Source organism: Gordonia sp. SID5947, assembly GCF_009862785.1.
In the GTDB taxonomy this organism is placed as follows: domain Bacteria; phylum Actinomycetota; class Actinomycetes; order Mycobacteriales; family Mycobacteriaceae; genus Gordonia.
In genome coordinates this window covers 1-115,343 of sequence record NZ_WWHU01000001.1, presented here as the reverse complement: position 1 = coordinate 115,343, position 115,343 = coordinate 1, and the positions used below count along the sequence as shown (strand labels likewise).

The window sequence follows — 115,343 nt, the reverse complement described above, 5'->3', positions numbered from 1 at the left end:
GACAGTGGTCGATGCCCGAATGTCACGGCTCGACGCGCCGACCTCCACGCGGTAGACACCTCCCTCCACCACCCAATCGTCGACCACACGATCCCAATATGCGAGTTCGGATCTGGGGATCGAGAGCTCGAGACGTCGCGTTGTACCCGGCTCGAGATCGGCGATCCCGATGGCCTTCAACTCTCGGGGTGGACGGGCGACCACCGAGTCGTCGATACCGAGGTACACCTGGGCGACGGCACGCCCCGCACGCAGGCCCGTGTTGGTCACCGTCACACCGAGCTCGAGTCCCGGTTCTGCCGAGGACACCTCGAGTTCTTCGAATTCCATTGTGGTGTAGGATAACCCGTGCCCAAACGGGTATCGAACCGGGAGTTCACGAGCGTCATACCACCGGTACCCGACAAAGATCCCTTCGCCGTAGCGCACATGCAGTTGCTCGCCGGGGAAGTCCAGAAATGACGGACTGTCGGAGAGGCGGAGTGGGATCGTCTCCGCCAGCCGCCCGGACGGATCCGCATCGCCGTAGAGGATGTCGGCGATCGCCCCGCCGCCGGCCTGCCCGAGCAGCCAGCCCTCGAGCACCGCGGGTGCCGCATCGACCTCGGCCAGGTCCACCACACTCCCGTTGGACAGCACCACCACGGTCCGGGGATGCACCGCGACTATCTGTCGGAGCAACTCGAGCTGCGGATCGGGCAGTCGCCAGTCCGCACGGTCGAAGCCTTCGGACTCGTCGTCGTCTCCCAGCCCCAGGAACAGCACGGCGACGTCGGCCCGCCGCGCGGTCTCGACCGCCTCGTCGACCATCTGATCATCGGAATCTCTTGCGCCGATCACGAATCCGGGTGCGAAAGCGATACGGTCCGGGTCGGCCGTCGCCCGCATCTCGTCGAGTGCCGCGTCGAGGCGGAAAGGATTGATCTTCGAGCTCCCGCCGCCCTGGTACCGCGGCGTCCGCGCGAACTCCCCGATCACCGCAACGGAGGCCGATCGCGCGAGAGGCAACACCGGACCGGTCCCGTCGACGTCGTCGTTCTTCAGCAGCACCGGGCAGCGTCGGGCCACCTCTCGTGCCAGGCGGTGATGTGCCTCGCGGTCGTATACCGCACCCTTCCCCACGTTCTGCGCTGCCGCCAAGGCCAGCTCGACCACCCGGCATGCGGCGTCGTCCAATGTCTTGTCGGCCACGTCGCCGCGGGAGACCGCGGCCCGGACCGCGCTCGGCCCGACCTCTCCACTCGACGGCATCTCGAGGTCGAGCCCGGCACTCAGCGCCGCCACCCGGTCGTCGACCGCCATCCAGTCCGAGATCACCAGGCCCTCGAAACCCCATCGCCCACGCAGGGTCTCGGTGAGCAGCCAGGAGTTCTCGGTCGCATAGACACCGTTGATCCTGTTGTACGACGCCATGATCGTCCACGGCCGTTCGGTCCGCACGATGTGTTCGAATGCACGGAGGTAGATCTCGTGTAGCGGCCGCTCGTCGACGTCGGCGCTCACCCGCAGCCGCTCGTGTTCCTGGTTGTTGACTGCGAAATGCTTGACCGAGGTCCCGATCCCGTGCCGCTGTACGCCGCGCACCAGTGCGGCACCGATACGGCCCGTCAGATGTGGGTCCTCGGAAAGGTATTCGAAATTCCGCCCACCCAGCAGGGACCGCTTGATGTTGACGCCGGGACCGAGGATCACCCCGACCTGCTCGGTGAGACACTCCGCGCCGAGTGCGTCGCCGACGTGCTCGATCACCGCCGCGTCGAACGACGACGCCATCGCCACCGCCGGCGGAAAGCACACCGCCGGTACCGAGTCGTTGAGCCCGAGGGCGTCGGCACCCCCGGCCTGCTTGCGTATCCCGTGCGGACCGTCGGTCAGCATCAGCGGCGCGACGCCGAGTTCAGCGAAACCGACGGTGTGCCAAAACGACGCTCCGGACGTCAGGGCCGCTTTTTGTGCAGGCGACAGTGCGGCGACGATCTCGACGGCGCGGGCGGAATGGTCTCCGGGCCGCGACGGGACGGGCGTTTGAGTCGACATGACGTCAGCCTGCCCGAGGTGATATCTCGATTCAATGTCCCCGCCGAATGCATCCGGCCGCGGGCTGTATAGTGACCCGGGCCACACTGGTGACGAGGAAGGTAGCGCCGATGACGGTCACCGATGAACGCGCCGACGACCCGAACTTCGAGTACGTCAGAACCGATCCCGAGCGGCCGCCGGTGGCGATCGTTGACCGCTCCCCCATGACCACGGGCAAGAAGATCCTGTTCGCCATCATCGGACTGATCGGTGCGGTCTCCTGGGCGATCGTCGCCTTCGTCCGGGGCGAGACCGTGAACGCAGTGTGGTTCGTCCTGGCGGCCGTCTGCACCTACGTCATCGCGTACCGGTTCTACGCGCGGATGATCGAGATGAAGGTCGTCAGACCCCGGGACGACCATGCGACCCCCGCCGAGGTTCTCGACAACGCTCGCGACTACATGCCGACCGACCGCAGGGTCCTGTTCGGGCATCATTTCGCGGCGATCGCCGGCGCGGGCCCCCTCGTCGGCCCGGTGCTGGCCGCCCAGATGGGCTACCTGCCGGGCACGATCTGGATCATCATCGGCGCCGTGTTCGCCGGATGTGTTCAGGACTATCTGGTCCTGTCCATCTCGACCCGCCGTCGCGGGCGAAGCCTGGGGCAGATGGCCCGCGACGAACTCGGGGCGTTCGGCGGCACAGCGGCCATCATCGCCGTCTTCGTCATCATGATCATCCTGATCGCCGTCCTCGCTCTGGTGGTCGTCAACGCACTGGCCGAGAGCCCGTGGGGCGTGTTCTCGATCGCGATGACCATCCCGATCGCCTTGTTCATGGGCGTCTATCTGCGCTTCCTCCGGCCCGGGCGGGTCAGCGAGGTCTCCGCCATCGGCGTGGTGCTGTTGCTCGCCGCCATCGTCGCCGGTCGCTACGTGGGCGAATCCTCGTGGGGCAACGACTGGTTCAGCCTCTCGCCGGTCGTCCTGAGCTGGGCCATCATCATCTACGGCGTGGCCGCCGCGGTGCTCCCGGTGTGGTTGCTGCTGGCGCCACGTGACTATCTCTCGACGTTCATGAAGGTCGGCACCATCGTGCTGCTCGCCCTGGGCATCCTGCTGGTCCGCCCGGTGATGGAAGCGCCCGCGGTCAGTGACTTCGCCTGGAACGGCAAGGGTCCGGCCTTCGCGGGAGCACTGTTCCCGTTCCTGTTCATCACGATCGCCTGCGGTGCATTGTCCGGATTCCATGCTCTGATCGCCTCGGGCACGACGCCCAAGTTGCTGGCGAAGGAGGGCCAGGCCAGGATCATCGGCTACGGCGGGATGCTGACCGAATCCTTCGTCGCGATCATGGCACTGATCACCGCATGCATCCTGGACCAGCACCTCTACTTCGCGATGAACGCGCCCAAGTCGGTCACCGGCGGCACCGCCGAAGGGGCCGCCGACTACGTCAACGGCCTCGGTCTCGGTGGCACCCCAGCGACCGCCGAGCATTTCCAGCAGGCCGCCGATGGCGTGGGTGAGGCGTCGATCGTGTCAAAGACCGGCGGCGCCCCGACGTTGGCGATGGGAATGGCCGACACCCTGCAGGAGGCGATCGGCGGCGAGTCGCTCCGGTCGTTCTGGTATCACTTCGCGATCATGTTCGAGGCGCTCTTCATCCTCACCACCGTCGACGCCGGCACCCGAGTCGCCCGTTTCATGCTCTCCGATGGCATCGGGAACCTGCCCGGCGCACGGCGTTTCAAGGATCCGTCCTGGCGGCCCGGTGCGTGGTTGTGCACCGTGATCGTGTGCGCGGCCTGGGGATCGATCTTGTTGATGGGGGTCACCGACCCGCTGGGCGGGATCAACACATTGTTCCCGCTGTTCGGCATCGCCAACCAGTTGCTGGCAGCCGTCGCACTCACGGTGGTGACCGTGGTTCTCGTCAAACGCGGGCAGACCAAATGGGCGTGGATCCCCGGCGTACCCCTGATCTGGGATCTCGTGGTCACCATGTCCGCATCGTGGCAGAAGATCTTCTCCGACAACCCCTCCATCGGGTACTGGTCGCAACACAGCGCGTTCGTCGATGCCAAGGATCAGGGTCTGACGACGTTCAAGACGGCAAAGTCCGCGGACGAGATCGACGCGGTCATCCGCAACACGTTCATCCAGGGCACCTTGTCGATCGTCTTCGCCGTGCTGGTGTTGATCGTCGCCCTCGTCGGTGCCTACATCTGTGTGCGCGCGCTGCGGCAAGGCGGCATGCCGACGACCGAGGAGGACCCGGTGCCGTCGAAGATCTTCGGGCCACGGGGGCTGATCGCGACACCCGCCGAGAAATCGGTGCAGCGGGAATGGGACGAGTACCTCGCGGCCCACCCGGTGACCGAGTCATCGACCGAGACGAGATCGCCGTGATCGCCACCGTCCGGCGCGGCTGGGCCGCCGTGAGTTGGTATGTCGGCAGTGTGATGGGCGACCGCGACTACATGCGCTATCTCGAGCACACCGCACGCACCCACCCGGATCAGCCGCCGCTCTCGGAGCGGGAGTACTGGCGGCGTCGCTACTCAGACCAGGACCGGAATCCAGGGGCTCGGTGCTGCTGACCGCTCGACCAGGGTGACGTCGACGGTCGGGATTGAACGGTTCACGCGGTGGGTAGTTATGGACTCATGACGGATCATCGCGCACGCCTCGACGACACCGGACGTCGTGGTGCGGCCGGAAACACCGACCCAGACCACTCCTCCAGCGTTCGTATCGTCGCCGATCCCGGTCCGCCGACAACCGCGGTCCAGAGAGTGCACGACCGCCTGGACGAACGCCTCCGCTCTGAGGCGGGCATCGACTCGCTGTCGGTGGCCACCGAAACCCTCAGCCTCGATCCGGAGGGCGGACTCCTCGTCCTCGACGCGGTGCGACATTCCGAAACCGGTTCGTCTGTACTCGCCGTCATCACCGAGTTTCCCCGAATGGATCACCGACGCGGGCTGATCGCCGAGGTCGACCACGGACGATCCACGATCATCGTGTCCCTACCGGCGCTCGGACTGGTCACCCATCGCTTGATACCGGCCTTGGTCGCGGCGGTCACCCGACTGGGCAACCCGGACGCGCCGAGCATGGTTCGCGGTACCAGCTGGTATCCCGGCCCCCAGTCGGATGTCGAGTACCTGGCATCCGGAAAGTTGCTGAGCCGCACCAGAATGGTGGCCGGCATGGTTCGCGGCAATCGCCCGTGGCGCCTCATCCCGACACTGACCGGCCTGATGGCGGCGGCGGCCGCCACTGCCAGTTTCGGCGTCTTCTACTCCTCGATCTGGGCCATGGCCAACGCCCTCAGCCCGTGGCGGCTGGCCGGACTGTCGGTGCTCTCCATGGTGGTGATGACGGTCTGGCTGATCACGAACAACAGGTTGTGGGAACGTCGCGGCGCACTGCCACAGGCACGCGCCCGCCTCTACAACGCAGCAACCGCGACGACAGTGCTGCTCAACGCCGCCGTCCTGTATGCCGGACTCTTCGCTGCCACCCTCTGCACATCACTCGCTGTGATCGAGTCCGGTTTTCTGGCACAGCAGCTGGGCGTCTCCAGCGCCTCGTTCCTCAACTATGTGTATCTGGCCTGGCTCGCCACGTCGATGGGAACGGTTGCCGGCGCCGTCGGGTCCAGCGCCGACAGCTACGAGGACATCCTCACCGCGACCTTCGGATATCGAGAGCGCACCCGGCGACGCGCTGAAGACGACACCGACCAGCGTGTGGACGCTTCGCGCGGGGCGACCACGACCGAGGAGGAATCATGACCACCAAAAAGCAGCAGAGGATCGCCACGATGCTCGTCGAGCGTGCCGGTCGTACCTACGCCGATGAGGCAGGCATCCCCCTCAAGGACACCCCGGCACCGCTGTTCCAACTCCTCGTCCTGTCACTTCTGCTGAGCGCCCGCATCTCGGCCGACATCGCGGTCGCGGCCGCGCGCGAGTTGTACTCCGCCGGCTACCGCACACCCGAGAAGATGGCTGACGCCCAGTGGCAGGCCCTGGTGGACGCCCTCGGGCGCGGCCACTATGTGCGCTACGACGAGAGCACCGCCACCCGCCTCGGCGAGGCGGGCCAGAAGGTCCTCGACGAGCACCACGGGGACCTACGCACGCTGGCGGCCAAGGCCGACGGTGATGTGGAGCGCGCCGCCGCGTTGCTGCAGGAGTTCACCGGTATCGGCCCGGTCGGTGCAGACGTCTTCCTGCGCGAGGTGCAAGCGGTGTGGGAGTGGGTCGCTCCCTACTTCGACAAGCGGGCGCTCTCGAGCGCCACGGAGGTCGGTCTGCCCGACGATCCCACCGAACTGGGCGAACTCGCCGACGGCCGGCCGGCCGTGCTCGCGGCCGCCTTGGTCCGCGCGTCCCTCGACAAGGATGTCCGCGCCGATCTGGGCTGAGTCGCTGCCTCTTTCTCGGCGAAATGCTGTGATCCACCACACATTTCGGCTGTGTTCTTCGTCACTTTGGATTTGATTGCAGAAAGTGATTTGTCGTGCCAAATCACCGCTATGCGCAGGCGTTTCGCCCGAATCCCCGGCGTGTTATCTCAGCGTTACCCCAATGCCCCAGGTCACCGTGTTGACGTGACCTATCCGTTATCAGTCTTGTACGGTCGCCACCGGTCCGAAGATCAGCTGCCCAGCCCGCTACGGGGCGGCGATAGGAGGAACGATGACCATGAGCATGAAGAAGCTCGCAGTGCGCGCCGGTGTCGTCGGTGCGCTGTCCCTGGCCCCGCTCGCCGCGTTCGCCGGTACCGCCTCGGCGGCCGGAAACTGGGACGCTGTCGCCCAGTGCGAGAGCGGCGGCAACTGGTCCACCAACACCGGCAACGGTTACTACGGCGGTCTGCAGTTCTCGCAGAGCACGTGGGAGGCCAACGGCGGGTCCGGTAACCCGGCCAACGCCTCGAAGGCCGAGCAGATCCGGGTGGCCGAGAATGTTCTCGCCTCCCAGGGTCCGGGCGCCTGGCCGGTGTGCGGCGCCAACCTCTGATCATCAGAGCGGAGCTCAACGTCTGACCCGTGAGCCGGGTCGAGCGGTGTCGACCTCGACACTGTCTCGGCCCGGCTCACGTCGTCATGTCACTCCGATGGCGCGCGCCGATGATCCGCGCCACCATCGGGAAGAGCAGTACCGTGGTCGCCCCGGCCGCAACCAGTGTGGACGCGACCTCGATCGACATCAGGTCCGACGCTGTCGCAACCTGGGTCACCGCGACGATGATCGGTAGACCGGTCGCGGCGTAGAGCGCCAACTGTGCTCGCTCGTGGCGGGTTTCGAGATTCGCCCCGTGCTCGATGAATCGCTCGCTGAGCCACACCGGCAGTCCGCGGGCGACCGCGATCGCAGCCACGAGGATCGCCCACACGCCCGGGTGCCCGAGGACGGCGGTCACGTCGATGACCATCCCCGACGTGACGAAGAAGACCGGGATGAACACGCCGAACCCGATCACCTCGAGCGACTTGCCCACTTCCTTCTGTTCCGGTCCGATCAGGCGACGGAGGATGAGGCCCGCCGCGAATGCCCCGAGTACCACGTCGAGGTCGAACACGGCAGCAACGGTCATCAGAGAGACGAGCAGCAGGAAGACGATCCGCACCGGCAGCTGAACGGTGCCCCCGCGCATCACGGTCACCGCCCGCCGGACTCCGGGCACCTGGGCGATGAGGCGTTGCGGGACCGCGCCGATGATCACGGCCGCCAAGCCGAAGAGCACCAGCACCACCAACGCCCCGATCAGGTCCCGACTGGTCAGCAGCAGCGACATCGCCAGGATCGGTCCCAACTCCCCCACCGCACCGTGTGCCATGACCGACCGCCCGAGTGGTGTGTCGAGAACACCGGCCTCCCGGATGATCGGCAGCAGGGTGCCGAGCGCGGTCGAGGTCAAGGCGATCGCCAGGGCAATATGCGTCGAGAAGCTGTCGGCGGGGACGGTCAGAGCGACGACGACCAAGGCCGACACAAGGCCGATGAGCCAGGTGTAGCGGGCAACCCGACCCGACCTGCCGCTGAGCAATTGAGGATCGAGTTCGTAGCCGGCCAACAGGAAAAGCAGGCCGAGACCCAACTGGCTGAGTACCGCTACGCTGTCGTTGTCGGCCCAGTCCAGCATGTTCGGCCCGACGACCATGCCGGCGACGAGCAGCACCACTGCATCGGGCACATATCCCCGCGTGGCCCGGGAGATCAGTGGCGAGGCCACCGCTGCCACTGCGATCCAGAACAGCGAGACGATCGCCGACGTGTCCATCTCGGACGACGCCTCGGCCAGCAGCATCATGGTAAACATCCTGGCACAGCGTGATTCGGGGCCGGCGCCGTCGTGCCGCGGCGGTTCGAAAGACGACCAATCCGCGGACCATCACCGTGCGAATGCCGGACAGAAGGATCCAGTGAACGACGACAAGCCGGAGGTAAGAACGCATGAGCAATCGCACACGAGGCCGTCACCGCGCACCGAACCAGCATCGCCGTATGGCCACGTTTGTCGCCGCGGGGTCGGCACCGGTGGTCTTCGCGTTCGCCGCTGCCGGGGCCGCGTCGGCAGCACCGGCGTCGCCTGATCGTGCGCCCGCGCCATCGCTACCTGCATTGCCCGCGCTTTCGGTACCGTCGCCGGCGGCGGTCGCTCCGCATCTCACACCGCCGGCGGTGCCGGCTGTAGCCGCACCCCGGCCCGCTGCCGACCCTCAGCGGGCCGAAGCAGGCGACGGTGCTCGGCGCACCGGACCCGGAACGCGCGCGCAGCGGATGCAACCACTGGGCCCCCTCGACCTGAGTTCTCTGCACGCTCCGATGCCGGTGGCACCGGTGAAGCCGATCGCACCGGCCCCGGGCACCGTCCGCGCGGGCGACCTCCAGGCGCAGGCCCCCGACTGGCTGTCGCCGCAGCAGACGCGGCAGATCAACGACGCAGCTGCCGGGGCGGAGGCGCAGGTCGCTGCCGCGGGTGACTCGATGGGGCTGGACCCCGCACGCTCGGACCGGGTCGCGGCCGCGACCATCGGCGATGCGACCGCGGGTGCGGCAATCGCCACGGTGACCGTCGGCGCCCCCCTCGCTGCCGCAGGCGGACTGGTCGGCGGCGTCGCCGGACTCGTCGTCGGCGTGCCATTCCTCCCCGCCGGCCTGGTGGTCGGCCCGATCGCGGGCGCCGCCATCGGTGCTGCGGCCACCGCCGCGCCGTTCACCGCCATGGGCGCGGGAATCGGCGCGGGCGTCGGCTTGGCGCGGGGGCTGGCCGAACCTGCGCATCGGTGAAGGTTCGTCAGCCGGCCGACTTCAGTCCGATGACCCCACCGACGACAGCGACGATGCACAGCACCTTGACCAGACTGGCCGACTCCTCGCCGGTCAGCATGGCGTAGACCACCGTCAGCGTTGCACCGATGCCGACCCAGACGGCGTACGCCGTCCCGGTCGGCAGGTCGCGCATCGCGTAGGCCAGGCCGGCCATGCTGGCGATGAGTGCGACGGCAAAGACCGCGCTCGGCCCCAGTCGGCTGAAACCCTCGGATTTGCCCATCGCAGTCGCCCAGACGGCCTCCAGGACCCCGGAGATGACGAGAACGAGCCATGACATGGCGGTGACCTCCACAGCCACCGTCTTGTCGTCGGCCGGGTACGGCGGGCTCGTCCGGGTGTCGCCATCGACCGATTCAGGCTAGCAAACCGGCGATCAGGCGTCGGTGACGTCATCCTCGTCGAGCGCGCTCACCGCGATGCCGTACGGCAGGAACCGGACCTTCCGCTTCGCGTCCGTGTTGTGCTTGTTGGCACGAAGAGCTTCGAGTTCGGTGGCGTAGACCTGCTCGACGCGAGCACCCCCGGCGTCGTCGACGACGAAGATCGCCCACACACCCGTGCCGGTGTCACCTGTCGTCTCGGGTTCACGTTGCGCGCGGCGCCGGGTGTCCTCGAACATCGACGACCATGCACCGCCCTGGCCTCCGGGGCTCGCCAGGAACCTCCCGACCATGTCGCGGACACCATCGGTGGCCTCGCGTGCGAACCGGTCGAAATCCTCCGGGCTCATCCCGAATGGTCCGTTGTTGTCCGCCATGTGAGCCTCCTGATGCAGCGGGCCGCGGCAGATGTGCCGTGTGCCTCCAGTCTCCACAGGTTCGACCGTCTCCGCCACCGTCGCGCGCGGTGAAACCGGGGACCGGTCGCACCGCGCGCGTCGGTGTTCACTCAGCCGATGAGCCACGCATTCGGTCCGCACACCACCGGTACCGGAACCGCCGGCCCGCCAGGCGTCGTCGCGATCTTCGCCCCGAACGTGTTGAGCACGATCGACACGGCCCGCTTCGAGTAGCTCATCGCCAGATGATCGGACGTATCTATCCCGCACCCGTCCTGCAGCGTGATGTTGCGAACGTCCGGGCCCTGCAAGAAGGTCGACTGGTACGGCGTGGTGACCTCGTCATACCGCGACGCGATGATCGTGTATTTCACCCCGGGCACCGTGTCGCCGCCGGCATTGAGCTTCTTGAGGAACTGCGAGTCGTAGACCTGCTGGATGCCCGAGACGCCGACACCCAGCGCGACCGGGCCGAGGACGTCGATCCCGGCATTGTTGATGGTGCGTCCGAGTGCGCCGATGCCCAGCAGGGTGGTTCCGTGATTGGTCGCCCCGAGCGTCACGAGCTGATCCACCTTGTCGGCGCCGCCGTCGAACTTGAGGTATTGGCGCGCCATCAAGCCGCCCTGCGAGTGACCCACGATGTTCACCTTCGATGCGCCCGTCGATGATCGGACCCGATCGACGAAGGCGGCCAGCTGTGTGGCCGACTGCGCGATGTCGCCGGTGCCGTAGGCACCCGGGAGCACGCTCCCCAGACCGCCGCCCTGTGCCAGGCCCAGGATTCCGTAGTTCAGCGCATAGACACACATCCCGGCGCGTTTGAGATTCGGTGCCAGATACGCCCAGTTGTCGTACGCGTTCTCCCATGTTCCGTGGACGAGAACAACGGGCTCCTGGCCATCGGAAGGTGTGCAGTTCCAGTCGTTGGCGCCCGGTGGTGCGACATCGGGTGCCCGCAGACCGTTGCCGAACGCCTTCCAGAAGTCGTCTTCGGGCCGACCGCTGCCGGTCGGTGTCTTCCATGTGCTCGAACCGCCGAGGATGACGTCGTCGGCAACCGGCTTCTCGAGACCCGCCTTGATCGTGGCGTTGAGATCCTGCTGGGTGGCGGCCGATGCCGGCACCGCTGTTCCCAACCCGAACGACAACGCCGCAGCGACGGCGATCGAGCCCCCAGGAGCCGTCGGCGCAACGCTCCGCCCCGCTCAGTCGTTTGACCCATCTGAACTTTCCTTTCCCGTGACGTGCGTGCCACAGACCACCAGGCCCCCGGTCCGAATGCGTGTCCGCGAGCACAGATTGCAGTGCAACGGTAGGCACGAACCAGCAGGGAAACAGCCGAATCGCCGGTTTTGACATCGCTAACCCCGAACAACATCCAGGTAGTCCACGACCGAGCGATCGCTCACCGATCGAAAATCGCAATACATTGCCGGACAGAGGAATTCGATGCCGAGGATGCTGTACGGCAGACTCGGTCAATCGTCCGACTCGGACCCTTCTCGACACATGTGTGTCACCTGCGGCGGGGCCTGGCATTCTGACGAACGAGGCCCTAGCATCTGTCCCACGCGTTGTCCGGGGGGACCGCACGGTCGGCCGCAAGGAAGGCCACGCAACGCACTCAAACGGGGAGGACAACGATCAATGCCATTTCGGCACACTATTTTTCGCTACATGACCATCGTGATCGCCACGGGAATGCTGGTCGGCGGGTTGCTGCACACCACATCTGCCACCGCGGCACCGGGCTCGGCCGCCGTCGGCGAGGCCACTCGACAGGTGTCCGGACCCGGCATACCACTTCTGCTGCGTATCAACCCGTTCGGTACACGCATCGTCGTCCTCGGGGCTGCACTCAACCATGACGGTTCAATGAAACCGGTTCTCATCCAACGTCTTCGAGCGGCTTTGCCGCTGACCCGCGAGTTCCCGCAAGCTCAGGTGATCACCACGGGAGGACTCCCGCGAGGAGGACGGACCGAGGCCCAGGCGATGAAGGGATGGCTGGTCGCCCGTGACGTAGCCCCGACCAGGATCACTGCCGAGAACCACTCACGGAGCACGGTGGAGAATGCCCGGAATTGCGCCCGAATCCTGTTCGCCGGCCGCTCCACCGGAGCGGTACTCGTGACCAGCCCCGACCACCTCACACGGGCGATGAAGGACTTTCGTCAGGCGATCCGCGGCGCCATGCCGATCACGGGAGTCACCTCCCGGTGACCGTCAGGGCTACGGCCGGGTGCCGCCGGCCGTCCAGCCGAGCAGCCTGTCGACGGCCCAGGTGGTCACGATCCGATCTGGATCGATGCCGAGACGCTCCGCGCGTTCGGCACCGAGCGCGGTGAACTCCAACTGTCCCGGCGCGTGCGCGTCCGAATCGATGGCGAACAGACAGCCGAGGTCACGCGCCAACTCGATGAGGTCGTCCGGCGGATCCACGCGTTCGGGCCGGGAGTTGATCTCCACGGCTGTGCCGTGCTCGGCGCACGCGGCGAACACTTCTCGGGCATCGAAGGCCGACGGCGGACGCGCACCTCGACCGCCGGTCACACGACGGCCCGTGCAGTGTCCGAGCACGTTCACCCGCGGATCGGACACCGCCGCCACCAACCGTCTCGTCATCGGCGCCGCATCCATCCTGAGTTTCGAATGCACCGACGCGGTGACCACGTCGAGACGCTCGAGCAGTTCGTCGGTCTGGTCGAGCGAACCGTCGTCGAGGATGTCGACCTCGATACCGGTCAGGACGCGGACCATGCCGTCCGAAACCCGGTTCAGCGCTTCGATGTCGTCGATCTGACGTCGGAGTCGCTGCGGGCTCAGCCCGTTCGCCACCGTCAGACGCGGCGAATGGTCGGTGATGGTGAGCCATTCCTGTCCCAGCGCGGTCGCCGCGGCGGCCATCTCGTCGAGGGGGGCGCCGCCGTCGCTCCAGTCGGTGTGGGCGTGCAGGTCGCCGCGGGCGGCCCGATAGAGGTCGCCGCCGCCGACGGCGAGAGGTTCCACGGCGCCCTGCTGCACGTCCGCCAGGTAACCAGGCATCTCACCGGCAACCGCTGCCGAGATGACCGACGCCGTGGCCTTGCCGATCCCGGCGATCTCGGTGAGCGTCCCCGCAGTGGTGCGTGCGGTCAGCTCGTCAACACCGGCGCGTTCCGCAGCGCGGGCCGCCTTGCGGAAGGCCTCCACGCGGTAAGTGCTCTCCCGCTTCCTCTCCAGCAACCACGCGATCCGTGTCAGCGCCTCCACCGGGCCCACCGGGGCGTCGAGCGGGACAAAGGCCCTCATGATGATTCGCCGGGCCGGCCGGCGGTCCGGCCCTGCGCCGCCGCGTGTGGCCGATGTAGCTGCATGTGCTCGAGGATAGTGTCTGATCTCCGCTGCACCCGTGCGCTACGGAGATGAGAACGGCGCGCCGGGCGGTCATCGGCATCAGCGCCCTCGAGGCAACGAAGGGCGCCAACTGATTCGATCCGGGACGGTTCTGGAGCGGCGGTGCGTCACCACTTGCCGATTACTATCGACTCGGCGACGAGATCGCCGCACGCCGCTGATCGCACACCCGCGTGTGGCCACCTCTGTCCAGCATGTCCGTCAGAGTGCCGCCTCCACCTCGGACCGGTCGAGCGCAGGGTCCGACCACACGTCACGTGGTGGTTCGGTATGCGGCACGGTCGTGCCGTCCGCGACCCTGGCCCTGGCGGCGGCGAACTCGGGTGCCTCGCCCATGGTGGCGTGGAGACCGTTCAGCGCCGCCCAGACCGCGCTGCGGCGTGCCCGGCGTTCGATCGGGTTGGGTGCGCGATGCATCACCAGTTGCGCCGCCCAGTCCGGCATCGTGTCCCGGATCGCCCAGTCGACCGCAGCTTGGGCCGGATTCGTGAGATTCGGCCCGGTCGCGACCGCATTGCCATGTGTCACAGCCAGTCTCGGCAGATACTCGGCAAGGCACGCCAGTGTGTCGGCCTTGGTGGCGGGCAGATCGGTACCGCCGAGTGCATGCCCGACGCGGACGAATTCCGAGTAGTACCGATCCAGTTCCGCGCCCCGCAACGGCTTCGGATGATAGATCTCATGCGCCGTGGCGATCCCCAGACCACCGTGGCGTAGTTCCACCGCAACCATTCCGGATCGTCCGCGTCGTAGGCGAGCCCGTCGGGCCGGGTGCCCTTGATGGTGTGATGCATGGCCCGCACCGTCTTCGCGAGCCGTTGCGCGGTCTCGGTGGATCCATATGCGGTGCCGATGAAGAAGGCCACCGAATGCCCCAGGCGCACCGCCGCACCGGCGGGGTCGATACGTCCGGTGGGCTCACCGTCGTCGTCCTTCTGGACGAGACGCGAATGGTGCACGCCCATCCAGAAGATGCTCGGGTCCAGCCGCTCCAGATACGACGCACATTGCAGGCCGAAGATGAGCGCGGGCGTATGGGAATGGACATACCAGGTCGCACTCTCCGGCCCGAACCATCCCGGGTCCCCGACCGGCTCCGAGAACTCCATCCCACGGAAGTACTTGGACCTGATGTTCTCGTCGAAACGATCGTTGAGCCACATGCCAGCCAGTTGATGCGGCAAGGGAAAGGGGAACGGAAGCGAACCCAGGGAAATCGACATCGAATCTCGTCCTCGCAGTCGGTTGTGGCTACATGCGTGACCAGAATATCGTCTGGATACGCATGTGACCAGAACTTGATCGGATCTCGTCGACACACGTACGCTGAATCGATGTCCAGCCCCACCAGATGGGCCGGCGTCCCGCTGACCGACCGACGCGCGGAACGACGCGCACTGATCGTCGACGCCGCGTTCACCGTGTTCGGCAGGTCAGGTGCGCCCGGACTGTCGGTGCGATCGGTCTGCCGCGAGTGCGAGCTCAACACCCGCTACTTCTACGAGAGCTTCGCCGACACCGACGAGTTGCTCGGCGCGCTCTACGACGTGGTTGCCCAGGAGCTCGCCACCGTCGTGGAGAAGGCCATGGCATCGGCCGGGCCATCCATCCGGGCCAGGACCACCGCCGGCATCCGCGCCGTTCTCGGCTTCGGTTCGGGCGATCCGAGACGGGGACGCATCCTGTTCACCGAGGGCCGGTCGAATCCGGTGCTCGTCTCCCGGCGAGTGGCGACCCAGGATCTGCTCATGGAGTTGGTTCTCACCGAAACTGTTGCAGCTCAGCGTCTTCCCGACGGAGTTGCCGGCCGGGTCGGCGCCATCATGTTCACCGGAGCGATGGCCGAGCTCGCCCAACAGTGGCTCGCCGGCCACCTCGGCGACGATCTGGACGCCGTCGTCGAGCAGGCGGCATCGCTGGTGCTGCGCTGACGCCGGCCCCGGCCCGCGTCCAGCAGCGGTGGACGCCACCGTTTCTCGGAATCACCTGAGACGCCACAGTGTGAACTGACAGGAAACCAGTGGTCCGTTTCTTCACCTTCTCTCATACGGCGACGGCATCGTGGTGTCGTGAACCAATCCCAGCCGACCGAGGGCGACAACAGCCCGGTCACCGAACCTTTCACCCAGCAGAGTGCGTACCATCCGCCGACCACACACTGGGATCCCCAGGCGACGAGCGCCTATCCGTCACCGCCTCCGGCTCGACCGCGCAGTCTGACGAAGCCGATCGTCGCGACCGCGCTGCTCGCCGGCCTCGTCGGCGGTGCGGTCGGCGTGGGCGGTAGTGCGCTACTGGATCGTTCCGATGCGAGCCCGTCGGTACCCTCACTCACCTCGCAGCCCGCCGCCGCGGCCAACGCTGCGGACGTCAAGCCGGGCTCGGTGACCTATGCCGCGCAGGTGGCATCGAAATCCGCCGCCGACATCAAGGTGAGCACCGGACAGGGCACCGCGGTCGGCAGCGGCATCGTGCTCTCCCCCGACGGCTACGTGCTGACCAACAACCATGTGGTCTCGGCTGCCGGCAACGGCAGCACCATCCAGGTCACGACCAGTGACGACAAGACCCACACCGCCAAGGTCACCGGCACCTCCCCGTCGTACGATCTGGCGGTCATCAAGCTCGACAACGCCTCGGGACTCACCCCGGCCACGCTCGGTGATTCGAGCGGTCTGCAGGTCGGTGAACAGGTTGTCGCGGTGGGCAGCCCCGAGAACCTGTCGAACACGGTCACCTCCGGTATCGTCAGCGCACTGTCACGCACGGTCACGGCCGGCGACGAGAGCGGTTCGGGCCTCACCGTGTACAACGGTCTGCAGACCGACACACCGATCAATCCGGGCAACTCCGGTGGCCCGCTGGTGAATCTGCAAGGTCAGGTCGTCGGGGTCAATTCCGCAGTGGACACCGGTCAGGGCGCCGGCGGCGGTGTGCAGGCCTACGGACTCGGCTTCGCCATCCCGATCAACGCTGCCAAGCGCATCGCCGACGAACTGCTGCAGGACGGTCACGCGACCAAACCCGTTCTGGGAGTGTCGGGTTCGCTGAGCCCAGGCAACGGAAACCAGACCGTGGAAGGTGCGCAGGTCTCGGCCGTGCAATCGGGCGGCGCCGCGGCGGACGCGGGCGTCAAGGCAGGTGACGTCATCACCAAGATCGGCGATACCCCGATCAGCGACTACGCCGACCTGATGGCCCAGGTCCTGACCCACGCTCCTGGTGAGACCGTCCCGGTCACCGTGGGGTCGGGGAACCACGCGCGGACCGTGCAGGTGAAGCTCGGCAGCACTGTCGACAAGGAGCAGACGACCATTCCGGAATCCGGCAGCCAGGGCGGCGAGTCCGGCGGCCAGGGCGGCGAGTCCGGCGGTTCGCGACTGCCCTTCGGCGGCAGCCCCTTCGGACTGGTGCCGTAGAGAACCCCGGGGAGCGGGGCGGCTCCGTCGATCACCCGATCGACGGAGCCGTTGGCATGTCCGGAAGCCACGCGAGACCCCGGTAGGAGGGTTCAGCCCACCGTGATGGCGTCGAGCCTCTCCTTGATGAAATCCCCGGAGACCACCGGTCCCAGCCCGGCCCGCCGTCCGATCGGCGGTTCGAGGGGTGACACGATCGCGTCATGATCGAGTTCGTAGAAGAAGATCAACGACACCAGGTCTTCTTCCGGAGCATCGGGTTGCGGCGGCAGGACACGATGCCGCCCGGCCGGCCACCGGCCGCCTGACCAGTACTCGAGCAGATCACCGATGTTGATGGTCAGCGCGTCCGGATCGAATGGTGCATCGGCCCAGCCACTCTCGTCGCTGTACACCTGGAGCCCACCCGCGCCGGGCTCCCGATCGAGCACCGTGACCGTGCCGAAGTCGGTGTGCGGACCGATCCGGAACTGACCGGGCTGCGGATCTCCCACCACTGCCATCGGCGGATAGTGGTTGATGTTCGACGTCCAGGTGGAGTTGCCCGCCAATCCCTGGAACGGATTGGCGTCGCCGACGAGCCCCAACGACGCCGACATGAGCGCGAGCAGATCGTCGGAGAGCGCCTTCACCTGAGAAGTCCACGCGGTGAACAACTCTCGCAGGAGCGGTACCTCCGTCGGCCAGACGTCCGGTGCGAACCAGTAATCGTCGACCGCCGGCACGCCCACCCGGGTCTGCGCGCCCGAGTTGTATGTCTCCTTCAGATCCGGCGGCGTCTCGGTCCCCTCGGCGTAACCGTTGGCCTCCATTCCCGGCCCGATCCAACCGCGGCCGCCCACTGCCACCGAGTACTGCTCCTTGATCTGCGTGGGCAGCGCGAAGAACCGGCGGGCAGCGGCCCGCAACGCTGCAGGCAGATCGGGATCGATGCCGTGTCCGGTCACGAGGAGGAAACCCGCCTTCTGCAGTGACTCGTCGACGGCCGCGCACACCTGATCGGCCGCCGCTCCCCCGGCCCGCCACTGCGCGATGTCGACGGTGAGGATCGGGCTCGTGCTCATCGGTTGTCTCCTGACGGTCCGGGTGTCGTCGCGTCGGCGACACCGATGTCCTCGTTCCACAGGGTCGGCCGCGTCGCGATGAAGTCGGCCATCAACGCGGCGCAGCGGCCGTCGTCGACGACCGTCACATGGACCCCGTTCTCCCGCAGCCAGTCCTCGCCGCCGGTGAAGGTGCGGTTCTCCCCCACCACCACGGCACCGATGCCGAACTGACGGATCAGTCCGCTGCAATACCAGCAGGGCGCCAATGTGGTGACCATGATCGTGGACGAATAGTCCCGCTGACGGCCTGCCGCGCGAAATGCATCCGTCTCGCCGTGCACCGAGGGGTCGTCGTGCTGGACCCGACGGTTGCGCCCCTGACCGAGGAGGGTGCCATCCGCGGCGAAGAGAGCCGCTCCGATCGGGATGCCGCCCTCCTCCGAACCCAGCAGCGCCTGCCGGTAGGCGACGTCGAGAAGGACGGCCGGGTCGAGCTCGGGCACTACGTCACTGCGGCGTGTCATGCAGACGAGCCTGCCCCGGTGCGCTCGACGGGACAACTGACAGTCCGTCGCATCACATCCGAGCCCGAACGTGCATATTGTCGGACCATGCCTTCTGCGCCCGCCGCTCTCCCAACCCTCCGCGAGATCATCGATCGCCACCTCAACCGGGCGGACCCGCGTGTGCTGACCGCTCACGACCACCTCGACGTCCCGGTCGGTTGGGTGCACTCCAGCGAGATCTTCGAGATCGGGCCGTTGCTGTCCGGCGGCGAACTCCTCCTCACCACGGGACTCGGGCTCGGCGGTCTGGACGCCGGCACGCGCCGGCACTACATCCGCGACCTGGCCGAGCGTGGTGTCGCCGGATTGGCGTTCGAGACCGGCCGGACCTTCAACGCGGTTCCGGAGGAGATGGTGCGGGAGGCATCGGCCCGGCGGTTACCGATCGTCGAGCTGCGCCGGGTTCTGCCGTTCATCGAGGTCTGCCGCGAGGCGAACACGTCCATCGTGACGGGTGAACTCGCCGGCCTGAGATCGCGCGCTCTGCTCGACGACGCCTTGCACGACGACCTGCTCGCACCGGGCGCAGTGGCACGGATGCTCGCCCATGTTTCGGAGTCGACCGGACGTCCGATCGCGTTGATCGGTTCCGGTGGAGCACTTCTCGCCGCACACGGGGTGGACGATGACCGATCCGCATGGCGGCTGGTCGATGCCGCCGTGGCCTCTGCGCCGGTCATCGCACGCGACCGCGAGATCGCCCGACTGGTCGCCGGCCGGGGATCGAACGGGCATCCACCGCCGGTCGTGACCATGATGCTGGCGGCCGCGTCGGGACCGGTCGCAGCAGCATTGACCCGTTCCGGCACAAGGGGTTCGGCAGTGGGCACGCAGCTGGTAGAGGAAATCGTCGCCGGACGGCATGTGCGCCGTGCGGATCTCGTCGCACGACTCGCGAGTTCCGGCTTCCCCATCGCTGACACGACGCGGCTCGTCACGGTGGCAGCCGAGGCGCCCGACCCGAGGATGGCGGAGGCCGCGCTCGCGCGGAGCGCATCGGCGTTGCCGGGCCTGGTGCAGGCGACGATCGACGCCACCGTGTACGCGGTGGTCGCCGTGACCGCGGCCGGCCACGGTGACGACCCGGTCGAACTCGTTGCCGGCGCACTCGCCGGACTCGGCGCCCAAGCCGGCCGCGTCACCGCCGTGGTCGGCGACGCCTACCGCCTCAGCTCGGCGAACGCGGACGTCGACCTCTCCGCGACACTCGCCACATCCCTGCACCGATCCGCCGAAAGGCTCTCCATCGCAGTCGAATCGATGCGTGTCGGCGTCACCGACAGGCGGATCGTCACCGGCCGTGAACTCATCGCCGACAGCGCTGTCCGGGGCGCCGACCCACAGGTCCGGAACGAATTGCGACAACTCATCGCACCCCTGATCGCCCACGACCAGAACCAGTCCACCCAGCTCGTCGCGACCCTCGACGTCCACCTCCGCCACGGATGCAGCGCGACCCGGTCGGCGGAGGTTCTCCACCTGGGTAGGCAGAGTCTCTACCAACGACTCGACCGTATACGCGGGCTCCTCGGCTTCGACCCGACCTCACCCGCGATCTACCCGTCGATGTTGCTGGCGGTCAGCGCGTTCCGGTCGCGGTCCACTGTTGCCTCGGTGCCGCGATGACAGCGGATCAGGCGTATTCGCGCTGCGAACGTTCCACACGCTTGCGGGCGAGGATCAGATACCCGACGAAGGCGATCACGAAGCCGACGAACGCGCCGATGTCACCGAGCTCCGGCACCGCACGGACCACGTAGCCGACGAACCGCTCCTGGTTGCAGAACAAGAGCAGCGAGGTCACCAGGCCGATTGCGAACGCGGCGACGCCTCCCCAGTTGGTGTAGCGGGTGTCGTACAGCAGGGCGAGCGAAGGCGGTTCCCGGCGGAGGAGCCGGTCGGCGAAGACCACCCCGAGCCACGGACCGATCCAGTAAGCGACCAGCAACAGGAAGGCTTCATATGAGGCGGCGGCGTCCGCCAATGCCCACCACGCGACCAGGAACCCGACGATCCCGAAGAACACCGTCACCATCGCGCGCTGGATCCCGACGGGTAACCGGAAGCCCATCGTGACGAAAGCCATTGCGCCCGAATAGACATTGATGGCGTTGGCGGCAACGGCGCCGATCGCGATCGCCAGCAGCGTCAGGTCAGCCACGACGGACGGGAGGTTCGCGGTGAACGCCTCCGTCGGGTTGTCGGAGGCAGGCGCACCGATGGTCACCGACGCTGCGCCGACGACCATGAGGAATGTGCAGGAGACGAACAGGCCTGTGGACGCGAAGAGGCCGGTCTGCAGCTTCGACACCGTGGGCGGCAGGTACCGCGTGTAGTCGGCGGCGTAGGGCGTCCACCCCGCCGTGTAGCCGAAGGCCGCCCCCACGGTCAGCAGGAATCCGCCGAGCGAGAATCCGCCGTCCGCGGACGCCGTCGACACGTCTGCCTTGCTGAAGATGATGACCGCGCCGATCAGGAAGACGACGGCAAGCACCGGTGCGGCCAGACGCTCGAATCGCTGCACGAGGTTGTGGCCGAAGAAGGCGAACGCGGTTTGCGCGATGACGATCACCACCAGCCCCGCCAGCGGACTGAAGCCGAAGAGCGTCGACAGGGCGAAGGCGCCACTCACGCTGTTGGTGGCGAACCAGCCGACACCGCACATGACCGCCATGAAGGCCGCGGGCAACACATTGCCGCGGTGCCCGAAGGCGAGGCGTCCCAGCACCATCTGGGGGACCCCGTGCAACGGTCCTTCCGCCGACAACAGGAAATGGGCGATCGCGCCGAGCAGGTTTCCGATCGCCATCGCGGCGACGGCCTGCCAGAAGGACAGACCGAAATACAGCACCGAGATGACGCCGACGAAGATCGTCGCGAACTCGAGGTTCGGCGCCGTCCAGGTCCAGAACAGCCCGCGTGGCGAACCATGTCGCGCGCCGAGCAAGATCGGTTCGTTGCCGCCCGGTTCGACAGCGAGGACCTTCTTGCCATAGCCGGCCTGCGGAGCGACGGCAGCCGCGTCGGGATGTTCAGGGGGTGCGCCGAGGGTCATGGCGCAACTCTGCTGCCCCGGCGCGGCATCGGCAACTGACGGATTGTCCGCAGCGGGCCCCGCGCCACGACACAGAACGACGCCCGGCCGACCGATGGCTCGTCGTCGGCCATCGCCCGCCGCACCCGATCACGTGATGGCGATCGTCCCGTCGAAGACGAAGGGGGTCATCTCGGGCCGGCAACCGTTGAACGACGACGTCGGCATCGGACCCATGATGCCGACATGGTTCGGCGCGCCCATCGATCCCTTGCGCACGGTGATCTGCACCGCGGCCGCGCCGCGCAGCGCGGCCGGGATGATGTCGGGGTTCGACCCGGTGATCGGATAGATCAGGGAGGCCGTGTCACCGGCGGTATAGAGACAGGTGATGGGACCGCGGACCTGTATCGGGGTGGGATTCATGCCATCCAGAACGGTTGCCAGATAGCTTCCCGTCGTCTGTCCGTTCGCGGTCCGCGCACCGTGCGCCTCGATCTTCAGCACATGGATGCCCGGGGCGATCGCCATGTCGCCCGCGACATCCAACCCAGCGGATTCGTCGGCCGCCGACACCGCAGGTGCGGTCACCAAAGCGGTCGCCCCGAGGATCGCAGCCGCAGTGGCGACCAGGCCTCGGCGCAGTGTCGGATGACTCATCGTTCCTCCTCGTGGAGTTGAGACCCGACCTGAGATCGAGGCTAATCCGCGGATCGTGACTGCGCGACACCCGTCTCTCAGCGCAGTTTCAGCTTGCCCCCGATGTCGCCCGCCGACGTTCGAGATGCGCTCGCTCCGCGGGATCGACGGTGAGGGCGAGGGCTCGGTCGAGCGCGGCGACGGAGTCCTCTGTGCGGCCGAGGCGTTCCAGCAGGAATGCCCGTGTCGCCCACGCGGGCTGGAACCGGTCGGCGCCGGCCAGCTCGTCGAGCTTTCGGAGACCCTCTGGGATGCCGTCGGTCTCGGCCAGCACCGCCGCAAGGGCAACCGCACCGGCGAGCGTCGGTGACACCTTTTGCAGGGCCTCATGCAGGGGAAGCAACATCGCCCAATCCGGAGCGGCGCCGACGCCACGGGCACAGTGAACGGCGCTGATCGCCGCCTCCAGCTGAAACCGACCCACCTCTCCGAGACCGTGCGCGATACGCAGGTGCGAATGCGCCCGGGCGATGAGGTCCGCGTCCCAACGACGCGGGTCCTGTTCGGGTAGCGGCACGAAGCGGCCGTCGGCATCCGTTCGGGCGGGAAGCCGGGCACTCGACAGTTCCATCACCGCGACGAGACCGTGCGCCTCGGCACTACCGGACGCGACCTCGGCCACCACGTCACCGAGCCCGAGTAGCAGGGCCTGACGTTCGTGCGCCATCGTCGGCCATTCGATGGTGTAGGCGGCATAGATCGCCTCGAGGACCGGTGCGAGCCGGTCGGTCAGCTGATCTACCGCGGGGACCTCGAACGGCAAACCGAGATCGGCGATGCGGCGTTTCGCGCGCACCAGTCGGGCTGCCATCGTCGTCGCGGGGATCGCGAATGCATGGCCGATCTGCGCGGCCGTGTACCCGAGCACTGCGTTGAGCATCAACGGCGCGTGAACCGCGGCATTGATCTCGGGGTGCGTACAGACCAGGAGCAACTCGAGGCGGCGGTCCCGGAAGGCCGACACCTCACCATCCGGCACGCCGGCGCCTCGCCGTGAGGCCGGGCGCACAGTCTCGAGCGAGACCGTGTTCCTGACCGCCGCCGAGCGCCAGCGGTCACGCTGCCGGTTGCGGGCCACCGTCATCAACCAACCGTCCGGATCGCGCGGCACGCCGTCGCTCGGCCACCGGGCCAGCGCACGCTCGAATGCGTCCGCGAGCGCATCTTCGGCATCGGCCACGTCGCGCGTGGCCGCGGCGAGCACCGCGAGCAGGCGGCCGTAGGACTCCCGGGCCGCCCGCTCGGCGTGCGCTCGCGCCGCGGAGATCAACTCTGCCGGCACGGGACCGCCGTCAGTCCGACCAGACACCGTCGATGCAGGACAGCACGGATTGTCTGACCTCGACGACCGCGTACTGGGTGGCGGGCAACTTCTCAGCCCACGCCAGTGCGGCGTCGCGATCGGGGACCTCGATGACGAACACGCCGGCGAGGGATTCTCTGGTCTCGGCGAACGGGCCCTGCTGGACGCGAAGGTCGCCGTCGCGCCGTGTCACCGTCTGGGTGGCCGCGGGCGAAGCGAGGATCTCGGCCGCCACCAGCACTCCGGCGGCGTGCAGCGCATCGGTATACGCGCGTATGAGCGATTTCATCTCGTCGACGGCCTCGGTCGTGATCTCGCCCGGAGCGGGCTCGGCGTTGTTGATGAGCAGTGCGTAGCGCATGGTGTCCTCCTCGCCTCAGTGTGGCCCGTCGTCGGTGCCACATCAGGAGGACGAACGAGATGCGCCGAAATCGACACCGGCTACCAGCGATAGTCCAGGAATTTGCCGTCGAAAGTGATCACCACCCGGTCGCCGTCCGGATCGGCACGCCGTGCGAAGTCGACCTTGAAGTTGATCGCGCTCATGATCCCGTCGCCGAACTCCTCGTGGATCAGCTCCTTGAGGGCCGGTCCGTAGACGGCGAGCGCCTCGTGGAAGCGATAGATGGTCGGGTCGGTCGCGACCGCATCGTCGGCGATCCGGGTCGGCTGACGCACCAGACTCTCGATCACCCCCTCACCGAGACCGAGGAGTTCGCAGACGATGGTCGCCTTCTCCAGCGGCACCGGATGGCTGCCGAGGAGGGCCGACACCGTCCAGACGAGCGGCGCGTCGATCCGTTCGGCGATGTCGGCCCAGGACAGACCTTGGCGAATCCGGGCGGCGACGATCAGCTCGGCAGCATCGGACTTCGGCATGATCGGAGTGGTCATCGGAACTCCTCGACGATTCGGATGGACCGCCCCAGCTTGACCGCATCGGATGCGGGGTGTCCACCGCAACGACACCGACGGGGCCGCGAGATCGTCACCGGATCAGTGCGACAGCACTGCCTTCAAGAAGGTCTTCGTGCGGTCTTCGCGCGGACTGGTGAAGATGGCCTCGGGTGTCCCCTCCTCCACGATCTTGCCTGCGTCGAACACCAGGACCCGATCGGCCACGTCACGGGCGAACCCCATCTCGTGAGTGACGATGAGCATTGTGATGTCGGTCGACTCGGCGATCGTGCGGAGCACCCCGAGCACGTCGGCGACGAGTTCCGGATCGAGGGCCGAGGTGACCTCGTCGAGGAGCAAGATGTCGGGATCCATCGCGAGTGCACGGGCGATGGCGACGCGCTGCTGCTGCCCACCGGAGAGCGTCGTGGGGTGGGCGTCCTCCTTGTCCTGCAGGCCGACCGTGGCCAGCAGGTCTCGCGCCCGCACGACTGCCTCCTCTTTGCTCTTGCCGAGTACATGGATCGGCGCCTCGGTGATGTTCTGCAGCACTGTCATGTTCGGGAACAGGTTGAACTGCTGGAAGACCATGCCGATCTTCGACCGAGCGGCGCGCTGATGCTTGGGTGTCGCCGCGACGAGCTTGTCACCCTTGTACTGATGTGTCAGGGGTTCGCCCTCGACCCAGATCACACCGTCGTCGCACGACTCCAAGGTCATCAGCAGGCGGAGGATGGTGGTCTTGCCCGACCCGCTCGGGCCGATGAGCGCGACCCGTTCTCCGCGCCGCACCGTGAAGTCGAGATGATCGAGGACGACGTGGTCGCCGAACTTCTTGACCACCTTGTCGAAGACCACCATCAACCCGTCGTCGGTGGGGCGCGCCGGCGTGGTGGCCGGCGAGGGGTGCTCGTCAGTAGGCAAGGGACTTCTCCACTTTTCGGATGAGGATCGATGTCGGGTAGCTCGCGACGAGGAAGATCACGCCGGCAATCGTGATGGGCTCGAGGTACTGGAACGTCCGTGCGCCGTACTGCTGCGCAGCGGTGACCATCTCGACCACCGTGATCGCGAACAGGAACGGCGTGTCCTTGAACATGGAGATCGCGTAGTTGCCGAGGGCCGGCGTGGTGGCCCGGATGGCCTGCGGCAGTATCACTGCGCGCCAAGTTCTCTGACTGGGCAGCGACAGTGCATGGGCGGCTTCCCACTGGCCGCGGGCACCCCCTCGATGCCCGCGCGATAGACCTCGGCCATATACGTCGAGTAGTGGATCCCCAAGACGGTGATACCGATCTGCAGTGCCGAGAACTGAGGCAGGAGATAGTAGGCGAAGAGCAGTTGCACAACGAGCGGTGTCAGGCGGATGAACTCGCTGATCATCCGCAGCGGGATCGTGACAACCCGAGGGCCGACGCGTCGAACGATGGCGATCACCAGACCGAGGGCCGCCGCGATCACGAAACCCAGGACCGTTGCCAGCAACGTGATCTTGAATCCCTCGAGCAGCACCGGCAGACAATCCGCGGCACGCTGCCAACTCCACTCCACGCTCACCGGCCGACTCCCACGGTCTCGTCGATTCGTTCAGGCCGCAGACTGAGTACCTCACGCAACGACGGGCCGACCCCGAGACGGGACTTGGCCCGCACCTCCAGCAGATTCATGACAAGGGTCAGCACGTACGCGATGAGGAAGTAGAGCACCAACCCGATCCCGAAGGAAAAGATCGTGTCGCCGGTCCCCCGACGCAGTTGTTCGATCTGATACGTCAGGTCCTGCAGAAGGATGAAACTGGCGAGCGCACTGCCCTTCAGCAACTGGATCAGCAGATTGGTCATCGGCGGGATCATCTGCGCCCACGCCTGGGGGAAGATGATCCGGTGCAGGCGTTGCCACGACGAGAAGTTCAGCGCCACGGCGGCTTCCCATTGCGGAGCGGGGACCGCCCCCAACGAACCGCGGACCACCTCTGCACCGTAGGCGCCGTAGTTGAGTGCCAACGCCAGTATCCCGCAGAACATCGACTCGAGTTGGAATCCGAACAGCGGCAGTACGTAGAACAACCAGAACAGCTGCACCAGAAGTGATGTACCCCTGAAGAACTCGACGATCACCCGGGCGGTGCCCCGGATCGCGAGGTGACGAGAGCCCGACGACACACCCAGCACCAGGGCAAGGACAAACGCCAGGGCCGCGCCACCGAGGGTCAGATAGAGGGTGGTGAGAATACCTTCCTGGATGCGCGGCCAAGCGTCCAGGAAGGCGTCGAAGTTGTCTCCCACAGTCGGTTACTCGACCATCCTCAGATGTTTCCCGCGCACAGGTCGGCGGTGGTCAGCTGCGGATCGGGCAGTTCCTTCTCGGTGAATCCGAACTTCCCGACGATCGAGAGATACTTCTGCGGGTCGGACGTTATCTTCTTGAGCTCGGCGTTGTAGGCATCGAGCAGTTCCTTGTCGTCGGTGCGGAAGACGGTTCCACCCGCACCCACCTGGGGCTTCCCGTCGATGACGGCGACGAACGACGGGGTGACGTCGACCGGTGCACCCGGATTGTTCTTCTTCATCCAGTTGAGCGAGATCCCGGTCAGCGCGAACACGTCCGCACGCCCGGAGGTGACGGCATCCATGCCGTCCTGGGGAGTGGCGACCTGCATGCTCGAGATGCCCAGGCTCTTCGCGTAATCGGACTCGATCGCACCGGTCATCGTGGCGAGCCGCGCCCCACTACCGGCCACGGACTGCATGTCCGTCAGTCCCTTGGGATTGCCTTTGCCCACCATCAGGGCCGTCGTGTAGTTGAACTCGGGATCGCTGAAGGCCGCCTGCTTGCAGCGCTCGGGAAGAATCGACATACCCGCGCTCACCACGTCGAAGCGGTTGGCCTGCAAGCCCGGGATCAACGCGCCGAAGTCCGCGTTGACGCCCTCGACCTGATCGATTCCCAGGTTGCGGAAGATCTCCCGGTGCAGCGCCACGGTCGCGCCGGTCAGCTCGCCGTTCTCCTCAAACGAATACGGTGCCTCGCCGGCGAAACCCACAGTCACCGCACCTTTTTCGCGTAGCGATTCCAACAGGTTGCCGTCACCACCCGAATCGGTGGACGAACACGCCGCGAGGCTCCCCGCCACCAGGGCGGCAACCGCGAATATGCTTGCCGCTCTTGTACTCACAGACCTCTTCAACACCGAGAGTGTCATCGACTCAGCCTTCCGATCGCGACCGGAAAGGCTCTGCCCGCGTTCTCTGTGACGTCCGATTTCACGGGTATACGCACTTCCGACCGACTCATCCACCTTGTTCGCTTCGTACGCTTGTGAAACTAACACGGCAACGGCATCGCTTCCGTCCCAAACCTCAGGACAAGCTGACGAAGGCCGTGTTCAGGATGCGAAATCAGCTCCGGGACAGCGCCGCTTACCGGGTGTAACCTGGGTCAGGTGACGGGACCCACATCCCAACGGCCGCAGACGATGAAGATGCAAGGCGTGGCCAATCGCGTCGTCCGTGGCCTGCTGGCCACACCACTGATCAGCCGCGGCATCGGCCGCCGGTTGATCACCATCTACGTCGTCGGGCGAAAGTCCGGCAAGCACTATTCCATCCCGGTCGCCTACACACCCCACGGCGAGAAGTTGTTGATCGGCACACCGTTCGGGTGGGGCAAGAACCTGAGGACCGGCGAATCGGTGGGCATACGTCTCATGGGGCGACGGCGGAGCGCGGATGTGGAGGCATTCACCGACGAACCGAGCGTCGTCGAGCACTACGCCATCATCTGCCGCGACAATCATCAGTTCGCGTCGTTCAACAAGATCGGACTCGACGCGGACGGCACTCCGGATCCCGACGATCTGCACAACGCCTTCACCGCGGGCGCGCGCACCTTCCTGCTGACCCCGCACTGATCGAGGCGGGACACCGACGCGTGGAATCCGCCGCCGGCCCGACACCGGGTCTCGACCGCCGTGTCAGCGCCACCATTGCTCTCGTCGGCGTTGCCGTGCTCGCCGTGGTGGTCGTCATGTTCCTGCTCACCCGGGGACTCGACCTCGTGATCGGCCTCCTCGGTTTCGGTGTCGCCGTCGCCGGCGCGTGGTGGGTCGTCACCGAGCGCGCCCTACGTCGCACCGGCGGCGCGGTCGCGGTCGCGCTGGGCTTGGTCGTCATTGCCACCGCCTTGACACAGGTGTTCACCGACGCCGCCACCGCGGTGGCGCGACTCCTCGCGACCGTTGCCGTGCTGACCGTCGCGACGGCATGCGCCCGGCACGCGCTGGTGCCGGATCTGCACGCCCTCGATAGGAGCAGGGAAATCCGCCGCCCGGGTCATCCGGTGCTGATCTGCAACCCCAGGTCCGGCGGCGGGAAGGTCGATCGGTTCGGCATCGTCGCCGCTGCGAGAGACCTGGGCGTCAAGACGGTCGTCCTCGGCCCCGACGATGATCTCGACCAGCTGGCACGAGAGGCCGTGGCACGGGGCGCCGACTGCCTCGGCATGGCGGGTGGCGACGGATCACAGGCTCGCGTCGCATCGGTGGCCGTCGAGAACGACCTCCCCTTCGTGTGTGTCAGCGCCGGCACACGCAATCACTTCGCGCTCGACCTCGGACTCGACCGTGCCGATCCGACGGCGAGTCTGCTCGCTTTTCGGGATGCCGTCGAGCGGCGGGTGGACTACGCCACGGTCAACGACCGGCTGTTCGTCAACAACGTCTCGCTGGGCATCTACGCGTCGATCGTGCGCGAGGGTTCCTATCGAGCCGACAAAGCCCAGACGGTCGCCACGATGCTGCCCGACCTGCTGGGACGCACCGCCGAGCCGTTCGATCTCCAGTTCACCTCTCCCGACGGCGACGAGATCGACGGGTCGTTCGTCATCCTGGTGTCGAACAATCCCTACACCGCATCAGCTTCGTTGGACGCCGCCGGGCGGCGGGCGTTGGACACCGGCCGGCTCGGGGTCATCGCGATCTCGACCTCGACGGGATCCGAGGCCGCACGGCTGATGACCCGATCCGCACTCGGACTGCGCAAGACCAGTCCCTTCTGGCATGAGTTCACCACCGAGACGTTCGAGATCCGGTCGCACGGCAAGCAGACGTCCGTGGGCATCGACGGCGAGCCGCTGGATCTGGCAGCACCGCTACGGTTCCGCAGTCACCCGAAGGGACTGCGTCTGCTGGTCCCGGCCGGCAATCGGGCGGCCGCAGCGCGCCGCCGGGCGCGGGCCGTGGACATCAGATCTCTCGTCGATCTCGCGAGAGGACGCGCCCCGCGGATGTGAGTCGTTGATACGAATGCGGTGTCAGGGGGGGTGTCACGTCAATAGTTGACGCGGCGAGCCGCTCACGCCGCATTCATATGCACGTGCCGACGATCACGGCCTTCCACCCAAAAAGGACGAATCCGACACGGGCGCCTGCTGATTCGGAACAATCGGACAGTCGACGGGGTATCGCCCGAAATGGCGATGCCTGCGTGATCGGGTGCACATCTGGGCGTCTAGATTGGGCCGCTGACGGCACACAATTCTGAGGGAGTCGATGTGGTGGCGAACGAAGACCTCGATGTCCGGGTATCCACGGCGGGCGACGAGGGCTATCAGCGGGGTCTGACCACCCGGACGGTTCAGATGATCGCGATCGGCGGCGCGATCGGCACCGGACTGTTCTACGGTTCCGGCGGCGCGATCGAGAAAGCCGGCCCCGCCCTCATCCTCGCTTACGCACTCGCGGGCCTGGCGATCTTCATCGTGATGCGTGCCCTCGGAGAGTTGCTGATCTACCGACCCATCTCGGGCGGCATCAGCGAGTATGCCGACGAATTCCTCGGGCGGTTCGCGGGCTTCAGCCAGGGCTGGACCTATTGGGCGGTGTGGACCACGACCTGCATGGCCGAGATCACCGTGGCAGGTAAATATGTCAACTACTGGTGGCCGGCGATCCCGGTGTGGGTGACAGCCCTGGTCGCCCTTATCGTCCTGTTCGGGGCGAACCTCATCTCCGTGGGATTGTTCGGTCGGGCGGAGTTCTGGTTCTCGGCCATCAAGGTGACCGCGATCCTCGGCATGATCATCGTCGGTATCGGTGTGCTGCTGCCGATCTCGGGGCTCGGACCCGACACCGGGCCCTCGGTGACGAATCTGTGGAGCGACGGCGGCTTCTTCGCGACCGGATCCACCAATGCCTTGTTGAGCCTGCAGATCGTGATGTTCGCCTACGTGGGTGTGGAACTCGTCGGCGTGACCGCCGGCGAGGCACAGAACCCCCGTGTGACCTTGCGCAAGGCCATCAATTCCGTGCCGTTCCGCATCGGTGTCTTCTACGTCGGCTCGCTGGTGGTGATCCTGTCGGTGCGGAGCTGGCGCGACTTCCACGCGGGGCAGAGCCCGTTCGTGTCGGTCTTCGAGTACATCGGGATCCCCGGCGCGGCCGGGATCGTCAACTTCGTCCTGCTGACCGCTGCGCTGTCGTCGTGCAACTCCGGCATCTATTCCACCGGGCGCATGGTCCGCTCGCTCGCGCAGCGCGGTGATGCGCCACCGCAACTCGCGCGGCTGTCCGAGCGTCGGGTCCCGCTCGCGGGGATCGTCCTCAGCGCCGCGGTGATGGTGGCCGGGGTGGTCGTCAACGTGATCGACCCCGATCACGCATTCTCCTACATCACCTCGGTGTCGACGGTCGGCATCATCGTGGTGTGGGGAACGATCCTGGTGTGTCACATGGCTTACCGGAAGAAGGTGGCGCGTGGAGAGCTGCCCGCGTCGGACTACCGGGTGCCCGGTGCCCCGGTCACCACCTGGGCCGCGCTCGCGTTTCTCGCGCTGGTGTTCGTCTTGCTGTTCTTCGATGCGGACGGACGGATCGCACTGGTCGTCGGCGCGGTCTGGTTCGCTTGCGTCGGTCTCGGATATCTGGCGTGGACGCGGGCGGCGGCCCGGACCGGACGCTGACGTCCGCTCAGCGGTCGACGACGAGGTCGCGGACCGCGGTGAGATCGGCGACGAAGGCGTCGAACGCCTCCTCGCGACGATCTCGGGGCCCGCGCAGGATGGACGAGGGATGTACCGTTGCCAGCACATCCTCGTCATGACCTGATCCGACATCGCCATCCGAGGCGAGATTGAACCGTTCGCCACGATGCTGAGTGACCCGGAAGTCCGGCCCCAGCAGGGCCTGCGCCGCTGTCGCGCCGAGACAGACGACGATTCGCGGGCTGACCGCATCGAGTTCGGCCAGCAGCCACGGCCGACATGCGACGACCTCGGTGTGCTTGGGTTTGTCATGGATACGGCGTTTGCGGCCCGCGGCCCTGGTGAACTTGAAGTGCTTCACCGCGTTGGTGACATAGGTCAGTTCGCGGTCGATCCCGGCAGCATCGAGCGCACGATCGAACAGCTTGCCCGCCGGCCCGACAAAGGGCTCACCCGCGCGATCCTCCTGGTCACCGGGCTGCTCACCGACGAACATGATGGTCGACCCGACGGAGCCAGCACCGAACACCGTCTGGTCGGCATCTCGGTAGAGGTCGCAGCCTCGACAAGACCGTGCGGCCGACGCCAGCGACGCGAGGTCATGCGACTCCGGGACGAACTCCCCTGCTCCGACATAACCCATCCAGGGCCTCCCTTCACGACCGCAACCGGTCGCTCCCGAGATACCCGCAGAGGACCGGGACGACACATCGATGCCGGCCATCGCGCGGCAGCCGTCACGCTCCTTCCGGATTGCCGGCAGATACCGCCGCCTGCGCGCCCATCCGATCAGCACCCCAACTGCGTTCGATGTAACCGACCACCCGTGCGACATCGTCGGCAGGGACGTCATCGATCGCACCGTCCTCGAGTGGATCGGCATGGAAGATGTAGAGCCGGGACGCGAACTGCTCGAATGGCAGCGATCCCTCGCCGGGCCGCTCGCCGTTGCCCGCGGTGCCGACCACCACGGTGTCACCCCAGTCCTGCCCACTGTCGTTGTTGGGGTTGAAGAAGTAGACCCGGATATCGCCGTTCGGGTCCGTCGCGACCCGCAGGATCGTGATCGCATGCCAGCCGACGTAGCGCGCCGCGCTGTCGGTGAACGCGATCCCCGCGGGCTGTGGGTGGATGAGCGGCTGATTGCCGTTGTAGCCGGGGTGATAGGCCGCATAGAACTGCCGGATGAAGTCCTCGAGGGCGATGAGGTCGCCGGTCGCGACGTCGACGTTGATCCGGAAGCCGCGCGCCGACCACCACCCGTGGAACTCCGGATTCACCCACCGGTGTGGGTCGCCGGGACGGTCGGCACACCGCCGGACCATCTCCGCGTAGATGCGGTCGAGATGCGGAACCACCAGGAGAGAAACGGGATCCAGATCGATCGGATCGGCGGTCGCGACACCCCCGACGCTCTCGACCGAGGAGATTCGCTGACCTTCGAAATGCGCGACCACCTCGTCGTCGCGGGCCGCCCACGCCACCACCTGCAACAGATAGTCGGGATCGTTGTAGGCCCACATCGAGAGTGCGCGGGCCGATTGACACGTCGGATTGTCTCCCTGCCCGACCCCCAAAGGCTGCCCGAGCATCGACAGCAGGCCACCGAGGAGCAACGATTCGGGGGCCACCGCCGGACCGAATGCCGAATGCAGACGCTCTCGTACCGAGGGAGCGAGCTTCAGCGCCAGTTGCCGCCACAGGGACGGCACCACCGGCGGCTGGTGCAGGATGCCCCGGTCCAACAACAAGGCGAGGCCGTAGAGACATTGCGCGTTCTGTGGTTCGACGGTCCGGGTGATCAGCTCGAGTACCAGATCCGTGTAACGGAGTAGGCAATTGCGACCGACCTCCGACAGACCGAGCGCCTCGGGGAGGAGAAAAACGTTGTCGTCCACCAGGTATCGGGCCAGCGCCGCGTGATACGGGGAGACGAGGCCGGTGTCGTGCATCGCTCGCGCGAATCCACGGGCCTCGAACTCGAGTCCTTCGGCGTCCATCGCCGCCACCCGCGACAGATAGACCTCGATGCCCGGGTCCTCCCGGCAGGCTTCTGTCGGTCCGAAAAGAGCGGTGGTCAGGCGGTCGAGGCCCTGGGCAGCCGTGCCGAGGTCGACGTCGGGATCGTTGCGATGGATCGCGATCCGCGTGACCATCGCCTTCACATGGTCGACCTGGATGGGTCGCTGACGGAGGATTCGCCAGATCTCCTCGACCAGTTCGTCGAGGACGCTGTCGTATCCCACCTGATCGACGACGTAGGCGAACACCGCACGGGTCACCTTCGCGGCGCTCCCCTGCCGTACCCGGTCGGCCTCCGACGGTGGCGCGAGCAGCAGATCGAGATTCATCGCCAAGATCTGCGACAGGAATCGCCTCGCGTCATCGGCCGTCATGGCCGGGTGCTCGTAGTCCCCCATGGCAATCGCGACCAACCGCAACTCGCTGGTCGACTCCAGGATCACCGTGTCGGTGTGACCGCTGCGCAGGCTGGTCCCGGCGAGTGCCGGGACCAGGATGTCGGGCTGATCCCAGTCGGACCCGGCAAAGACACCCGCGCTCTCCAACGCCCCGGCGCGCTCACGCACCGCGGCACATCCGCCGTCCTGGGTGAGCACCCGCCGCAGGGCGTCGAGAACCCGGCGCACCTTGCCGACCTTGGCGAAGTCCGGCGCCTCGAGCATCGCCGCGGTGGCGTGATCGAGCTGCTCGACCCGCGTTGCCAGAGCCCGGCCCGAGTCCGTGTCGTCCAAAGAAGGCACTAGCACCCTTTGCTGTCCTCAGGGTCCGCAGCGGGCACGCGATCGCGACCCCGCGCAGATCTCATACGTAGAAATCGAGTTCTTCTTGTCGCTTGAGTAGATCCCGCATCCGGTACGGATCCTCACCGAAGAAGTACAGCAGACCCCAGTGGGTGCCGAATGCCGTGCGCTTGGTGACGGTCTCCTCGAGCGGCTCTGCGAGATCGTTGGTCTCGTAGTAGTCGTCGTCGGCCGTCTCGTCCGGTATTTCCAGGTTGGACACCACGCGGCGGCGCGGATAGACCCCGAAACATCCCGCGACGCCGCTCGCATCCACCACTTCCCGAGGGAAGAACGCGTCGATCTCCTCCTCGGTGGTCTTGGGATCGAACGAGAGCACCAGCGCCTGGTAGGCGTTGAAGCCGTAGGCGCGTTCCAGCAGCTCGAACACCTTGAAGCCCGGCGGGCGATAGGCCACCTCGCCGAAGTACATCTCGCCGTCGTTGGTGACGAAGTACTCCGGATGCACGAAGCCGAAGTCGATCTCGAAAGTCTTGATCAGCTTCTCGATCTGAGCCGTGATCGCGGGTCGGTATTTCTCGAGCTCCGGGGTGGCGGGGACGAACACCGAGTACCCGAGGGTCACGTACTCGGAGATGTTGAGGAACTTGATCTTCCCGTTGTGGATCCACGCCTCCACCGCGAACTCCCAGCCGTCGAGGTGGGACTCCATCAGCACCGGGAATTCTTCTTCGGGAATCGTGTCGACCTCGTCGGGTGTCCGGATCACGCGATGACCGAGGCAGCCGGCCTTGTCGAAGGCCTTCAGGTGGATCGGGTCGTTGGGGTCACCGTCGAGCTTGAGCAGCGTCTGGTTGACCCGTCGGAGGAACCGGACCACGTCGTCACGGTCGTGCGCCTCCTCGAAGATGCCGACACGAATACCGCCGAGTTGAGCGCGGCGTTTCATCAGCGCCTTGTCGCGCAACAGCATCGCCTGGCCGAACAGGCGCGGCTTGTTCATCAGTACCGAGTTGATGGCCCCCGCCCACTCGACGGTCTCCTCGAAAAGTGGGATCGCGACGTCGACACCCATGTCCTGCAAGGTCTCGGCGATCTCGAGAGACCGATCGTTCAGGCGTTCGAAATTCCACGGCACGTACGGAATGTCGTGTTCAGCGCAATATTCGTGCGCCCAATCGGGCGCCACCACCACATATCTACGGTCGAATCGGTCGAGGGCCTCGATGGCCCCGAGACTCCAACCGAGCAGCGCGACGTAACCCTTGTCGGGGTTCTTGGCCGTCTTCGCAGGCGTTGTCATGCATGTCCTCTCGCTCAGATCGTGCGCGGTTCATGCTCTCTGGTCCTGTGGCCACCGTACAGAGGCGTCCGACGACCGGCACGCAGTGCCGTCGTCTACGGGATGTCGCGCAGCAACCCCTCGCGGTGACCCGGGATTTCCGGTCGCACAGGTTGGCGGCGGCTAACCTGGGAGCACTCGTCGTCTGTCGACCTGGAGGTGGAACAGCAATGGGGCGTGGTGATGTCCGGGTCCGAGCCCTCGATGACGTCTGGGGAGGACCTCGATGAGTCTGGTCGCGGGACGCGGGCCGTTGAGCGGGAATCCGGCCGGATGGTTCTCCGGGGCGCTCCCACCCGATCTGGTGTTCGTCGAGCCGCATCCGCGCCGCATCCAGGCGGTTCGCGACGGCGCGACCGTACTCGACACCGAACGGGCGGTGATGGTGCACCGGCCCGGCCAGTTCCTCAGCTATGCCTTTCCGGCCGATGAGGTCGGCGAGCTGCCCGGCGAACCCGAGCCCGAGGCACCGGGATTTGTCCACGTTCCGTGGGATGCCGTCGACGCCTGGTACGAGGAAGGCCGCAAGCTGGTCTGGTATCCGCCGAATCCCTATCATCGCGTCGACTGCCGTCCGACCACTCGGGGCCTGCGGGTCGACGTCGCCGGCGTGACGCTGGTCGACACCACCGACACCGTGATCGTCTTCGAGACCGCACTGGAGCCCGTACTGTACGTCGCTCCCGAGCATGTGCGGACCGATCTGCTGCGCCGCGGTGACCTCAGTACCTACTGCAACTACAAGGGCACCGCCACGTACTGGTCGGTGGTCTTCGGCGACACCGTCGTCGAGAACGTCGCGTGGAGCTACGAGGACGTGCTGCCGGAAAGCACCGTCATCCGAGGGCTTCTCAGCTTCGACCCGGCCAAGGCCGACGTGCTCGCCGAGCTTCCGGCCGGTGCGACCCGTGTCGCGGATTGCGGCTGCGAGAGCTAGGGCGCGGTTACAGCCTGGCCCGCGACGCCACTGCGGCGTCCGATGTACGCAACGGGCGGATGAGTCCGTCCTGGACGAACGAGGCGAGGAGGGCGCCCGCCTCGGTGTGCACCGTGCCGCGCACATAAGACATGCCGGCACCCACCTGGGTGCTCTCATGCGAGTAGAGAATCCACCCGTCCCATCGGACCGGCTCGTGAAAGCTGATCGCGATCGTCATCGGTGCGGTCGACACCGTGAGATGCGCTTGGCTGGTACCGATCCCGGCGTGGGCCCGCATGGTGGTGGAGATGCCGAGGTGGCCGGTGAAGTGAGCCAGCAGCGCCTTGGCCAGGTCATCACGCTGTGGCACCGGATCATATCTGAGCCAGGCGTACAGCTCGGGCGGTCCCACCTCGTCGGGGCTGTTCACCTCCTCCACGTCGACGAGACGAACCTCGCGGCCGGGCAACGGCATTCGTGCCGCAAAAGCATCGTCGGGCTTGGCGACCGCGGGACGTGGGAGGTGGTGAGCGATCAGGTCTCCGGTCGGGACGTCGGCGAGGACGGTCACCGTGGCACACCGCTTACCGTTCTGCGCGGCCGTGACGACAGCGGTCGCGACCGAACGTCCTTCATGCACGACGTCGACGTCGAACTCGACGGGCGGGCCCACCGTCACCGCCCGCGCGAACACCGCCTGAGCCGATCGGACCGATTTGTCACCGAACCGCTTGGCGACGGCCACGATTGCCTGCGCGAGCACCTGGGTGCCCTCCACCACCACGCGACCTTCCTCCCCCTCGATCCCGGTCGCCCCGGTGAACCGATCACGCTCACCGGGCTCGACGTCGAACAGGCCGAGCAGCACCTCGAGCGACCACGCGGTCTGATGGTCTGTCGCGGTCACGCCGCCTCGCGCATCACGCCGACATGCCGCACCATGCCGGAGATCCCGGGCAGCTCTCTGACCGGCGACCAGGTGCGCAACCCGTCCCTGCTGTCGGAGTACAGCTGCTTCCCCCGGGTGTAGGCATCGAGGTACATCCGCCAGGCGCCGTTCGGTAGCTGGACCACCGCCGGGCCCTCGACGAACGTGCCCCAATTCCCTGGTGCGACGAATCGATAGGGCCCGACCAGCGACGACGCGACCGCGTGCTGGATGACCTTCTTCGTCTCGTTCTTGGTGAACGCGTGGTAGGTCGCGCCGACCTTCACCACCGTGGTGTCGATGTGGTCTGCCCCGATCCCGGCGATCGGCACAGGCGGGCTCCACAACCGCAGTGACGGCTCGAGTGCGGTCATCAGGTACGGCACAAAGCCGCCCCCGGTCGACATCGACAGGATGACGTTGACCCGGCCACCTTCGACAAACCACTCGGGTGCCCACGCTTTGGTGGTGAAAGGCGACAGCGACGGACCGTCGCTGGACCCGGCCGACCCCGAGGAGCCCGGCCCGCTCGACGAACCCAGACCCTTACCGTCGCCCGTGCCGGGCAGGAACGCGCAGCACAGCGGGACCGGATAGTTCTGCAGGAAAGTCCAGTTCAGGCGGTCCCTGCTGCGTGCGAACCCGATGTTGGCGCCATCTGCCGTGGTGTAGGTGATGTAGTACCACCCGTCGGCGTTCCGGAAGATGCTCGCGTCGCGCACCCGCCCCGCCGGCGGCCGATATGCCGATTTCCGGGCGAGCTGGAAGCGCGTGCCATCGGGCGACTCGTAGACATCCATGTCACGGTCGGCGGCGCTGCTGAACGCCACCATCGTGTATCGCCAACCCGACGGCGCGGCGTCACCGGACCCCGGAGTTGCGACCAGCAATCCCACGGTGGCGAGCACGACCGAGACGACAGCGAAGTATGCACGCTTGGTTCGCATCACGGGCGCAGTATGAACGACGAACGCCGCGTCGTGCGCAGGTTTGGTGAAAAGGCTCGCGCACGATCAGCGTCGACCGATGGAGTCGTTACACGTTGAAGCGGAACTCCACCACGTCACCGTCGGCCATGATGTAGTCCTTGCCCTCCATGCGCACCTTGCCCGCAGCCTTTGCCGCGGCCATCGTGCCCGCGGCATCGAGGTCGTCGAAGGACACGATCTCGGCCTTGATGAAGCCCTTCTCGAAGTCGGTGTGGATCACGCCTGCCGCCTTGGGGGCGGTGTCGCCGCGATGAATCGTCCAGGCCCGCGATTCCTTCGGTCCCGCTGTCAGATAGGTCTGGAGGCCGAGCGTGTGGAAGCCGGCGCGGGCGAGCGACCGCAGTCCGGGCTCGGTCTGACCGATCGAATCGAGGAGTTCCTGCGCATCCTCGTCGTCGAGCTCGAGGAGTTCGCTCTCCACCTTCGCATCGAGGAAAACGGCGTCGGCAGGCGCGATGCTGTCGCGCAGTTCCTGTTTGCGGGCGTCGTCGGTGAGCACCGACTCGTCGGCGTTGAAGACGTAGAGGAACGGCTTCGCAGTCATCAGGTGGAGTTCGCGGACCGCCGACAGGTCGAACGAGTCCTTCTGGGAGAACAGGGTCTTGCCCTCGTTCAGGATCTCCTGTGCCTTCTGGGTGGCCGCGACGGTCTCGGCGAGGTCCTTGTTCTTGCGCGCGTCCTTCTCCAGGCGCGGCAGGGCCTTCTCGATGGTCTGGAGGTCGGCCAGGATCAGCTCGGTTTCGATCACCCCGATGTCGGAGAGCGGGTCGACCCGGCCGTCGACGTGCACCACGTCGTCGTCGGCGAAAACCCGGACGACCTGGCAGATGGCGTCGGCCTCACGGATGTTCGCGAGGAACTGGTTGCCCATCCCCTCGCCCTCGGACGCACCTTTGACGATGCCGGCGATGTCGACGAAGGAGACCGTCGCGGGCAGGATGCGTTCGCTGCTGAAGATCTCCGCGAGGCGGTCGAGACGCTTGTCGGGCAGCTCGACGACACCGATGTTCGGCTCGATGGTCGCGAACGGATAGTTCGCGGCCAGCACGTCGTTGCGGGTCAACGCGTTGAACAGGGTCGACTTGCCGACGTTGGGAAGGCCGACGATTCCGAGGGTGAGACTCACGGGCGACCAGTCTATCCGCCGCGGGTCGTCGATCGGCGGGCGACGTCGGTGCTGTCGGCGAAAATACGGTTGCCGTCGGCGGAAAAGGGGTTGCTGTCGGCGGAAAAGGGGTTGCTGTCGGCGGGGTCGGGGGCAGGGTCAGGTGCTCGTGGCGGTGCCGGGATCGTCGGCCGGGGCGTCGGGCGGCGGCTCGTCGTCGGGGACACCCCGGTGTGAGGTCACCGGAGTGCCCTCGGGCGGCAGCGTCTCCCCGGCGCGCAGTGCGATCTGCTCGTTCAGGTAGCGCAGGACCACCGAGATGGCCGCGGCGGCGGGCACCGCGAGGAACGCGCCGGTGATGCCGAAGAGGGTGCCGCCCAGGGTCACCGCGAGCAGCACGATCACCGCGTGCAGGTCCATCGACTTCGATTGCAGCCACGGCTGCAACACATTCCCCTCGAGCTGCTGGACGGCGAGGATGATCCCGAGCACGATCAGCGCGGTGGTCAGGCCGTTCGACACCAGGGCGATCAGGACCGCGAGAGCGCCCGCGACGAACGCACCGACGATCGGGATGAACCCGCCGAGGAAGGTGATCACCACCAGTACGCCCGCCAACGGCACCTGGAGGATGAACAGGCCGGCACCGATCAGCGTCGCGTCGACGAAGCTCACGATCGCCTGGGTCCGGATGAAGCCGCCAAGGCTGTTCCACATGCGGGTGAGCACTTCGCCGATGTGGGCCCCCGACGGCTGACCGACCGTACGGTCGAGCCACGGGACGAACTTCGGTCCGTCCTTGAGGAAGAAGAAGACCAGGATGAGGGCGGTGAACAGCGTGACGAGTATCGACGTAGCGGTACCGACACCGCTGAACACACCGGCCGCGATACTCGAGGCGCTCGACTGCAGCTTGTCGGTGACCGTGTTGACGATGTTGTCGAGCTGCTCGTCCTTGACGTTCAGCGGCGGGCCCTGAATCCAGTCCTGGAGTTTGTGCACGCCGTCGGTCGCCCGCGATGCGAGCTCGGGGGCCTGCCGCACGATGGACGGCACGATCAGACTGATCACCCCGGCCAGCACCCCGACGCCGAGCAGCATCATCACCAACGACGCCGCCGCGGGCGGAACGCCACGCTTGCGCATCCAGCGAACCGGAGGCCACAACACCGTGCAGACGATGATGGCGAACAGGATCGGCAGGAGGACGACCCAGAACTTGCCGAGCAGCCAGAACACGATCCACAGCGCCGCGACCACCAGGACGAGTTGCAGAGCGACGATCGAACTGGCTCTCAGCCCCGCGAGAACGACCCCCGCCCGGGTCGGATACCGACGCCCGGCGGCGGCGGTGGGACTGGCCGAGCTGTCGGGCACGCCCGATTTCTCTGTCACGCAGAGATCGTCACACAAAGGGCGCGAGTCCGCGTCGATCCGCGGGTGTGTCGGCCGATACGCGCGTCACACCCGGCAGGTCAGCTCGGGTGGTGGCGCTTGATGCGGCGTTCGACGTAGCGAACGAGTTCGTTGACCGCCTCGAGCTGCAGGACGAGCGGCGACAGCGGCTGCTGCACACAGGGCGATGTCGGCGCGGTCTCTTCCGGCGCTAACTCGGCGAGGTCGTCGGCCGGCCGCGGTGAGACGCCCGGGCTCGGCGGGTCCTGCTGCGCTGCGTGCTGCACGGTCTCGGGTCCGTACAGGCCCATCATGATCTCGAGTCCCCATGCCGGGAATTCCGACAACGGGAGTTCGTGCCGACCTCGGTGTCGGGCACCCGTGAACGGTGTGTTCATGGGCTCATCGTGCCAGGAATTGTTATCTACGTCACCAATTCCCTCAATTCGATATGGGCCGGACGGCCATGTCCGATTCCCGCCAGATTCGGTCGGAGAACGGTGTCAGAGTGGTGTGGTGACCACGACGATCCACCTCCCCCGGCCTCTCGACTTCGATCGGTGCTACCGCGCGGTCTCGTCGCGGGATGCCCGGTTCGACGGCCAGTTCTTCGTCGCCGTCCACACCACCGGGATCTATTGCCGGCCGTCGTGTCCCGCGCTGACACCCCGCGCGGAGAACGTGCATTTCGTGCTGACCGCGGCCGCCGCCCAGCACGAGGGGTTCCGGGCGTGCCGTCGTTGTGCTCCCGACGCGGTGCCCGGTTCGCCGCGCTGGAACGCGGGAGCGGACCTGTCGTCACGCGCCATGCGACTGATCGCCGACGGCGTGGTGGAACGGGAGGGTGTCGATGGACTGGCCACCCGGCTCGGCTACACGCCACGCCATGTGAACCGGGTGTTGACCACCGAACTCGGGGCCGGACCGCTCGCGTTGGCGCGCGCCCACCGCGCCGCGACGGCGCGTGTGCTGATCCAGTGCACGCCGATGCCGATGGCCGACATCGCGTTCGCTGCCGGTTTCACCAGCATCCGCCAGTTCAACGACACCATTCGCGAGGTCTTCGGCCTGACCCCCACGCGGCTGCGGAAGTTGCCGTCGCCGGCGGGTGTGGCCGGGCAGGGTGCCGTCGGGGAGGTGACGCTGCGCCTCGCGCACCGGATGCCCCTGGACACCCGCTGGCTGCACTGGTTCCTGCTGGCACACGCAGTCCCGGGCGGCGAACTGGTGGACGACACCGACAGCGACTCCTGGCGCTATCGACGCACGATGAGACTCCCGCACGGTCCCGCCCTGGCCGCCGTCGAACCGGCGGCCACGCACATGACCGCGACCATCACCCACCTCGACATGCGCGACCTCGGTGTGGCGGTCAACCGACTCCGACGACTGCTCGATCTCGACGCCGACCCGGTCAGCATCGACATCGCTCTGCGCGACGACCCGTCGTTGGCCCCACTCGTCGACGCCGCGCCCGGTCTGCGTGTCCCGGGATCAGTGGACTCGACCGAGACCCTGATCCGGACCATGATCGGGCAGCAGATCAGCGTGAAGGCGGCCCGCCATCACACTGCGCGCCTGGTGGAGACTCTCGGAGAGCCGGTGCCGTGGCACCTGAATGCGGAGACAGAAGGCGCTCCGGCGCCGGCCTGGACCCTCTTTCCCGACGCGGCCACCATCGCCGAACACGGACACCGGGTGTTGACCGGACCGAGGCGTCGGATCGACGCCGTTCTCGCCGTCGCCGAGGCCCTGGCCGGGGGCCATCTGGAGCTGCACCCCGGCCGCACGGCCGCCGACCTGAGGTCCGCGTTGCTCGAGTTCCCGGGAATCGGGGCCTGGACCGCCGACTATGTGGCGATGCGGGTCACCGGTGAGCCCGACATCCTGCTCGACCGCGACCTCGTGGTCGCGCGGGCCGCCACCGAGGTGGGCATCGATCTCGCCGACGGCGCTCCCGCGTGGGCTCCGTGGCGCTCGTATGCCTCGATGCATCTCTGGCGCCACCGACTGTCGGTGACCGAGCCGATACTGACCCGAACGATCACGAGCGAGCAGACGTCGACGCACCATTCCACGCGGGCCCCGACCTCGCGATCGCGAACTGCCCGAGCGGCGCAGACGCGATCGACCCAATCGACTCGTCGGCAGCGACTCGACGAGCCTGCAGAAGGAGCACGATGACATCCACGATCTCGACCCCCGCGACGACCACCAGCGTCGCCCGCTGGACGTCGATCCCCACGCCCGACGGCGCGTTCACCGTCGTCGCCGATGACGCCGACCGGGTCCTTGCCTCGGGTTGGACCGACGATCCGGACTACCTGACCGCGCTCGTACACCGGTCCATCCGGCCCGAGCAGTTGCGGCGCGACGGACTCGACGGACTCCGTGAGCGCGTCGACTCCTACTACTCGGGGGCGTTCGATGCCCTCGACAACGTCGAGGTCGTCCAGCATTCGGGCCCGTTCCTCGAACACGCGTGGTCGGTGCTGCGGACCGTGGCGCCCGGCGCCCCGGTGACCTACTCCGAGTTCGCCGGGCTCTCCGGCAAGCCCACGGCGATCCGCGGAGCCGCGGCGGCGTGCTCACGCAACGCCGCTGCGCTGTTCGTCCCTGCCACCGGGTGTTGCGCACCGATGGCTCACTCGGCGGATTCCGCTACGGACTCGACGTGAAGCGTTCGTTGCTCGATCGTGAGGTGCTCGCGGACGAGTGACCGCGCGGCCAGACCGGAGATCGAGGTCCCGTCCCACTGTCGGACCCGTCGAGCACCATGACGGTCATGAATGCCTCAGTGATCGTCGCCTTGATCGCCGGCCTGGCCCTCGGCGGACTGCTCGGGTGGCTCGCGCACGCGTCCCGCTCGGCCGCTGCCCTCGCCGCGACCCGTGCCGAGCTCCAGTCCGTCCGCTCCGCACACGATCTCGCGGCCCGTTCGCTCTCGTCCGCGAGTGAGGATGCGGCGCGGCGCCAATCCTCGGCCATCGGGTCGCAGGTCTCACACATCGTCGACCCGCTCCGGGCTGTGCTCGGCCAGCTCTCCGAGGAGTTGCGCCGAACCGAACACCACCGCATCAGTGCGTACTCGGGGCTCACCGAACAGGTGCGCGGCATGCACGCCGTCTCGGCACAACTGACCGACCAGACCCGACAACTCGCGAACGCACTCCACACGCCGCAGGTCCGCGGCCGCTGGGGCGAGCTACAGCTCGAACGTGTCGTCGAGCTGGCCGGCATGGCCCGACATTGCGACTTCTCGACCCAGGTGTCCGCGGAGGGATCATCGGGAGCGGTCCGGCCCGACATGGTCGTCCATCTCGCGGGTGAGCGGAACATCGTGGTGGACGCCAAGGTGCCACTGCAGTCGTATCTGGCCGCCGTCGAGGAACCCGATCCGGCCGTCGCCGACCGGCTTCTCGGCGATCATGCGCGCGCCGTCCGCGCCCACATCACACAGCTGTCGTCGAAGGCGTACTGGTCGGCCTTCGACAACACGCCGGAGATGGTGGTGCTGTTCGTACCGAGCGATCCGGTCCTCGAGGCCGCGGTGCGGGCCGACGGTGATCTGATCGAATTCGGGTTCAGCAAGAACGTGGTACTGACAACGCCGGCGACGCTCGTCGCGCTGCTGCGCACGGTCGCGCTCGGCTGGCGGCACGACGCGATGGCGCGCGATGCCGCCGTCATCCACCAACTCGGGACAGAACTCCACCACCGCCTCGGCGGCGTGCTCGGTCACCTCGACAAGCTCGGCGGGTCGCTGCGCCGAGCCGTCGATTCCTTCAACTCGACGGTCGGTGCCGTCGATGCTCGCGTAGGCGTCACAGCTCGCAAACTGGCCGAATTGGACGCCCTCCAGGGTGAGGCGCAGCACACTGCGGCCTCCCCGATCGACATCACCGTCCGCACCGCCGGAGGCATCCGGACCAGCGACGACACCGCCGAAACAGGGCGATGGGCAACATCACCCGGCGGTTAACAGTTTTCGGGGGGTTAACCGGTACCGTCTAGATGTGTCTTCTGCCCCGCAACAGCGATCAGCAGTACCGCTGGATCAGCAATCCGTGCTGCCGACGGTACGCGGCCTCCCGTGGTGGGGCGGTGTGCTCGTGGCCACAGTCATCACGAGCATCGGTGCGGCGATCGATGCGAGCAACACCGACGCCCTCGGCGGAATCTTCAAGTTCTGCTACTTGGTCGGCTGCGTGACCGCAGCGCTCGCCGTGCGGCGCCGTGCTCTGTTCACCGCCGCGGCGCAGCCGCCCCTCATCGCATTCCTCGTCGGAGTCATCACGCTCTATGGCCTCAACGCCGACCAGGCCTCATCCGGTCTGAAGAGCCTCGTCTTCAAGGTCCTGCTCCCCATCGCCGACGCATTTCCCTGGATGCTGCTGACGTTCCTGGTGACGCTCGGGCTGGTGGCCGCGCGGTGGTACCTCACCCGGGATCGTTCGACCGGCGTCGGCCGGCGGCGGGCGGCGAAACCCAAGCCCACTCCCGCCAAGTCCGCCGGCTCCCGTACCGCCACGAAGCGCGCTTCTCGTCCAGTCGCCTCCAAGGCGCGCTCGGCCGAATCCGGCGAGCCGAGAAAGCCTTCCTCCGCGGCGCAGAAAACGCGGCGCCCACGGCCGGCCGCGGGCGGCTCGGCCGATGGTGTCGCGAAGAGCCAAAAGGCCGCCGACGGTCCGTCGGCCCGCGCCGCCGCGGCCACCAAACAGAGCAAGCGCCCCGAGAGCACCAAACGCGCCACCCCCGACCCAGCGCAGGCGACCAAACGCCGCTCGACTGCCGGGGCGGTCCAACGTGCAGAGGCCGGCGAGCTCCTCGGGTCCGGTGAGGAATCGATCGGCGAGACCATCGCGCCGCCGGCCACCGAAGCCCGCCCGACGGCCGGTGCGGCGGCCCGCCGACGGACGCCGTCGGCAGCAGCCGATCATCCGCGCTACGAGTCGGCGACGCCGCAGGCGTCCGCATCGCGGTATCCGTCCACCCGCGCACGCTATCGCGGCTGACTGACGCTCACACCCGTGTGACGCTGTCGAACCACCGTCCGAGCCGCCTTGCCGCGTCGTCGACCAGTGACGGCCAGTCCATCGCCGCTTCGTCGGCGCCGTCGCTGACCACCTTCACCACTCGACAGGGCACGCCGAACTCCGCGCTCACATGTGCGATCGCGCAGGCCTCCATGTCCACCAGATCGGCTCTAGCGGCGAGCGTCGCGCGCCGGGCCAGGTCAGCGACAAAGGTGTCGCCGGACGCCAGCACGCTGCCGTCGCCGCCGGGCATCTCCCAGGCGTCGACGATCGGATAACCCATCGCCCTCAATTCGGTGCTGCTGATGTCGTGCTCGATGACGGTCGAGGGCACGAAGAGCCCCGAATGGTGATCGTGGAGTGCGCCCGCGGTGCCCACGTTGACGACCTGCTGGACCGGGGGTTCGTCGCCGGCGCCTGCGAGCACTCTGGTCAGGGCCGTCGCGGCACGGACCTTGCCGATACCGGTGATGAGGACGCGCGTCCCGGTCGGGACGTAGCGCGCCTCGGCGTGCGTGGCTGCGACGATGAGCGTGCCGCGGTCGAGTGTCACGAAGTGAAACTATCGTCCACGCTCGGCCAGCGCGACGCAGGCCCGTGCCGCCCGTCCCAGCGCCGTCCCATACGACGGACCGTGGCCCGCGGCGTGCACCGCGAGCGGATGCAGTTGGTGGAGCGCGATGCGGTCCTCCCAGCCGGCACGCAGGGCGTGCTCACGCTGGTAGCCCGCCAGGATCTCGGTGAGCTGCGGGCAACCGAACAGCGCCAGCATCGCCAGGTCGGTTTCGCGGTGCCCGCCGTGCGCGGCCGGGTCGATGAGCACGGCTCCCTGCGCGGTCCACACCACATTGCCGGTCCACAGGTCACCGTGGAGTCGCGCGGGCGGATCGTCGTCATCGAAGGCACCGCCCGCGAGCAGCGCGCACGCCTCGTGGGTCGCAGCCGCGTCCTCGGGGCCGAGATTCCCGGCCTCGATCGCAGGCGGGAGATATGGCAGCACCCGCTCCTCGGCGTAGAACACACCCCAACGGTCGTGCACACGCGTACTCAGTGGACGCTCACCGATGAACTGTCTGCCGTCGTAACCGTCTGGGGGACCACCGAATCCGGACGCGCCCGCGTCATGCATCCGTGCCAGCGCCGACCCGAGATCTCGTGCCGGTGTCTCCGCCGGGCGTGTCGACGTCAGATGTTCCAGCTCGATGAAATCCTCACCCACGGCGAGCACCTCGACCACCGGTCCCCCGCCGTCACCCAACCATCGGAGACCAGCAGCCTCGGCGCGAAAGAAGTCCGGATCGACGTCGCGGCGGTCCTTGCGGAACACGCGGCTCATGTGGAAGAGATGTCGGTGCCGTTCTGCGCGGCGGCCTTGCGTTCGAGCGACCGCGCGCTGACCCGGGCCAGATGATCGAACCGATCGTTGGCCACGCGCATCAGGATCTCGTAAGGCAGGGCGAACTTTCGCGCCCACCAGTACCCGAAGCGGATGTCGAACGAGGTGTAGACGAGGAAACGATTCTTCCGAATGCCTTTGAGGATTGCCGCGGCAGCCTTTTCGGGCGTGACCGCGACCTTGTGGAACTGGGCGATCTGCGCCTTGATCCGCGGATCGTCACGGTTGATGCCGGCGATCTCCACCGTGTCGACCAAGGGCGTGTCGACCCCGCCCGGGCACACCAACGACACTCCGATGCGGTGTCGACGCAGGTCGAAGCGAAGGACCTCTGACACCCCTCGCAGACCGAACTTGCTCGCGCTGTAGGCCGCGTGCCACGGCAGCGCCAGCAACCCCGCCGCCGATGACACGTTCACCAGATGCCCACCGTGCCCGCGCCGGATCATCTGCGGGACAAAACATTCGATCACATGGATGGGACCCATCAGATTGACATCCACCATGGTGCGCCAATGCCGGTGCTCGAGATTCTCCACGGTCCCCCACGCCGACACGCCGGCGATGTTCATGACGACGTCGGCCACCCCGACCTCGGCGTCCACCTGATTGGCGAACGAGCGGACCCAGTCGTAATCCGAGATGTCGCCCGCCTGGTGGTAGAGCACCGCCCCACCTTTGCCGGTGATCTCTCGCACGACGTCGTCGAGCGGGTCCGCATGGAGATCCGTCAGAATCAGTTGGGCACCGTCGTCGGCCGCGGCGATCGCGGTCGCCCGGCCGATCCCGGAGGCGGCGCCGGTGATGAGCACGATGCGCTCCCGCAACGTGGGCACGGGTGTCGGCATGACGATCAGATCCTTGAGCCCCATCACCACAGCCTAGGCCCTCAGCCGATCGGCAGCTTGCCGCCGAACAACCCGTAGACCACCGTCAGCATCGCCTTGAGCACCTGGGCGGAGACGTCCTGCCCCTGGCCGAGCAGCAACTGCGTGATCGCCTTCGGGTCGTCGGTGCCCAGCAACTGCTGGATGAACGGGATGACCGTCGCCAGACCGTCGGCATCGCTGTCGGGAGTCGATGGCGTCGTCGAGTTGGGTGCCGCGTTCGGTGCCGCCGAGCTCGGCGGTGCCGTGTCGGGAGCTGCCGAATTCGGTGCCGCCGATTTGGGGGCGGCCGGCGCCGGAGCAGGGGCGGCCGCCGGACCGCGCACGTAGTCGAGGATGCCGTCGGTGACCGCCATCGCATACTTGAGCTGGCCATCCTTGGCCGAAAGTGCCGCAGCCTCAGCCGGATTCGACAGATTGCCCATCTCGATGAACACCGCGGGAACCTTCGTCAGGTTCACCGCCGCGATGTCCGAACGGGTTTGCAGACCGTTGGTGACGCCGGCGTAATTGGCGGCCGGGAACCCCGCCTTGACGAACGCGTCCCGCATCGCCGAGGAGGCCTTGCGACCTTCTCCACCCTGGACGCGGCTGACCGTGCCGTCCGGCACCGGTAGCTGCGGCACGATCATGTGGAAGCCCTTCTTGGAGGCGTCCGCCCCGGCGGACGTCGAATCCGCGTGCAGGCTCACCGCGACTGCGGCACCGGACCGGCCGGCGGCGGCAGCGCGTTGGTCGACGCAGCCGCCCCACCCGGTGTCATCGGGACGGCTGAGCACCACCCGTGCCCCCTGACTCTCCAGGCCGGCCTTCACCAGCTGGGTGATCTGCCAGTTCACGGTGTGCTCTTTGGCGCCGTTCACGCCGGTCGCACCCGAGGTCTGGCAGTCCTTCTTGCCGCCTCGCCCGTCGGGTACCTGCGCATTGAGGTTGTGCCCGGCAGCACCTCCCTGGTGCCCGGGGTCGAGGAAGATCGTCTTGCCCGCCAGAACGGTGCCGGTCGGCTGCGGCGCCGCGACGGCGTCGGGGGCCGCGATGGTCGTCATCGTGCCGGCCGTGAGGGCGAGGGCGGATATCGCCGCGACGACGCCCCGCCGCCGTCGGTCGATCTTCCATCCCCCGGAACGCCGGGTCATCACAGTCTGGGTCATCACACACCGGGCGCCCGCCGACCTCGGATCGGTTCGGCGCCACACTCCCTTCCAAGATGCAACACTGGCCACTTTAGTCACATTGGTAACAGTGAAACAGGCTGCCCGCAGAAACGAAAATTCACGACCTGCGGTGATACAAACCGTTAGGGAGCTGTGACATCCCGGCACCGACAGTCACACGGATGACAAATACCGCGTGATGCTGAGAATTCCGTGTTCGTCCGGCGTCCCGTCGTCGACGGTGGCCCGTAGTCGCGCCTTCACCTCGGATTCGTCGAGACCTGCGCCGATGACCACCATGTTCGAGATCCTCGGCTCACCCGACCACGGCTGTCGCTGGGCCCGGACGAACCCTCCGACGGCGTGCACGACGTACTTCTGACGATGTCCCGGCACATCGAAGGCCACGACACCTTTGATCCGATAGCAGCCGGCAGGTGGGCGTTCGAGAAATGCGGAGAGGCGTCTCGGGTCGAGCGGGGCCTCACTCATGAATTCGACCGACTGATACGAGCCGTGGAGATGCGCGTGGTCGGAGTGGTCGTCGGTCTGTGCCAGGAGCGCGTCGAGGGTCAGTTGGCCGTCCGAGGTCACCGGCGCCCTCTGGCGGTCGGCCGCATCGAACAGCAGGCCGGGATCGATCACGGCATCGCGTGTCACCACCGTGGGAGCCGTGTCGTTCACCGCCCCGACGATCTCACCGACCACGGCCAGTTCGGCGTCGTCGACGAGGTCGGCCTTGTTGATCACCACCAGATCGGCGATCTCGATGTGGCGATCCACCTCGGGGTGGCGCCGACGCAGTCCGGTGAGTGCCGCGGCGTCGACCACATAGGCAAGTCCGCCGTACCGCAGCCGCGGGTCGGCGAGGCCGGTGATCATCCGGATCAGTGCCCGGGGCTCGGCGATCCCGCTCGCCTCGATGACGATCACGTCGATCCCCGCCGAGGGCCGCAACAGACCGGTCAGCGCGCTTTCGACCCCCTCGGCGTCAACGCTGCAGCAGACGCACCCGTTCGACAGGCTGACGGTGCCGTCCGCTTGACCGGCGATCAGCATGGCGTCGATGTTGATCGACCCGAAGTCGTTGACCAGCACGCCGATTCGTGTCCCCGACGCGCGCCGGAGCAGGTGATTCAACAAGGTCGTCTTGCCGGACCCGAGGAATCCCGCGATGAGGACGACCGGCACCGACTCGCGGCTCACCGCGACGCCGCCTCCAACGCCTCGTCGCCTGCACCGGCCTGGCAGTCAGGACAGATCACCGCGAGCTCACGACCGAGGGCATCGGGGAAATTCGCCACTCCGCTCGTCTGGGCCCCGCAGCGCGCGCACGTTCCGATCACTGCCGCGTGATCGGAGAACTCCACGGTCATGCGATTGTCGAAAACATAGAGGGAGCCCTCCCACAGGCCGTCGTCGCCGAACTCTTCGCCGTAGCGCACGATCCCACCGTCGAGTTGGTAGACCTCCTCGAATCCGCGCGCACGCATCAGACTGCTGAGGACCTCACACCGCACCCCGCCCGTGCAATAGGTGACGACCGGCCGGCCCTTGAGGTGGTCGTAGGTGCCGCTGTCGAGAAGCGGGACGAAGTCACGTGTCGACTCCACATCGGCCACCACCGCCCCCGAGAAATGGCCGACCTCGGCCTCGATCCGGTTGCGGCCGTCGAAGAACACCACGTCCTCACCGCGGGCGGCCACCAGGTCGTTGAGCGCACGGGGGCTGAGCCGGGTACCGCCACCGATGACGCCGTTCTCGTCGACGTGGACCTCGTCGGGTACGCCGAAAGTGACGATTTCCGGGCGTACCCGAACACTCAGTCGCGGAAAGTCGTCTCCCGTCCCGTCGGACCATTTGATGTCGGCCTGCTTGAACGCCGGATATGAGCGTATGGCCTTGACGTACCTTTTCACCTGGACGATGTCTCCGCCGACGGTGCTGTTGATGCCGTGGGATGACACGATGATCCTGCCGCGCAGGCCGTGCTGTTCACAGAGGGCCTGCTGCCACAACCGGATGGCGTCGGGATCGGCGAGCGGCGTGAACACGTAGAACAACACGATCTTGGGAGTCGACACAGTGCAAGGGTACGGACGGCTGCGGCGTCGCTCGGTACACGTCTGCCTCATCGCGGCCATGGCTGCGCTCGTCAGCGCGGGCTGCTCGCTCTCCTCGGGAACCGATCCGTCCCGCATCGTGCTGCCGCCCACCGACGTACTCTCCACCCAGTCCGAGGCCGAGACGACAACGACCGCCGCGGCGCCGTCCACCCCCGACACCGCCGTCGCCCTGCCGGACTGGACGATCGGCCGGGTGGTCGCGCTGGCACCGCGTGTCGACAATTCCGACTATCACCAGGGCTCGGTGCGACCCAATTCCCCGATCGAGGACACATCGGGTTTCCACTTCACCACTCCCGACCGTCGGGTGAACTGTTCCACCGGAACCAATGGCAGTGCCACGCTGGCATGCCGGCAGAACACGGAAACACGGGGCAATCCACCACCCGACACACCGAGCAGTTGTCGGTGGGCGCGCAATCTTGTGACGCTGAGCACCGATGGGGCACAACACGGCGCGTGCGCCAATCGATATCCCGTCCTCTACCGGAGCACAATCGTGGACTACGGCCACACCATTTCGATCTCGCGGTTTTCCTGTCTGGTCGAGACCGCCGGCATGTTCTGTCTCGAATCTCGTTCGAAATCCGGATTCGCAATCACACCAACGGGTTACCAACCGATTGCGGCCGCCGATCGTGCGCCGTCGGCGCTGACCGGCATTCCGGAGTCGGCTTCCCCCTCCGCGGCTACGACCGCGCGCGAAGGAAATCAGGAAACATCCGTACCCAGTCCGCCGACGTCATGATCGGCGTCCGGTAATCACCCGGACGTTTCTTTGCGTACTCGGGGGAATAGTGGGGTTCTCAGGAACTTATTATTTCCCGACGTCTACCATGTATCCGACCAACAAAGAAACAATCGTTGCTGCTTCCAGCCAGCGCACGACGAATCGATGGTCGAGACAATTCAGGTGAGAACAGATTCTCACCACGAGGACAGGGAGTTCACCATGGCGAAGAAGGAAATCGTCCAAGTCATCGATGACATCGACGGCAAGGTCCTCGACGAATACGAGACCGTTCGCTGGTCATTGGACGGGAAAAGCTACGAATTCGACACGTCGGCGAAGCACGCAGCGCAGTTCCGCGATTCGCTGGAGAAGTACGTTTCGGTCTCACGCGTGACGTCGTCGCGTGGTGTCAAGCGGGCCGCTCCGGTCTCGGCCGCCCGCAGCAAGGAACAGACCAAGGCCATTCGCGAATGGGCCAACAAGAACGGGTACGAGGTCAGCGATCGGGGCCGCATCCCGTTGAGCGTCATCGAGGCCTTCGAAGCCGCGCACTGACCAATCGAACACGCTTCGCCATCGCGAGCGCCTGCCGGAAGGCCCGGACCCCGAGGGGTTCGGGCCTTCCGGCATTCCGCCGTTCACGCCGCCGCTACGCCCCTACGATGGGCGGATGGCGACCTTCGCACTCGTTCCCGGTGCCGGTGGCAGTGGTTGGTATTGGCACCGAGTGGTCCCGGAACTCGTACGGCGCGGACATCGGGCGGTGGCGATCGACCTGCCGTCCGGCGATCCGGCCGCGGACTTCCCGGCGTACGCCGACGCGTGTGTGCAGCAACTCCGCAATGCGGGGGCCGACAACGCCGCGGGTGATGCCGACATCGTGGTGGTGGCCCAGTCGTTGGGCGGATTCACCGCACCCGTGTTCGCCGAGGGGGTCGCCGCCGAACGCATCGTGCTGGTGAATGCAATGATCCCGCTCCCCCACGAGACACCGGCCCACTGGTTCGGCACCAGCGGTGCTGGGGAGGCGCGGAAGGCATTCGCCGCCGACGAGGGCCGCGAACTCGGCGACGACATCGACGAGATGCAAGAGTTCTTTCACGACGTGCCCGACGATGTCGTCCAGGAGGCGGTGAGGCAGGGTGGGCCCGATCAGTCCGACGCGATCATGGACTGTGCGACCCCGTTCGACACCTGGCCGACACCGGTCACGGTCGTCACCGGTCGCGACGACCGCATGTTCCCGAGAGATTTCCAGGTGCGGTTCGCCAGGGAACGCCTGGGCGTCGACGCCGTGGTGGTCCCCGGCGGCCATCTGGCGGCGTTGAGTCAGCCCGCCGCGCTCGCAGATGCACTCCTCTGATCTGGGCACCGCATCCTGTGACACGCCATCCCGACTCGGGTAGTGCACTACTCTCGCGCGCAGATCGGTAGGCGCGCACAATCATCGGGAGTGTCCGATTCTCCACATCGTCCGCCCGGACCATGTGCCGCTCAGCGCGTAAAGGCCGAGATCATGGAGCGATACCCGATCATCTACATCCGTGGCTATGCCGGCGGGACGGCAGGCATCGACAGTCAGGTCGATGATCCGTTCTACGGATTCAACGAAGGTGCCACCCACATCAGGGTCGACGGCAACGGGGACCCTCGGTTCTATCAATTCGAAGGGCCGATGCTCCGACTGATGATCGACCACGATTACGAGCTGCTCGTACGCGGGGATCAGGAGGCGTATCTGCGTAATGCCGACGACGGCGCCATCGCGAGCGACTCGATATGGGTGTACCGGTTCTACGACCAAGCCGCGACGACGTTTGCTGCCCCGCCGCACCGGAACGTTGCGCAGAGGGTCTTCTCCACGATCCATCAACGCGTCACCGCCAACGGATTCGACATCGAAGAGGCGGCACTCGGCCTTTATGACCTGATCTCCCTGGTCCGCCGAAAGACGGGTGCGGACAAGGTGATCGTGGTGGCGCATTCGATGGGCGGGCTCGTCGCCCGCTGCATGATGCAGAAGATCTGTCAGGAACAGAAACGTAGCCCGGCACGAGATCTCGTCGCCAAATTCTTCACCTACGGCACTCCGCACGGCGGCATCGTGTTCAGCAGCGGGCTCCTGAACTGGATCGAAGAGACCGTCGGTCCGGCCGGTGCGGACATCTTCGCCCCGAGAAGATGTATGGATATCTGACGAAGGACAAGAAGTTCGGTGACGAACCAGAAGAGGGAGCCGAGTTCGACCCTCAGGATCTCGCGGGCGCACTCGACGCCGACGACGTGTTCTGCCTGATCGGCACCAACCCCAAGGATTATGGCCCCGCCAAGACGGTGGTCGGGCCCAAGAGTGACGGCCTCGTCCGCATCGAGAACGCCTACGTCCGAAAGGCGCACCGCGCCTTTGTTTATCGATCCCACTCCGGTCGCTATGGCGAGGTGAACTCGGAAGAGGGCTACCAGAACCTCCGTCGCTTTCTGTTCGGACGCTGGACCGTGAAGGTCGGCCTCGAGGGACTCACATCGCCTCAGGACGTGCCCGGCGACGATCAGGTCACATGGCAGGCGGATCTACGGCTGGCCATCCGTGGACTTCCCATTGTGCTGAGCGAACAGCGGGCCGATCAGTACTGCCCCATCCAGCTCGACGATGAGCTCCGGCGCCTCGGCGACAGCCCCGATCATCCCGTCCCGCTTCTGAGTACGTTCCTGATGGATCCGGCGGAGCTGTCCGATACCGGTGAGGTCCCGCACGAAGGGCGCGCTCGGTACAGCCTCGTCCTGCGGGTGAGCAAACTCGCCCAGCGAAACAGCATCTTCGACTTCTCCGACCATCTCGAGCAGGTGTTCGACTGGGCCGACTCGCTGATCGTCGACGTCGGACCGAATGCCGACAGGACGGGGATCGAGGCGTACCCGGCATGGAACTCATCGATCGGCGGCCCGATCGACGGTTTCGATCCGATCACGCAAGGCCTGCCGGATGCTGGCGAACACAACACCCCGGTCAAGGCCGGCCGGAGCGACGAGACGTGGCGATTCTCCGTCCCACTACCCGACGTGGCCCGGAAGCTGGAAATCTTCGGGGACAACGCACGCTTGACGTTCCAGATCGAGGACCGCGACGCCTGACACGAAGAAGGTGACTGGCCGGCTACGACATCTCTTCGTGCAATGACCAGGGCGGTCCGCCAACCGCGGTGAGAGCGACACCACCGACGAACTCGACCGTCCGTTGAAGATGTGGCGACAGTCGCGGACGTCCGACTACGACCCGGACTGACGTCGGCGGAACCAGACGCGCTGGCAGTTGCCGGTCACCCACGGTCGGGCACGGCCACTCGGAGCGGATGACGACCGCGGTGAATGTACGCGCCGCCGACGACCGATTGAGAGCTGCCGCCCAGGTGTTCGGCAAAAGCGGCTGGTGATCAGCAATTTGACGCGGAAAGGACGCCGAATGGCCATTCGGGTCTTGCCGCCGGTACCCCGAAGACGACGAAACCCCCTCCGTACCACTTCGGAGGGGGTTTCGTTTGTGGAGCTAAGGGGACTCGAACCCCTGACCCCCACACTGCCAGTGTGGTGCGCTACCAGCTGCGCCATAGCCCCGTGTGTAGTTGTTTCCGCCCTTTGGAGTGCTCACCGCGGTGGTCACAACGTTTCAAGGGCAAAGGCGAAACTACACCATCGCCGGGATTCCGGCCAAATCCGTGCGCTCCGATCAACCCTTCTCGGCCAGCAGGTCGTCGAGCCAGCCGGTGCCGTTCATGATGCCGTCTACCGGCGCCCCACCCGACAGTACGGTCGGGGTCGCCACCTGGCCGTCGGTGGCCTTCGAGAGCTGGGTCGTCGACTGATCGGCGGCGTCCTTGGCCTCAGCGACCTTGGCACCGTCGGCGACGCATTTCTGGGTCGCTGGGGACGCACCCTGCTCGCCGGCGATGCGGGCGAGATCGGCATTGCTCAGGTCTGTGCTGCCACCTTCCTTGGGTTGGTCGGCGAACAGTGCAGAGTGGAACTTGAGGAAGACCTCTTTGTCCTCACCGGCACCCACACACTGTGCGGCGCCGGCGGCGCGTGAGGAGTAGTCTCCCGACGACGACTGGTCGTCGAGGAACGTCAGCATGTGATAGCGGACGCGCAATGTGCCCTCGTCGATCGCTTTCGTGATCGAGCCACCGGATTGCTGCTCGAACTCCTGGCAGACCGGGCACATGAAGTCCTCGAACACGTCGATCGTCTGTGGGGCAGACGGTGCACCGATGATCAGCGCGGCGTTCTCGCTCAGCACGGCCTCGTCGACGCCGCCGGTGTCGCGCTGGCTGTTCCACACGATGCCACCGATCACCAGTGCGACGATCACCGCGACGGCGGCTCCGGCCAGGATGTAGGTGGTCCGGCTCGAGGTGGCCCTCGGCTGGTACTTCGACGTCGACTGCTCGGGTTTGCGCTTGTCGCTCACACCTGGACTCTATCCGGGGCCCGATGAGAACAGACTGAGATGCCACGCAGGTCAGGCCAGAACGGAGTCGACCAGCTCCTGAGCCTGCGCCTGCACCGTCGCGAGGTGGTCGGCTCCCCGGAACGATTCGGCGTAGATCTTGTAGACGTCCTCGGTCCCGGAGGGCCGCGCCGCGAACCATGCGTTCTCTGTCGTCACCTTCAGACCGCCGATCGGCGCACCGTTGCCCGGCGCCTCGGTCAGGATCGCGGTGATCGCCTCCCCGGCGAGTTCGGTGGCGCTGACCTGATCGGCGGACAGCTTCGCCAGTTCGGCTTTCTGATCTCGTGACGCCGGGGCGTCGATGCGCGCGTACGCGCTCTCCCCGTAGCGATCCGCGAGCTCGCGATAGCGCTGAGACGGGGTCTTACCGGTTTTCGCGAGCATCTCCGCGGCCAGCAGCGCCATGATGATGCCGTCTTTGTCGGTCGACCATGGCTCGCCGTCGAAGGTGAGGAACGATGCCCCGGCGCTTTCCTCACCGCCGAAGGCGATGCTGCCGTCCAGCAATCCGTCGACGAACCATTTGAACCCGACCGGCACCTCCACGAGCCGACGGCCGAGCCCGCCCACCACGCGATCGATCAACGACGAACTCACCAATGTCTTGCCGACCGCCGCGTCGGCGCCCCAGCCGTCGCGGTGGGTGAAGAGATAGTCGATGGCCACCGCCAGATAGTGGTTCGGGTTCATCAGGCCCCCGTCGGGGGTCACGATGCCGTGCCGGTCGGAGTCCGCATCGTTGCCGGTCGCGACATCGTAGGTGTCACGGGAGGCGATCAGCGATGCCATCGCGTTCGGCGACGAACAGTCCATCCGGATCTTGCCGTCGGTGTCGAGCGTCATGAACCGGAACGTCGGGTCGACCGTCGGGTTGACGACGGTCAAGTTCTGGAGGTTGTAGCGGAATCCGATCTCGGCCCAGTACCCCACCGACGCCCCGCCGAGCGGATCAGCGCCGATGTGGATCCCGGCATCCCGGATCGCCGCCATGTCGACGACCTCGTGCAGATGGTCCACATAGTTGAACGTGAAGGGGTACTCGCGGATGAACTCGCTTCTGCGCGCTCTCTCGAACGGAACGCGCTTCACCCCGACCAGATTGTCGACGAGCAGTTCGTTTGCCCGACGCGCCACCGTCGAGGTGATGCTGGTGTCGGCCGGTCCACCGTTGGGCGGGTTGTACTTGAAGCCGCCGTCGCGCGGCGGATTGTGCGATGGGGTGACCACGATGCCGTCGGCGAGAACGCCTGGATTGGCCTGATTGAACCGCAGGATCGCGAAACTAATCGCCGGGGTCGGCGTGAACTTCTCGTTCTCCGCGATGTAAACGGTGACCTCGTTGGCGACCAGCACCTCGAGCGCACTGCGCCACGCGGGAATCGACAACGCATGGGTGTCGAACCCGATGAACAGCGGCCCGGTGATCCCCGCCGATGTGCGGTACTCGACGATCGCCTGCGTGGTGGCGAGAATATGCGCCTCGTTGAACGCCGTGTCCAGGCTCGATCCGCGGTGCCCCGAGGTACCGAACAACACCTGTTGCATCGGATCTGCCGGGTCCGGGACGCGGTCATAATAGGCACGTTCGACAGCGGTCACATCGATCAGATCTTCGGGGAGTGCCGGGGTGCCTGCGCGCGGGTGTGCCATGGCGGCAATTCTGCCATCGTGGCACCGATCCGGTCGGTGACTGGCGACGAACCGTTAGCGTGAACGCTGACCGAGAAGACCGACGGAGGCCCGCGTGAGATTCGTACGACTGCCGGCCCCTGCCGCGACCGATCTCGCCTCGCCCGAGCTGCTCGTCCTGGTGTTGCCGGGCGGCACGGATTCCAGCTACCGGCCGTTCAGCGCCCGGCAGGCGTCGGCGCTGCGGATGTATCCGTTCACCTGGTCGATCCGCGCACGCTTCGGCAGATCGGTGACCGTGCGGCAGGTGCGCTACCGCGTGTACGGCTGGAACGGCGCGCAAGCCAGTCCGATGCCTTACGCCCGTGCAGCACTCGACGACCTCGAGAGAACCCACCCGGGTGTGCCGGTCGTGCTGATCGGTCACTCCATGGGCGGCCGGGTGGGTGCCCAGCTCGCGGCCGACCCCCGGGTCGTCGGACTTCTCGCCCTCGCACCGTGGTGGCAGTACGCGGACTGGCGCGTCATCCATGCCGGGGTGCGGGTGGTGGCGATCCACGGGACCGCCGACGAGCGCACATTCCCGCGCCGCACCGAGAAGGGGGTACGCGAACTGGTCGCCCGCGGTGTGGACGCCTCCTACGTCCCGGTGCCCGGCGGCGATCACGCCATGCTCGATCACATCCGGTTGTGGCAGCGTGCCGCGCTCGATTTCGTCGGCGCGGCCCTCGCCCGGGCCCGGGAGCAGGCCCCGGCCTCAGGTCACGACGAGACCTTGGCCCCCGCCGAGGCGATCACGTCGTCGAGGTACTCACGCCGGTAGGGCTCATAGGTGGCGGGGTTACCGCGCAGGACGAACACCGGATCGTCCCCCGTGTCGGTGTAGCCCTCGTTGCGCAGACCGGTCCGGACGTTCTTGAACGTCGAGGTGTGTTCGAGGTGATCGACGATCCGGATGAACAGCGGGATCGCGTAGCGCGGCAACGTCTCCCGCACATGTTCGGCGAGCGCATCCGGATCGAATCGGGCGCCGTCGGCGAGGAGAACCGCGGCCATGCCCGCCTTACCGTCCGCGCCCGGCACGCCGACGCCGAACACCACAGACTGATCGACGAGGTCACAGGAGTCGAGCGCCGCCTCGACTTCCGTCGTCGCCACGTTCTCACCCTTCCACCGGAAGGTGTCTCCGATCCGATCGACAAAGGCGATATGGCCGAATCCCTGGTCGTGCACCACGTCCCCGGTGTTGAACCAGCGGTCGCCTGGCTTCACCGCGTCGCCGACGACCTTCTTCTCGGATGCCTTCGGATCGGTGTATCCGTCGAAATGGGCCCGCTCGTTGATCTCCCCGAGCAGGAGGCCGGTACCGTGCTTGCCCACCGGGATCACCCGGCCATCGCCGTCGCGACGCGGCTCCCCGCTCTCCTCGTCGAACTCGACGATCGCGTATGTGAGCGGACTGAAACCGGCCGACTTCGGAATCCCCAGCAGGTTGACGAAGCCGATGTTTCCTTCACTGGCCGCGTAGAGCTCGGCGACCCGGTCGATACCGAATCGCTCGGTGAACTCGTCCCAGATCTCTGGCCGCAGACCGTTTCCGACCATGACGCGGACGGAGTGCGTTCGGTCGGTGGGCTTTTCCGGCTGAGCGAGCAGATAACGGCACAATTCGCCGATGTAGCAGAACGCTGTTGCCTTGTTCAGGATGATGTCGTCCCAGAATCCGGATGCGGAGAACTGCTCTCCCACCGCGACGCAGGCGCCCGCACGAATTGCGGCCGAGACGGAGATCGTCAGTGCGTTGTTGTGATAGAACGGCAGCGCCGCGTACATGGTGTCCTCCGGACGCAGGCGCACGCCCATGCCCCCGATACCGTGCATCGCGACATGCCAACGATGATGACTCATCTTGCTGGCCTTGGGATATCCCGTCGTGCCGGACGTGAAGATGTAGTACGCCGTCTCCCCGGCCTGGACCGTGTCGGTCACTGCCGGGTCGGTCGGACCGAAGAGTGCGCTCTGCTTCTTCAGATCATCGAAGTCAACGATCGCGGACGGGAGCGCAGTGGCCGGCACCGATTCGACAGCTTCTTCGAGTCCCGGTTGCACCAGGAGGATCTTCGCATCGATGAGGCCGAGGCTGTGCTGGAGCACATTGCCGCGCTGGTGGTAGTTGATCATGCCGGCGATCGCACCGAGCTTGACGGTCGCCAACATGCACAGCACCACGTCGGGATGGTTCTTCGCCAGGATCGCGACCACGTCACCGCGGCCGATGCCACGGTCGGCGAGAAATGCCGCGAACCGGTTGACCTGGGCATTGCACTCGCGATAGGTCATCGATTCGCCATGGAACCGCAGGAAGGGACGGTCGGAGTACTTCGCCGCCGCCTCCTGGAACGTCTTACCGACCGATTCGGTGCGGGTGAGCGGGCGCGGGATCATGTTCGGGACGACGCCCGCGAGAATGCGCCAGTCTTTGCCGATCCCGCGCAGGCCGCGGAGGATGTCTCCCCCGGTCACCTCGATGTGGTCTCGGTTCTCCGTTGCTGCCGCCATCTGCGTTCCTCCCCTGACTCGCTTCTCGCCGGTCACACGTCCGCCCCCGCGTACGCCTCGACCGACCCGATCGTGACCGCCAGGCTATCCGAAGACGCCTGTGGTCAGAAAGGGCTCGCCGATTCGTCCGGATCGCCTGACCCGGAATGACAGCGGCCCCTGACCCGGTGATCCGGGTCAGGGGCCGCTGTCGATGTGGAGCTGCCGGGAATTGAACCCGGGTCCTCCGTCGCTTCAGTAGGGCTTCTCCGTGTGCAGTCCGCTATGCCTCTACTCGGATCTCCTGGTCACGCGAACAAGCCAGGATGACGATCCCAGTCGCTGTTTGTTGTCCCGCTGCCGTCCGCGACCGACGACAACGGTGAGCTCCCTGAGATGATGCCGGGACCCGGGCTGGGAGCAGACCCGGGCCGACAGACTAGCCGTCGCTGTCAGGCAGCGAGGGCGTAGTCGCGCTGATTCTTATCGGCGCTTAATTGGTTGCTACGACGCTTACGGTGGTCTCTAGCCTGCACCGACACGCTTCCCCTACCTCGACGCACGCAGTCGAAACCGATCAGCCCCGAGACAGGAACCCACCGATTTCTCGGTGAGCACTTCAGTCTAACAACGCCCGGCGACGAAATCATCCGGGTATGCGCGGTGGCCCGTCGACAGGGTCAACTGATCTGGAGCACGACCGTGTCGTGGACCCCGACGTCGGCGCTGAGGCGGCCGCCCGACGCCCGGTATCGCTTTCCGGTCCACGCGTCGACCGCACTCACGGTCTTGTCGCCCACCAACCCCAGGCTCGTCAGCGGCACCGACATCCGGCGGGGATGGCCCTGCCGATTGGTCAACGACACGACGATGCCCTTCTCCCCGATCGCCCGGGCCCAGATCTCCGGATCGTTGTCGACCGGGGCGCCGGCACTGACGCGCTGGTCCTGATCGATTGCGAGTATCGATCGGTTCCGCAGGATGTCGACCGTTGCCGGGTCATCCGCGTGAGATCGTTACCCGCCATGAGGGGCGCGGCCATCATGGCCCACATGGACATCTGGGTCCGCTGCTCGGCGACTGTCAGACCCGGCTTGCCGTCGAGACCCACGACCAGCATGTCCGGATCGTTGTACGACGACGGTCGCACCCTGGCCGCCAAGGGTGCCACCGCATCGACGATGTCGGTGACGCCTTGAGATCCCGATGACCCGGTGTCCGTGGACCATTGTGGCGTGATGTCGTTGGTGACGCGCGTCATCGTCGCCACCCCGCCCCAGTCGTAGCGAGCGCCCGGTACCGATCCGCTCACACCGCTGTTGGGATTGATGCTGTACAGGATGGGCCGGCCCGTGTCGCGAATGCCGTCCCGCATCGCGGTGAACGCCTCGACCTGGTGATCGTGATCGGAATCGCTTGAGCACCAGTCGTATTTCAGATAATCGACCTGCCAGTCGGCGAAGCTCCGCGCATCCTGCGCTTCGTGCCCGCGACTCCCGGTCGACCCCGGGTACGCACCTTGGAACTGAGTGCAGGTCTGTTCGCTTGCACCCGAGTAGATTCCGAACTTCAGTCCGCGCTGGTGCAGATAGGCGCCCAGTGCCGCCATCCCGGACGGAAATCGGACCGGGTCGGCCTGCAGCGAGCCGTCGGCGGCGCGTCGATCGGCCGCCCAGCAATCGTCCACCACCACATATCGATAACCGGCGTCGCGCAGTCCCGACGACACGAGGGCGTCGGCCTGCGCCCGCACGATCTGCTCGGTGATCTTGCAGCCGAAGGTGTTCCAACTGTTCCACCCCATCGGCGGAGTTGCGGGGAGATCGGCGACGGCGACGCCGTCACCGCCGATCCGGCCCGGCGGATCCGGGGTACAGGCCGAGACCAGCACCACCAAACCGACGGCCACGACGCCGAGAAGCCGGTAACGGTTCGACCGCGCACGAGGTGTCGGCACCCGATCACATCCCCTTGACGCGACGACCAATCTCGCGGGCCACCTCACGCTGCGCGGTCCGCTTCGCGATGTCCTGCCGCTTGTCGTGCGCCTGCTTACCCCGTGCGAGCGCGAGTTCCACCTTGACCTTGCCGTCGCTGAAATACATCGACAACGGGACCAAGGTGAGGTTTCCGTCTCGGATCTTGCCGATCAGGTTGTCGATCTCCCGCCTGTGCAACAAGAGTTTCCGGTTGCGACGCGGCGCATGGTTGGTCCACGACCCGCTGCCGTATTCGGGGATGTGCAGAGCGCGCAACCAGATCTCGCCGTCATCGACGGTCGCGAAGGCGTCGACCAGAGATGCCTTGCCGTCCCGCAGGCTCTTGACCTCGGTACCCAGCAGTGCGATACCGGCCTCGTAGGTGTCGAGGATGGCGTAGTTGTAGCGCGCCTTACGGTTCGTCGCGATGACCGTACGGCCCTTCTCCTTCACCACGTCACTCCTCTTTTCCGCCTTGCGGCCATCGACCGACGCTACTCGCGGACGTACACACGGAGCGTGACATACGCGGTGACACCTGCCAACAGAATTCCCCCAGGATCAACCACGGGGACACGAACAGCACGTCAGAGACCCCGATGCGCGCCAGGATGTTGACACCGTACAGATCGGCCAACGCCTTGTCGAAGAAGAGGACCTTCGCCGTGAACAGTCCACCGATGGCGAGGAACGCGCCGACAAGGGCCGCGACCACCGCCTCGAGCAGGAACGGCAACTGCGTGTACCACCGGGTGGCGCCCACCAACCGCATGATCGACACCTCCGTCCGACGGGTGAACGCCGCCACCTGCACCGTGTTCACGATCAGCAGGATCGCCGCGAGTGCAAGCACGAGCGCAACGGCGAACGCCGCGTTGCGGGTGCCGTCGAGCACGCTGAATATTCGCTTCACCAACTCACGTTGGTCGAGGGCACCGTCAACGCCGAGATCCTTGCGGTCCTTGAACTCGTCGAGCACCGGTCCGAACTGCTCGGGGTCGGACATCCGGACCTTCAGCGATGCCGGGATGGTGCCTTCGCGGATGTTGTCGGCGATGTCCGGGTTGTCCTTGAACGTCTGCTTGGCCGCCTCGAACGCCTCCTTGCGATCGATGAACGTCACCGAGCCGACCCCGGGTTGGTTCTGGATCTCGGTGCGCAGGACCGAACACGGCGCCTTCTGACAGTTCGGATCCGCTTCGGAGACCGCGTCGTTGATGAAGAACTGCATCTCCACCCGGTCGAGGAAGATCTTCTGACTCTTGTCGGCCATCTGGATCACCAACAGTCCGCCACCGAACATGCCGAGGGTGATCGCCGTGGTCAGGATCATCGCGATCGTCATGGTCACATTGCGGCGGAGACCGTTGAGGACCTCACTGATGATGAAGTTCGCTCGCATGGGAGTGCGCAGTCCTTACGGGGATCGAGGGCGGAAGGGGTTCTGGTCCCTCCGGCGGTCGTGTCACGGGCGGGTTGCGGGCGGATCGGCTCAACCGATGCCGTACACCCCTTGCGGGTCATTGCGGACCAGGCGGCCGTTGTCGAACTCGAGCACGCGCCGGCGCATTGCGTCGACGATGTGGCGGTCGTGGGTTGCCATCACCACCGTCGTGCCGCGCCTGTTCACCCGGTCGAGCACGTCGACGATCTCCTCGCTCGTCTCCGGGTCCAGGTTTCCGGTCGGCTCATCGGCGAGCAGGACCAGCGGTCGATTGACGATCGCCCGGGCAATCGCGACGCGCTGCATCTCGCCACCGGAGAGTTCGTTGGGCATGCGGTCGGCCTTCCCGCTCAAGCCCACGTAGTCGAGGACCTCCGGCACCACCCGGCGGATCGTCGACGGTGGCTTGCCGATGACCTCGAGCGCAAAGGCGACGTTGTCCGCGACCGACTTCTGCTGCAGCAGACGGAAGTCCTGGAACACGCAGCCGATCGACTGGCGCAGCTTCGGGACCGCACGCGCCTTGAGTGTGTTGACGTGGAAGTCGCCCACATAAACCTGGCCCGACGTCGGCTTGTCCTCTTTGAGCAGCAGACGGAAAAACGTGGACTTGCCCGAGCCCGACGGACCGATCAGGAACGCGAACTCACCCTTGTCGACCTCGAGACTGAGATCGGACAGGGCGGGTCGGCTGGAAGCCTTGTACTTCATCGTGACGTTCTCCAGCGTGATCACGAGAAGCCAGTGTAACGGCGTGCCCTGAGAGGCTCGCTCAGGTCCGTGTCGCCGACGACTCGGCCGCACCGATCACCGTTGCGGCACCGAGCTCTGCTCGCCCGGCTGAGGTGCGTTGCCGAAATTCGGCAGTCTCACGCCGGGCAGCCCGGGGACGGTCTCCTCCGTCGTCGTGCCTTCTTGCTGACCCGTCTGGTCACCGCCGGTGTCGCCGTTGGGGCCGGTCTCGTCTTCCGTGGTGGTCGTCGATTCGGCGGTCGAGGTCGACGACGACGTCGACCTCATGGTCGACGAGGGCTTCGGTGTCTCCGTGGTCGTGGTGCTCGACTGCGTCGTGCGTGCCGGCTGCGGTGCGGGCGGGGCGACCACTCCGTAGCGCTGCGACGTGTAGCCGTAGAGCACAACCGAGCCGAGGAAGGCGACGAGCAGGATGGCCGTACTCGTCCGCATCCGGGTCTTGTAGACGTGTCGCCAGTCGCGTGGTGCGCGAGGCCCGTCCTCGTCCTGCGTGTCTTGCCCGTCGTGCTCATTCGTCACGATGCTTCGCCTTCCCGACCTCGTCGGCCAACGCTGCCGGCGGGCCGCTCGCCGCCTCCACCTCGCGTCCGGGCGCCACCGTGATGCCCTCGCGGGCCAGTGCCCGCACGATGCTCACGCGAAGGGCACGACTGATGTCGAACTGCTTGCCAGGAAGTGTGCGAGCGACCATCCGCACGGTGATCGAATCGAGTTCGAGGCTGGTGACGCCGAGTGGCGAGGGCGGGTCGAGCATGAGGTCGTGCCAGCGCTTCTCTGCGTAGAAGTCGACGCCCACCCGATCCAGTGTCTCGTTGACCTTCGCGATGTCGGCCTCGGACGGAACCGGCACGTCCACCACGGCACGCGCCCAGTCCTTGGAGAGGTTGGTCGCCTTGATGATCTGGCCGTTCGGGACCGTGATCACCTCGCCCTCGCTGGTGCGCAGCTTGGTCATGCGCAGGCTGACGTCTTCGACCGTGCCCTCGGCGAGCGTGCTGCCGGTGACCGTCAGGCTGACCACGTCGCCGTAGCCATACTGTTTTTCGGCCACCACGAAGAATCCCGCGAGGATGTCCTGCACGACGCGCTGCGCGCCGAAACCGAGGGCCGCGCCGATGACGGCGCCGGGACCCGCGAGTCCGGTGATCGGGATGTTGAAGACCACGAAGATCCGGAGGATCACCACGATCACCACGATCACGATCAGGGTCCACGCGACCACGTCCACGAGCGCCCGGCGATGTTTGGAATCCTCGGTCTGGACGATGAGGTCGCTGTTGTGGAACTGCGACTCGGCCCGCGCCGCGTACTTGTCCGCCGACCATCGGATGAGTCGGATGACCAGGAGGCCCCGAGGATCCAGATGAGGATCTTGAGTCCGTCGGTGGCCGCCCAGACGTAGAACCGCCCGAGCACCGACGCCGTCGCGCCATCGGCGAACGCGAGCGGCGTCAGATCATGCATCGGCCGCGGCCATCCGCCAACGGATTCCGGCTTCGATGAACTTGTCGATGTCCCCGTCGATGACGGCGGTCGGGTTGTTGTCCTCCACGTTGGTCCGCAGGTCCTTGACCATCTGATACGGGTGCAGGACGTACGACCGCATCTGATTGCCCCAGCTCGAACCGCCGTCGCCCTTCAGCGCATCGAGTTCGGCCCGCTCCTCTTGGCGCTTGCGCTCGAGCAGCTTCGCCTGCAGGACCCGCATTGCCGATGCCTTGTTCTGCAGCTGGCTCTTCTCGTTCTGACAGGTCACGACGATCCCGGTCGGGAGGTGCGTCAGCCGGACGGCGGAGTCCGTGGTGTTGACCGACTGTCCGCCGGGGCCCGACGACCGGTACACATCGACCTTCACGTCGTTCTCGTCGACGTCGATGTGGTCGGTGGTCTCCACCACGGGCAGGACCTCGACCTCGGCGAACGAGGTCTGTCGGCGACTCTGGTTGTCGAACGGGCTGATCCGCACCAGACGGTGGGTGCCCTGCTCGACCGACAACGTCCCGTACATGTAGGGCGCCTTCACCGTGAAGGTCGCGCTCTTGATGCCCGCCTCCTCGGCGTAGGACGTGTCGTACACCTCGACCGCGTAGTTGTGCTTCTCGGCCCAACGGATGTACATGCGCATCAACATCTGCGCCCAGTCCGCCGCATCCACGCCGCCCGCACCCGAGCGGATGTTCACGAGCGCATCGCGCTGGTCGTACTCACCGGCCAGCATGGTCTTGACCTCCATGGCCTCCACGTCGGCACGCAGCGAGACACGCTCGGCATCGGCGTCGGCCAGCGCGGCGACCTTGTCGTCACCCTCCTCGGCGTCGGCGAGTTCATAGTGGACCGGGAGATCATCGAGGCGTTGACGCAGTTCGCTCACCTTGCGCAGCTCCGACTGGGCGTGTGACAGCTCGCTGGTCACCTTCTGCGCGTGCTCCTGGTTGTTCCAGAGCTCCGGGTCAGAGGCCTGCATCTCCAGCTCGTCGATCCGACGACGCAACTCGTCGAGGTCGAGCACCTTCTCGACCGTGGTCAAGGTGATGCCGATGGATTCGAGGTCTGCGGTTACGTCGGGATGCACGGTGATCAAGACTACCGGGGCAAAACCGTCCCGGTCTGCCCCTGTCCGCTAGGTCTCGCCGCGGGAGTTCACGCGGGCGGGACCTGTCCGGGCGGCGGCGGCACATCCATCGGCGGCAACTCGCCGAACCGCCACGTCGACGTCGCCTTGCCGGGCTTGTAGACCACCGGGAGGTCTGCGCCGATCTGGGGCCACGAATCGCGTTCGCCGAACACGAGAGTGCCGTACACCTCGGCGGGGTCGGTCTGCGGTCCCACGATCGTGCCCGACACCGTGCAGTACCGCTCGCCTTTCGCATCCCCCTGGTCGGGCCGGTCACTCACCCCGGTGATGGTCAGCGTGCCCTGCACGAACTGGCCTGCTCTCGACGAGTCGAGGGGGCGCGGGTTCCTCCCGCGCTGCCACTGGATGAGCACCGCCACCAGTAGAGCCGCCAAAATCGCACTGAACGCCACCGCGAGCCACATGGGCCCCACCATACCGTCGGCGGTCGGGCAAATCCGACGTACTGCACGGTCGGGTCCGGCGGCCACCAGGACCAACGCCGACCCCAGATCGCCGATGTCGGAGGTGACAGATGCACCGGTGGCGCTAACCTGACCCGCATGCCACACGACCTCGGGCCCACCGGGATCTCCGACGATCTCGAACTCGCGCTGTCGCTCGCGGACTCGGCTGACGCCCTGACGATGGAACGGTTCGGTGCGGTCGACCTCCGCGTCGACGACAAACCCGACCTCACGCCCGTCTCGGACGCCGACCTCGCCTGCGAGACCATGGTGCGCCAACGACTCTCGGCGCGCCGCCACGACGACGCGGTACTCGGAGAGGAGTTCGGCGGGGATGCCTTGCTCACCGGCAGGCAATGGGCGGTCGATCCCATCGACGGCACCAAGAACTTCGTGCGCGGCGTCCCCGTGTGGGCGACACTGATCGCGCTTCTCGTCGACGGTGTCCCACGCGTCGGTGTGGTGTCGGCACCTGCCTTGCGCCGACGGTGGTGGGCGGCCGAGGGCCTCGGGGCGTTCTCGGTGTTCGACGGCGAGGAACTGCCGCGCCGACTGGCGGTCTCGGCGGTCACAGACCTGTCGTCGGCAAGTCTCGCGTTCTCGAGTCTCACGGGCTGGGCCGAGCGTGGCGTGCGCGACGAGTTCATCGCGCTCACCGACGAGGTGTGGCGGGTCCGCGGCTACGGCGACTTCTTCAACTATTGCCTGGTCGCCGAGGGTGCGGTCGACATCGCCGCAGAGCCGGAGGTCTCCCTCTGGGACCTCGCTGCGCTCGACATCCTGGTGCGGGAGGCCGGCGGGACGTTCACGGCACTCGACGGCACCGCCGGACCGGCCGGCGGCAGCGCCGTCGCCACCAACGGTTTGCTGCACGAAACGGTCCTGGCCGCACTCGACGGCGGCAAGCGATCCGGCTGAGGCATCCGTTCGGGCGCTTCACCAGGCGCAGGGCACGGCCTAGAGTCATAGCCGGGGGAGCCGTCCGACCAAGGAGCACCGCCATGGCATTTCCCCCGTTGACGCACGCGGCCATCACCGTCAGCGACCTCGCGGCCAGCACCCGCTGGTACACCGCACTCTTCGGCTCGGGTCCCGTACTCGACGAGGACGAGCAGTCCGGCGCGTTTCACCACACCGTCTTCGCACTCGACGGCGGCATGCTGTTCGGACTGCACGCCCACACCGAGCCGAGCCCCGGCGGCACCTTCGACGAACGCCGAGCGGGCCTCGACCACATCGCGTTCGGCGTCGATCGCGACGAGCTCGAGCGCTGGTCGGGCAAGCTCGACGAGCTCGGCATCGAACACAGCGACATCAAGCACGCCGGCTACGGATCCGGGATCTCGTTCCGGGACCCGGACAACATCGCCCTGGAGTTCTACGCACCACCGGCCGGCGCCTGACGTCCTCGCCCGCCGTCCGGCGTCCGGCACATCCAGCGACCGGCCCTCACAACTCGGTGGCGGATTCCTTGTCGAGCACCACGAATTCGGTTGCGGAGTCCTTCATCTCGGACAACCGACCGTAGTGGATACCGGTGCCCGCATCGGACAGGATCGCCTGATGAATCGGCACGGCCACACGCGGCGCCATCGCGCGCAGGTAATCGACCGACTCGCTGAGCTTCATCCACGGTGCCGCCGACGGCAGTGCCAGCACATCGACGTTCTCGAAAGGGATGTAGAACGAGTCACCGGGGTGCATGAACCGGCCGGTCGTCGAGGCGCTGTCGAGTACGTAGGCGACGTTGTCGATCACCGGGATCTCCGGATGGATGACCGCATGACGCCCGCCGGTGAAGCGCGCGGTCACCGCGCCGATCTGTACGTGCGAACCTGCGTTGGCGGTCTGCCACGGTCCCGCGACGTCGTCGTCGTTGAGCTGTGAGGCGGTCTGCGGGTCGGCATACCGGACCGCGTCGGGATTCGCCGCGACAAGGTCCGGCAACCGGGCCACATCGCAATGATCCGGGTGCTGGTGGGTGATCAGGATCGCGTCCAGGCCGGTGACGCCGTCGAAGCCGTGGGAGAAATTGCCCGGGTCGAAGAGAATCCTGGTTCCGTCGATCTCCACCAGGACGCACGAGTGACCGAAGTGAGTGATCTGCATGCGTCCACTCTGCTATCGACCCGTGCCGACGTCACGTGATCGTCGCAAAGACGCCCCACCCGAACCCGGCGTCGAGCGCTCGCACGATCCCGTAGCCGAGCCATGCCACCAGTACGGCAAGGGCAACCGGGCTCGTCAGTGCGCGTTGCACTCGCCCCAGGACGGGGCGTCCGGTGATCAGCGCCCAGATGGCGGCGACCGTGACGACCGCGAGCACGAGCATGGACAGCGGCCCGAACGCGTTGAAGCCGAATGCCGACGGGACGTCGCCGTGGCCGAGTGCGACCCAGCTGCGCGTGAGGCCGCAGGCCGGACACGGCAGCCCGGTCATCCGCAGGAACGGACACAGCACGGGCCCCCGCCCGACCGCGCCGGGCCCGAGAGCGATCGAGACCCCGAACGCCGTGAGGCCGGTCGCCGCGACGGCGGCTACCGTCATACGGTCGCGACCGGCGAGGCGTTCTCGTCCGGCCGCCCCGCGCTGCGGCGCGCTCGTCTGGTTGCCCGAGGTCACCCGACCAGCGTAGATCGGTCCTGTCGGCGTCGTCGTCGGCGAGCTGCGTGACAACGTCCTTACCGGAGAGTAAGGTCAGTCCTTACTACCGAGTAAGATCGGGTCGCGAGTCCAACCGGACGCGGCCCCAACGCCCGAGAAACGCTGGTGATCATGACTACGCACACCGAACCGCGCGACACCTCCGCCGTCGGAAAGAACCCGCATCCTCGTTCGTTCATCGGCACCGCGATGCGCGTGCTCACAACGGTGACCGGATCCGAATTCGCGGAGAAGTACAAGATCCGTGAGCCCATCAACCGGATCGCCTACCAGGGCACCAAGACGGGCTTCCAGACCCTCGGGGCGGCGAACCGCGCCTTCAAGGCAGCCCAGGGTGGCTCCGGCCAGGCCAAGCGGCTGACCACTGCGCCGAAGGACTACTTCAACCTCAATCCGGACGACGAGCAGCAGATGATCGCCGAGACGGTGAAGGAGTTCGCCGTCGAGATCCTGCGGCCGGCCGCCTACGATGCCGACCACGATGCCGCCACCCCGGAGGACATCCTCAAGCGGTCGTCCGAGCTCGGCATCACCATGATCAACGTGCCCGAGGACTTCGAGGGTGCCGCCTCCGAGCGGGGCGTGGTGACCAACGCGTTGGTCGCCGAGTCGATGGCCTACGGCGACATGGGCCTCGCACTTCCGCTGCTGGCACCGAGCGGGGTCGCGACCACCCTGACCAACTTCGGTACCGACGAGCAGCAGCGCACCTACCTCCCCGACTTCGCGGGTGAGAACGTGCCGCAGTCCGCGGTCGTGATCGCCGAGCCGCGTCCGCTCTTCGACGCGTTCGCGCTCGAGACCAAGGCCACCCGGGTACCCAGCGGATATCGCCTCAACGGCGTGAAGTCGTTCGTCCCCGCGGCCGGATCGTCGGAACTCTTCATCGTCGGCGCCCAACTCGACGGCCGGCCCGCGTTGTTCATCGTCGAGTCGGACAGCAAGGGCCTCATCGTGGAGGCCGATCCCGGCATGGGCGTTCGAGCCGCGGGCATGGGACGGCTGCTGCTGCAGGATGTCGCCGTGCCGGAATCCGCCCTCCTCGGAGGAACCGACGGTGAGGCCGCCGTCGCCGCCTATCGCGACGTCGTGCGTCTGTCGCGGCTGGGCTGGTCGGCATTGGCCGCCGGGACCGCGAAGGCCGTCCTCGACTATGTGATCCCCTACGTCAACGAGCGCGAGGCTTTCGGCGAGCCGATCTCCAACCGCCAGGCGGTGGCGTTCATGGTCGCCAACATCGCCACCGAGGTCGACTCGATCCGGCTGGTCACGCTGCGCGGCGCTGCACGCGCCGAGCAGGGGCTGTCGTTCGCCCGTGAGGCGGCACTCGCCCGCAAGCTGACCATCGACAAGGGTCTCCAGATCGGTCTCGACGGCGTGCAGTTGCTCGGCGGCCACGGGTTCACCAAGGAGCACCCGGTGGAGCGCTGGTACCGCGACCTGCGCGGCGCCGGTATCGGCGAGGGCATCGTCGTCCTCTGACGGCCGGAACTGATGAGGAACAACTGACATGAGCATCAATCTCGAACTCCCCAAGAAGCTGGGCGCGACGATCGACCAGGCCCATCAGGCGGCCGCGGAGATCTTCCGGCCCATCTCACGCAAGTACGACCTGCGCGAGCACGACTACCCCGTCGAGCTCGACACCCTGGCGAGCCTGTACGACGGGCTCGCCGAGGCCGGGCAGGCCGGTGCCGGCGCAGACGGCGGACGTAGCCAGAAGAAGTCGGACAAGCCGAGACCTGAGGGCGCCGTGGTCAACGGCGGCAACATGCAGTCGGTGATCAACACGATGGAGACGTCGTGGGGCGATGTCGGCCTCATGCTGACCATCCCCTATCAGGGGCTGGGCAACGCGGCGATCGCCGCGGTCGCCACCGACGATCAGCTGAAGAACTTCGGCAAGGTGTGGGCCGCGATGGCCATCACGGAGCCCAGCTTCGGGTCGGACTCGGCAGCCGTGTCCACCACCGCCACCCCCGACGGCGACGACTATGTCCTCAACGGCGAGAAGATCTTCGTCACCGCCGGGTCGCGCGCCACGCACATCGTGGTGTGGGCGTCGGTCGACAAGAGCCTCGGCCGGGCGGCCATCAAGAGTTTCGTGGTGCCGCGCGAACATCCGGGTGTCGAGGTCGTCCGTCTCGAACACAAACTCGGTATCCGCGTCTCCGACACCGCGGTCATCCGTTTCGAGAACTGCCGCATCTCCAAGGACCACCTGCTCGGATCGCCGGAGGTGGACACCAAGAAGGGCTTCGGCGGTGTCATGCAGACCTTCGACAACACGCGGCCCATGGTCGCGGGTATGGCCGTGGGCGTCGCCCGCGCCGCGCTCGAGGAACTGCGTCGCATCCTGGAAGAGGCAGGAATCGAGATCGACTACGACCGTCCGGCCGCCGATCAGCATGCGGCCGCGGCCGAGTTCATCCGGATGGAAAGCGATTTCGAGGCGTCGTACCTGCACACCATGCGAGCCGCGTGGATGGCCGACAACAAGGAGCCGAACTCGCTCGAGGCGTCGATGTCGAAGGCGAAGGCCGGGCGCACCGGGACCGACATCACCAACAAGGTGGTGGAACTGACCGGCACGCTGGGGTATTCGGAACGGCTGCTGGTGGAGAAGTGGGCCCGCGACTCGAAGATCCTGGACATCTTCGAAGGCACCCAGCAGATCCAGAACCTGATCATCGCGCGTCGGGTGCTCAACAAGAGCAGCACCGAGCTCAAGTAGTCCGCAGAGGTCTCGATACGTCTCCTCGCTACGCTCGTCGCCTACTCGACCGACGGTCTGCCCGCTGGTCGAGTAGGTGCGAACGAGTGAGGCCGCCCACGCCGGTCGAGTAGGTGCGAACGAAGTGAGCGCCGTATCGAGACCACCCGGACCCTCGATACACCTACCCCGCCGGCGGACCGCCCTCGTCCGACGATTCCGTTCCGGGCACGAGAAGCACCGGGGTCCGGCGCTTTCCGATCAGGCCCTGGGCGACGGACTGGCCCAGAACGGAATCCAGGTGGGACATCATGCCGCCACGTGGACTTCCGATCACCACCATCAGCGCGGAATACCGCTCGGCGACGATGGCGAGAAGTTCGGCGGCGCCCCCGTGCCCGCTGTGATAAGTCCACGACGCGGCCAGACCGTCGAGCAGTTCACGGGCGCGGGCGGCCTCTCCGGTGATGGTGGCACGCAACTGCTCCTCCCAGTCCGGCGCATCGGGATCCACCGGTATGTCATCGAGATCGACGATGTGCACGACGTGAACATGCGCGGTCAGCCGGTGCGCGAGGTCGACGGCGAAACGCAATGCCGCCGTGCTGTCCGGATGACGATCCCACCCCACGACCAGACTGGCGCGAGCAGCGTCACGCGGCTGCGGCCCCGGCACGCTGCGTCGCAACGGTGTCGGCCCCGAGCCCTGACCGAAGTCGACTTCACGCTCCATCACATGGCCTTTCGTGCAGTCGGCGCCCCGCACCCAACGGTCAGATCGCCCACGCCAGCACCAGCCCTGTCCCGCACGCGACCGAGCTGACGAGCAGCGACCCGATCGCGTACACCGTGGCCGACAAGGTCCGACGCTGTTCGGCCAGTCGCACCGTCTCGAAACTCGCGGTGCTGAAAGTCGTATAGCCACCACAGAATCCGGTCCCGACGACGGTCTGCCACCCCGTCGGCGCGGTGTGGAACATGACCAGTCCGGCCAGCACCCCGAGCAGCAACGAACCGCTGACGTTGATGACGAACGTCGCCCAGGGGAAGGTCGTCGGCCGCCACTGTTTGATCGCCCCGTCCAGCACAAAGCGTGCAACCGCGCCCAGTGCACCGGCCAGCATCACCGCGACGACCGTCACGACACCTCACCTCCCCGACGCAACACCGAGCCCACCGACGCGATCCCGAGCCACGCACAGAACAGCCCGGCAACCACGGTGGTGACCCCGTATCCGGCCGCGACCAGCGGCGCGCCACGGTGGGTGAGCAACGAGGCCTCGAGCGCGAACGTGCTGTAGGTGGTGAACGAACCGCAGAACCCGGTTCCCGCCAACAGCCTCGTGCGGCGGCGCCATCCGTCGTCGTCGCCCACGAGCGTCAGACCTTCCAGCAACGCACCGAGGAGGAATGCACCGAGCAGATTCACCAGGAACGTGCCCCACGGCCAACCCGTTCCCTCGGCCGGCAGCAACTGCTCGACGCCGTAGCGCAACCCGGTGCCCGCCATACCACCGGCAAAGACCCAGGCAAGCGCGGATACCCGCAGATGAAGGGGACGGATGACGTCGGGATCGATGGGCAGCTCGGCATGTGAATCGTCCGGATACGAGCGATCCGCGAAATGATCTGAACCCATGCAGCAGCCCCTTCCGTCAATCGGAACAGGAACCATCAGCCGGCAACGGCGGTTCGGGCATCGACGGCGCCTGCCATCGCTCCCGGGCGAGATCCATCACCCGACGACACCCTATACCCGCGGTCGCCCTCACGTGGCGACCAGGTACAACACGATCAGATAGATCGGCATGAGCACATCGAAGAAGAAGATCGGGCCGGCATTGCCGGGCGAGAAGTTGTGATGGGTCACCATCTCTCGCACATGCCCGACTGCCGCCCCGAGGTAGAACACCGCGAACGCGATGATCGTCGCCAGCCAGAACTCGGAGCCGAATGCGGATGCGATCACGCCGAGGACGCCCGTCGCCAGGCTGGCCAGCCCTACCTCCCACTGCCACGGGGTTCTCGCCGGCCAGCCGATGGATTCGGCGATCGGCTCGCCGAAGAACATGTGCCCGAAGCCGGTCATCCATCCCTGTACGCCGATCATCCAGAGGATGGAGTTCGCCAGGAGGTCGGACCCGATGTCACCGCCCGCCGTCGCGGCGTCGACGATCGTGGACACCACGGTACCGACGAGACCCACAAACGGGATCAGCTTGATCGACAGCCGCAGCGCCCGGTCGACCGCGCTGCCGGCTCGGGCCATCGGCGTCAGCCACCCAGCTGTTTCGCGAGATCTGTGAGCACGTCGACATCCTCGATGGTCGACGGCACCGTGTAGTCCTCGTGGTCGGCGATCTGGCGCATCGTCTTGCGCAGGATCTTTCCCGACCGGGTCTTCGGCAGGGCAGGCACCACCGTGACGTCGCGGAACGTGGCGACGGCGCCGATCTCGTCGCGCACCATGGCCACCAGTTCATCTCGCAGGGTGTCCGGTTCGATCTCGACTCCCGCCTTGAGGACGACGTAACCGCTCGGTCGTTGTCCCTTGAGGTCGTCGTGGATGCCGATCACCGCGCACTCCGCGACCGCGGGGTGCGACGCGACGACCGCCTCGATGCTGCCGGTGGAGAGGCGATGTCCGGCGACGTTGATGACGTCGTCGGATCGCCCGAGAACGAAGACGTATCCGTCGTCGTCCACATAACCTGAATCGCCGGTCAGGTAGTGACCCTCGAACGTGGACAGGTAGGAGGCGCGGAAACGCTCCTCGTCGCGCCACAGGCCGGTCAATGTTCCTGGCGGAAGCGGCAGCTCGATGACGATGTTGCCCTCCTGCCCCGCTGCCAGCTTGTTGCCGGTGGCGTCCACGATCCCGACGCGGTAGCCCGGCACGGGCACCGTCGGCGACCCGGGTTTCAACGGCATCGCTTCCAGCCCACGAAGATTCGCCGCGATCGCCCAGCCCGTCTCCGTCTGCCACCAATGGTCGACGACGGGTACACCGAGCACGCGGGTGGCCCACGCGAAGGTATCCGGATCCAGCCGCTCGCCGGCCGCGAACAACGTTCGTAGAGAGGACGTGTCGTGCCGCGCGAGTTCGTCGGCTTCCGGGTCTGCCTTGCGGATGGCACGGATCGCGGTCGGCGCGGTGAACAGCGCTCGCACACCATGATCGGCGATCACCCGCCAGAACGCCCCGGCGTCGGGAGTCCCCACCGGCTTGCCCTCGTACATGACCGTCGTCGCACCGATCAGCAAAGGACCGTAGACGATGTAGGAATGCCCGACCACCCAGCCGACATCAGACGCCGTCCACCACACGTCGCCGGGCTCGATGCCGTAGATGTTGCCCATCGACCAGGTGAGCGCGACGGCGTGACCGCCGTTGTCGCGGACCACCCCTTTGGGCTTGCCGGTGGTACCCGAGGTGTACAGGATGTAGAGCGGGTCGGTCGCTGCCACCGTCGCCGGGCCCACCGCACGGGCATCGGCCATCGACGTGTCCCAGTCGAGCCAACCATCGTGATCGGCTGCGCTGCCATCGATCTCGGGCCTGTCCTTGACGATGATCGTGGCCGGCGGCGACGAGGCGAGTTCGAGGGCCCGGGCCACCATCGGCAGATACGGCACCGATCGCCCCGGCTCCAGACCTCCCGACGCGGTGACGATCGCGACCGGTTCGGCGTCGTCGATACGCGTTGCCAACTCGCGGGCCGCGAAGCCGCCGAACACCACCGAGTGCACCGCTCCGATCCGTGCACAGGCGAGCATCGCGATCGCGGCCTCAGGGATCATCGGCATGTAGATCACCACTCGATCGCCCGCCGACACGCCGTTCGACGCGAGCACACCGGCAAACCGGGACACCTCGTCGAGCAATTCGGCGTAGCTGTACGTGCGGATCTCGTCAGTCATCGCCGAATCCCAGATGAGCGCGGCCCGCTCTCCGTGACCGGCCTCGACGTGACGGTCGAGAGCGTTGTACGAGGTGTTCAGTGTTGCGTCGGGGAACCAGCGGAAGAAGGGGGCGGCGGAGTCGTCGAGCGCCCTGGTGGGTGGCGACACCCAATCGACACCGTCGGCCGCCGCGAGCCAGAAGCTCTCGCGATCATCTCTCGCCTGCGCGAACGCTTCGCTGTATCGACCCATCGCCGTCCCTCCTCCTCGCTCACCGCGTCTGATCGACGGTGCTGTTCATCGCTACGAGCGTAGCCATGCGGTCGGGCCCCCGACATCGGTTTCCCGGCGCCCCGCCCCGGCGCTCATCGGCACCGCGGGTTCCGGTCGGCGGGGTGAGAATCTGGTCCTACAGCTCGTCAGTCCAGATACTTCTCGACTGTGTCGGCAGGGCGTACCGACGCATCGTCGGGATCAGCGCCGGCGTCACGTTTGGCCTGCCGCTGACGCAACAGGTCCCAGCACTGGTCGAGTGACACCTCGACGTCGCGCAGCCTGCTGTTCTCCTCTTCTCGGGAGATCTCGCCCCGCCCGAGCTTGTCACGCAGCTCGCGTTCTTCGGCGATCAGATCGGTGATGTGTGCATGGATCGTCTTGTCGGTGGCCATGGCCCAACGGTAGCCCTCGCCGCCGGCCGGCGTGCGCCCGATCGTCGCCGGCCGGTCAGTACAGCCACTTGCGGAAATTGGTCTCCGCGAACCCTTCCTCGAGCTCGGCCTCGTCGAGTTCGGGCATCAGCGTCTTGGTGATCTTCGCCATGCTGGGCAGCGCATTCGGTTGCCAGGTGTCCGGGCGCCAGAGATCAGAGCGCAAGAAGGCCTTGGAACAATGAAAGAACACTTCCTCCACATCCACCTCGACGGCCAGGATGGGGCGCCGACCCTTGACCGCGAGCCGATCGAAATAGTCGCCGTCGTCGACAATCCGGGCCGAACCGTTGATCCGCAGCGTGTCTCCGCGACCCGGGATCACCGCAATCGTGCCGATGTGCGGATTCTGCAAGATGTTGACATAGCCGTCGACGCGCCGGTTGCCGGGACGTTCCGGGATCGCGATCCGTGTCTCGTCTATGACGTGCACGACCTTGCCGGGCGGATCGCCTTTCGGCGACACGTCGAGACCGCCGGTGGCATCCGACGTCGCGAGGAAGATGATCGGGGTCGCTGCGAGCCAGTCGACGTGGACCTGCTGCAGCGACCGCCGGACCTTCGTCACGACGGTTTCGTGCGGATGGCCGACTATCCCGCGCAGTTGTTCCTCGGTGGTGATCTCCACGGCACCCATGGTCTCACCGCACGCGCGGTCAGACGAATCCCGTCGATCTGCGCAGCGTCCCCGCGCCGATTCCTACGGTCGCCGCGTGCGCGCCCTGACCAGCAGCACAACACCGACCACCGCCCAGACCAGCAGGATCGCGATGGTCAGCCCCCAGCCGAACGGCCGGTCGAGGATGGTCGCGTTGTCCGGCCGTTCCCCCGCCGGGCGCGGTGCGAGCACCGGCAATGCGAGCAGGACCAGCAGGTTCGTGTACGCGAGCGCGAGCAGCACAGGTGTGCACCACCCAGGCGGGAGGGCGCGCCGCGTGATCGCCGCGACGAGCAGGCACAGCGGCGCGAAGACCAGGTCATGGATCAACAGCCCGGCCGCCAGCCACAGCACGATGGAGACCTGATCGCTCGAGGAGAACGACCAGATCAGCATCAGACCGCGGATGACCAGCACGCACCCGGTCAGCGCCAGAGTGGCCCGGATGATCCTCACCATCGTCACGACACCTCGATCCTGGCCACCCACTTCGTCTGCATCACCCCGGGAAGGTCCGGGGCGATGAGCCGGCACGGGAAGCCGTGGTCGATGTCGAGGTCCGCGCCGTGCAAGCGCAGGGCGAGCAAGGTGCGCGGATCGGCGACGTGCGCCGACGGCACAGTGCTGACCGCGTACGGCCCCTGTTCCATGGACATCACCCGTACGGGGGTCTCGATGGACCCACCGACCGTCCGTACCAGGTCGCGCAGTCGTACCCCGGTCCACACCGCGTCCGCACTCCACCCTTCGACGCACGTGATCGGCAACGACTCGGTGTGCTGCGGCAGGGCGCACAACCCCGCCAGATCCCACGAGGCGTCCCCATCCGGGCCGGACACGACCAGACGGTAGGAGTCCGATGTCGCGTCCGCGGTCACCTGCGCCTGCTCGGCGGTGCGATTGACCGGCAGCCCTTGCGGGCCTGCGCCGCTGCGTGGCGCGAACACGGCGACACGCCGAAGCGCCGGTACGGTCTGCCCGGCGAATGCCGCGACGGCGACCACCACCGCACCACCTCCGGCCATCAGGAGGGTCCGCCGATCGATGCCGCCGAGACCGGGTCGATCGGCCTCCTCGGCCGGCCGCTCCCCTTCGCTCAGAGCGTCACGGATCATCGGGAGTTTCGCCGCGATGTGCACGAGCAGAGCGCCGACGACGATATAGGCCATCGCATGATGGGTGCTGGTGAAGAAGAAGCGCCACGGATACCACTGGGCGATGTTGAGCAGACCGGTCAGGAGCTGGAAGATGCTCGCGGACACCAGAACCGCGATCGACAACCGCTCGACGAGACGCACCGGCGATCCGATCAGGGGTCGCTCGAAGAGTTTGCGGTAGACCACCGCGAGCTTGATCAGCAGCAAGGGGATCGCTGCGATGCCCGACAGCACGTGGATTCCTTGTGTGGTGCGGTAGAGCCACACCGGTGTCGAGGGCCAGGCGAACCAGCCCGGCGGATGCTGAATCCAGTGACTCACCAGACCGGTGATGAAACAGACCGCGAAACAGGTGGCGAGCGCCAGTCCGACGCGTGTCGCACGACCACGCCGCTCGTGCTCCGCTTCGTCCGCCTCGACCACGTGGATCACCGTGAGACCAGTTCCGCCACTTCACGTTCAGATATCCGGCGAATCGATCGGACCGCCAGCGCACTCTCCCGGGCCGCGTCCTCGAGCCCGAGAACACCCAGCCGCGCCCACCGAAACCACGGGCCGACCGCACTTCCGGACTCGAGCCGGACGGTCTGATGGTCGACGTGCTCGACGTCGGGATCGAGTTCCACGTGAACCACCCCGGCCGCCTCGATCAGGTCAGCGGCTCGCCGGAGCACACGGGTCGGATCACCCCCGATCCCGATGTTGCCGTCCATCACCAGCACGTTCTGCCATCTCCCTTCGCCGGGCAGTCTGTCGAAGATGTTGCGGCAGAGTGCGACCGCACCACGACGACGCGTCTCGGCCACGGCGGCACGACTATGGTCCACGCCGAGCGCCACCCGGTCCCGCGCGGTCAGTGCCGCCACGAAGCGGCCCGGACCGCAGCCGAGATCGATGGTGGCGCCCGCACACCGGGAAACCAGTTCCTCGTCGAAGATCCGATCCGCGGGATCTCTCGACTCCCCGCGCCACCGCGCCACCGGTAACCGCTGCACCGATCCGTCGACGTGCCGGAGGAAACACTCGTCGTCGCGCAGGAGTAGGTCGTGGGTCGGCGACACGTCCGCCGGCCCGGAAGGCGGATCGATCGGATTCTGATCGGGGTCGGCGGTCATCAGGCGCTCACGCCGTAGGAATCGAGCGCGCGTACCGCGGTCGCAAACGCACTCTGCGGTGGACACAGCCCGGCCACCGACGCGACGTCGTCGGGCCGATCGACGTCGGAGTGCATGCGCAACGGTTGCACCGTCATCCCCTCGCTGCGCAACCCGCGGTCGGTACTCGCCCAGGTGAACGGGGTCGACATCGGGATAGTGGGCAGCACATCGGCCCCGCGAGCCCCGACAAGTCCCAGCGCCCACCAGCCACCGTCGGCGGCGGGCCCGAGAACGGCCGTATCCGGTCGTAACAGCTCGACACCCGACAACAGATCCGGCGGGCTCACCTGCGGAGTGTCCATCCCGATCTGCAGCACCCGTCCGGCACCGGAATCCACCACATCGATGTGGGCGTTGCGTAGCCGCTCACCGAAGGTGTCACCACGCTGAGCGATGACGGTGCACGACCGGAGGAGCTCCGTGATCTCGGCCCATCGCACACCTTGAGCCGGGTCACCGGTCATAGCGACGACGACCTCCAAGCCTGTCGCGCAGGCGGTTCGGATGGTGTCGGCGAGTGCGGCCGCGGCGAGTTCGGCCGCCGCTCGCGGCCCGAATCTCGGGATGAGTCGTGTCTTGGCCACACCGGGGACCGGCGCCTTCGCCACGATGAGCACCGTGTCGGCGCCCTGCGCTTCCGGGGTTCTCATGACAAGGCCGCCAAGAAGTCTCGGCCAGCCCGCACCGACCCGGCAAGGGAGCCGGACACTTTCGACCGGCCGGCCGTCCGCGGCGTGTAGGTGACCGGGCACTCACTCACCCGCATACCCGATCGTGCCGCGCGGACCAGCAGTTCGACCGGGTACCCGGACCGGCGGTCCTCGATACCGAGGGCCAGCAGGCGGTCCCGCTCGATTGCCCGCATGGGGCCGATGTCGTTGACCGCCAGTCCGTACCGTCGGCGAAGCCACCATGCGGTGGCCACCGAGCCGGCCCGCGCATGGACAGGCCATGCCTCGGGCCTCGTGGGCCTTCGTCGTCCGACGGCGAGATCGATTCCCGCACACAATCGCTCGACCAGCGCAGGCAGTTCGTTCGGCGACATCGACCCGTCTCCGTCGATCGTGCAGATGATCGGGCGTCGTGCCGCCAGCACCCCGGCGTGGACGGCCGATCCGTATCCGGGCCGCTGCTCGGTGATCACCCGAGCACCGTGTGCAGCCGCGACGTCCGCGGTACCGTCGGTGGACCCGTTGTCCACCACGATCACCTCGTAGCCGTCCGGAACACCTTGCAGGACAGAGGCGATTGCCCCTCGCTCATCTCGACAGGGAATGATGACGGATACGTCGACCTCGTTCATGGGTTTCACGCTATGAGCGGCGACCCACCGTGAACAGGGTTCGGGCGGTGACGGAAGTATGACGTCGCTGCCGCAGCACTGTCGTCCGGGCCCACCCGGCTCTTACGGTGAGCATGTGAGGTCACCGACGGCATCCCCCGCCACCCATCTGCCCACCGAGGAACCCGCGGCCCGCCGCAGGCCGGCGCGCGGCGACGTGGTGTGGGTCTCCGCGGCGGTTGCCGTGGTGGTCGCGGCGATCGTCGTACCGATCGTCATGGGAGACGATCTGCAGGGCAGGATCTTCGCCGGAGCAGCACCACTGTTCGGCCGATGGCATCCGCACCTCGGCCCTGGATCGATCCCCGCCGTTGTGATCGGCGCCGCCGCGGTGATGCTGTTCCCCGGTTGGGCATCCCGTCTGCGCTGGACGGCGCTCACGATCACCGTGTGGGCGACCGCGGTGGCCTGGACGCTCAGCCTGGCGTTGATCGACGGATGGCAGCGCGGCATCGCCGGACGCCTCGTCCGCCCCGACGAGTATCTGGCGGAAGTTCCCGGGGTCCACAGCATCCCGGGCATGCTGGCGACGTTCTCGCGCCGTATCCTCGACCACCAGCCGGACTCGTGGACCACCCATGTGTCGGGACATCCACCCGGCGCGCTCATCACGTTCGTGTGGCTCGACCGCCTCGGCCTCGGTGGCGGAGGCTGGGCGGGGTTGTGGTGCGTGCTGACCGGGTGCAGCGCCCTGGTCGCGGTGATGATGACACTCCGGAGTCTCGGTGCCGAGGACTGGGCACGCCGCTGTGCGCCGTTCCTGGTGCTCTTTCCCGGCCTTGTCTGGGTGGGGGTGTCCGCCGACGGCTACTTCATGGCGGTGGCCGCCTGGGGTGTCGCCTTCGTCGCGATGGCCACCCACCGGCGCGGTGTCGTCGGCGCAGCATTCGGGCTCCTCGGAGGAGCCTTCCTCGGCTTCTCGATCTTCCTCAACTACGGGCTGGTGCTCATCGGCTTCGTCGTCCTCGCGGTGCTCATCGCGGCCCGCACCGGGCGGCCGCTGCTCGTCGCCGTGCCTGCTGCACTGGCCGTCGCCGGGGTGTTCCGGGCCTTCGGTTTCTGGTGGTTCGACGGCTACCACATGGTGGTCGACCGCTACTACCAGGGCATCGCGTCCATCCGACCGTTCGCGTATTGGGGGTGGGCGAACGTCGCGGCAACACTGTTCGCCGTCGGGCCGGCCGTGCCCGCCGGACTCGGCCGCATCTTCGGCGCACGGATGTGGCGTCATCCCGGCGTGCTGCTTGCCCTCGCCGGCCTGCTGGCCATCGTCGCGGCCGACCTGAGCGCGCTGAGCAAGGCCGAGACCGAGCGGATCTGGCTGGCGTTCAGCCTGTGGACGATGGTGAGTACGGCTCTGCTACCCATCGGTCGGCAGCGGATGTGGCTTGCGGCTCAGGTGGTCCTTGCGCTTGCGGTCAATCATCTTGTGTTGACGTACTGGTGAGAGGGGTGTGGGGTGACCTCATGCACATTCTCGTCGCCGATGACGACCCGGTGGTCGCCGACGTCGTCCGCCGCTATCTCGAACGCGACGGTATGAATGTCATGGTGGTGGGGTCGGGCAGTCAGGCCCTCGACGAACTCGAACGGAATCAGATCGACCTGGCGATCCTGGATGTGATGATGCCTGACGTCGACGGGATCGACGTCTGCCGCCGCATCCGTTCCGGCAGCCACCCGAACCTGCCCATCATCATGCTGACGGCGCTCGGGGAGGCCGAGGACCGCGTGCTGGGCCTCGAATCCGGGGCCGACGACTATGTCGCGAAACCGTTCAGTCCTCGTGAGCTGAGCCTGCGCGTCCAGTCGGTGCTGCGCCGCGCCTCGGTCTCGGCAGAACCACCGGCCGGCCGGCTGAGCGACGGCGAGGTGGTTGCGGATCTCGCGTCGAGGGAGGTTCTGGTCGCAGGCCGTCCGGTGTCCACCACCAAGCGCGAGTTCGACCTGCTCACCTTCTTCCTCGGCCACCCCGACACCGTCTTCTCGCGTGACGAGTTGCTGGAACGGGTGTGGGGCTGGCGGTTCGGGGACCTCTCGACCGTGACGGTGCACGTCAAACGCCTACGCGCCAAACTCGGCGACGCCTCCGGCATCGAGACGGTGTGGGGCCGCGGATACCGCTGGTCGTGTCGACCCGCCGGCGGTCTGCAAGAGGCACGGACATGAGTGTCGCCCGATGAACTCGGAGATCGTACGAATCCTGTTGCTGGCGTTGGCATGGACGGCACCCGTGGTGTTGGCCGGCGCGCTGGTGCTGGTGGCCATGCGGCGCGCGTCCTTGCTGATCAGCATGGTGCTGATGGTGCTCATCCCGATGGTGGCGACATTCGTCGGCGTCTTCGGTGTGAGCGGCATGATGTTCACCGGCGACATCTGGCGGACGGCCGCCGTACTGGCCGCGGTGGCGCTGGTGACGCTCCCGGCAGCGCTGTGGCTGGGACGTTTTCAGGCCAAACGCACCGTGTGGGAACGCCACATGCGCGAGCAGGAGCGTGCCGCCGAACGTTCCCGGCGCGAACTGATCGCATGGGTCAGCCATGATCTCCGCACGCCACTGGCCGACATCAAGGCGCTCGCCGAGGCATTGAGCGACCGCGTGGTCACCGACCCCGGCGAGGTGGCGTCCTTCGCCACGCAGATCGATCGGCACACTGTTCGGCTGGCACGCATGGTCGACGACCTGTTCGAGATGGCGCGTATCAACGCCGGCGCGTTGACATTGGACATGGAGGCCATCGACCTACGTGAGGTGGTCGACGAGGTGACCGGCGCGACAAGCACTCTCGCCCAGCGCGCGGACGTCACCGTACGCGTCAGCTGCCCCGACGTCGCGGTGACGGTCAACGGCAGCGCTTCGGCCCTGTCCCGCATCCTCACCAACCTCATCGTGAACGCGGTGGCCCACACCCCGGCGGGCGGTGAGATCGACATCGCGCTCGGCAGTTCGCAGGGAGATGCGTGGATCCGGGTGGACGACTCGGGCGTCGGTATCCCGGAGAACGACTTGCAACGGATCTTCGAGACCTCGTATCGGGGAAGTCCGTCGCGCACTCCGTCGGCGATCGAAGGTGTGCCCGCCGGCGCGGGGCTGGGGCTGGCGATCGCTCAGGGACTGGTCGACGCCCATTCGGGGTCGATCGTGGCGTCCAATCTCGATTCCGGCAGCCGGTTCGAGGTGACCTTGCCGCTGATGGCGGCGGGCGCCTGACTCCCCGACCGGCCGGACGAGTTCCGCAACGGTTCGGAGGCGAAGCGCGGGATGCCGACCTCGGGCGCGATGGCCGCCCGAAACCCGATGTGTTCGTGAGCACGTCGCGGATCGGCAACCACATGCCGGACGTCGCCGAGCCGGAATCCACCGGTGACCTCCGGTGCCGGACCATCTGCCGCCTCGGACAACAGGCGCGCGACCGTACCGATCGAGATCGGGGTACCCGAGCACACGTTGAGAGCCTGGAAACCGGCCGAGTCGGTTGTCTCGATCGCACAGCGATTGGCCTCCGCGACATCGTCGACGTGCACGAAGTCGCGCATCTGGTCTCCGTCCTCGAATACCAATGGCGCGAGACCCGCGGCCAACCGCGACCGGAACAGCGACGCCACCCCCGCATACGGTGTGTCACGAGGCATCCATGGGCCGTATACGTTGTGGTAGCGCAGCGCGACCACCGATCCCCCGGTCTGCTCCGACCACGCGTTCGCATAATGCTCCTGCGCACATTTGCTGGCCGCGTAGGACGTACTCGGCGCGAACGGCGTGTCCTCGTCGGTCAGGGCCCAGCGCAGCGGCTGTCCGTCGCGGAGGTGCTCGAACTGTCCCGCCCGCATATCCTCGGGTCGCCGATCGCCCACCCGGCCGACCAGAACGCCGTCGGAGTCGACGAAACGTCCCGCTCCGTAGACGACCATCGATGAGGCCAACACGAGTCGCCTGCACCCGGCCTCGAACATCGCGGCGAGCAATTGCGCGGTGGCCCAGTCGTTCTCCCGCGCGTACCGGGGTGCATCGGATGCGTCCACGCCTGCGCCGACCATCGCCGCCTGATGACAGACCACGTCGATGCCGTCGAGCAGGTCGAGCATCGCGTCGTGGTCGGCGACGTCGACCCGATGCACACCATCCGGAACCCTCGCATCCACCGGGTGCGCGGCCGGGATGAGTGCGTCCACACCAACCACGTCGTGATCGGCCGCTCGCAACACGTCGACGATCCGTGACCCGATGAACCCGGCGGCGCCGGTCACCAGCACCCGGGTCATCGCGCACCCACGGCCGGCCGGGCGTCGAGCCGGGCGCCGAACAATGCGTCGACGTCGTGCTCGCCTGCACCGCAGTCACACTCGGAGTCAGCGTCGATGGCCTCGACCGCTCCCCGGATCACGTCGACAAGGCGAGGAAGGCTCCTGGCGAACTCCGCGAACACCTCGGCGGTCGTGACGCCCGAGCCCGACTCGATCCCGGCGTCGAGGTCGGTGACGAGACACGCGGCCGAATAACACATTTTCAATTCGCGGGCGAGCACCGCCTCGGGCTGTCCGGTCATGTTGATGAGTGAGGCGCCTTCGCCTGCATACCAGCGACTTTCGGCGCGAGTGGAAAATCGTGGACCTTCGATGACGACCATCGTCCCGCCGTCGACCACGTCGTTCGACGTCGCGAGTGACCGACGTAGCTCCGGGCAGTACGGATCTGCGAACTGTACGTGCACGGGGCCGTCGGGAGGCCGGACGCCGGCCCAGATCTCGGGGCTGTCGAAGAAGGTCTGTGCGCGACGGGTGGTGCGGTCGATCAACTGGTCGGGCACGGCGATGGTTCCGGGCCCGAGCTCGGGTTGAGTCCACCCACCGCACACGCACCGACCACGCGACGGACCCCCAACGCCCGCAACGCCCACAGATTGGCCCGGTACGGGATCTGGTGCGGCAGATACTCGTGATGCATCCCGTGGCGTGGCAGGAACACCAGACGCCGCCCACCGTGCGTGGCCACTCGAAGCGGAGCGGATGGGCGACCGAAGGGGGTATCCACCTCCGTCTCCACCACATCCTCGTCGTCGGAGAAGAACCGGTAGAGGCCGGTGCCGCCGATGATGCCGATCGCTGGAGCCGAAGGTGTGCTGCGCATGTCTTCGATGGTGCGCGCTGCGCGTCACCGGCGGCACCCCTGCAACCGATCGGTCACGGTTTCGTCATGATGGTCGTCACGACCGGAGGCGCGGCGCCCAGCGTGGGATCGGGAATGCGAAAACCCCCGCCCGGGTGTGCCGGACGGGGGTTCTCGTGTTGGTAGCGGGGACAGGATTTGAACCTGCGACCTCTGGGTTATGAGCCCAGCGAGCTACCGAGCTGCTCCACCCCGCGTTGGTGAATACAACGTTACACACCCCTTCCGACCAGATGCAAATCGCCTCCGATACCATCGCTCACCTGCGACGATGGTCCGATCACGCAGCCCTGGCGAATCCCGACGATCCGACGAGATGGCTCGGCTGTCGCCAAAACCGGACCCGAATCCCCTCTGACGGCCGTCCACGCATTCGGTGTGTGACTAACATCACAGGAGCGTATCCTGGCGGTACGTCAACCGAAGGAGGAGAAATGATGGCTTCTCATCATCTGCCCCATCACGAGAGCCATGGAAACCATCCGATGAGCGTGCTCGGATACGTGCTGGTTCTCGGCGGTTTCGCGTGTGCCGCGTTGTGGCTCGTGTCGATGGCAGGCGGTCACGTCGCAGCGGCCGTCTTGTTCGGCCTGCTGATGATCGGCGCGTTCACATTCGCCGCATCGATCTTCTTGTCGCTCAACCACCGCCACCATCACAGCCCGGTCTTGCCCGACAACACCGACTCGGAACTCGACCGATACATGCATCGCTACCGTGAGTGACCCACGTCTACCGCAGATGCCGGGGCGCACCAGAAATGTCTGGTGCGCCCCGGCATTTGCGATTGTCTGGCCCTGTCAGCCGCCGGCCGGCAGTGACTCGTACTGTGCCACCGCTTGGTTGAGCTGATCGAGCGCCTCACCGTACGCCTTGAAGTCTCCCTTCACTTGGGCATCCTTCAGTGCGGTGAGCGCCGACCCGATTGCCTGGACCGCCGCGTCACGCTGCGGCGACTGTCCCTGCTCGGGCGAGGGGTTGGCTGCCGCGGCATTCGCAGATTGCTCGGGCTGGGAACTCGCGCCCCCTTCGACGGCGGGCCCGCTCTCCGGCGCTGTCACTGCGGCGGGGTTGATCCCCACCTGGCGCAGCGCTTCGGCGACCGTTGCCGCGTAGCCGACCCTGGCACCGTCGCTCGCGGCGTTGTAGTAGACCAGCACGCGATAGAGCTTGGGAATGGCCGAGTCGTCGGTCTTCGACTGCGTGTACATCGGTTCGACATACAGGATGCCGTTGCGACCCACGGGCAATGTCAACAGGTTGCCGTAGGTGACCCGGGTGGTGTCCTCGACCTGTTTTCGGTCCGAGGCGACCGGTCCGGCGCTCTTCATGTTCTCCTGCGCCTGTTGCGGGCCGACCGTCTGCTTGGCCGTGGGCAACACCTTCACCGTGATGCGGCCGTAGTCCTCCGGATCCGACGACGCCGTCATGTAGGCGGCCAGGTTCCGGGTGTTCAGACCGGTCATCACCGTCGTCAACTGGAACTGCGACTGGGTGCCGTTGGGTGCAGCCGCGGTGAAGTAATACGGCGGCTGGTTCAGCCCCTGCTGCACTGCCTGATCCTTGCTCGGATCCGCAGGGATCGACCAGAAGTTGTTGCTACGGAAGAAGGTCTCCGGGTCGGACACGTGGTACTTCGCCAGCAACGCCCGCTGGATCTTGAACAGGTCCTCGGGGTACCGGACGTGAGAGATCAGATCCGGGTTCTTGTCGAGCTCGGCGCGCGACTTGACGGTCCCGGGGAACACCTTCATCCAGGTCTTCAAGACCGGGTCGGAGGTGTCGAACTGATACAGGTCCACCTTGCCCGTGTAGGCATCGACCGTGGCCTTCACCGAGTTGCGGGCATACGAGATCTGACGGTTGATCTGCGTCCGGCCGGTCTGCCCCTGATTGAGCTCCTGGGCGTCAGACGTGGCTCCCTGCAACGACATCTGCTGGGCATACGGGTACGTGTCGAGCGTGGTGTAACCGTCGACGATCCACTTGATCGAACCGTCGGCCATCACCGCCGGATAGGTCTTGGAGTCGAGCGTCAGCCACGGGGCCACCTTCTTCACGCGGTCCCGAGGGTCGCGATCGTAGATGATCTTGGAGTTCGAGTTGATCGCGCCCGACAGCAGGATGTTCCGCTCGGTGTACTTCACCGAGTACAACAGCCGATTGAACCAGTTCCCCAGCGAGACACCGGAATCGGCGGTGTAGGTGTAGTTCTTGCCATCCTCGTCGTACTCGCGGTCCCCGTTGTCCGAACCGACGATGGCGTAGTCCGGATTCACCTTGGCGATGAGCTCGCCGAAGTAGATTCGCGGCTGCTTGACCTTGATCGGTGCGTTCTGTTGGTAATCCTCCGACCGGATCGTCTCGAGGTCGCTGACGTTGAACACCGGCAGACCGCCGCGATCGCTGTCACTGTCCGAAGACGCCTCGTCGACCGTGTTGGCCGGCGCCGCGATGAAGCCGTTTCCATGGGTGAACACGGTGTGCTTGTTGATCCAGTTCTGCTGGTTCTCACCGTATTTCGACGGATCCAGTTCACGAGCGGCGACCACGTAGTCGCGCTCCTGCCCGTCGACCCGATACCGGTCGACAGCCAGCTGCGCCGGGAAGCCGTAGAAGTTCTTGAGGAACTGTCGCTGATTGAATGCCGGCGCGATGACGTTCGGATCCAGGATCCGAATGTTCGACAACGTCGCCGAGTCGCTGTTCACCGCCACCGGATCCGCAGGCGTCGCGGTCCAGTCCTGGTCGTATGCGACGTCCTCTTTGTCACGCAGCTTGTACGCCTGTTTGGTGGCCGTGAGGTTCCGCGCGATGTACTCCGATTCCTTCTGCGCGGCATTCGGCTTCACCGAGAACTGTTCCATGGCCAGCGGCCATCCCACCCCGATGACCAGGGCCGACAACACCATCAGCGCGGTCGCGAGGGCGGGTACACGGAGGTCCCGCAGCACGACCCCGGCGAAGAACGCCAGCGCGCAGATGATCGCGATGGCCATCAGGATCAGCTTGGACGGCAGCACCGCATTGATGTCGGTGTAACTGGCACCGGTGAAGATCTCCTGTTTGCGCTGACTCGACAGCAACGAATAGCGGTCGAACCAGTAGGCGACGGCCTTGAGCAGCAGGAAAACTCCGGCCAGCGCGGCGAGTTGCACGCGCGCCGCGGTCGTCATCGACGGCTTTGCCCCTCCTCCGCCCAGACGCAGCCCACCGAAGAGGTAATGCGTGATCAGGTTCGCCAGGAACGAGATCACCACGGTGACGAAGAGCAGGTTGAGCACAAGCCGGTAGAACGCCAGGTCGAACGCGTAGAAGCTCACGTCGAGCCCGAACTGGGCATCCTTGACGCCGAAGCTCTCACCATGCAGGAAGGTCTGGACGGTCGCCCAGGACCCCTGGGTCACCAGGCCGGCGAGCAGACCGATCAACGCCGCCGGCGCGATCGCGAACCATCGCGTCCGACCCATGACGGTGGCCCGATATCGGGCCAATGGATCGTTCGGCCCGGAGGCCGGCACAAAGACCGGCCGCGAACGATAGGCCATCGCGATGGCCCCGAACACGACCAGACCGACCACGAGCGCGGTGACGAGAAACAGCACGACCCGCGTCCACACGATCGTGGAGAACACCCTGGTGTATCCGACATCGGAGAACCACAGCCAGTCGGTGGCCAGCCCCACCAATCGTGGCCCGATCAGCAGCAGCACGAGGACGGCGACGCCGACCCCGATGGCGATCTTGCTCCTGCGCGACAGTGTCGGCATTCCCGCCGGCCCGCGTACGCCCACCTACCCACACTCCAAAGTTCTCATTTCGGGCATCGGCCCGACCCAGACGACGCCCTCAGGGCTCGTGTCCGTCCAACTGTACTGGCCCGGTGTGCCGGTCGTCCGACACCCGTGCCGCGGGGCGTCGGCCCCACCCTCGGTGACGAGGTCGAGACGATGACGCCCTGCGTGAAGTGTGAACGCCCTGCCGCCGAGGTGAGTTCCATGTCACAGCCGAGTCCGGCGTGGAGACGGTCCGCGAGTCGGCGCCGGACATCGTCGGTTCACGGCAAGATGGACCGGTGACCGATCAGCCCTCATCGTCGCCCGACACGCTCGCACCCGACCCGCTGGGCCGCGCCCTGAGCGACATCGTGACGTTCGTCGACCAGAGCGGCTGGGATCAGCCTCCTCTCCTCTTCGCCCTGGTCCCGACCGCCACCCTCGCGCAGGTCCAGCCAGATCTGATCGATCCCGACGACGACTCGGAGCTGAGCCCGATCGCGCAGGAGCCCCTGGAAATCGATTTCGGAACAGCCGGGACCGCGGACCTCGAGCGCATCTTGGCGACGACGACCTGGCCCGCGCCGGTGGCCGGGGCGGCGCTCGTCCAGGAGATCCTGGTACTGCCCCCGGAGGCCGAGGCCGACCTGGATTCGGCATTCCTGCAGGTTGTCGGCGACCCCGAAGACCTCACCGGAGGCGACGCCGTCCTGCGCGCCTCAGCCGACGCTCACCCCGATGCCCGTCCCGCCCGGCTCGCCGTCGGGGCGCTGCGCGGCGGGCGGACATTGGCCCTGATGCAACTCCGTCCCGAGGCGGATACAGAAACGGCCGGCATCGAGTTGCTCACCCATGCCGATCTGGCCACCGATCTGCGCGCCGCTTTGGCACACACGCTCGACGACGGAACCGACAGCTGACGGCGGTGGCCCCTCAGCAATGCGGCGCGGGACGCCCTGCGCCCACATCGCCGAGCGCGTCGACGGCTCCCTGCAGATTGTTGACCTTCACCAGGGTGAGCCCGTCGGGTACATCCGAGGCGGCCTCGGCGCAGTTGCGCTGCGGGACGAGGAAGACGGTGGCACCCGCGTCACGCGCAGCGCGGGTCTTGTGTGTGATGCCGCCGATCGGGCCGACCGTTCCGGCCTCGTCGATGGTCCCGGTCCCCGCGATGAACTTGCCGTGGGTCAGTTCGCCCGGGCTGAGCCGGTCGATCACCGCCAGACTCAGCATCATCCCGGCCGACGGGCCGCCGATGTCACCGACGTTGTACGAGATCTTCAGTGCCGGATCGGCATTCACCACTTCGGGCGTGACCCCGAGGTAACCGACCTTCGGATCGTCCGGTCGGGCCGCGAGCGTGACCGTCACGGTCTGCTTCGCCCCGCCGCGATCGATCTCGATGGGAACTGCGGTGCCGGGGGCATTCCCCTTGACCGCCGCCTGCATCTCGGCCGTCGTCGACACCGGCTTGCCGGCGACCGTCAGCACCTGATCGCCCTGCCGGAGCACGTCGGCAGACGGACCATCGGGGGCGACAGACACGACCACGACCTTGGTCGGCCGGTGCAGATATCGCAGCGCAGCGGCGGTCGCGCTGTCCTCCGATCCCGTCATCTCCTGCTGGTTCTGTTGCCGCACGTCGTCCGGGGACTGATCGGGCGGGTACAGGCGGTCACGCGGCTCGAGCGTGTACGTGCCCGACATCCACATCCCGAGGGCCTGGAACATCGACATGCCGTCGGTGACGGAGACCGTCGTCAGATTCAGATTTCCGGTCGTCGGATCGGTGGGCGTACCGGTGATGTCGACGACGGACTTGTCGTCGAGGGTGCCGAGGGTGTTCACGGTCGGGCCGGGGCCGAGTGCCACGAACGGCACCTGCACGGTCGTCCCGACGAACAGCAGTGCGACGAAGACCAGCGCGGTGACGGCGACGGTCGCTATCCGACGATGCCCGGGCTGCAAGCTCATTCCGCTCACAGTAACGGACCGCTTCTGCCTTGAGCTGCCTACGCTCAAGGCGAACGCCGCGACGCCGGGCGGGCGGTACCGTGGAGCCATGAGTGATCTGCCCTTCGGGTTCTCCCCCTCCGGCGACGACGATGACGAGCGCCGCGGCGAGGACAAGCGTCGCGCGGACAAGTCCGGCGACGACGCGACCTCCGGCGATCCGGGCAACGCGCAGAACCCGTTCGGTTTCGCCATGGGCGGCGCCGAGGGTTTCGACCCGTCTCAGCTCGGCCAGATGTTCTCCCAGCTGGGCAACATGTTCAGCGGCATGGGAGCCGGGATGGCGCCCGGCGCGGGCGGCGGTCCGGTCAACTACCAGGTCGCGACGAACCTCGCGCGTCAGCAGATCGGCGATTTCACGCCGGTTCTCGACAAGGAGACCCAGGCCGTCGCCGACGCGGTCCGACTGGCCGACGTCTGGCTCGACGACGTGACCACCTTCCCCGGCGGGGTGCGGCAGGCCGTCGCGTGGACACCGGTGACGTGGCTCGAGGAGTCCCTGCCGACGTGGAAGCGCCTCTGCGATCCGGTCGCCACCCAGCTCTCGCGCACGTGGGAACAGAACCTGCCCGCCGAGGCCGCCCAGTTCGCCGGCCCGATGATGGGCATGCTGACCCAGATGAGCGGGATGGCTTTCGGCACCCAGCTCGGCCAGGGGCTCGGCCAGCTCGCGAAGGAGGTGCTCACCTCCACCGATGTCGGCCTGCCCCTGGCCTCCGAGGGCACCGCGGTGTTGCTGCCCGAAGCGATCGCGACCTTTGCCGAAGGGCTCGAACAGCCCGCGCAGGAGATCATCCTCTTTCTCGCCGCGCGCGAAGCCGCACACGTGCGTCTGTTCACCCATGTCGGGTGGCTCCGGCAGCGCTTGCTGTCCACGGTCGAGGAGTACGCGCGTGGCATCAGCATCGACTTCAGCGGTATCGCCGACATGGCCACCGGGATCGACCCGCAGGAACTCCTGTCCGACCCGTCCAAGCTCGAAGAGCTGATCGGGTCGTCGGCATCGTTCGAGCCGACCACCACACCCGAGCAGGAGGCGGCGCTCGCCAGGCTCGAGACCCTCCTCGCCCTGATCGAGGGCTGGGTGGAGCAGGTGGTGTCGGCAGCCTTCCACGACCGCATCCCCAGCGCGGCCGCGCTGACCGAGACGATGCGGCGGCGGCGCGCCACGGGCGGTCCCGCAGAGCAGACTTTCGCGACGCTCGTCGGCCTGGAACTGCGGCCACGCAAGGTGCGGGAGGCATCTGCGCTCTGGCGGCAGTTGTTGGAAGCAGGCGACATCTCGACTCGCGACGGGGTGTGGGCGCATCCGGACCTGATGCCTGACGCCGACGATCTCGACCATCCTGCAGCCTTCATCGATGGCGTCATCGGCGGCGGAGCCAGTTCGTTCGACGACCCCATCGCCCAGCTCGAGGCAACTCTCGCCCAGGAGCGCGCGGCGCAGGAGTCACAGGACCAGACGCCGCCGGAATCCCCCGATTCCGACGACCCGCCCCGCGAGTCCGGCACGTCGTGATCGCGGCGGCGGTAGCGGACGTATCCTCACCACCGCAACCGTCTTGATCACAGGCGATCCCGCTTGTGCACAACCTGTTCCGCATCGCGTCAGACGTGGTCCGGGGGTGGCAGAGTGACGCCATGCCCGATCCCAGCTCCCGACGCTCGTCCCGGGCGGCCCGGGAGGTTTCCCGGCCAACCACCGAATTGCCGATCAGCCTTCCTCTGGTGCGCCCGGGAACGCCGGTCCTGGTCCGGCCGGGCAACCGCGTCCACGTCGGCAGCGACCCGCATCGCAGTCTGATCATCGAACTCAGCTCACCGGTCCGAGCGGACGCGGTCGCCTCGCTGTTACGAGACCTGATGCAACCCCGGGCGCGCGGAGAGATGGTGCGGCGTGCACGGGCGATCGGGCTGACCGCCACAGATCTCGCCACCATCGTCGGCCGGCTCACCGCGGCAGGCCACGCGATCGCCACCGACAACGGCAGATCGTCGTCCACGCTGCGCATCCGTCTGCACGGCCGCGGGCCCCTGTCCGACCTGCTGGCCGCATCGCTCGCCGAGGTCGGGATGGTGCCGCGCCGCTCGGCCCGTCGACCGAATGACGCGGTCGACGGGTGGGATGCGAATCTGGTGGTGCTCACCGACTTCCTGGTCCACGATCCGGCCGTCGTCAACGGGCTCACCGCCGCCCGCATCCCTCACCTGCAGGTGCGTGTCCGGGATGGCGTGGGGGTCATCGGTCCGCTCGTGCTGCCGGGCCTGTCGAGTTGCCTCCGATGCGCCGATCACCATCGCACCACGATGGAACCGGACTGGCCGCTGCTGGCGGCACAGATGGTGCGGCAGCCGGGATATGCCAGCGCGGGCACCATCCGCAGCACGGCCGCCCTCACCCACGAACAGATCGAGCAGCTCGCGGGGGCACTCTGGGCCGGCGCTCCGACCACCTCGACACCCCAATTGCTGAACCGCGCTTTGGAATTCCACGCAGATCCGGCAAGGCTCACCGTGGTCGAATGGCCGCCGCACCCGTTGTGCGAGTGCCATCCGATCGCCGCGCAGGCCGGTTGACCACGGCAGCAGCCCGACCACCGGGTGTGGGGGCCGCCGCGAACGGCCGTCCTCTATCCTGAGGTGGGGAAAGGACGCTATGAGCGACATCACTCGGGGGCAGGGACGACGCAACGCCAAGTTGGCGTCACTGCCCATCGGTATGGCCGGACGCGCAGCGGCCGGTCTCGGTAAACGCATGGTCGGCAGAGACAAGGACGAAGTCCAGCAGGAGATGCTGGAGCGGGCCGCCGAACAGCTCTTCGCCGTGCTGGGCGAGCTCAAGGGTGGCGCCATGAAGGTCGGCCAGGCCATGTCCATCATGGAGGCCGCCATCCCGGACGAGTTCGGGGAGCCATTCCGCGAGGCATTGACCAAACTGCAGGCGGAGGCGCCGCCGCTGCCTGCATCCAAGGTGCACAAGGTCCTCGACCAGCAACTCGGCACCAAGTGGCGCGATCGGTGCCGCGAGTTCTCCGACGAGCCCGCCGCATCGGCGAGTATCGGCCAGGTCCACAAGGCGGTCTGGTCCGACGGCCGGACCGTCGCCATCAAAGTGCAATACCCGGGGGCCGACCACGCGCTCAAGGCCGACCTGAAGACACTGTCCCGGATGTCGGGGCTGCTCCAGAAGCTGTCGCCGGGCACCGACGTCAGGGCGATGATGGACGAGCTCATCGACCGGACGGAGGCGGAGCTCGACTATCTCGGCGAAGCCGACAACCAGCGCGCCTTTGCCAAGGCCTTCGACGGCGATCCCGACTTCCTGGTTCCCAAGGTGGTGGCGAGCGCACCGAAAGTGGTTGTCTCGGAATGGATCGACGGCACGCGGTTGTCCAAGGTGATCACCGACGGCGATCAGGCGACCCGCGACAGTGCCGCGGCGAAGATGGCCACCTTCGAGGTCAGTTCACCCTTCCGGGTCGGACTCCTGCACGGCGACCCCCATCCGGGCAACTTCTTCCTCACCGACGACGGCCGCTTCGGCATCCTCGACTTCGGTGCGGTCGGCCATTACCCCAACGGCTTGCCGCCGGAAACCGGGCCCATCCTGCGGCTGGCCCGGGACCAGCAGTACGAAGAGCTCAAAGAGCTGATGGTGAAAACGGATTTCATCCGCCGATCGCATGCCGATCGGGTGAGCGCCGCCGACATCGAGGCGTACCTGAAGCCCTACGTCGATCCGCTCTACACCGAGTCGTTCCACTTCACCCGCAAGTGGATGCAGCGGGCCGCAGGCCAGGCCACCGACGTCCGCGGCGATGTGTACAAGACGTCGCGAAACCTGAACGTGCCCAAGAACTATGTGATGGTCTTTCGGGTACTCGCCGGATGTGTCGGCATCGCTTCACAACTCGAGGCGAACGCGCCGTACCGCGCGATCATGGAGAAGTGGGTGCCGGGTCTCGCCGAGTGACCCTTCGTGACGCTCGCACGCTCGCTCCTCAGGGAGCCTGAAGTCAGGTCCCTGAGGAGCCTCGCGAAAAGCACGCGACACTTCCCGCCCCCTGAGGAGCCTCGCGAGGAACGAGCGAAGCGTCACGAAGGGCGCCCTCAGCTCACGCATCAGGCGGCATTCTTCCGCGGCCGACCGCGCGGGCGCTTCCGCGCGATCACGGTGCCGCGATCGAGGATCTCACCGCCCCAGACCCCCAGGGCTCGGCTCGATCCAGCGCAGCCTGCAGGCAGGCCTCGCGAAGTGGGCACTCGGCACACATTGCCTTCGCCCGCTCCAGATCTCGGGGGTCCTCGGCGAACCACAGATCGGCGTCGGCCACCTGGCAGGGCAGGTCCAGGCCGCCGACCGACACGCGGTCCGCCGAAAGACAGGATTCGAGAACGCAATCGACGGTCATCTTGCTCTCCACATCTGCTCGTGTTGGGTGTGAACCCGGAGTCCTCGATGTGAAGGTGACGACATGATGCTCATCCGCTGGGATGAACTCGATCTCGATCATCTACGACAAGGGCCACGGGTTCGCGTCTGCGATTCGCCCGTGGCCCGAAAGGTGCGGAGTTAACTTCTCCGCAGACTTCGTATCTGCACGGGGAACCGCTGGGCGGCTCGCGCACCGGCGACTGCCGGATCTGCGAGCGCTACTGCTGCGGCGGGCGCATGCGTCGGACGCACGGGGGTCAGGTCGACACAGGAGCGGTCGCGACGGAGTTCGATACCGACGAAGTCGGCTGACGCCCAAGACATCGCCACAGGCACGCTGACGCTCGCCTGAATGTTGATTCCGTTCACTGATCCGCTCCTTTCCGTGCTCGCAGGCTTCCACATGTGAGGCGACCCGTTACGGACAAACAGGTAGCGCCCCGTGCTGACCAATCCAGACTAGGGGTGCGGCAAAATTCGCACAACCTATTTTTGACCAGCGGGTTTCGATACGGCCCGGGCTCGATATGGCGCGTACTCGCTACGCTCGCACGGACCTACTCAACCCAGGGCCGTTCACGAGGCCGAGGAGTTCTCGACCGAACTCCTCGAGTTTCGTCGGTCCGATCCCGGGGATCGCGCCGAGGGAGCGGGCATCCACCGGGCGCTGGTCCGCCACCGCGTCGAGCATCGCGTCGGTGAGGATCGCCGACTCCCGCACTCCGCGCTGCCGGGCACGGTCGGCGCGCCAGGCCTTCAGCGCGGACACCAACGATTCGTCACGATCCTCGATACGGCAGCTCGCGCAGCGTCCCCGCACCCGAGACTCTGGGTTCACCAGTTCGGCGCCGCACACCGTGCACCGTCCACTCCGGTTCGGATCGAGGTCGATACCGTCGAGAAACCGGGTGCGCCGGCGCGTGGCACGTCCGGCCCCCGATCGCGACAGGCTCCACGAGAGATAAAGGTGCTCGCGGGCCCTGGTGATGCCGACGTAGAACAGACGACGTTCTTCCTCGATCGCATCGTCGCCGTGGTCTATCGCCTGGGTGATCGGAACCGACCCTTCGGTGAGTCCGACCAGGAAGACCGCATCCCACTCCAGCCCCTTCGCCGCGTGCAGCGACGCCAGTGTGACACCCACCTGCGCGGGGGTGTGCCGCTCACCGGCACGCAGCGACAACTCACCCACGAGGCGTCGCAGCGTCATACCCGGCTGATCGGCGATGATCTCGTCGACGACGGCCATCAAGGTACGCAACGATTCCCATCGAGTCTTCGCTGTCGGGCCGGCTGGTTCGGTCTCACTCAGACCAAGCGGCGCCAGAACCGCGCGCACCACCCGCGTGGTGTCGGCGTCGGGCGGAAGATCGTCGCGGCCGGCGGCGGCCTCGAGATTGCGCATCGCCTGCCCGATCTCGGTACGCATGAAGAACGCCTCGGAACCCCGCACCTGATATGGGATGCCGGCCTCTGTGAGCGCCTCCTCGAACCGCTCGGACTGGGCGTTGACGCGATAGAGCACAGCGATCTCCGATGGTGAGGTACCGGAGTTGACCAGGTGTTTGATCTGCGCGGCAACACCGTTCGCCTCACGCACGTCGTCGGCGAACTCGGCCGGGCGGGGCACCGGGCCCCGCGGTCGTTGCCCCACCAACTCCAGCCGGGTTCCCGGTGACCGCTCGGTCGCCGCGCCGATGACCTGATTCGCCAGCGAGACCACCTCAGGGGTGGAGCGGTAGTCACGTTCCAGACGGACCAGGGTGGCATCCGGGTGGCGACGCGTGAAGTCCAACAGGTACTTCGCTGTCGCGCCGGCGAAGGAGTAGATGGTCTGGTTCGCATCGCCGACCACCGTCAGGTTGTCGCGCTCCCCCAGCCACGTCTCGAGCAACCGCTGCTGGATCGGCGTGATGTCCTGATACTCGTCGACGACGAAACACCGATAGCGCGAACGGAAATCAGCTGCGTGATCGCTCTCTCGGAGCAGCTCGCCCGCGTAGATGATCAGATCGTCGAAATCCAGGAGCAGATGTGCACCATCACGTTTCGCGGCTTCGTAGGTGTCGAAGACGGCGGACACCATGTCGTGCGGGAACGGCGTGTCGCGACCGGCCGCGGCCGCCCGCGCGGCGTAGTCGCCGGGCGCTATGAGAGACCCCTTGGCCCACTCGATCTCCGACGTGAGGTCCCGCAACGACTCGCTGGTCGTGGTCAGGCCGACGTGGCGGGCGGCGCGGGCGACCAGCGGGAGTTTGTGGTCGAGCAGTTCCCAGCTCAGTCCGCGCGGCCAGAAATAGCGGAGCTGCCGTAGGGCAGCCGCGTGAAAGGTTTGCGCCTGAACCGAATTGCCGGGTCCGGCGATGTCCAGCGACCGAAGCCGCGAACGCAACTCTCCGGCCGCTCGCGTGGTGAACGTGACGGCGAGCACCTGGCTCGGGTTCACCTGTCCGCTGTCGATCAGATGCGCGATGCGACGGGTGATGGTCCGCGTCTTGCCGGTTCCGGCTCCGGCCAGCACACACACCGGGCCGCGGGGGGCGAGTACCGCCCGCTGCTGCTCGGGGTCGAGGCCGTCGAGGATGCGGTGAAGATCGGGCACCCGGTTCACTATGCCATCCGGCACGGACACCCGACCGTCACGCACAATCGTCGAGAAACTGCGCCCGGTCGGCGCAGAGGGGACAGAGATCAGACGCCGAGCTTGGCCTTGACATCGGCGATCGACGGATTGGTGGCCGTACTGCCATCGGCGTACAACACGGTCGGGACGACGTGGTTTCCGCCGTTCACGCTGCCGACGAACTCTGCCGCATCAGGGTTGAGCTCGATGTCGACCTCCTGCCACGTGACCCCGAGGCTCTTCAGCCCCGTCTTCAGGCGTGCGCAGTATCCACACCAGCTGGTGGTGTACATCGTCAGTTCGCCGGTGTCGGAGACCCGGGCCGAGGCGTCGTCGTCGATCACATTGCTCATGTCACCCATAACAGCACGAAACGGCGCAGTGTTCCCGGCGAGCCGACCGCCGACCCTCCAGCCGTCAGCGGTCCGCGTACGCCCATGCCGTGATGAGCGATCGCGCGATGGAGATCGACCCCGGCAGGCGCAGCCTGCGCTCGTCGGTGCCCGTGCCGACCGATCCGTCGGCACGCACCCACTCGGCGCCCTCCTCGAGCGCATCGATGACCTCGGCGCGGTCGAACCATACGGCGTCGCCGATCTCGCCGTCCAAGAACGCCAGCGGTTCGTCAGGGTCGCCGATGGCCGCGAATCCCAGCATCAGCGACCTCGGGAACGGCCAGGGTTGACTGCCGAGATAGCGAGGTTCGCGGATGGTGATGCCGACCTCCTCGTGGACCTCGCGGGCGACGCATTGTTCGAGCGACTCTCCGGGTTCGACGAAACCCGCCAGGGTCGAGTACCAGCCGTCGGGCCAGATCGCCTGCCGACCGAGAAGGACCCGGTCGCCACCGTCGTGCACGACCGTGATGATGGCGGGATCGGTTCTCGGGAACTCATCTGCCCCGGTGTCGACGTGCCGCCGCACCCAGCCGCCTCGCGCCGGGACCGTCGCCGACCCGTCGACAGGCGAGAAGCGTGCTGTGGCATGCCAATTCAGAATGCCCAGCGCGGTGGCGAGGAGCCCGGCCTCGTCGGCGTCCAGGCCGTGGGCACCGCGACGCGGGTCGTCGGTGGGACCGTCGATGTGATCGACACGCCGCGCCCAGAGATCATTGCCGCCCGGTGAGACACCGAGGAAGACCGCATCTGCCAGGGGCTCCGGGCCGAGGTCGACCGCGGCCATCCAGTGCAGACCACCGCCGTCGGCCACCGGGTAGCGGCCAGTGGAGTCGACCAGCAACACTTTGGCGGCCGGCCATCCCGCCTGCATGCGGGCCGGATCGTCACGAACCTCGTCGGCACGGTCGAACGTCGCTCGCGACAGCAGCGGCGGTTGGTCGAGGACGAACTGATCCCCGATCACTCGGACTGTCCCTTGCGCACGTACAGCAACCTGTCTCCTGCCTCGATCTGCTCGACCTCACTGTCGTCGACACGATGCAACACCCCGTTGCGCACCACCCCGAGCACGATGTCACGGGTGTGCACGGGTGATCCACCCGTCTCGGTCGGATCGACCTCGCGTTCTGCGATCGCGTACCCCGCATCCGGCGTCAGCAGATCCTCGATCACCTCGACCACCGACGGAGTCATGGTCGCGATACCGAGCAGACGGCCTGCCGTCTCCGACGACACCACCACCGAGTTGGCACCCGACTGCCGCATGAGATGGGTGTTCTCCGATTCCCGGATGGACGCGACGATCTTTGCTCGCGGATTCAGTTCCCGCGCGGTCAACGTGGCCAGCACCGCTGTGTCGTCGCGGTTCGCGGCGACCACGATGCTCGCGGCGTGCGCGACACCCGCGAGCCGAAGCACGTCGGACTTCGTGGCATCGCCGCGCACGGTGACGAGGCCATCGGCGGCAGCGGCCTCCAGGATGTTCGGGTCCGAGTCGACCACGACGATCTCGGCAGGCTTGATGCCGTCGCCGATCATCGCGTCCACCGCGGTCCGACCCTTGGTGCCGTAACCGATGACGACCGTGTGATTACGCACGCTGTTCCTCCAACGCTGGATCTTGAGCGCCTGCCGCGACCGTTCGGTCAGCACCTCCAGTGTGGTTCCGATCAAGACGATCAGGAACAGCACGCGCAACGGTGTGATGATCAGAAGGTTGATCAGTCGGGCGGACGGGGTGAACGGGGTGATGTCGCCGTACCCGGTGGTCGAGAGGGTCACCGCGGAGTAATACATCGCGTCGAGAAACGACAGCGAGTTCTCCTGGACGTCCCGGTATCCGTCGCGGTCGAGATAGACGATGATCGAGGTCGCGAAGAGCGCGAAAACCGCGAAGACCACCCGCTTGCCGATCGCCCTGCCCGGACTCTGCTGCAGTTCCGGAATCCGGACGACTCCGACGAGTGCATAGTCGGGGCTGTCCGCGAGTTCCTCGGACCGCAGGCGTCGCCGAAACCCCCTGGATCGCATCAGCCATACCGCCGTTCGCTCACGAGTGGAATCTAGCTCATTTCGCCAGCATTGCAGCGAGCGCGGGCCGATCGGGCAGGTCGTCGGGCTCCAGCGTGAAACCGGACCGCACATAGTGGAACGCGGCGCGCACGTTCTCGAGCGGGACGCCGGCCAACTGTGCCCACGCGATGCGGTAGGCCGCGAGCTGGACGAAAAGCGATTCACGGCGCGCGGGTTCCGGCACCGACCCGGTCTTCCAGTCGACCACCAGCCACCGCCCGCCGGGTTCGGCGAACACCGCATCGATGCGGCCGCGGATCACCGTCGGACCGATCACCGTCTCGAACGGCACCTCGACCTCGGTCGGGCTGCGCTGCGCCCACCCGGACGCCAGAAACGCCTCACGCAGTTGATCGAGGTCGGTGTCGGGTGACGCGGTCGCATCGGCGGCGCCCGGCAACTCGTCGACGTCGAGCAGACGCGTCGCGCCGAACCAACGCTCGACCCAGGCGTGAAAAGCAGTACCTCGCCGGGCAGTCGGGTTGGGCTGGTATGGCGTCGGACGCCGCAGTCGTCGCGCGAAGGCCGCCTCGTCGGTGTCGAGCTCCACGAGCTGGCTCACCGACAGGTGCGTCGGCAGCTCCACGTCTACCTCGGCCTGGTTGGTGCTGTGATGTTCGGCGAGCAGGGCGGCGACCTCGGCGCGCCACGCGGCGATCTCCTCGTCGTCCTCGTCGCCGGGCAGCCGCTCGGACGTCTGCGCATCGAACAACGCGGGCGCGTCCCGGTCGGCGACGGCGTCGAGGACCAATCGGGCCGCGGCCGTCACGGCATCGCGACGCTCGCCGAGCAGATCCCGCGGCCACGGCTCACTGACGATGCGCTCGGCCAAGGGATTCACCGCGTCATCGACCGGGTCGGGCGCGTCGACGTCGATCACCATGTCGGTCGAATCCACATCAGGATCGGCGATGGAAGCCGCCATGATCGTCCGGATCTCCTCGAAGAACGGTGAACCACCCCGAGGCTTGTCACCCGTCTCGGACCAGTGATGTGCCGAGATCAACAGCTCGTGTTTCGCGCGGGTCAGGGCGACATAGAGCAGCCGACGGTCCTCCTCGAGCCTGCGCTGCCCGATCGCCTCCTTGTGTTCGGTCAGCGTCGCCTCCAGCTCCTTGCGATCGGCCACCGATCGCAGATCCAGCGCCGGGAAGCCTTCTGCATCGGCGTCGTCGGCGAGATCGCCCCGCAACGCGGCAGGCAGCTCCTTGGCGCTGCCCAGCCAGGTCGTGTCGGCACGACCACCGGGAAAGATGCCCTGACACAGATGCGGGAGCACCACGACATCCCACTCGAGCCCCTTGGCCGCATGCACCGTGAGAATCTGCACCCGCTGTTCGGCCACCTCGATCCGACCGGGTTCGAGACCCTTCTCGATGGTCTCCGCGGTGTCCAGGAATGCCAGCAGCCCAGGGAGATTCGCTCCGGGCCGGTCAGCGTAGGCGGTCACGTAGTCGGCAAACGCATCCAGATGCTCGCGTCCGGTGATCGCACCACGCATGCGATGCGCTCGGATCTGCGCCTCCACCGCCACCCCGATGGTGTGTTCGACGTCGGCGACGAGTTCGGGAAGCGGCTGTCCGATCCGGCGGCGCAACGACTCGAGCTGCGCGCCGAAAGCACGGATCCGGGCGTATCCCTGCGCGCTGTAGCGCTGTGCGTCGCCGGGATCGACGATGGCATCCGCGATTCCGGCGCGATCGACGATCTCAGTGGGCAAGACCGCATCGAGGGCATCGTCGAGCTCCTCCCGCGACGCCACCACACCGGTTGATCCATACGATTCGACCGCGGCCAACTCGGTGGCGCGCCGCCACAGAGTTGCCAGGTCACCTGCGCCGAGCTGCCATCGGGCACCGGTGAGTAGCCGCATCGCCGCAGTTCCGGCCATCGGGTCGGCGATCACCCGCAACATCGCGACGATGTCCTCGATCTCGGGCACATGCAGCAGGCCACCGATGCCGACGACCTCCGCGGGGATTCCCCGACTCTCCAGCTCCGCGGCCAACGGGGCGGAATCCTCGTTGCGTCGCACCAGGATCGCCGTGGTGGGCGGAACCTCGCCGGCCGCCTCCGCCTCCCGATAGTGCCGTTCCACGTGACCGGCAACCCAGTTCCGCTCGTCGACGACGGTCTCGGTGAGGGCAAGGCGGACCGAGCCGAGCGGAGCGTCCGGACGTGGCCGCAACACGCTGACGGGGATGCCCCGACGACGGAGCTCGTCCGACGTCTCGTTCGCGAGCCGCAACGCGTGCACCGCATTCCGCCAGCTGGTGAGCAATTCCAGCCGAACCGCGGGCGACGAGTCGGACTGCCGGAAGTCATCGGCGAACCGGGGTAGATTGGCCGCCGACGCACCTCGCCACCCGTAGATGGACTGGATGGGGTCGCCGACCGCCGTCACGGCAACGCTGCCGACGACGTCAGTTCCACGTCTCGGATTCGATACCCGGCCGGCCGGCGCCACGCCGAACAGTGTCGCCAGCAGGATTCGCTGCGAGTGACCGGTGTCCTGATATTCGTCCAGTAACACCGCTCTGAACGATTCTCTCTCGGCGGCAACCACTTCGGGATTTCGCATCACCAGTCGAGCCGCCAGCGACATCTGGCTGCCGAAGTCGAGGGCGGTGGCCGCACGCATCGACTCCGAGAGCGCCTCCACCATCGGGATCAGTTCGCGGCGCTCGTCGATGACGTCGCGTACCTTCAGCAGCGCCTGAGTGGGTGTGTCGCGCTGACGGGGTCCTTTCGGCAACGTATCGATCAACTGGTACAGGTCGTCTCCGGCACGTCGCAGGTCGTCCATGTCGACGAGGTGCTCGGCCATCTCGCCGTAGAGCTTCAGCACCGCCTCGGTGACACTGGCCGGGACCTTCTTCGTCTGCAACTCCCCGGTCCAGTTCGCGACCACCGAGAACGCCATCTGCCACAGCTCGGTCTCCGACAACAGCGTCGAATTCGGTTCCACCGGCAGCAGCAGACCGTAATCGGCGATGAGCCGACCCGCGTACGCGTGATATGTACTCACCTCCGGATCACCACCGCTCAACCGTGCGGCAACGGAACCATCGGGATCCCAGTTCCGCAACGCGGGCGAGGCCGCCAGCATCGACAGACGCCGCCGGATACGTGCTCCCAGCTCACTGGCCGCCTTCCGCGTGAAGGTCAGACCCAACACCTGATCGGGCGCCACCATGCCGTTGGCCACCAGCCACACCACCCGGGCCGCCATGGTCTCCGTCTTGCCCGCACCCGCACCGGCCACGACGAGGATCGGCTCCATGGGCGCCTCGATCACCGCCACCTGTTCCGGGGTGGGTGTGGGCAGCCCGAGTGCGGCCGCCAGCGACACCGCGGAGATCCTCCGCCGCCCGTCTCGGTCAGTCATCGATCACCGTCTTGCCGCGCAGTTGCGCCGGGCAGCTGGTGGCCAGCGCACAGTGGGCACATCCCGGGTTGAGCGTCGCGGCGAAACGCGGTCCCACACTGGCCCGGGCTGCCTTGCGTACCACCGTTATCCACTCATCCACTCGTTCGGCCGTGAGGGGCTCCTGGACCCGCTCGGTGGCACCGCTGTTCCGGTTCGCCGCCGAGACGTAGACGAGACGGCCGCCCCCGGGGTCCGCGTTTCCGGTGCCTTCGACCCCGCCGAGCGCCAACGCGAGTTGGTACGTCGCCAACTGTGCGTGATCTTGCGCGTCCGCCTTGGTGATCGCGGTCTTCGCGGTCTTCACGTCGACCACCACCGGCCGGCCGTCACGATCTCGCTCGAGCCGGTCGATCCGGCCGCGCAGGCGTACCGGCACCCCCGCCTCGCCCTCGGGATCGGCCTCCGGTGACCCGGCAGGCAACGTCGCGTCGATCTCCGCCTCGACGCCCATCTCCGACAACTCGTCACGCGAGAGCCGCAGCCAGTCACGGAAATTCGTGAGCATCGCCTCGGCCCGCTCGAGCTCCCGAACCGAATACCAGGCCGCCCCGGTGTCGACGCGATCCCAGATCCCGCGCAGCGCCGCTGTCACCTCGGCCGGTTCGATCTGGCCGGCCACGGCCTGCACCAGAGTGTGCACCAGGGTTCCGGTCAACGCGGGCGTGCCGTCACCGTCGCGCCCGCCATGTCGTTCCAGGACCCAGCGCAACGAACATCGTGTCAACGACTCCACGTTCGACGGCGACAACATCACCGGCCCGCGGTCGGGAGTCCACAGGGACGCATCCGTACTCGGTCCGGCCAGCCCGTACCAATCCTTTGGTGCGGCCCTGGAATGTCGGAATCGGCAAGCTCGGCAAGCAGTTCCGCGGCCGCACGGGTACGCGCGTCGCTCGCTCCACTCCCGGCGCCGGTCACATCCGGCCCGCTCGCTCCACTCCCGGCACCGATCACATCCGGCCCGCTCGCTCCGCTCCCGGCGCCGATCACATCCGGCCCGCTCGCTCCGCTCCCGGCGCCGATCACATCCGGCCCGCTCGCTCCGCTCCCGGCGCCGGCCACAACCGCGGAACGCAACGTCGCGATCAACGACGGCAACGAGAGCACCCGGTCGACTCCCGGGTCCAACGGCAGTTCCGCAAACGGCTCCGCCGGTTCGGCCTCCACGGCATCGGACGAGGCGCGACGCGATGCGAGCGCATCGGCTATCTCCGCGACGAACCGCGACGGCGAGGCGTCACCGCTGCCGTCCTCCACCGCCGTGACCAGCAGTCGCCGTCGCGCCCGCGTACACGCCACCAGCAACAGCCGCCGTTCGTCGGCCAGCGCGGACGTGCTGCGCGCCACCGTGTCCAATGCCTCGGGATCGACGCCGTCGAGGAGATCGACCAACTGGCCGGTACCCAACACACTGCCCCGACTTCGCAGCGACGGCCACAGACCGTCCAGCACCCCGCCACCGCGACGACATCCCATTCACGACCGGCGGCGGCATGCGCCGACAACACGGTGACGGCCTCGGCACCAGCGCCCGGAACACGGCTGTCCCGAGGAATCTGCAATGCCCCGAGGTACCGCACGAAACCCGCCGGGCCGGCCGCCGGAAGATTGTCGGCGAACCCGGCGGCGGCCTCGAACATCGCCATCACCGCGTCGAGATCCCGGTCAGCCTGCTCCCCTGCCGGCCCACCGCGGATCGCGCCGGCCATCCACCGACGCTCCAGTCCGGTCGCCTGCCAGGCCGCCCACAGCGTCTCCTCCACGCTGCGCCGCGCCGCATCGGTCCGATGAGCAGCGTCGACCACCTCCAGCACACGGACCAGCGGGCGGGCCTCGGCGTCGGTGAGAGCTCGGAGGTAACGTTCGGCCTCGTCGCGGTCGAGGATCGCGCGACGCAACGCGATCAGCGAATCTGTCGCCGCACCACCGTCGCCCGTCCGCTCGTCGAACCGGCGGACGCCCCGACGCAGCCGACGCATGGCACCCGGGTCGGCCCCGCCCACCGGGCCGGACAACAGTGCGACCGCTTCCTCCACCCCGAACTCCTCGACAGCCTCGTCGTCGGACAACCCCCGCGCCGCGACGGCACGCAAGACCTGCATCAACGCCGCGACGGCACGCTGACGGTGCAGGGGCAGATCGCTGGTCGGCGTGGTCACGGGGACTCCGGCCGAACGGAACGCGCGCCGCAGAGCCGGTAGCGCCAGCGAAACCGAACGCACGATCACGGCCATCCGCGACCATGGGACCCCGGAGAACAGATGCGCTCTACGTAACAGATCGGCGACCGCCGTCGCCTCCTTGGCGGCCGAGCTGAAGACCCTCACCTCTGCGCCGCCGAGCGGGTCCTCGACCGGCTCGGTGCCGGCCGGCCCCGACTCCGGCCCCGCGGGATACGGATGTGGGCGGGCTCCCGGCAGCCGGGAGGCCAGCGCGGCCCCGACCGCGGCGATCGCCGGATCATTCCGGAAGCCTTGTGCCAGCACGATGTCTCGGCCGGAACCTCGCTCGGCGAGGTCGTCGGCGAACCGCGGGCTCGCGCCTCGGAATCCGAACACCGACTGATCTGTGTCGGCGGCGACGATCGTCGAATCGGTGCCGGTTCCGATCAACGTCACCAGCGCCGCTGCCTGGGGATCGAGATGCTGCGCGTCGTCGACCAGGAGATGCCGGATTCGCCGACGCTGACCGGCGAGGAGCTCGGGATCGGTAGCGAAGGCCGACAACGCCGACCCGACGAGTTCCGCGGCATCGACCGCGGGTGCCGACGCACCGGGAGAATCCGCTCCGACCGCGCCGCGCAACAGCATGTTCTGCTCGTACTGGCCGTACGCCCGGCCCGCCGCCACCCACTCCGGGCGGCGATGGCGGCGCCCCAGCGCGGTCAGTTCCTCGGGGCCGACCCCGCGTTCGGCCGCCCGCATCATCAGATCGCGCAACGCCTGGGCGAACCCATCGGTGCCCAGTGCCGGCCTCAGCCGATCGGGCCAATACTCCGCACCGTCCTCGATGTCACCGGCCAGCAACTCCCGCAACACCATGTCCTGCTCGGAGCCGGTGATCAGGCGGGCGGCGGATTCCCGTGCGCGGATGCCTGCAACCGGAGGACGGCGAACGCGTAGGAGTGCACCGTGCGCACCAAGGGTTCTCGCAGCGCCTGACCCGCGCCCTCGCCATCGTCGCTCCCCGATGCCGCCAACACACGCCGTGTGATCTCCTCGCGGAGCATCCCGCGGCGCGGCGCGACGAGGCCAACACCAGCACCGACTCGGGATCGACCCCCGACGGACGAGCCGGGACACCGCGGCATCGACGATCAGGGACGTCTTCCCCGTCCCCGGGCCGCCATGCACACGGATCGGCGACCACGGCCGTCCAGGGTCCGCCGAGGTCCATTCACCGATCGCGGCCTGCACTTCGGCAGGCCATCGCCGGGCGACGTCGTCGGCGCCGGCCCGGGGGCGACCAGTCGCGTGCGTAGCGCGGTGCCGGTCCCGGGCGGGGAATCGACGCGTCGTGCCATGCCCCTATGGAATCACGCGACAACGACAACGGTTCTGCCACGACCCCGCGATCCCCAGGCGACGGCCCACCAGAGATGCGGCAGGATGGCAGCCATGTCGTTGACCACCTACGTCTTCGGGCCGGAGGGGCCGGAAGCGCCGCATGTCCTTGCGATCCACGGACTGACCGGGCACGGGAAACGCTGGGAGTCGCTCGCCGCCGGTCACCTCGCCGACCTGCGTGTGATTGCTCCCGATCTCCTCGGACACGGACATTCCACCTGGGTGCCGCCATGGTCGTTCGAGGCACATGTGGCGTCACTGGTCGATGTGGTCGACCGGTACGTCGCGGTGGCCGCCCGCCCATTCGTGATCGTCGGGCACTCGTTCGGGGGCGCCATCGCGGTGCGTCTCGCCCGGCAGCTGGGCACCGACTCCGTCCGCGGACTGGTGTTGCTCGACCCGGCCCAGGGGCTCGACCCCGCCATGGCGCTCGAGGTCGCCACCGACAGCCTCGAGCACTGGGACTACACGGACGCGGTGGCGGCAAAGGCGGCAAAGCGCGCAGAAGGATGGTCCGACGTCCCGGAAGATCTGCTGGACAAGGAGATCGACGACCACCTCATCGACAACGCAGACCGACGGGTCGGCTGGCGTGTGTCCGCACCGGCGGCCGCGACGGCGTGGAGCGAGATGGCCCGCGACGCCGCCTTGCCGCCGGCCGGTGTGCCGACCACCATCGTCGTCGCAGATCGCGTCGATCCCCCGTTCGTCCGACCCGCCTTCCTCGAAGCCTGCACTTCGCAACGTCCGACACGGTCGAGATCGTGCACGCCGATTGTGAACACATGGTGCCGTTCCTTGCTCCCGAGCTCACCGCGCGCACGATTCGGTCGATGTTCGATCGGGCCTGACGTGGCGTCGGTCACCGAGGACGAGGTCGAGCAGGTACGCGCCCTGGTGGCCGCGATCCCGGTCGGCCAGGTCACCACCTACGGCGACCTCGCCGCGGCCGTCGGCCTGTCCAGTCCGCGGATCGTCGGATGGATCATGCGGACCGATTCGGCCGATCTGCCATGGCATCGGGTGATCTCCGCGAGCGGAAGACCTGCCGCACATCTCGCCGGCCGACAACTCGAACGCCTACTCGGCGAGGGAGTTCCGGTGCGCGACGGAAAGGTTGTGCTGCGGGAGTGTCGGTGGGACGTCCCGGGCCGGTGAGGGTGGTCTCGAGACGCCAGGCGAGCCGGCTGTATCGAGATCCCACTGCGCGACAAGGACCTTCAGCGCACCGGCTGCCGACGGCGATACGGCTGACCGCGGCCCGCATCCTGGTCACGATCAGATCGACGATACGACGGTCGGCGCCGAGTGGATCGGCGACGGCGTCAGCACCGTAGGTGTGCAACCGGTCGTGGAAGAGCCCGGGCGCCAGCAGATGCGTTGCGATCACCACGCGGCGACCGTTCCGCGAGGCACGCTCGAGCGCCTCCGGCACCGACGGCGACGAGGTGGTGATGAATCCGACCTCGACCCGCCCCCGATGAGAGATTCCAGCTGACGGGCCGCGAGATGAACCTGACCACAAGCACTTTCGTCGGATGATCCGGCCGCAGCCAGCACCACGGCATCTCCGGCCGCCAACCCGCCTCGATCAACCGGAGCCGCGCCACGCAGCGATCCCAGGGTCCGGTCCAAGCGCCGGGTGATCACCGTATCCGGCCGCCCCGCTGCCGCGACATGGTGCGGGATGTCCTTGCGTACGTGATATCCCGAGGCCAAGAAGGCGGGGACGAGCACTGCGGGACGATCGACGTCCGCGATCACCTCGGCGGGCGTCGGTCCGAGCACGTCGACAAAGGCGGTCCGGGTGGTGCCGATCCGCTCGCTCACAAGCCTCGGCGATCTGAGCGATCACGTTGACTCCGAGAGGATTTCGGGTCCCATGCGCGACCAGAACCGGACTGATGTCGCGGAGTCGATCACCCTCAGGCAAGATCGGGTCACTGCTCCTGCGCGTCATTCGGGATCGTCCTCTCCGTCGTACTCCAGATCGACCGCGAGTCGATACCCCCGCTTCACCACCGTCTGGATCATCTTGGGGTCCCCCAACGCGTTTCGTAGCCGTGCGACGGCCACCTCGACGGCATGCGTGTCGCAGCTGTCACCGGGGAGGCCCGTCAGGAGTTCCTGGCGCGAGACGACCCGACCTGGAACCGTCGCAAGGGCCTTGAGCAGACTCAGGCTGGTGGCCGACAGATCGCGGAGTTCGCCGTCGACGACTACGGCCTGACCACGAATGGCGGTGTCGTGACCGTGGATCCGCAGATTGTGACTGCGTCGCGGAAGCTCTTCGGTGATCAGCCGCGCCAGCGCACCGAGGCGGAACCGCTTCGGATAGATGGTCGGGATCTGCAAGGCCTCGAGCGGTCCAGCCGTGACCGACCCCCACACATCACCGGTACGCGGTGCGCATGGCATGGACGAACGGCGAGAGCTTTCCCAATTCCTTGGCGCGGGTGAGGATCGCGGCCGCCGCCGGCGCACTCGTGAACGTGATGGCGTCGAGGTCACCCCTTGTGACGGCGCCGACCATCCGGTCGATGCGATCGACGTCGGGATGCATGTTCCAGCGGTAGACGGGCACCGGCAGCACGTGGGCCCCGGCGGCCCGCAGCACCGCACAGAAATCCGGCAACGGTTCCCACTCGGTGGTCGCCCCGTGCAACTGCACCGCGATGCGCACCCCGTCGACGCCCTGCTCGAGCAGCCGGTCGAGTACCTCCGACGACGACTCGCTCTCCGGAGACCACTCCTCCCGCAGCCCGGCGCGCGGATGGCACCCTTGCCTTGGGTCCGCGGGCGATCAGGCGACTCTTCCCGAGCGCGTCGATCAGAGACTCCGCGCTTCCCCATCCGTCGGCCGCCTCCACCCAGCCCCGAAACCCGATGCCAGTGGTGGCGACCATGAGGTCGGGCGGGTCGACGATGATCTCCCTCGTCACCCGCTCGAGCTCTGTGTCGTCGGTCAGCGGCAGGATCCGGATCGTCGGTGCTGCCATGATCTCGGCTCCCCGACGAGTCAACAGTGCCGCGAACTCATCTGCCCGGCGTGCAGCGTGATGCCGATGGTGAAACCGGCCAGCGGCAGGTTCTCCGTGTCGTCAGGGGATGCGGTGTTCTTGTTTGTGCTCATCGGCGCGGAAAGAACACCTCGACCATGTCGTCGACGATGTGTACCGCATAACTCGCCACCGACGTCGTCTCGTCGTCGATGCACAGCCCGGTGCGCAACGAGAACACCTGCTTGCCCAGGGGACTCGCGACGGTCGGCTCACCCGAACGGTCACCGGTCACCCCGCGCGAGAGCACCGCGGCGTGGGAGAACGGATCGATGTTGCCGATCGCATACAGCCGCGTGCGGCCGACGACCGCCTCCCGATCGGTCTCCACCGCGGGCACGCGGAACAGTGCGGCCTGTTCGAAACCCGGGCCGAGGACCCCGACACCCCGGCCGATCGCCAGATCGGCCACTGCACAGGCCCGCACCCATTGCCCGGGCACCGCGTCGGGATGGGTCCCGGGTTCGGCGGGTTCATGAGCGAGGATCACGTCGGCACTCCTTCACGTTCGGGTTCGGTCACGTCATTGACCGCGAGTTGCAGTCCGGTCGCACGTGGCGGCATCGCAGGCATGTCGAGCAGCACCGGCACCTTCCGATCGGCGTCGGCGAAGCGGATCGTCGGTCGACCACGTCGGGCGCGTTCGAACGAGACGAAGCGCTTCAGTTTCTCCTCGTCGTCGAGTACTGCGGCCCATTCATCGCGGTACCCGGCGACGTGTGCTTCCATCGCCGCCTCCAGCTCGGTGGCCAGTCCAAGGCTGTCATCACAGACCACCGCACGCAGATGATCGAGACCGCCCTCCAACGACTCCAGCCACGGCGCGGTGCGCTGCAGCCGGTCGGCAGTACGGACATAGAACATAAGGTACCGATCAATGTATGCGACCAGGGTCTGGTCATCCACTCCACTGGCCAGGAGTTGCGCGTGCTTCGGGCTCTGGCCGCCGTTGCCGGCGACATAGAGATTCCACCCGTTCTCGGTGGCGATCACGCCCACATCCTTGCCGCGCGCCTCGGCACACTCGCGTGCGCAGCCCGACACCCCGAACTTCAGTTTGTGGGGCGACCGGAGTCCGCGGTAGCGATTCTCCAGGAACACGGCCATGCCGACGGAGTCCTGTACCCGTACCGACACCAGGTGGACCCGACGCAGCTCTTCACGGTGCGCAGACTCTTCCCGTACGCCTGCCCGATTCCATCCCTACGTCGACGAGCCTGCGCCAGATCTCCGGCAACTGATCGACCCGCGCCCCGAACAGGTCGATCCGCTGACCACCGGTGATCTTGGTGTACAGACCGAAGTCGCGGGCGATCTCCGATCACGATGAGCTGTTCGGGGTGACCTCCCCACCCGGCATCCGCGGCACCACCGAGTACGACCCGTTCTTCTGCATGTTCGCGAGGAAGTGGTCGTTGGTGTCCTGCAGAGCGGCCTGCTCCCCGTCGAGAATGTGATCGCTGGACGTGGACGCCAGGATCGAGGCGACCGTCGGCTTGCAGATCTCGCATCCCTGACCCGTCCCGTACCGCTCGACCAGTTCGGAGAACGTACGGATTCCGGTGACGGAGACGATCTCGAACAACTCGCTGCGCGACTGCCCGAAATGCTCACACAGCGCCTTGGACAGCTCGACACCCGATGCGGCGAGCAGCGACTTCACGCTCGGCAGACACCCACCGCAGGTGGTCCCGGCGCACGTCGCCTTCTTGATGTCGGCTATCTCACATGCGCCCGCCGCGATCGCCGAGCAGATCGATCCCTTGGAAACCCCATTACACGAACAGATCTCGGCATCGTCGGGCAGCGCGTCGATACCGACCCCGGGCCCGGCGGCAGGAGCGATCAGGGCGGCCGGGTCTCCTGGGATCTCGCGACCCACCATCGGCTTGAGCATCGCATACGCCGACGCATCGCCGACCAGGATGCCGCCGAGGAGCGTGGTGGCGTCGTCGGATACGACCACCTTCGCGTACCTGCCTGCCACCGCATCGTGATAGACGATCTCGAGAGCGTTCTCGGTGGTGGCCATGGCGTCACCGAAGCTGGCGACGTCAACGCCGAGGAGCTTGAGCTTGGTGGACATGTCGGCACCCGGGAAGGTGCTGCGCGTGCCGAGCAATTGGTCGGCGACCACCTCGGCGGTGCTGTACCCCGGCGCGACCAACCCGTAACACCGACCCTCCACCGCGGCCACCTCGCCGATCGCGTAGACGTCGGGGTCGTCGGTTCGACAGTTCGTGTCCACCAGTACGCCGCCCCGCTCACCGACGGCCAGGCCCGCGTCGCGGGCGAGTTGATCGCGC

At 66.9% G+C, this 115,343-nt stretch carries 97 protein-coding genes, 2 tRNA genes, 1 other RNA gene, 13 pseudogenes and 2 riboswitches (1 of these 115 running past the window's edge); of the genes and pseudogenes, 38 read left to right on the top strand and 75 right to left on the bottom strand.

Annotated elements, in window-relative coordinates; genetic code table 11:
• Window positions 1-2,037, bottom strand: partial view of a glycoside hydrolase family 3 C-terminal domain-containing protein gene (locus tag GTV32_RS00575; RefSeq protein ID WP_161058506.1) — the 5' portion only. The gene continues 228 nt to the left of window position 1, outside the view; only the first 2,037 of its 2,265 coding nucleotides appear in the window; the start codon lies at window positions 2,035-2,037; its stop codon lies beyond the left edge, outside the window.
• 110 nt (window positions 2,038-2,147) lie between these two features.
• Here GTV32_RS00575 and GTV32_RS00570 point away from each other — a divergent pair, with 110 nt between their 5' ends.
• From GTV32_RS00570 to GTV32_RS00550, 5 genes are all read left to right on the top strand, one after another.
• Window positions 2,148-4,430 carry a carbon starvation CstA family protein gene (locus tag GTV32_RS00570; RefSeq protein ID WP_161058505.1) on the top strand — a complete coding sequence of 761 codons (2,283 nt, stop codon included), beginning with the start codon at window positions 2,148-2,150 and terminating at the stop codon, window positions 4,428-4,430.
• Entirely contained in the window at window positions 4,427-4,621 is a 195-nt protein-coding gene (locus GTV32_RS23275) for a YbdD/YjiX family protein (RefSeq protein WP_343287162.1), read from the top strand. Before GTV32_RS00570 ends, GTV32_RS23275 begins: the two co-directional genes overlap by 4 nt.
• Before the next feature lie 66 nt (window positions 4,622-4,687).
• Entirely contained in the window at window positions 4,688-5,821 is a 1,134-nt protein-coding gene (locus tag GTV32_RS00560; RefSeq protein ID WP_202421533.1) for a hypothetical protein, read from the top strand.
• Window positions 5,818-6,456, top strand: a complete 639-nt coding sequence (locus GTV32_RS00555; RefSeq protein WP_161058503.1) for an endonuclease — start codon at window positions 5,818-5,820, stop codon at window positions 6,454-6,456. The genes GTV32_RS00560 and GTV32_RS00555 overlap by 4 nt, the downstream gene beginning before the upstream one ends.
• Window positions 6,457-6,730: 274 nt before the next feature.
• Entirely contained in the window at window positions 6,731-7,054 is a 324-nt protein-coding gene (locus GTV32_RS00550) for a transglycosylase family protein (protein WP_161058502.1), read from the top strand.
• Window positions 7,055-7,130: 76 nt separating this feature from the next.
• Here GTV32_RS00550 and GTV32_RS00545 read toward each other — a convergent pair whose 3' ends face one another.
• Window positions 7,131-8,348 (bottom strand): cation:proton antiporter, encoded by a 1,218-nt coding sequence (locus GTV32_RS00545; protein WP_237421622.1) that lies wholly within the window; start codon window positions 8,346-8,348, stop codon window positions 7,131-7,133.
• 194 nt (window positions 8,349-8,542) lie between these two features.
• Between GTV32_RS00545 and GTV32_RS23270 the strand changes: the two genes are divergently transcribed.
• Window positions 8,543-9,328: a hypothetical protein gene (locus GTV32_RS23270; protein ID WP_237421460.1), complete on the top strand. Its 786-nt coding sequence runs from the start codon at window positions 8,543-8,545 to the stop codon at window positions 9,326-9,328.
• A gap of 7 nt (window positions 9,329-9,335) precedes the next feature.
• Here the strand turns inward: GTV32_RS23270 and GTV32_RS00535 are convergent, their stop codons facing one another.
• The 3 genes from GTV32_RS00535 to GTV32_RS00525 all read right to left on the bottom strand — a co-directional run bounded on the left by GTV32_RS00535 (window position 9,336) and on the right by GTV32_RS00525 (window position 11,278).
• Window positions 9,336-9,650, bottom strand: coding sequence for a multidrug efflux SMR transporter (locus GTV32_RS00535; RefSeq protein WP_161058501.1), 315 nt, complete (start codon window positions 9,648-9,650; stop codon window positions 9,336-9,338).
• A 14-nt stretch (window positions 9,651-9,664) separates the two neighbouring features.
• Window positions 9,665-9,727, bottom strand: a riboswitch (guanidine-III (ykkC-III) riboswitch).
• Between the two features lie 19 nt (window positions 9,728-9,746).
• On the bottom strand, window positions 9,747-10,130 hold the full coding sequence (locus tag GTV32_RS00530; protein WP_161058500.1) for a hypothetical protein: 384 nt from the start codon (window positions 10,128-10,130) through the stop codon (window positions 9,747-9,749).
• A gap of 131 nt (window positions 10,131-10,261) precedes the next feature.
• Window positions 10,262-11,278, bottom strand: coding sequence for an alpha/beta fold hydrolase (locus GTV32_RS00525; protein WP_343287161.1), 1,017 nt, complete (start codon window positions 11,276-11,278; stop codon window positions 10,262-10,264).
• Window positions 11,279-11,831: 553 nt separating this feature from the next.
• On the opposite strand from GTV32_RS00525, the gene GTV32_RS00520 reads away from it, so the two are divergent.
• Window positions 11,832-12,377, top strand: coding sequence for a YdcF family protein (locus GTV32_RS00520; RefSeq protein WP_237421459.1), 546 nt, complete (start codon window positions 11,832-11,834; stop codon window positions 12,375-12,377).
• 9 nt (window positions 12,378-12,386) lie between these two features.
• On the opposite strand, the gene GTV32_RS00515 is transcribed toward GTV32_RS00520, so the two are convergent.
• Both GTV32_RS00515 and GTV32_RS00505 read right to left on the bottom strand, forming a co-directional pair.
• On the bottom strand, window positions 12,387-13,445 hold the full coding sequence (locus tag GTV32_RS00515) for a PHP domain-containing protein (protein ID WP_161058498.1): 1,059 nt from the start codon (window positions 13,443-13,445) through the stop codon (window positions 12,387-12,389).
• Window positions 13,446-13,751: 306 nt separating this feature from the next.
• Window positions 13,752-14,659 (bottom strand): annotated as a pseudogene (locus GTV32_RS00505) (oxygenase MpaB family protein).
• Window positions 14,660-14,884: 225 nt separating this feature from the next.
• Here GTV32_RS00505 and GTV32_RS00500 point away from each other — a divergent pair.
• Together GTV32_RS00500 and GTV32_RS00495 are read left to right on the top strand one after the other, a co-directional pair.
• The gene (locus tag GTV32_RS00500) at window positions 14,885-15,481 is read left to right on the top strand and encodes a TetR/AcrR family transcriptional regulator (RefSeq protein WP_161058497.1); all 597 of its coding nucleotides are present in this window, start codon (window positions 14,885-14,887) and stop codon (window positions 15,479-15,481) included.
• A 138-nt stretch (window positions 15,482-15,619) separates the two neighbouring features.
• Window positions 15,620-16,969: a trypsin-like peptidase domain-containing protein gene (locus tag GTV32_RS00495; protein ID WP_161058496.1), complete on the top strand. Its 1,350-nt coding sequence runs from the start codon at window positions 15,620-15,622 to the stop codon at window positions 16,967-16,969.
• Window positions 16,970-17,061: 92 nt separating this feature from the next.
• Here the strand turns inward: GTV32_RS00495 and GTV32_RS00490 are convergent, their stop codons facing one another.
• Together GTV32_RS00490 and GTV32_RS00485 are read right to left on the bottom strand one after the other, a co-directional pair.
• Window positions 17,062-18,033, bottom strand: a complete 972-nt coding sequence (locus GTV32_RS00490) for an isopenicillin N synthase family oxygenase (protein ID WP_161058495.1) — start codon at window positions 18,031-18,033, stop codon at window positions 17,062-17,064.
• Entirely contained in the window at window positions 18,030-18,539 is a 510-nt protein-coding gene (locus GTV32_RS00485; RefSeq protein ID WP_161058494.1) for a nucleoside deaminase, read from the bottom strand. The genes GTV32_RS00490 and GTV32_RS00485 overlap by 4 nt, the downstream gene beginning before the upstream one ends.
• An 87-nt stretch (window positions 18,540-18,626) precedes the next feature.
• On the opposite strand from GTV32_RS00485, the gene GTV32_RS00480 reads away from it, so the two are divergent.
• Entirely contained in the window at window positions 18,627-20,207 is a 1,581-nt protein-coding gene (locus tag GTV32_RS00480; RefSeq protein WP_161058493.1) for a PucR family transcriptional regulator, read from the top strand.
• A gap of 7 nt (window positions 20,208-20,214) precedes the next feature.
• On the opposite strand, the gene GTV32_RS00475 is transcribed toward GTV32_RS00480, so the two are convergent.
• From GTV32_RS00475 to ehuB, 9 genes and pseudogenes are all read right to left on the bottom strand, one after another.
• On the bottom strand, window positions 20,215-21,636 hold the full coding sequence (locus GTV32_RS00475; protein ID WP_161058492.1) for a cytosine permease: 1,422 nt from the start codon (window positions 21,634-21,636) through the stop codon (window positions 20,215-20,217).
• 129 nt (window positions 21,637-21,765) lie between these two features.
• Window positions 21,766-22,275 carry a hypothetical protein gene (locus tag GTV32_RS00470; RefSeq protein ID WP_161058491.1) on the bottom strand — a complete coding sequence of 170 codons (510 nt, stop codon included), beginning with the start codon at window positions 22,273-22,275 and terminating at the stop codon, window positions 21,766-21,768.
• 88 nt (window positions 22,276-22,363) lie between these two features.
• Window positions 22,364-23,596, bottom strand: a complete 1,233-nt coding sequence (locus GTV32_RS00465) for a DUF6596 domain-containing protein (protein WP_343287160.1) — start codon at window positions 23,594-23,596, stop codon at window positions 22,364-22,366.
• 10 nt (window positions 23,597-23,606) lie between these two features.
• Entirely contained in the window at window positions 23,607-23,978 is a 372-nt protein-coding gene (locus GTV32_RS00460; RefSeq protein WP_161058490.1) for a YciI family protein, read from the bottom strand.
• An 80-nt stretch (window positions 23,979-24,058) separates the two neighbouring features.
• Window positions 24,059-24,511, bottom strand: coding sequence for a cyanase (gene cynS / locus GTV32_RS00455; protein WP_161058489.1), 453 nt, complete (start codon window positions 24,509-24,511; stop codon window positions 24,059-24,061).
• A gap of 102 nt (window positions 24,512-24,613) precedes the next feature.
• Window positions 24,614-25,375, bottom strand: coding sequence for an ectoine/hydroxyectoine ABC transporter ATP-binding protein EhuA (ehuA, locus tag GTV32_RS00450; RefSeq protein ID WP_161062246.1), 762 nt, complete (start codon window positions 25,373-25,375; stop codon window positions 24,614-24,616).
• A 52-nt stretch (window positions 25,376-25,427) separates the two neighbouring features.
• A pseudogene (gene ehuD, locus GTV32_RS00445) lies at window positions 25,428-26,071 on the bottom strand (ectoine/hydroxyectoine ABC transporter permease subunit EhuD).
• Complete coding sequence (gene ehuC / locus GTV32_RS00440; RefSeq protein ID WP_161058488.1) at window positions 26,068-26,799, bottom strand: ectoine/hydroxyectoine ABC transporter permease subunit EhuC; 732 nt, start codon at window positions 26,797-26,799, stop codon at window positions 26,068-26,070. Before ehuC ends, ehuD begins: the two are co-directional and overlap by 4 nt.
• A gap of 20 nt (window positions 26,800-26,819) precedes the next feature.
• A complete protein-coding gene (ehuB, locus tag GTV32_RS00435) occupies window positions 26,820-27,716 on the bottom strand; it encodes an ectoine/hydroxyectoine ABC transporter substrate-binding protein EhuB (protein WP_161058487.1) in 897 nt (298 codons plus the stop codon).
• 240 nt (window positions 27,717-27,956) lie between these two features.
• Between ehuB and GTV32_RS00430 the strand changes: the two genes are divergently transcribed.
• The 3 genes from GTV32_RS00430 (at window position 27,957) to GTV32_RS00420 (ending at window position 31,471) form a co-directional block, all read left to right on the top strand.
• On the top strand, window positions 27,957-28,424 hold the full coding sequence (locus tag GTV32_RS00430; RefSeq protein WP_343287159.1) for a hypothetical protein: 468 nt from the start codon (window positions 27,957-27,959) through the stop codon (window positions 28,422-28,424).
• 20 nt (window positions 28,425-28,444) lie between these two features.
• The gene (locus GTV32_RS00425) at window positions 28,445-29,803 is read left to right on the top strand and encodes a diacylglycerol kinase family protein (RefSeq protein ID WP_343287158.1); all 1,359 of its coding nucleotides are present in this window, start codon (window positions 28,445-28,447) and stop codon (window positions 29,801-29,803) included.
• A 264-nt stretch (window positions 29,804-30,067) separates the two neighbouring features.
• Window positions 30,068-31,471 (top strand): amino acid permease, encoded by a 1,404-nt coding sequence (locus GTV32_RS00420; RefSeq protein WP_343287157.1) that lies wholly within the window; start codon window positions 30,068-30,070, stop codon window positions 31,469-31,471.
• A 7-nt stretch (window positions 31,472-31,478) separates the two neighbouring features.
• On the opposite strand, the gene GTV32_RS00415 is transcribed toward GTV32_RS00420, so the two are convergent.
• The 3 genes from GTV32_RS00415 to GTV32_RS00405 all read right to left on the bottom strand — a co-directional run bounded on the left by GTV32_RS00415 (window position 31,479) and on the right by GTV32_RS00405 (window position 35,557).
• Window positions 31,479-32,135: a UdgX family uracil-DNA binding protein gene (locus GTV32_RS00415; protein WP_161058486.1), complete on the bottom strand. Its 657-nt coding sequence runs from the start codon at window positions 32,133-32,135 to the stop codon at window positions 31,479-31,481.
• Between the two features lie 94 nt (window positions 32,136-32,229).
• Window positions 32,230-34,176 (bottom strand): hypothetical protein, encoded by a 1,947-nt coding sequence (locus GTV32_RS00410; protein WP_237421619.1) that lies wholly within the window; start codon window positions 34,174-34,176, stop codon window positions 32,230-32,232.
• A 139-nt stretch (window positions 34,177-34,315) separates the two neighbouring features.
• Window positions 34,316-35,557 carry a carboxylate--amine ligase gene (locus GTV32_RS00405; RefSeq protein ID WP_161058484.1) on the bottom strand — a complete coding sequence of 414 codons (1,242 nt, stop codon included), beginning with the start codon at window positions 35,555-35,557 and terminating at the stop codon, window positions 34,316-34,318.
• A gap of 265 nt (window positions 35,558-35,822) precedes the next feature.
• On the opposite strand from GTV32_RS00405, the gene GTV32_RS00400 reads away from it, so the two are divergent.
• Window positions 35,823-36,533, top strand: coding sequence for a DUF427 domain-containing protein (locus tag GTV32_RS00400; RefSeq protein ID WP_161058483.1), 711 nt, complete (start codon window positions 35,823-35,825; stop codon window positions 36,531-36,533).
• Window positions 36,534-36,540: 7 nt separating this feature from the next.
• Here GTV32_RS00400 and GTV32_RS00395 read toward each other — a convergent pair whose 3' ends face one another.
• From GTV32_RS00395 to GTV32_RS00375, 5 genes are all read right to left on the bottom strand, one after another.
• Window positions 36,541-37,422, bottom strand: coding sequence for an acyl-CoA thioesterase domain-containing protein (locus GTV32_RS00395; RefSeq protein ID WP_161058482.1), 882 nt, complete (start codon window positions 37,420-37,422; stop codon window positions 36,541-36,543).
• A complete protein-coding gene (locus GTV32_RS00390; protein ID WP_161062242.1) occupies window positions 37,419-38,390 on the bottom strand; it encodes a glycoside hydrolase family 43 protein in 972 nt (323 codons plus the stop codon). The genes GTV32_RS00395 and GTV32_RS00390 overlap by 4 nt, the downstream gene beginning before the upstream one ends.
• A gap of 88 nt (window positions 38,391-38,478) precedes the next feature.
• On the bottom strand, window positions 38,479-39,558 hold the full coding sequence (ychF, locus tag GTV32_RS00385) for a redox-regulated ATPase YchF (protein WP_161058481.1): 1,080 nt from the start codon (window positions 39,556-39,558) through the stop codon (window positions 38,479-38,481).
• 138 nt (window positions 39,559-39,696) lie between these two features.
• Complete coding sequence (locus tag GTV32_RS00380; RefSeq protein ID WP_343287156.1) at window positions 39,697-40,932, bottom strand: AI-2E family transporter; 1,236 nt, start codon at window positions 40,930-40,932, stop codon at window positions 39,697-39,699.
• A gap of 80 nt (window positions 40,933-41,012) precedes the next feature.
• Window positions 41,013-41,330: a hypothetical protein gene (locus tag GTV32_RS00375; protein ID WP_161058480.1), complete on the bottom strand. Its 318-nt coding sequence runs from the start codon at window positions 41,328-41,330 to the stop codon at window positions 41,013-41,015.
• A 118-nt stretch (window positions 41,331-41,448) separates the two neighbouring features.
• Here GTV32_RS00375 and GTV32_RS00370 point away from each other — a divergent pair, with 118 nt between their 5' ends.
• The 4 genes and pseudogenes from GTV32_RS00370 (at window position 41,449) to GTV32_RS00355 (ending at window position 45,947) form a co-directional block, all read left to right on the top strand.
• Window positions 41,449-43,116, top strand: a complete 1,668-nt coding sequence (locus tag GTV32_RS00370; RefSeq protein WP_343287155.1) for an AlkA N-terminal domain-containing protein — start codon at window positions 41,449-41,451, stop codon at window positions 43,114-43,116.
• Window positions 43,113-43,651: pseudogene (locus GTV32_RS00365) on the top strand (methylated-DNA--[protein]-cysteine S-methyltransferase). Before GTV32_RS00370 ends, GTV32_RS00365 begins: the two are co-directional and overlap by 4 nt.
• Window positions 43,652-43,717: 66 nt before the next feature.
• Entirely contained in the window at window positions 43,718-44,914 is a 1,197-nt protein-coding gene (locus GTV32_RS00360) for a DNA recombination protein RmuC (RefSeq protein ID WP_161058478.1), read from the top strand.
• A gap of 34 nt (window positions 44,915-44,948) precedes the next feature.
• Complete coding sequence (locus tag GTV32_RS00355; protein WP_161058477.1) at window positions 44,949-45,947, top strand: DUF6542 domain-containing protein; 999 nt, start codon at window positions 44,949-44,951, stop codon at window positions 45,945-45,947.
• 7 nt (window positions 45,948-45,954) lie between these two features.
• Here the strand turns inward: GTV32_RS00355 and GTV32_RS00350 are convergent, their stop codons facing one another.
• The 6 genes from GTV32_RS00350 to GTV32_RS00325 form a co-directional block, all read right to left on the bottom strand.
• On the bottom strand, window positions 45,955-46,521 hold the full coding sequence (locus GTV32_RS00350; protein WP_161058476.1) for a nucleosidase: 567 nt from the start codon (window positions 46,519-46,521) through the stop codon (window positions 45,955-45,957).
• A 9-nt stretch (window positions 46,522-46,530) separates the two neighbouring features.
• Window positions 46,531-47,304, bottom strand: a complete 774-nt coding sequence (locus GTV32_RS00345) for a fructosamine kinase family protein (protein WP_161058475.1) — start codon at window positions 47,302-47,304, stop codon at window positions 46,531-46,533.
• A complete protein-coding gene (locus tag GTV32_RS00340; protein WP_161058474.1) occupies window positions 47,301-48,236 on the bottom strand; it encodes an SDR family oxidoreductase in 936 nt (311 codons plus the stop codon). The genes GTV32_RS00345 and GTV32_RS00340 overlap by 4 nt, the downstream gene beginning before the upstream one ends.
• 17 nt (window positions 48,237-48,253) lie before the next feature.
• Window positions 48,254-49,402: an N-acetylmuramoyl-L-alanine amidase gene (locus GTV32_RS00335; protein WP_237421458.1), complete on the bottom strand. Its 1,149-nt coding sequence runs from the start codon at window positions 49,400-49,402 to the stop codon at window positions 48,254-48,256.
• 177 nt (window positions 49,403-49,579) lie between these two features.
• Entirely contained in the window at window positions 49,580-50,611 is a 1,032-nt protein-coding gene (locus tag GTV32_RS00330) for a GTP-binding protein (protein ID WP_161058473.1), read from the bottom strand.
• Window positions 50,608-51,489, bottom strand: coding sequence for a rhodanese-related sulfurtransferase (locus GTV32_RS00325; RefSeq protein ID WP_161058472.1), 882 nt, complete (start codon window positions 51,487-51,489; stop codon window positions 50,608-50,610). The genes GTV32_RS00330 and GTV32_RS00325 overlap by 4 nt, the downstream gene beginning before the upstream one ends.
• Between GTV32_RS00325 and GTV32_RS00320 the strand changes: the two genes are divergently transcribed.
• From GTV32_RS00320 to GTV32_RS00300, 5 genes are all read left to right on the top strand, one after another.
• A complete protein-coding gene (locus GTV32_RS00320; RefSeq protein ID WP_237421456.1) occupies window positions 51,476-52,279 on the top strand; it encodes a hypothetical protein in 804 nt (267 codons plus the stop codon). The two genes, GTV32_RS00325 and GTV32_RS00320, sit on opposite strands and share 14 nt — an antisense overlap.
• Window positions 52,280-52,483: 204 nt before the next feature.
• A complete protein-coding gene (locus GTV32_RS00315; protein WP_161058471.1) occupies window positions 52,484-52,819 on the top strand; it encodes an Lsr2 family protein in 336 nt (111 codons plus the stop codon).
• Window positions 52,820-52,934: 115 nt separating this feature from the next.
• A complete protein-coding gene (locus tag GTV32_RS00310) occupies window positions 52,935-53,627 on the top strand; it encodes an alpha/beta fold hydrolase (protein ID WP_161058470.1) in 693 nt (230 codons plus the stop codon).
• A gap of 153 nt (window positions 53,628-53,780) precedes the next feature.
• A complete protein-coding gene (locus tag GTV32_RS00305) occupies window positions 53,781-54,461 on the top strand; it encodes an alpha/beta hydrolase (RefSeq protein WP_161058469.1) in 681 nt (226 codons plus the stop codon).
• The gene (locus GTV32_RS00300) at window positions 54,446-55,396 is read left to right on the top strand and encodes a hypothetical protein (RefSeq protein ID WP_161058468.1); all 951 of its coding nucleotides are present in this window, start codon (window positions 54,446-54,448) and stop codon (window positions 55,394-55,396) included. Before GTV32_RS00305 ends, GTV32_RS00300 begins: the two co-directional genes overlap by 16 nt.
• 407 nt (window positions 55,397-55,803) lie before the next feature.
• On the opposite strand, the gene GTV32_RS00295 is transcribed toward GTV32_RS00300, so the two are convergent.
• The 3 genes from GTV32_RS00295 to pgm all read right to left on the bottom strand — a co-directional run bounded on the left by GTV32_RS00295 (window position 55,804) and on the right by pgm (window position 58,421).
• Window positions 55,804-55,876, bottom strand: a tRNA-Ala gene (locus tag GTV32_RS00295).
• Window positions 55,877-55,988: 112 nt separating this feature from the next.
• Window positions 55,989-56,729, bottom strand: coding sequence for a thioredoxin domain-containing protein (locus tag GTV32_RS00290; protein ID WP_343287154.1), 741 nt, complete (start codon window positions 56,727-56,729; stop codon window positions 55,989-55,991).
• A gap of 51 nt (window positions 56,730-56,780) precedes the next feature.
• Complete coding sequence (gene pgm / locus GTV32_RS00285) at window positions 56,781-58,421, bottom strand: phosphoglucomutase (alpha-D-glucose-1,6-bisphosphate-dependent) (protein ID WP_161058467.1); 1,641 nt, start codon at window positions 58,419-58,421, stop codon at window positions 56,781-56,783.
• 94 nt (window positions 58,422-58,515) lie between these two features.
• On the opposite strand from pgm, the gene GTV32_RS00280 reads away from it, so the two are divergent.
• Window positions 58,516-59,223, top strand: a complete 708-nt coding sequence (locus GTV32_RS00280; RefSeq protein WP_343287153.1) for an alpha/beta fold hydrolase — start codon at window positions 58,516-58,518, stop codon at window positions 59,221-59,223.
• Here GTV32_RS00280 and GTV32_RS00275 read toward each other — a convergent pair.
• The 10 genes and pseudogenes from GTV32_RS00275 to GTV32_RS00230 all read right to left on the bottom strand — a co-directional run bounded on the left by GTV32_RS00275 (window position 59,163) and on the right by GTV32_RS00230 (window position 68,153).
• Window positions 59,163-60,959 (bottom strand): long-chain-acyl-CoA synthetase, encoded by a 1,797-nt coding sequence (locus GTV32_RS00275; RefSeq protein WP_161058466.1) that lies wholly within the window; start codon window positions 60,957-60,959, stop codon window positions 59,163-59,165. The genes GTV32_RS00280 and GTV32_RS00275 overlap by 61 nt on opposite strands.
• Before the next feature lie 193 nt (window positions 60,960-61,152).
• Window positions 61,153-61,523: a transfer-messenger RNA gene (gene ssrA, locus GTV32_RS00270) on the bottom strand.
• Between the two features lie 95 nt (window positions 61,524-61,618).
• A pseudogene (locus GTV32_RS00265) lies at window positions 61,619-62,847 on the bottom strand (glycoside hydrolase family 27 protein).
• A gap of 52 nt (window positions 62,848-62,899) precedes the next feature.
• Window positions 62,900-63,370, bottom strand: coding sequence for an SsrA-binding protein SmpB (smpB, locus tag GTV32_RS00260; protein WP_343287152.1), 471 nt, complete (start codon window positions 63,368-63,370; stop codon window positions 62,900-62,902).
• Window positions 63,371-63,411: 41 nt separating this feature from the next.
• A pseudogene (ftsX, locus tag GTV32_RS00255) lies at window positions 63,412-64,319 on the bottom strand (permease-like cell division protein FtsX).
• 90 nt (window positions 64,320-64,409) lie between these two features.
• Entirely contained in the window at window positions 64,410-65,096 is a 687-nt protein-coding gene (gene ftsE, locus GTV32_RS00250; protein ID WP_161058464.1) for a cell division ATP-binding protein FtsE, read from the bottom strand.
• A 72-nt stretch (window positions 65,097-65,168) separates the two neighbouring features.
• Window positions 65,169-65,633, bottom strand: coding sequence for a hypothetical protein (locus GTV32_RS00245; RefSeq protein WP_161058463.1), 465 nt, complete (start codon window positions 65,631-65,633; stop codon window positions 65,169-65,171).
• A pseudogene (locus GTV32_RS00240) lies at window positions 65,623-66,578 on the bottom strand (mechanosensitive ion channel family protein). Before GTV32_RS00240 ends, GTV32_RS00245 begins: the two are co-directional and overlap by 11 nt.
• Window positions 66,571-67,686 (bottom strand): peptide chain release factor 2, encoded by a 1,116-nt coding sequence (gene prfB / locus GTV32_RS00235; RefSeq protein ID WP_161058462.1) that lies wholly within the window; start codon window positions 67,684-67,686, stop codon window positions 66,571-66,573. The pseudogene GTV32_RS00240 and the gene prfB overlap by 8 nt, the downstream one beginning before the upstream one ends.
• A 68-nt stretch (window positions 67,687-67,754) precedes the next feature.
• The gene (locus GTV32_RS00230) at window positions 67,755-68,153 is read right to left on the bottom strand and encodes a hypothetical protein (protein ID WP_161058461.1); all 399 of its coding nucleotides are present in this window, start codon (window positions 68,151-68,153) and stop codon (window positions 67,755-67,757) included.
• 138 nt (window positions 68,154-68,291) lie between these two features.
• On the opposite strand from GTV32_RS00230, the gene hisN reads away from it, so the two are divergent.
• Together hisN and GTV32_RS00220 are read left to right on the top strand one after the other, a co-directional pair.
• Window positions 68,292-69,113, top strand: coding sequence for a histidinol-phosphatase (hisN, locus tag GTV32_RS00225; protein WP_161058460.1), 822 nt, complete (start codon window positions 68,292-68,294; stop codon window positions 69,111-69,113).
• Between the two features lie 83 nt (window positions 69,114-69,196).
• A complete protein-coding gene (locus GTV32_RS00220) occupies window positions 69,197-69,598 on the top strand; it encodes a VOC family protein (protein ID WP_161058459.1) in 402 nt (133 codons plus the stop codon).
• A gap of 46 nt (window positions 69,599-69,644) precedes the next feature.
• Here GTV32_RS00220 and GTV32_RS00215 read toward each other — a convergent pair whose 3' ends face one another.
• Together GTV32_RS00215 and GTV32_RS23265 are read right to left on the bottom strand one after the other, a co-directional pair.
• Window positions 69,645-70,304, bottom strand: coding sequence for an MBL fold metallo-hydrolase (locus GTV32_RS00215; protein ID WP_161058458.1), 660 nt, complete (start codon window positions 70,302-70,304; stop codon window positions 69,645-69,647).
• 31 nt (window positions 70,305-70,335) lie between these two features.
• A complete protein-coding gene (locus GTV32_RS23265) occupies window positions 70,336-70,818 on the bottom strand; it encodes a DUF2752 domain-containing protein (protein WP_202421529.1) in 483 nt (160 codons plus the stop codon).
• A gap of 153 nt (window positions 70,819-70,971) precedes the next feature.
• Between GTV32_RS23265 and GTV32_RS00205 the strand changes: the two genes are divergently transcribed.
• Together GTV32_RS00205 and GTV32_RS00200 are read left to right on the top strand one after the other, a co-directional pair.
• The gene (locus GTV32_RS00205; protein ID WP_161058457.1) at window positions 70,972-72,342 is read left to right on the top strand and encodes an acyl-CoA dehydrogenase family protein; all 1,371 of its coding nucleotides are present in this window, start codon (window positions 70,972-70,974) and stop codon (window positions 72,340-72,342) included.
• Window positions 72,343-72,370: 28 nt separating this feature from the next.
• The gene (locus GTV32_RS00200; protein WP_161058456.1) at window positions 72,371-73,594 is read left to right on the top strand and encodes an acyl-CoA dehydrogenase family protein; all 1,224 of its coding nucleotides are present in this window, start codon (window positions 72,371-72,373) and stop codon (window positions 73,592-73,594) included.
• Window positions 73,595-73,757: 163 nt separating this feature from the next.
• Here the strand turns inward: GTV32_RS00200 and GTV32_RS00195 are convergent, their stop codons facing one another.
• The 12 genes from GTV32_RS00195 to GTV32_RS00140 form a co-directional block, all read right to left on the bottom strand.
• The gene (locus tag GTV32_RS00195; protein ID WP_161058455.1) at window positions 73,758-74,306 is read right to left on the bottom strand and encodes a universal stress protein; all 549 of its coding nucleotides are present in this window, start codon (window positions 74,304-74,306) and stop codon (window positions 73,758-73,760) included.
• Window positions 74,307-74,346: 40 nt separating this feature from the next.
• Window positions 74,347-74,715: a fluoride efflux transporter CrcB gene (crcB, locus tag GTV32_RS00190; RefSeq protein WP_161058454.1), complete on the bottom strand. Its 369-nt coding sequence runs from the start codon at window positions 74,713-74,715 to the stop codon at window positions 74,347-74,349.
• The gene (locus GTV32_RS00185) at window positions 74,712-75,212 is read right to left on the bottom strand and encodes a CrcB family protein (protein ID WP_161058453.1); all 501 of its coding nucleotides are present in this window, start codon (window positions 75,210-75,212) and stop codon (window positions 74,712-74,714) included. Before GTV32_RS00185 ends, crcB begins: the two co-directional genes overlap by 4 nt.
• Window positions 75,213-75,231: 19 nt before the next feature.
• Window positions 75,232-75,322: riboswitch (Fluoride riboswitch) on the bottom strand.
• A 19-nt stretch (window positions 75,323-75,341) separates the two neighbouring features.
• Entirely contained in the window at window positions 75,342-75,842 is a 501-nt protein-coding gene (locus GTV32_RS00180; protein WP_161058452.1) for a DUF6790 family protein, read from the bottom strand.
• Window positions 75,843-75,847: 5 nt separating this feature from the next.
• On the bottom strand, window positions 75,848-77,728 hold the full coding sequence (locus tag GTV32_RS00175) for a propionyl-CoA synthetase (protein WP_161058451.1): 1,881 nt from the start codon (window positions 77,726-77,728) through the stop codon (window positions 75,848-75,850).
• 167 nt (window positions 77,729-77,895) lie between these two features.
• A complete protein-coding gene (locus tag GTV32_RS00170; RefSeq protein WP_161058450.1) occupies window positions 77,896-78,144 on the bottom strand; it encodes a DUF2630 family protein in 249 nt (82 codons plus the stop codon).
• 55 nt (window positions 78,145-78,199) lie between these two features.
• A complete protein-coding gene (locus GTV32_RS00165) occupies window positions 78,200-78,811 on the bottom strand; it encodes an MSMEG_1061 family FMN-dependent PPOX-type flavoprotein (RefSeq protein WP_161062235.1) in 612 nt (203 codons plus the stop codon).
• 72 nt (window positions 78,812-78,883) lie between these two features.
• A complete protein-coding gene (locus GTV32_RS00160; protein ID WP_161058449.1) occupies window positions 78,884-79,300 on the bottom strand; it encodes a hypothetical protein in 417 nt (138 codons plus the stop codon).
• Window positions 79,301-79,302: 2 nt separating this feature from the next.
• The gene (locus GTV32_RS00155) at window positions 79,303-80,421 is read right to left on the bottom strand and encodes a molybdopterin-dependent oxidoreductase (protein WP_161058448.1); all 1,119 of its coding nucleotides are present in this window, start codon (window positions 80,419-80,421) and stop codon (window positions 79,303-79,305) included.
• A gap of 5 nt (window positions 80,422-80,426) precedes the next feature.
• Window positions 80,427-81,113 carry a class I SAM-dependent methyltransferase gene (locus tag GTV32_RS00150; protein WP_237421455.1) on the bottom strand — a complete coding sequence of 229 codons (687 nt, stop codon included), beginning with the start codon at window positions 81,111-81,113 and terminating at the stop codon, window positions 80,427-80,429.
• Entirely contained in the window at window positions 81,113-81,805 is a 693-nt protein-coding gene (locus GTV32_RS00145) for a DUF2064 domain-containing protein (protein ID WP_161058447.1), read from the bottom strand. The genes GTV32_RS00150 and GTV32_RS00145 overlap by 1 nt, the downstream gene beginning before the upstream one ends.
• Complete coding sequence (locus GTV32_RS00140; RefSeq protein ID WP_161058446.1) at window positions 81,802-82,458, bottom strand: glycosyltransferase family 2 protein; 657 nt, start codon at window positions 82,456-82,458, stop codon at window positions 81,802-81,804. Before GTV32_RS00140 ends, GTV32_RS00145 begins: the two co-directional genes overlap by 4 nt.
• Window positions 82,459-82,573: 115 nt before the next feature.
• Here GTV32_RS00140 and GTV32_RS00135 point away from each other — a divergent pair, with 115 nt between their 5' ends.
• Genes GTV32_RS00135 through GTV32_RS00125 form a run of 3 tightly spaced genes read left to right on the top strand, consistent with a single transcriptional unit; the run spans window position 82,574 to window position 85,708 of the window.
• The gene (locus tag GTV32_RS00135) at window positions 82,574-83,944 is read left to right on the top strand and encodes a hypothetical protein (RefSeq protein ID WP_343287151.1); all 1,371 of its coding nucleotides are present in this window, start codon (window positions 82,574-82,576) and stop codon (window positions 83,942-83,944) included.
• Between the two features lie 20 nt (window positions 83,945-83,964).
• Window positions 83,965-84,666: a response regulator transcription factor gene (locus tag GTV32_RS00130; protein WP_161058445.1), complete on the top strand. Its 702-nt coding sequence runs from the start codon at window positions 83,965-83,967 to the stop codon at window positions 84,664-84,666.
• Window positions 84,667-84,676: 10 nt separating this feature from the next.
• Window positions 84,677-85,708: a HAMP domain-containing sensor histidine kinase gene (locus tag GTV32_RS00125; RefSeq protein ID WP_161058444.1), complete on the top strand. Its 1,032-nt coding sequence runs from the start codon at window positions 84,677-84,679 to the stop codon at window positions 85,706-85,708.
• Here the strand turns inward: GTV32_RS00125 and GTV32_RS00120 are convergent.
• The 3 genes and pseudogenes from GTV32_RS00120 to GTV32_RS00110 all read right to left on the bottom strand — a co-directional run bounded on the left by GTV32_RS00120 (window position 85,606) and on the right by GTV32_RS00110 (window position 87,861).
• Window positions 85,606-86,760: an NAD-dependent epimerase/dehydratase family protein gene (locus GTV32_RS00120; protein WP_161058443.1), complete on the bottom strand. Its 1,155-nt coding sequence runs from the start codon at window positions 86,758-86,760 to the stop codon at window positions 85,606-85,608. The two genes, GTV32_RS00125 and GTV32_RS00120, sit on opposite strands and share 103 nt — an antisense overlap.
• Window positions 86,757-87,625: pseudogene (locus GTV32_RS00115) on the bottom strand (S-methyl-5'-thioadenosine phosphorylase). Before GTV32_RS00115 ends, GTV32_RS00120 begins: the two are co-directional and overlap by 4 nt.
• Before the next feature lie 159 nt (window positions 87,626-87,784).
• A tRNA-Met gene (locus GTV32_RS00110) sits at window positions 87,785-87,861 on the bottom strand.
• 240 nt (window positions 87,862-88,101) lie between these two features.
• Here GTV32_RS00110 and GTV32_RS00105 point away from each other — a divergent pair.
• Window positions 88,102-88,389 (top strand): hypothetical protein, encoded by a 288-nt coding sequence (locus tag GTV32_RS00105; RefSeq protein WP_161062232.1) that lies wholly within the window; start codon window positions 88,102-88,104, stop codon window positions 88,387-88,389.
• 75 nt (window positions 88,390-88,464) lie between these two features.
• Here the strand turns inward: GTV32_RS00105 and GTV32_RS00100 are convergent, their stop codons facing one another.
• Window positions 88,465-91,458, bottom strand: coding sequence for a UPF0182 family protein (locus tag GTV32_RS00100; protein WP_161058442.1), 2,994 nt, complete (start codon window positions 91,456-91,458; stop codon window positions 88,465-88,467).
• Window positions 91,459-91,739: 281 nt separating this feature from the next.
• Between GTV32_RS00100 and GTV32_RS00095 the strand changes: the two genes are divergently transcribed.
• Complete coding sequence (locus tag GTV32_RS00095) at window positions 91,740-92,360, top strand: PPA1309 family protein (RefSeq protein WP_343287150.1); 621 nt, start codon at window positions 91,740-91,742, stop codon at window positions 92,358-92,360.
• Window positions 92,361-92,373: 13 nt separating this feature from the next.
• Here the strand turns inward: GTV32_RS00095 and GTV32_RS00090 are convergent, their stop codons facing one another.
• The gene (locus GTV32_RS00090) at window positions 92,374-93,414 is read right to left on the bottom strand and encodes a PDZ domain-containing protein (protein WP_161058441.1); all 1,041 of its coding nucleotides are present in this window, start codon (window positions 93,412-93,414) and stop codon (window positions 92,374-92,376) included.
• An 88-nt stretch (window positions 93,415-93,502) separates the two neighbouring features.
• On the opposite strand from GTV32_RS00090, the gene GTV32_RS00085 reads away from it, so the two are divergent.
• The 3 genes from GTV32_RS00085 (at window position 93,503) to GTV32_RS00075 (ending at window position 97,426) form a co-directional block, all read left to right on the top strand.
• Complete coding sequence (locus GTV32_RS00085) at window positions 93,503-94,972, top strand: zinc-dependent metalloprotease (protein WP_161058440.1); 1,470 nt, start codon at window positions 93,503-93,505, stop codon at window positions 94,970-94,972.
• Between the two features lie 122 nt (window positions 94,973-95,094).
• Complete coding sequence (locus tag GTV32_RS00080; RefSeq protein WP_237421454.1) at window positions 95,095-96,030, top strand: hypothetical protein; 936 nt, start codon at window positions 95,095-95,097, stop codon at window positions 96,028-96,030.
• 79 nt (window positions 96,031-96,109) lie between these two features.
• Window positions 96,110-97,426 (top strand): AarF/UbiB family protein, encoded by a 1,317-nt coding sequence (locus GTV32_RS00075; protein ID WP_161058439.1) that lies wholly within the window; start codon window positions 96,110-96,112, stop codon window positions 97,424-97,426.
• A gap of 149 nt (window positions 97,427-97,575) precedes the next feature.
• On the opposite strand, the pseudogene GTV32_RS00070 reads toward GTV32_RS00075, so the two are convergent.
• The 7 genes and pseudogenes from GTV32_RS00070 to GTV32_RS23970 form a co-directional block, all read right to left on the bottom strand.
• Window positions 97,576-97,865: pseudogene (locus tag GTV32_RS00070) on the bottom strand (WhiB family transcriptional regulator).
• A 564-nt stretch (window positions 97,866-98,429) separates the two neighbouring features.
• Window positions 98,430-100,490, bottom strand: a complete 2,061-nt coding sequence (locus GTV32_RS00065; RefSeq protein ID WP_161058438.1) for an ATP-dependent DNA helicase UvrD2 — start codon at window positions 100,488-100,490, stop codon at window positions 98,430-98,432.
• A gap of 89 nt (window positions 100,491-100,579) precedes the next feature.
• A complete protein-coding gene (locus GTV32_RS00060) occupies window positions 100,580-100,864 on the bottom strand; it encodes a mycoredoxin (RefSeq protein WP_161058437.1) in 285 nt (94 codons plus the stop codon).
• Window positions 100,865-100,928: 64 nt separating this feature from the next.
• The gene (gene nudC, locus GTV32_RS00055; RefSeq protein WP_343287149.1) at window positions 100,929-101,873 is read right to left on the bottom strand and encodes an NAD(+) diphosphatase; all 945 of its coding nucleotides are present in this window, start codon (window positions 101,871-101,873) and stop codon (window positions 100,929-100,931) included.
• On the bottom strand, window positions 101,870-102,940 hold the full coding sequence (locus tag GTV32_RS00050) for a potassium channel family protein (RefSeq protein ID WP_161058436.1): 1,071 nt from the start codon (window positions 102,938-102,940) through the stop codon (window positions 101,870-101,872). The genes nudC and GTV32_RS00050 overlap by 4 nt, the downstream gene beginning before the upstream one ends.
• A gap of 37 nt (window positions 102,941-102,977) precedes the next feature.
• Window positions 102,978-106,370: a UvrD-helicase domain-containing protein gene (locus tag GTV32_RS00045; RefSeq protein ID WP_161058435.1), complete on the bottom strand. Its 3,393-nt coding sequence runs from the start codon at window positions 106,368-106,370 to the stop codon at window positions 102,978-102,980.
• Window positions 106,363-109,935, bottom strand: a pseudogene (locus GTV32_RS23970) (ATP-dependent DNA helicase). Before GTV32_RS23970 ends, GTV32_RS00045 begins: the two are co-directional and overlap by 8 nt.
• 94 nt (window positions 109,936-110,029) lie before the next feature.
• On the opposite strand from GTV32_RS23970, the pseudogene GTV32_RS00030 reads away from it, so the two are divergent.
• Both GTV32_RS00030 and GTV32_RS00025 read left to right on the top strand, forming a co-directional pair.
• Window positions 110,030-110,829, top strand: a pseudogene (locus GTV32_RS00030) (alpha/beta fold hydrolase).
• A complete protein-coding gene (locus GTV32_RS00025) occupies window positions 110,756-111,136 on the top strand; it encodes an MGMT family protein (protein ID WP_343287148.1) in 381 nt (126 codons plus the stop codon). The pseudogene GTV32_RS00030 and the gene GTV32_RS00025 overlap by 74 nt, the downstream one beginning before the upstream one ends.
• 91 nt (window positions 111,137-111,227) lie before the next feature.
• On the opposite strand, the pseudogene GTV32_RS00020 reads toward GTV32_RS00025, so the two are convergent.
• The 4 genes and pseudogenes from GTV32_RS00020 to nirB form a co-directional block, all read right to left on the bottom strand.
• Window positions 111,228-111,938: pseudogene (locus GTV32_RS00020) on the bottom strand (sirohydrochlorin chelatase); the annotation flags it as partial.
• A pseudogene (locus GTV32_RS00015) lies at window positions 111,935-113,111 on the bottom strand (uroporphyrinogen-III synthase). The pseudogenes GTV32_RS00015 and GTV32_RS00020, both read right to left, overlap by 4 nt.
• Window positions 113,108-113,527, bottom strand: a complete 420-nt coding sequence (nirD, locus tag GTV32_RS00010) for a nitrite reductase small subunit NirD (protein WP_161058433.1) — start codon at window positions 113,525-113,527, stop codon at window positions 113,108-113,110. Before nirD ends, GTV32_RS00015 begins: the two are co-directional and overlap by 4 nt.
• Window positions 113,524-115,343 (bottom strand): annotated as a pseudogene (gene nirB, locus GTV32_RS00005) (nitrite reductase large subunit NirB); the annotation flags it as partial. The gene nirD and the pseudogene nirB, both read right to left, overlap by 4 nt.

What these genes read in the sequence shown, in the direction of transcription:
- GTV32_RS00485 (WP_161058494.1), bottom strand. Translation starts at nt 18,539, where the DNA reads ATGACACGCCGCAGTGACGTAGTGCCCGAGCTCGACCCGGCCGTCCTT.
- GTV32_RS00560 (WP_202421533.1), top strand. Translation starts at nt 4,688, where the DNA reads ATGACGGATCATCGCGCACGCCTCGACGACACCGGACGTCGTGGTGCG.
- GTV32_RS00470 (WP_161058491.1), bottom strand. Translation starts at nt 22,275, where the DNA reads ATGAGTCATCCGACACTGCGCCGAGGCCTGGTCGCCACTGCGGCTGCG.
- GTV32_RS00310 (WP_161058470.1), top strand. Translation starts at nt 52,935, where the DNA reads ATGGCGACCTTCGCACTCGTTCCCGGTGCCGGTGGCAGTGGTTGGTAT.
- GTV32_RS00480 (WP_161058493.1), top strand. Translation starts at nt 18,627, where the DNA reads ATGCCTTCTGCGCCCGCCGCTCTCCCAACCCTCCGCGAGATCATCGAT.
- GTV32_RS23270 (WP_237421460.1), top strand. Translation starts at nt 8,543, where the DNA reads ATGGCCACGTTTGTCGCCGCGGGGTCGGCACCGGTGGTCTTCGCGTTC.
- GTV32_RS00400 (WP_161058483.1), top strand. Translation starts at nt 35,823, where the DNA reads ATGAGTCTGGTCGCGGGACGCGGGCCGTTGAGCGGGAATCCGGCCGGA.
- GTV32_RS00195 (WP_161058455.1), bottom strand. Translation starts at nt 74,306, where the DNA reads ATGGAGCGTGAAGTCGACTTCGGTCAGGGCTCGGGGCCGACACCGTTG.
- GTV32_RS00050 (WP_161058436.1), bottom strand. Translation starts at nt 102,940, where the DNA reads ATGCGATCCAGGGGGTTTCGGCGACGCCTGCGGTCCGAGGAACTCGCG.
- GTV32_RS00090 (WP_161058441.1), bottom strand. Translation starts at nt 93,414, where the DNA reads ATGAGCTTGCAGCCCGGGCATCGTCGGATAGCGACCGTCGCCGTCACC.
- GTV32_RS00515 (WP_161058498.1), bottom strand. Translation starts at nt 13,445, where the DNA reads ATGAGGGCCTTTGTCCCGCTCGACGCCCCGGTGGGCCCGGTGGAGGCG.
- GTV32_RS00535 (WP_161058501.1), bottom strand. Translation starts at nt 9,650, where the DNA reads ATGTCATGGCTCGTTCTCGTCATCTCCGGGGTCCTGGAGGCCGTCTGG.
- GTV32_RS00490 (WP_161058495.1), bottom strand. Translation starts at nt 18,033, where the DNA reads ATGAGCACGAGCCCGATCCTCACCGTCGACATCGCGCAGTGGCGGGCC.
- GTV32_RS00170 (WP_161058450.1), bottom strand. Translation starts at nt 78,144, where the DNA reads ATGGCCACCGACAAGACGATCCATGCACACATCACCGATCTGATCGCC.
- cynS (WP_161058489.1), bottom strand. Translation starts at nt 24,511, where the DNA reads ATGACCACTCCGATCATGCCGAAGTCCGATGCTGCCGAGCTGATCGTC.
- hisN (WP_161058460.1), top strand. Translation starts at nt 68,292, where the DNA reads ATGCCACACGACCTCGGGCCCACCGGGATCTCCGACGATCTCGAACTC.
- GTV32_RS00185 (WP_161058453.1), bottom strand. Translation starts at nt 75,212, where the DNA reads ATGGGTTCAGATCATTTCGCGGATCGCTCGTATCCGGACGATTCACAT.
- GTV32_RS00415 (WP_161058486.1), bottom strand. Translation starts at nt 32,135, where the DNA reads ATGGGTTATGTCGGAGCAGGGGAGTTCGTCCCGGAGTCGCATGACCTC.
- GTV32_RS00145 (WP_161058447.1), bottom strand. Translation starts at nt 81,805, where the DNA reads ATGAGAACCCCGGAAGCGCAGGGCGCCGACACGGTGCTCATCGTGGCG.
- GTV32_RS00520 (WP_237421459.1), top strand. Translation starts at nt 11,832, where the DNA reads ATGACCATCGTGATCGCCACGGGAATGCTGGTCGGCGGGTTGCTGCAC.
- ehuB (WP_161058487.1), bottom strand. Translation starts at nt 27,716, where the DNA reads ATGACACTCTCGGTGTTGAAGAGGTCTGTGAGTACAAGAGCGGCAAGC.
- GTV32_RS00375 (WP_161058480.1), bottom strand. Translation starts at nt 41,330, where the DNA reads ATGAACACACCGTTCACGGGTGCCCGACACCGAGGTCGGCACGAACTC.
- GTV32_RS00105 (WP_161062232.1), top strand. Translation starts at nt 88,102, where the DNA reads ATGGCTTCTCATCATCTGCCCCATCACGAGAGCCATGGAAACCATCCG.
- GTV32_RS00570 (WP_161058505.1), top strand. Translation starts at nt 2,148, where the DNA reads ATGACGGTCACCGATGAACGCGCCGACGACCCGAACTTCGAGTACGTC.
- GTV32_RS00080 (WP_237421454.1), top strand. Translation starts at nt 95,095, where the DNA reads ATGCCCGATCCCAGCTCCCGACGCTCGTCCCGGGCGGCCCGGGAGGTT.
- GTV32_RS00360 (WP_161058478.1), top strand. Translation starts at nt 43,718, where the DNA reads ATGAATGCCTCAGTGATCGTCGCCTTGATCGCCGGCCTGGCCCTCGGC.
- GTV32_RS00390 (WP_161062242.1), bottom strand. Translation starts at nt 38,390, where the DNA reads ATGCGAACCAAGCGTGCATACTTCGCTGTCGTCTCGGTCGTGCTCGCC.
- GTV32_RS00130 (WP_161058445.1), top strand. Translation starts at nt 83,965, where the DNA reads ATGCACATTCTCGTCGCCGATGACGACCCGGTGGTCGCCGACGTCGTC.
- GTV32_RS00275 (WP_161058466.1), bottom strand. Translation starts at nt 60,959, where the DNA reads ATGGCGGCAGCAACGGAGAACCGAGACCACATCGAGGTGACCGGGGGA.
- GTV32_RS00335 (WP_237421458.1), bottom strand. Translation starts at nt 49,402, where the DNA reads ATGACCCAGACTGTGATGACCCGGCGTTCCGGGGGATGGAAGATCGAC.
- GTV32_RS00045 (WP_161058435.1), bottom strand. Translation starts at nt 106,370, where the DNA reads ATGACTGACCGAGACGGGCGGCGGAGGATCTCCGCGGTGTCGCTGGCG.
- GTV32_RS00405 (WP_161058484.1), bottom strand. Translation starts at nt 35,557, where the DNA reads ATGACAACGCCTGCGAAGACGGCCAAGAACCCCGACAAGGGTTACGTC.
- GTV32_RS00200 (WP_161058456.1), top strand. Translation starts at nt 72,371, where the DNA reads ATGAGCATCAATCTCGAACTCCCCAAGAAGCTGGGCGCGACGATCGAC.
- GTV32_RS00555 (WP_161058503.1), top strand. Translation starts at nt 5,818, where the DNA reads ATGACCACCAAAAAGCAGCAGAGGATCGCCACGATGCTCGTCGAGCGT.
- GTV32_RS00475 (WP_161058492.1), bottom strand. Translation starts at nt 21,636, where the DNA reads ATGACCCTCGGCGCACCCCCTGAACATCCCGACGCGGCTGCCGTCGCT.
- GTV32_RS00460 (WP_161058490.1), bottom strand. Translation starts at nt 23,978, where the DNA reads ATGCGCTACGCACTGCTCATCAACAACGCCGAGCCCGCTCCGGGCGAG.
- GTV32_RS00345 (WP_161058475.1), bottom strand. Translation starts at nt 47,304, where the DNA reads ATGAGCCGCGTGTTCCGCAAGGACCGCCGCGACGTCGATCCGGACTTC.
- pgm (WP_161058467.1), bottom strand. Translation starts at nt 58,421, where the DNA reads ATGGCACACCCGCGCGCAGGCACCCCGGCACTCCCCGAAGATCTGATC.
- GTV32_RS00125 (WP_161058444.1), top strand. Translation starts at nt 84,677, where the DNA reads ATGAACTCGGAGATCGTACGAATCCTGTTGCTGGCGTTGGCATGGACG.
- GTV32_RS00085 (WP_161058440.1), top strand. Translation starts at nt 93,503, where the DNA reads ATGAGTGATCTGCCCTTCGGGTTCTCCCCCTCCGGCGACGACGATGAC.
- GTV32_RS00120 (WP_161058443.1), bottom strand. Translation starts at nt 86,760, where the DNA reads ATGACCCGGGTGCTGGTGACCGGCGCCGCCGGGTTCATCGGGTCACGG.
- GTV32_RS00230 (WP_161058461.1), bottom strand. Translation starts at nt 68,153, where the DNA reads ATGTGGCTCGCGGTGGCGTTCAGTGCGATTTTGGCGGCTCTACTGGTG.
- GTV32_RS00175 (WP_161058451.1), bottom strand. Translation starts at nt 77,728, where the DNA reads ATGGGTCGATACAGCGAAGCGTTCGCGCAGGCGAGAGATGATCGCGAG.
- GTV32_RS00150 (WP_237421455.1), bottom strand. Translation starts at nt 81,113, where the DNA reads ATGACCGCCGACCCCGATCAGAATCCGATCGATCCGCCTTCCGGGCCG.
- GTV32_RS00075 (WP_161058439.1), top strand. Translation starts at nt 96,110, where the DNA reads ATGAGCGACATCACTCGGGGGCAGGGACGACGCAACGCCAAGTTGGCG.
- GTV32_RS00205 (WP_161058457.1), top strand. Translation starts at nt 70,972, where the DNA reads ATGACTACGCACACCGAACCGCGCGACACCTCCGCCGTCGGAAAGAAC.
- GTV32_RS00215 (WP_161058458.1), bottom strand. Translation starts at nt 70,304, where the DNA reads ATGCAGATCACTCACTTCGGTCACTCGTGCGTCCTGGTGGAGATCGAC.
- GTV32_RS00315 (WP_161058471.1), top strand. Translation starts at nt 52,484, where the DNA reads ATGGCGAAGAAGGAAATCGTCCAAGTCATCGATGACATCGACGGCAAG.
- GTV32_RS00410 (WP_237421619.1), bottom strand. Translation starts at nt 34,176, where the DNA reads ATGCTCGAGGCGCCGGACTTCGCCAAGGTCGGCAAGGTGCGCCGGGTT.
- GTV32_RS00060 (WP_161058437.1), bottom strand. Translation starts at nt 100,864, where the DNA reads ATGAGCAATGTGATCGACGACGACGCCTCGGCCCGGGTCTCCGACACC.
- GTV32_RS00180 (WP_161058452.1), bottom strand. Translation starts at nt 75,842, where the DNA reads ATGGCCCGAGCCGGCAGCGCGGTCGACCGGGCGCTGCGGCTGTCGATC.
- GTV32_RS00160 (WP_161058449.1), bottom strand. Translation starts at nt 79,300, where the DNA reads ATGGTGAGGATCATCCGGGCCACTCTGGCGCTGACCGGGTGCGTGCTG.
- GTV32_RS00550 (WP_161058502.1), top strand. Translation starts at nt 6,731, where the DNA reads ATGACCATGAGCATGAAGAAGCTCGCAGTGCGCGCCGGTGTCGTCGGT.
- GTV32_RS00340 (WP_161058474.1), bottom strand. Translation starts at nt 48,236, where the DNA reads ATGGGGCTCAAGGATCTGATCGTCATGCCGACACCCGTGCCCACGTTG.
- GTV32_RS00220 (WP_161058459.1), top strand. Translation starts at nt 69,197, where the DNA reads ATGGCATTTCCCCCGTTGACGCACGCGGCCATCACCGTCAGCGACCTC.
- GTV32_RS00545 (WP_237421622.1), bottom strand. Translation starts at nt 8,348, where the DNA reads ATGATGCTGCTGGCCGAGGCGTCGTCCGAGATGGACACGTCGGCGATC.
- GTV32_RS00500 (WP_161058497.1), top strand. Translation starts at nt 14,885, where the DNA reads ATGTCCAGCCCCACCAGATGGGCCGGCGTCCCGCTGACCGACCGACGC.
- GTV32_RS00300 (WP_161058468.1), top strand. Translation starts at nt 54,446, where the DNA reads ATGTATGGATATCTGACGAAGGACAAGAAGTTCGGTGACGAACCAGAA.
- GTV32_RS00530 (WP_161058500.1), bottom strand. Translation starts at nt 10,130, where the DNA reads ATGGCGGACAACAACGGACCATTCGGGATGAGCCCGGAGGATTTCGAC.
- GTV32_RS00305 (WP_161058469.1), top strand. Translation starts at nt 53,781, where the DNA reads ATGGAGCGATACCCGATCATCTACATCCGTGGCTATGCCGGCGGGACG.
- ehuA (WP_161062246.1), bottom strand. Translation starts at nt 25,375, where the DNA reads ATGGTGGTCTTCGACAAGGTGGTCAAGAAGTTCGGCGACCACGTCGTC.
- GTV32_RS00140 (WP_161058446.1), bottom strand. Translation starts at nt 82,458, where the DNA reads ATGAACGAGGTCGACGTATCCGTCATCATTCCCTGTCGAGATGAGCGA.